Annotated in this window: 82 protein-coding genes, 2 tRNA genes and 1 riboswitch (1 of these 85 running past the window's edge); of the genes, 51 read left to right on the forward strand and 33 right to left on the reverse strand. The window is 70.5% G+C overall.

The features are described from left to right. Both ACZ7CF_RS38505 and ACZ7CF_RS38510 read right to left on the reverse strand, forming a co-directional pair. Positions 1–582, reverse strand: the 5' portion of a protein-coding gene (locus tag ACZ7CF_RS38505) for an Fpg/Nei family DNA glycosylase (protein ID WP_360399559.1). The gene continues 219 nt to the left of window position 1, outside the view; only the first 582 of its 801 coding nucleotides appear in the window; its start codon is at positions 580–582; its stop codon lies beyond the left edge, outside the window. Between the two features lie 3 nt (positions 583–585). Next, complete coding sequence (locus ACZ7CF_RS38510; protein ID WP_360399556.1) at positions 586–1,044, reverse strand: ribose-5-phosphate isomerase; 459 nt, start codon at positions 1,042–1,044, stop codon at positions 586–588. A 27-nt stretch (positions 1,045–1,071) separates the two neighbouring features. Here ACZ7CF_RS38510 and ACZ7CF_RS38515 point away from each other — a divergent pair, with 27 nt between their 5' ends. Both ACZ7CF_RS38515 and ACZ7CF_RS38520 read left to right on the forward strand, forming a co-directional pair. Then, the gene (locus ACZ7CF_RS38515; RefSeq protein ID WP_470372148.1) at positions 1,072–1,752 is read left to right on the forward strand and encodes a 2-phosphosulfolactate phosphatase; all 681 of its coding nucleotides are present in this window, start codon (positions 1,072–1,074) and stop codon (positions 1,750–1,752) included. Next, positions 1,749–2,357: an MBL fold metallo-hydrolase gene (locus ACZ7CF_RS38520; RefSeq protein ID WP_470372149.1), complete on the forward strand. Its 609-nt coding sequence runs from the start codon at positions 1,749–1,751 to the stop codon at positions 2,355–2,357. The genes ACZ7CF_RS38515 and ACZ7CF_RS38520 overlap by 4 nt, the downstream gene beginning before the upstream one ends. Here the strand turns inward: ACZ7CF_RS38520 and ACZ7CF_RS38525 are convergent. The 3 genes from ACZ7CF_RS38525 to ACZ7CF_RS38535 all read right to left on the reverse strand — a co-directional run bounded on the left by ACZ7CF_RS38525 (position 2,338) and on the right by ACZ7CF_RS38535 (position 3,484). Further along, the gene (locus ACZ7CF_RS38525; protein WP_360399547.1) at positions 2,338–2,673 is read right to left on the reverse strand and encodes a histidine triad nucleotide-binding protein; all 336 of its coding nucleotides are present in this window, start codon (positions 2,671–2,673) and stop codon (positions 2,338–2,340) included. The two genes, ACZ7CF_RS38520 and ACZ7CF_RS38525, sit on opposite strands and share 20 nt — an antisense overlap. A 206-nt stretch (positions 2,674–2,879) precedes the next feature. Continuing rightward, the gene (locus tag ACZ7CF_RS38530) at positions 2,880–3,218 is read right to left on the reverse strand and encodes a VOC family protein (RefSeq protein ID WP_470372150.1); all 339 of its coding nucleotides are present in this window, start codon (positions 3,216–3,218) and stop codon (positions 2,880–2,882) included. A gap of 195 nt (positions 3,219–3,413) precedes the next feature. Then, positions 3,414–3,484: transfer RNA gene (locus ACZ7CF_RS38535), tRNA-Gly, on the reverse strand. Positions 3,485–3,546: 62 nt separating this feature from the next. Between ACZ7CF_RS38535 and ACZ7CF_RS38540 the strand changes: the two genes are divergently transcribed. Both ACZ7CF_RS38540 and ACZ7CF_RS38545 read left to right on the forward strand, forming a co-directional pair. Then, positions 3,547–3,620, forward strand: a tRNA-Pro gene (locus ACZ7CF_RS38540). 211 nt (positions 3,621–3,831) lie between these two features. Next, on the forward strand, positions 3,832–5,622 hold the full coding sequence (locus tag ACZ7CF_RS38545; RefSeq protein WP_470372151.1) for a hypothetical protein: 1,791 nt from the start codon (positions 3,832–3,834) through the stop codon (positions 5,620–5,622). Positions 5,623–5,685: 63 nt separating this feature from the next. Here the strand turns inward: ACZ7CF_RS38545 and ACZ7CF_RS38550 are convergent, their stop codons facing one another. The 8 genes from ACZ7CF_RS38550 to ACZ7CF_RS38585 all read right to left on the reverse strand — a co-directional run bounded on the left by ACZ7CF_RS38550 (position 5,686) and on the right by ACZ7CF_RS38585 (position 16,115). Beyond that, the gene (locus ACZ7CF_RS38550) at positions 5,686–5,862 is read right to left on the reverse strand and encodes a hypothetical protein (RefSeq protein ID WP_470372152.1); all 177 of its coding nucleotides are present in this window, start codon (positions 5,860–5,862) and stop codon (positions 5,686–5,688) included. 157 nt (positions 5,863–6,019) lie between these two features. Further along, on the reverse strand, positions 6,020–7,489 hold the full coding sequence (locus ACZ7CF_RS38555) for a PKD domain-containing protein (RefSeq protein WP_470372153.1): 1,470 nt from the start codon (positions 7,487–7,489) through the stop codon (positions 6,020–6,022). A gap of 12 nt (positions 7,490–7,501) precedes the next feature. Beyond that, on the reverse strand, positions 7,502–9,004 hold the full coding sequence (locus tag ACZ7CF_RS38560; RefSeq protein ID WP_360399518.1) for a PKD domain-containing protein: 1,503 nt from the start codon (positions 9,002–9,004) through the stop codon (positions 7,502–7,504). A 126-nt stretch (positions 9,005–9,130) separates the two neighbouring features. Next, positions 9,131–12,037 carry an alpha-mannosidase gene (locus ACZ7CF_RS38565; protein ID WP_470372154.1) on the reverse strand — a complete coding sequence of 969 codons (2,907 nt, stop codon included), beginning with the start codon at positions 12,035–12,037 and terminating at the stop codon, positions 9,131–9,133. A 1-nt stretch (position 12,038) separates the two neighbouring features. Beyond that, positions 12,039–13,160 (reverse strand): glycoside hydrolase 5 family protein, encoded by a 1,122-nt coding sequence (locus ACZ7CF_RS38570; RefSeq protein ID WP_360399514.1) that lies wholly within the window; start codon positions 13,158–13,160, stop codon positions 12,039–12,041. Between the two features lie 17 nt (positions 13,161–13,177). Continuing rightward, positions 13,178–13,999: a carbohydrate ABC transporter permease gene (locus tag ACZ7CF_RS38575; RefSeq protein ID WP_470372155.1), complete on the reverse strand. Its 822-nt coding sequence runs from the start codon at positions 13,997–13,999 to the stop codon at positions 13,178–13,180. Continuing rightward, complete coding sequence (locus ACZ7CF_RS38580) at positions 13,996–14,865, reverse strand: carbohydrate ABC transporter permease (protein ID WP_470372156.1); 870 nt, start codon at positions 14,863–14,865, stop codon at positions 13,996–13,998. Before ACZ7CF_RS38580 ends, ACZ7CF_RS38575 begins: the two co-directional genes overlap by 4 nt. Continuing rightward, positions 14,862–16,115 carry an ABC transporter substrate-binding protein gene (locus ACZ7CF_RS38585; protein ID WP_470372157.1) on the reverse strand — a complete coding sequence of 418 codons (1,254 nt, stop codon included), beginning with the start codon at positions 16,113–16,115 and terminating at the stop codon, positions 14,862–14,864. Before ACZ7CF_RS38585 ends, ACZ7CF_RS38580 begins: the two co-directional genes overlap by 4 nt. Positions 16,116–16,214: 99 nt before the next feature. Between ACZ7CF_RS38585 and ACZ7CF_RS38590 the strand changes: the two genes are divergently transcribed. Next, positions 16,215–17,207 (forward strand): LacI family DNA-binding transcriptional regulator, encoded by a 993-nt coding sequence (locus ACZ7CF_RS38590; protein ID WP_470372158.1) that lies wholly within the window; start codon positions 16,215–16,217, stop codon positions 17,205–17,207. A gap of 63 nt (positions 17,208–17,270) precedes the next feature. Here ACZ7CF_RS38590 and ACZ7CF_RS38595 read toward each other — a convergent pair whose 3' ends face one another. Both ACZ7CF_RS38595 and ACZ7CF_RS38600 read right to left on the reverse strand, forming a co-directional pair. Next, a complete protein-coding gene (locus ACZ7CF_RS38595; RefSeq protein ID WP_360399502.1) occupies positions 17,271–18,170 on the reverse strand; it encodes a LysR family transcriptional regulator in 900 nt (299 codons plus the stop codon). A 293-nt stretch (positions 18,171–18,463) separates the two neighbouring features. Next, the gene (locus ACZ7CF_RS38600) at positions 18,464–19,234 is read right to left on the reverse strand and encodes a hypothetical protein (protein WP_470372159.1); all 771 of its coding nucleotides are present in this window, start codon (positions 19,232–19,234) and stop codon (positions 18,464–18,466) included. Positions 19,235–19,449: 215 nt separating this feature from the next. On the opposite strand from ACZ7CF_RS38600, the gene tig reads away from it, so the two are divergent. From tig to ACZ7CF_RS38630, 6 genes are all read left to right on the forward strand, one after another. Further along, positions 19,450–20,793, forward strand: a complete 1,344-nt coding sequence (gene tig, locus ACZ7CF_RS38605; RefSeq protein WP_360399496.1) for a trigger factor — start codon at positions 19,450–19,452, stop codon at positions 20,791–20,793. A 187-nt stretch (positions 20,794–20,980) separates the two neighbouring features. Then, complete coding sequence (locus ACZ7CF_RS38610; RefSeq protein ID WP_053735683.1) at positions 20,981–21,568, forward strand: ATP-dependent Clp protease proteolytic subunit; 588 nt, start codon at positions 20,981–20,983, stop codon at positions 21,566–21,568. A 35-nt stretch (positions 21,569–21,603) separates the two neighbouring features. Continuing rightward, positions 21,604–22,218 (forward strand): ATP-dependent Clp protease proteolytic subunit, encoded by a 615-nt coding sequence (locus ACZ7CF_RS38615; protein WP_089957693.1) that lies wholly within the window; start codon positions 21,604–21,606, stop codon positions 22,216–22,218. A 234-nt stretch (positions 22,219–22,452) separates the two neighbouring features. Beyond that, a complete protein-coding gene (gene clpX, locus ACZ7CF_RS38620; protein WP_360399493.1) occupies positions 22,453–23,733 on the forward strand; it encodes an ATP-dependent Clp protease ATP-binding subunit ClpX in 1,281 nt (426 codons plus the stop codon). A 66-nt stretch (positions 23,734–23,799) separates the two neighbouring features. Continuing rightward, positions 23,800–24,864 (forward strand): BUD32 family EKC/KEOPS complex subunit, encoded by a 1,065-nt coding sequence (locus ACZ7CF_RS38625; RefSeq protein WP_360399490.1) that lies wholly within the window; start codon positions 23,800–23,802, stop codon positions 24,862–24,864. Next, positions 24,840–25,418, forward strand: a complete 579-nt coding sequence (locus ACZ7CF_RS38630) for an RBBP9/YdeN family alpha/beta hydrolase (RefSeq protein WP_458433942.1) — start codon at positions 24,840–24,842, stop codon at positions 25,416–25,418. Before ACZ7CF_RS38625 ends, ACZ7CF_RS38630 begins: the two co-directional genes overlap by 25 nt. Here ACZ7CF_RS38630 and ACZ7CF_RS38635 read toward each other — a convergent pair. Genes ACZ7CF_RS38635 through fdhD form a run of 3 tightly spaced genes read right to left on the reverse strand, consistent with a single transcriptional unit; the run spans position 25,415 to position 28,275 of the window. Continuing rightward, positions 25,415–26,296 carry an alpha/beta hydrolase gene (locus tag ACZ7CF_RS38635; RefSeq protein WP_470372160.1) on the reverse strand — a complete coding sequence of 294 codons (882 nt, stop codon included), beginning with the start codon at positions 26,294–26,296 and terminating at the stop codon, positions 25,415–25,417. The genes ACZ7CF_RS38630 and ACZ7CF_RS38635 overlap by 4 nt on opposite strands. 7 nt (positions 26,297–26,303) lie before the next feature. Next, a complete protein-coding gene (locus tag ACZ7CF_RS38640; protein ID WP_470372161.1) occupies positions 26,304–27,461 on the reverse strand; it encodes a CaiB/BaiF CoA transferase family protein in 1,158 nt (385 codons plus the stop codon). Continuing rightward, positions 27,448–28,275 (reverse strand): formate dehydrogenase accessory sulfurtransferase FdhD, encoded by an 828-nt coding sequence (gene fdhD, locus ACZ7CF_RS38645; RefSeq protein WP_470372162.1) that lies wholly within the window; start codon positions 28,273–28,275, stop codon positions 27,448–27,450. Before fdhD ends, ACZ7CF_RS38640 begins: the two co-directional genes overlap by 14 nt. 64 nt (positions 28,276–28,339) lie before the next feature. On the opposite strand from fdhD, the gene ACZ7CF_RS38650 reads away from it, so the two are divergent. The 4 genes from ACZ7CF_RS38650 to ACZ7CF_RS38665 all read left to right on the forward strand — a co-directional run bounded on the left by ACZ7CF_RS38650 (position 28,340) and on the right by ACZ7CF_RS38665 (position 31,208). Continuing rightward, a complete protein-coding gene (locus ACZ7CF_RS38650) occupies positions 28,340–29,854 on the forward strand; it encodes a phytoene desaturase family protein (RefSeq protein WP_470372163.1) in 1,515 nt (504 codons plus the stop codon). Positions 29,855–29,901: 47 nt separating this feature from the next. After that, positions 29,902–30,393 carry a hypothetical protein gene (locus tag ACZ7CF_RS38655; RefSeq protein WP_360399472.1) on the forward strand — a complete coding sequence of 164 codons (492 nt, stop codon included), beginning with the start codon at positions 29,902–29,904 and terminating at the stop codon, positions 30,391–30,393. Between the two features lie 70 nt (positions 30,394–30,463). Next, a complete protein-coding gene (locus ACZ7CF_RS38660; protein WP_470372164.1) occupies positions 30,464–31,021 on the forward strand; it encodes a winged helix-turn-helix domain-containing protein in 558 nt (185 codons plus the stop codon). Between the two features lie 25 nt (positions 31,022–31,046). Next, entirely contained in the window at positions 31,047–31,208 is a 162-nt protein-coding gene (locus tag ACZ7CF_RS38665) for a hypothetical protein (RefSeq protein ID WP_470372165.1), read from the forward strand. On the opposite strand, the gene ACZ7CF_RS38670 is transcribed toward ACZ7CF_RS38665, so the two are convergent. Further along, positions 31,209–33,497, reverse strand: a complete 2,289-nt coding sequence (locus tag ACZ7CF_RS38670) for an FdhF/YdeP family oxidoreductase (protein WP_360399463.1) — start codon at positions 33,495–33,497, stop codon at positions 31,209–31,211. It abuts the gene before it with no gap. 149 nt (positions 33,498–33,646) lie between these two features. Next, entirely contained in the window at positions 33,647–34,534 is an 888-nt protein-coding gene (locus tag ACZ7CF_RS38675) for a hypothetical protein (protein WP_470372166.1), read from the reverse strand. Positions 34,535–34,619: 85 nt separating this feature from the next. Here ACZ7CF_RS38675 and ACZ7CF_RS38680 point away from each other — a divergent pair, with 85 nt between their 5' ends. The 8 genes from ACZ7CF_RS38680 to ACZ7CF_RS38715 all read left to right on the forward strand — a co-directional run bounded on the left by ACZ7CF_RS38680 (position 34,620) and on the right by ACZ7CF_RS38715 (position 50,171). Then, a complete protein-coding gene (locus ACZ7CF_RS38680) occupies positions 34,620–37,247 on the forward strand; it encodes a valine--tRNA ligase (protein ID WP_470372167.1) in 2,628 nt (875 codons plus the stop codon). Positions 37,248–37,250: 3 nt separating this feature from the next. Next, entirely contained in the window at positions 37,251–38,588 is a 1,338-nt protein-coding gene (gene folC / locus ACZ7CF_RS38685) for a bifunctional tetrahydrofolate synthase/dihydrofolate synthase (RefSeq protein ID WP_360399454.1), read from the forward strand. Next, a complete protein-coding gene (locus ACZ7CF_RS38690) occupies positions 38,585–38,983 on the forward strand; it encodes a DUF4233 domain-containing protein (protein ID WP_360399451.1) in 399 nt (132 codons plus the stop codon). The genes folC and ACZ7CF_RS38690 overlap by 4 nt, the downstream gene beginning before the upstream one ends. A 217-nt stretch (positions 38,984–39,200) precedes the next feature. Then, positions 39,201–40,709 (forward strand): alkaline phosphatase D family protein, encoded by a 1,509-nt coding sequence (locus tag ACZ7CF_RS38695; protein ID WP_470372168.1) that lies wholly within the window; start codon positions 39,201–39,203, stop codon positions 40,707–40,709. A 21-nt stretch (positions 40,710–40,730) separates the two neighbouring features. After that, positions 40,731–42,659 (forward strand): hypothetical protein, encoded by a 1,929-nt coding sequence (locus tag ACZ7CF_RS38700; RefSeq protein WP_470372169.1) that lies wholly within the window; start codon positions 40,731–40,733, stop codon positions 42,657–42,659. Between the two features lie 94 nt (positions 42,660–42,753). Then, positions 42,754–48,156, forward strand: coding sequence for a pullulanase-type alpha-1,6-glucosidase (pulA, locus tag ACZ7CF_RS38705; protein ID WP_470372170.1), 5,403 nt, complete (start codon positions 42,754–42,756; stop codon positions 48,154–48,156). A gap of 49 nt (positions 48,157–48,205) precedes the next feature. Continuing rightward, a complete protein-coding gene (locus tag ACZ7CF_RS38710) occupies positions 48,206–48,688 on the forward strand; it encodes a MarR family winged helix-turn-helix transcriptional regulator (protein WP_470372171.1) in 483 nt (160 codons plus the stop codon). Between the two features lie 40 nt (positions 48,689–48,728). Then, positions 48,729–50,171, forward strand: a complete 1,443-nt coding sequence (locus ACZ7CF_RS38715) for a DHA2 family efflux MFS transporter permease subunit (RefSeq protein WP_470372172.1) — start codon at positions 48,729–48,731, stop codon at positions 50,169–50,171. Positions 50,172–50,371: 200 nt separating this feature from the next. Here the strand turns inward: ACZ7CF_RS38715 and ACZ7CF_RS38720 are convergent, their stop codons facing one another. Continuing rightward, positions 50,372–50,989 (reverse strand): hypothetical protein, encoded by a 618-nt coding sequence (locus ACZ7CF_RS38720; protein WP_470372173.1) that lies wholly within the window; start codon positions 50,987–50,989, stop codon positions 50,372–50,374. Between the two features lie 108 nt (positions 50,990–51,097). Between ACZ7CF_RS38720 and ndk the strand changes: the two genes are divergently transcribed. Beyond that, on the forward strand, positions 51,098–51,508 hold the full coding sequence (gene ndk / locus ACZ7CF_RS38725; RefSeq protein WP_053735616.1) for a nucleoside-diphosphate kinase: 411 nt from the start codon (positions 51,098–51,100) through the stop codon (positions 51,506–51,508). A gap of 271 nt (positions 51,509–51,779) precedes the next feature. On the opposite strand, the gene ACZ7CF_RS38730 is transcribed toward ndk, so the two are convergent. Both ACZ7CF_RS38730 and ACZ7CF_RS38735 read right to left on the reverse strand, forming a co-directional pair. Next, positions 51,780–52,712: an HNH endonuclease gene (locus ACZ7CF_RS38730; protein WP_470372174.1), complete on the reverse strand. Its 933-nt coding sequence runs from the start codon at positions 52,710–52,712 to the stop codon at positions 51,780–51,782. A 5-nt stretch (positions 52,713–52,717) separates the two neighbouring features. After that, positions 52,718–53,317 (reverse strand): GNAT family N-acetyltransferase, encoded by a 600-nt coding sequence (locus ACZ7CF_RS38735; RefSeq protein ID WP_470372175.1) that lies wholly within the window; start codon positions 53,315–53,317, stop codon positions 52,718–52,720. A 55-nt stretch (positions 53,318–53,372) separates the two neighbouring features. Between ACZ7CF_RS38735 and ACZ7CF_RS38740 the strand changes: the two genes are divergently transcribed. Genes ACZ7CF_RS38740 through ACZ7CF_RS38755 form a run of 4 tightly spaced genes read left to right on the forward strand, consistent with a single transcriptional unit; the run spans position 53,373 to position 57,921 of the window. Continuing rightward, positions 53,373–54,287: an ABC transporter ATP-binding protein gene (locus ACZ7CF_RS38740; RefSeq protein ID WP_360399385.1), complete on the forward strand. Its 915-nt coding sequence runs from the start codon at positions 53,373–53,375 to the stop codon at positions 54,285–54,287. Continuing rightward, positions 54,287–55,060, forward strand: a complete 774-nt coding sequence (locus ACZ7CF_RS38745) for an ABC transporter permease (RefSeq protein ID WP_470372176.1) — start codon at positions 54,287–54,289, stop codon at positions 55,058–55,060. Before ACZ7CF_RS38740 ends, ACZ7CF_RS38745 begins: the two co-directional genes overlap by 1 nt. Position 55,061: 1 nt before the next feature. Next, positions 55,062–55,904 carry an ABC transporter permease gene (locus tag ACZ7CF_RS38750; RefSeq protein WP_470372177.1) on the forward strand — a complete coding sequence of 281 codons (843 nt, stop codon included), beginning with the start codon at positions 55,062–55,064 and terminating at the stop codon, positions 55,902–55,904. A gap of 52 nt (positions 55,905–55,956) precedes the next feature. Next, complete coding sequence (locus tag ACZ7CF_RS38755; protein WP_360399376.1) at positions 55,957–57,921, forward strand: TIGR03960 family B12-binding radical SAM protein; 1,965 nt, start codon at positions 55,957–55,959, stop codon at positions 57,919–57,921. A gap of 90 nt (positions 57,922–58,011) precedes the next feature. On the opposite strand, the gene ACZ7CF_RS38760 is transcribed toward ACZ7CF_RS38755, so the two are convergent. After that, positions 58,012–59,427, reverse strand: a complete 1,416-nt coding sequence (locus ACZ7CF_RS38760) for a S8 family peptidase (protein WP_458433928.1) — start codon at positions 59,425–59,427, stop codon at positions 58,012–58,014. A gap of 206 nt (positions 59,428–59,633) precedes the next feature. Here ACZ7CF_RS38760 and ACZ7CF_RS38765 point away from each other — a divergent pair, with 206 nt between their 5' ends. The 7 genes from ACZ7CF_RS38765 (at position 59,634) to ACZ7CF_RS38795 (ending at position 67,577) form a co-directional block, all read left to right on the forward strand. Continuing rightward, positions 59,634–60,359, forward strand: a complete 726-nt coding sequence (locus ACZ7CF_RS38765; protein WP_360399586.1) for a TIGR03936 family radical SAM-associated protein — start codon at positions 59,634–59,636, stop codon at positions 60,357–60,359. Positions 60,360–60,571: 212 nt separating this feature from the next. Continuing rightward, positions 60,572–63,631 carry a translation initiation factor IF-2 N-terminal domain-containing protein gene (locus ACZ7CF_RS38770; protein ID WP_470372178.1) on the forward strand — a complete coding sequence of 1,020 codons (3,060 nt, stop codon included), beginning with the start codon at positions 60,572–60,574 and terminating at the stop codon, positions 63,629–63,631. A gap of 261 nt (positions 63,632–63,892) precedes the next feature. After that, on the forward strand, positions 63,893–64,204 hold the full coding sequence (rplU, locus tag ACZ7CF_RS38775; protein ID WP_030468121.1) for a 50S ribosomal protein L21: 312 nt from the start codon (positions 63,893–63,895) through the stop codon (positions 64,202–64,204). A gap of 14 nt (positions 64,205–64,218) precedes the next feature. After that, entirely contained in the window at positions 64,219–64,476 is a 258-nt protein-coding gene (rpmA, locus tag ACZ7CF_RS38780) for a 50S ribosomal protein L27 (protein WP_053735607.1), read from the forward strand. 102 nt (positions 64,477–64,578) lie between these two features. Further along, positions 64,579–66,036 (forward strand): GTPase ObgE, encoded by a 1,458-nt coding sequence (gene obgE, locus ACZ7CF_RS38785; protein ID WP_360399365.1) that lies wholly within the window; start codon positions 64,579–64,581, stop codon positions 66,034–66,036. A gap of 4 nt (positions 66,037–66,040) precedes the next feature. Further along, positions 66,041–67,168 carry a glutamate 5-kinase gene (gene proB / locus ACZ7CF_RS38790; RefSeq protein ID WP_470372179.1) on the forward strand — a complete coding sequence of 376 codons (1,128 nt, stop codon included), beginning with the start codon at positions 66,041–66,043 and terminating at the stop codon, positions 67,166–67,168. Between the two features lie 10 nt (positions 67,169–67,178). Then, positions 67,179–67,577 carry a VOC family protein gene (locus tag ACZ7CF_RS38795; RefSeq protein WP_360399359.1) on the forward strand — a complete coding sequence of 133 codons (399 nt, stop codon included), beginning with the start codon at positions 67,179–67,181 and terminating at the stop codon, positions 67,575–67,577. Here ACZ7CF_RS38795 and ACZ7CF_RS38800 read toward each other — a convergent pair. Next, positions 67,540–68,805, reverse strand: a complete 1,266-nt coding sequence (locus tag ACZ7CF_RS38800; RefSeq protein ID WP_360399356.1) for an MFS transporter — start codon at positions 68,803–68,805, stop codon at positions 67,540–67,542. The two genes, ACZ7CF_RS38795 and ACZ7CF_RS38800, sit on opposite strands and share 38 nt — an antisense overlap. A 73-nt stretch (positions 68,806–68,878) precedes the next feature. Between ACZ7CF_RS38800 and ACZ7CF_RS38805 the strand changes: the two genes are divergently transcribed. After that, positions 68,879–69,262, forward strand: coding sequence for a VOC family protein (locus tag ACZ7CF_RS38805; RefSeq protein WP_360399353.1), 384 nt, complete (start codon positions 68,879–68,881; stop codon positions 69,260–69,262). Here ACZ7CF_RS38805 and ACZ7CF_RS38810 read toward each other — a convergent pair. Next, a complete protein-coding gene (locus ACZ7CF_RS38810; RefSeq protein WP_458433925.1) occupies positions 69,244–70,146 on the reverse strand; it encodes an AraC family transcriptional regulator in 903 nt (300 codons plus the stop codon). The genes ACZ7CF_RS38805 and ACZ7CF_RS38810 overlap by 19 nt on opposite strands. Between ACZ7CF_RS38810 and ACZ7CF_RS38815 the strand changes: the two genes are divergently transcribed. After that, positions 70,145–70,639 carry an anthrone oxygenase family protein gene (locus tag ACZ7CF_RS38815; protein WP_470372180.1) on the forward strand — a complete coding sequence of 165 codons (495 nt, stop codon included), beginning with the start codon at positions 70,145–70,147 and terminating at the stop codon, positions 70,637–70,639. The two genes, ACZ7CF_RS38810 and ACZ7CF_RS38815, sit on opposite strands and share 2 nt — an antisense overlap. Here the strand turns inward: ACZ7CF_RS38815 and ACZ7CF_RS38820 are convergent. Both ACZ7CF_RS38820 and ACZ7CF_RS38825 read right to left on the reverse strand, forming a co-directional pair. Beyond that, entirely contained in the window at positions 70,617–71,816 is a 1,200-nt protein-coding gene (locus ACZ7CF_RS38820) for a cytochrome P450 (RefSeq protein WP_360399344.1), read from the reverse strand. The two genes, ACZ7CF_RS38815 and ACZ7CF_RS38820, sit on opposite strands and share 23 nt — an antisense overlap. 149 nt (positions 71,817–71,965) lie before the next feature. Beyond that, entirely contained in the window at positions 71,966–72,886 is a 921-nt protein-coding gene (locus ACZ7CF_RS38825) for a carbon-nitrogen hydrolase family protein (RefSeq protein ID WP_470372181.1), read from the reverse strand. 24 nt (positions 72,887–72,910) lie between these two features. On the opposite strand from ACZ7CF_RS38825, the gene ACZ7CF_RS38830 reads away from it, so the two are divergent. Beyond that, positions 72,911–73,405 (forward strand): DinB family protein, encoded by a 495-nt coding sequence (locus ACZ7CF_RS38830; protein ID WP_470372182.1) that lies wholly within the window; start codon positions 72,911–72,913, stop codon positions 73,403–73,405. 18 nt (positions 73,406–73,423) lie between these two features. On the opposite strand, the gene ACZ7CF_RS38835 is transcribed toward ACZ7CF_RS38830, so the two are convergent. After that, a complete protein-coding gene (locus ACZ7CF_RS38835; protein WP_470372183.1) occupies positions 73,424–75,508 on the reverse strand; it encodes a RecQ family ATP-dependent DNA helicase in 2,085 nt (694 codons plus the stop codon). A 63-nt stretch (positions 75,509–75,571) separates the two neighbouring features. Between ACZ7CF_RS38835 and ACZ7CF_RS38840 the strand changes: the two genes are divergently transcribed. The 10 genes from ACZ7CF_RS38840 (at position 75,572) to ACZ7CF_RS38885 (ending at position 86,176) form a co-directional block, all read left to right on the forward strand. Then, positions 75,572–76,837 (forward strand): glutamate-5-semialdehyde dehydrogenase, encoded by a 1,266-nt coding sequence (locus ACZ7CF_RS38840; RefSeq protein WP_470372184.1) that lies wholly within the window; start codon positions 75,572–75,574, stop codon positions 76,835–76,837. A gap of 16 nt (positions 76,838–76,853) precedes the next feature. Beyond that, positions 76,854–78,023, forward strand: a complete 1,170-nt coding sequence (locus tag ACZ7CF_RS38845) for a cytochrome P450 (RefSeq protein ID WP_360399326.1) — start codon at positions 76,854–76,856, stop codon at positions 78,021–78,023. Positions 78,024–78,202: 179 nt separating this feature from the next. Next, positions 78,203–78,784 (forward strand): nicotinate-nucleotide adenylyltransferase, encoded by a 582-nt coding sequence (gene nadD, locus ACZ7CF_RS38850; protein WP_360399323.1) that lies wholly within the window; start codon positions 78,203–78,205, stop codon positions 78,782–78,784. Positions 78,785–78,869: 85 nt separating this feature from the next. Beyond that, positions 78,870–79,073, forward strand: a complete 204-nt coding sequence (gene cspE / locus ACZ7CF_RS38855; RefSeq protein WP_053735596.1) for a transcription antiterminator/RNA stability regulator CspE — start codon at positions 78,870–78,872, stop codon at positions 79,071–79,073. Between the two features lie 142 nt (positions 79,074–79,215). Then, positions 79,216–79,605: a ribosome silencing factor gene (gene rsfS, locus ACZ7CF_RS38860; protein ID WP_360399320.1), complete on the forward strand. Its 390-nt coding sequence runs from the start codon at positions 79,216–79,218 to the stop codon at positions 79,603–79,605. A gap of 3 nt (positions 79,606–79,608) precedes the next feature. Next, complete coding sequence (locus ACZ7CF_RS38865; protein WP_360399317.1) at positions 79,609–80,214, forward strand: histidine phosphatase family protein; 606 nt, start codon at positions 79,609–79,611, stop codon at positions 80,212–80,214. Further along, positions 80,211–80,924 (forward strand): diglucosylglycerate octanoyltransferase, encoded by a 714-nt coding sequence (octT, locus tag ACZ7CF_RS38870; RefSeq protein ID WP_470372185.1) that lies wholly within the window; start codon positions 80,211–80,213, stop codon positions 80,922–80,924. The genes ACZ7CF_RS38865 and octT overlap by 4 nt, the downstream gene beginning before the upstream one ends. A gap of 20 nt (positions 80,925–80,944) precedes the next feature. After that, positions 80,945–81,838 (forward strand): DegV family protein, encoded by an 894-nt coding sequence (locus ACZ7CF_RS38875; RefSeq protein ID WP_470372186.1) that lies wholly within the window; start codon positions 80,945–80,947, stop codon positions 81,836–81,838. An 87-nt stretch (positions 81,839–81,925) separates the two neighbouring features. Continuing rightward, a complete protein-coding gene (locus ACZ7CF_RS38880; protein WP_470372187.1) occupies positions 81,926–82,603 on the forward strand; it encodes a ComEA family DNA-binding protein in 678 nt (225 codons plus the stop codon). Positions 82,604–83,422: 819 nt separating this feature from the next. Continuing rightward, positions 83,423–86,176, forward strand: a complete 2,754-nt coding sequence (locus ACZ7CF_RS38885) for a DNA internalization-related competence protein ComEC/Rec2 (RefSeq protein ID WP_470372188.1) — start codon at positions 83,423–83,425, stop codon at positions 86,174–86,176. 79 nt (positions 86,177–86,255) lie between these two features. Here ACZ7CF_RS38885 and thrC read toward each other — a convergent pair whose 3' ends face one another. Beyond that, complete coding sequence (thrC, locus tag ACZ7CF_RS38890) at positions 86,256–87,512, reverse strand: threonine synthase (protein WP_360399302.1); 1,257 nt, start codon at positions 87,510–87,512, stop codon at positions 86,256–86,258. Positions 87,513–87,523: 11 nt separating this feature from the next. Next, positions 87,524–87,643: riboswitch (SAM riboswitch) on the reverse strand. A 78-nt stretch (positions 87,644–87,721) separates the two neighbouring features. Here thrC and holA point away from each other — a divergent pair. Beyond that, a complete protein-coding gene (gene holA / locus ACZ7CF_RS38895) occupies positions 87,722–88,699 on the forward strand; it encodes a DNA polymerase III subunit delta (protein WP_458433912.1) in 978 nt (325 codons plus the stop codon). Between the two features lie 201 nt (positions 88,700–88,900). On the opposite strand, the gene rpsT is transcribed toward holA, so the two are convergent. The 3 genes from rpsT to ACZ7CF_RS38910 form a co-directional block, all read right to left on the reverse strand. Beyond that, complete coding sequence (gene rpsT / locus ACZ7CF_RS38900; RefSeq protein ID WP_030468084.1) at positions 88,901–89,167, reverse strand: 30S ribosomal protein S20; 267 nt, start codon at positions 89,165–89,167, stop codon at positions 88,901–88,903. 231 nt (positions 89,168–89,398) lie between these two features. Further along, complete coding sequence (locus ACZ7CF_RS38905) at positions 89,399–89,611, reverse strand: type II toxin-antitoxin system antitoxin (protein WP_360399296.1); 213 nt, start codon at positions 89,609–89,611, stop codon at positions 89,399–89,401. Further along, positions 89,611–90,543 carry an SPFH domain-containing protein gene (locus ACZ7CF_RS38910; protein ID WP_458433908.1) on the reverse strand — a complete coding sequence of 311 codons (933 nt, stop codon included), beginning with the start codon at positions 90,541–90,543 and terminating at the stop codon, positions 89,611–89,613. The genes ACZ7CF_RS38905 and ACZ7CF_RS38910 overlap by 1 nt, the downstream gene beginning before the upstream one ends. 73 nt (positions 90,544–90,616) lie before the next feature. On the opposite strand from ACZ7CF_RS38910, the gene ACZ7CF_RS38915 reads away from it, so the two are divergent. Next, the gene (locus ACZ7CF_RS38915) at positions 90,617–91,051 is read left to right on the forward strand and encodes an NUDIX hydrolase (protein ID WP_470372189.1); all 435 of its coding nucleotides are present in this window, start codon (positions 90,617–90,619) and stop codon (positions 91,049–91,051) included. 43 nt (positions 91,052–91,094) lie between these two features. Then, positions 91,095–92,438 (forward strand): polysaccharide lyase 6 family protein, encoded by a 1,344-nt coding sequence (locus ACZ7CF_RS38920; protein WP_470372190.1) that lies wholly within the window; start codon positions 91,095–91,097, stop codon positions 92,436–92,438. Positions 92,439–92,575 lie beyond the last annotated feature (137 nt).

The raw sequence follows: 92,575 nt of genomic DNA on the forward strand, positions 1-92,575 counted from the left end.
GACCAGGTCGTTCCACAGGTCGTCCCACAGCTCGCGGCTGACCTCGGTACCCGGCGTCATCGGGTTGACGTTGTGCCGGAACAGCACCTCGGCGCGGTAGACGTTGCCGACGCCCGCGATGACCTTCTGGTCCATCAGCAGCACGGCCAGCGACTGGCGGGAGCGGCTGACCCGCTCGTGGGCCAGGTCCGGCCGCGCGTCACGGCGCAGCGGGTCGGGGCCCAGACGAGCCCGGATGGCCTTGACCTCGTCGGCGTTCAGCACCTCGCACGCCGTCGGGCCGCGCAGGTCGGTCCAGTGGGTGACGCCGACCATGCGCATCCGCACCTGGCCGACCGGTAGCAGCACGGGCGGGGTGTGCTCGGTGAACGTGCCGTAGAGGCCGAGGTGCACGTGCACCACCGCGTCCGGGCCGTACACGTGGAACAGGTGCTTGCCGTGCGCCTCGGCGCGCACGAGCGTCCGTCCGTCCACAAGGGACGCCGAGAAGCGGCCCTGTGGACTGGAGACGGCCACCGGGGCACCCGCGTACCGGCGCTGGTGCAGCCGCGCGAGGCGGTGCAGGGTGTGGCCCTCTGGCATCGGTCAGCCGGTCTTGCCGGAGTTCTCGTAGGCGCTGACCTGGTCGATGCGCCGCTGGTGGCGGGCGTCGCCGGAGAACGGCGTCTCGAGGAACGCCACGACGATCGCGGTCGCCTCCTCCGCGGTGTGCTGGCGGGCGCCGATGCCGACCAGCAGGGCGTCGTTGTGCTGGCGGGCCAGCTGCGCGGTGTCGACGTTCCACGCCAGCGCGGCGCGGGCACCCTTCACCTTGTTCGCGGCGATCTGCTCGCCGTTGCCGGAGCCGCCGATCACCACGCCGAGGCTGCCGGGGTCGTTCACGACCCGCTCGGCGGCGTCGACGCAGAACGACGGGTAGTCGTCCAGGGCGTCGTACTCGTGGGCGCCGACGTCGACGACCTCGTAACCCTGCTCCTTGAGAGCCGTGGACAGGTGGGACTTCAGCTCGAAGCCAGCGTGGTCTGCTGCCAGATAAACGCGCACGTCACGGAGTCTGACACGCTGGTGCCCATGTTCAGCCAGGAGGGGTACCGGCTGCGGCTGGAGTGGGGGCCCGAGGGGATCGACGCGCTCAAGGGCTGCGACGTGCTCGTGGTGGTCGACGTGCTGTCGTTCACGACGTCGGTGGACCTGGTCGTCGGCAACGGGGGACAGGTCCGGCCGTCGCGCTGGGGACCGGAGTCCGGGCGGACGCCGCGACCGGCGTCACTGGCCGGGGCGACCGGGCTGGTGGAGCTGCCGTCGCCGAACGGGTCGAACCTCAGCTCGCTCGCGGCGACGACCGGTGCGCACGTGCTGGCGGCCTGCCTGCGCAACGCCGAGGCCGTCGCGGAACGCGCCGCGCAGCTGGGCGAGGTCGTCGGCGTGGCGCCCGGTGGCGAGCGCTGGGGCCTCGACGTCCTGGGCACCGGACCGCGCGAGTTCGGCCCGTTGCGGCCGTGCGTCGAGGACCACCTGGGCGCCGGCGCGGTGCTGGCGGCGCTCGCGAGCCGGCTGCCCGCGGGTCAGGCCTCGCCCGAGGCGGAGCTCGCGATCACGGCGTTCACGCACACCGACGTCGTGCGGGCCGTGCGGGAGTGCGGGTCGGGGCGGGAGCTGACCGGGAACGGGCACGCCGCCGACGTCGAGCTGGCGGTCGCCCTCGGGGTCAGCCGGGTCGTGCCGCAGCTGGTGGAAGGGGTCTTCCGGTGATCGAGATCGCGGACGGCGTGTTCGTGCTCCGGCACGCCGAGCTGGACCTCACCCTCGGCCTGATCACTGGATCGGGTGATTCGCTGCTGGTGGACTCCGGCATGGACGAGGGCCTGGCCGAGCGGCTGAGCCCGTCGCGGATCGTGCTGACGCACAACCACTTCGACCACGTGCTCGCGACGGAGGCGTTCCTGCCGTGCGAGGTGTGGGCGCACGAGGACTGCGTGGTCGACGAGAGCCTGCTGGAAAGCCGCGCCCGGTACTACGACGAGCCGTTCACGGGCAGGCTCGTCGCGCCGACGCACACGTTCCGCGACAGCACCACGCTCGACGTCGGGGGCCGCCGGGTCGACCTGCACCACTTCGGTCCCGCGCACACCTCGCACGACGTGGTCGTGCACGTGCCGGACGCCGGCGTGGTCTTCGCGGGCGACCTGGTCGAGGAGGGCGCTCCCGCGCAGGCCGGTCCGGACGCGACGCCGGCGAACTGGCGGCACGTCCTCGACCGGGTGCTGGCGCTCGGCCCGCGCATCGTCGTGCCCGGCCACGGCAACCCGGTCGACGCGGCGTTCGTGCGCGCGATGGCTATCCCGGCGGCCAGCTGAGGCCGCGCCCGCCGAGCACGTGGCAGTGCACGTGGAACACGGTCTGGCCGCCGTCGCGCCCGGTGTTGAACACGAGCCGGTAGCCGGACCCGTCGACGCCCTCGGCCTTCGCCACCTGGTGCGCGGTCGCGAGGACCTGCCCGGCGAGCAGCGGGTCGAGGTCGCCGACGGCCCGGTGGTGCTCCTTGGGGATCACCAGGACGTGCGTCGGGGCCTTGGGGTCGATGTCGCGGAACGCGAGCGTGGTGTCGGTCTCGGCCACGACGGTCGCCGGGATCTCACCCGCGACGATGCGGCAGAACAGGCAGTCGGTCACCCCGCGATGGTATTGGTCCCGTTGGACCCTGTTGTTCCTGGCGCGCGACGGTCAATCATGTCGGGGTGAAGGGCGCCAAGCTCCTGCTCGTGGTGCGGTGCCTCATCAGCTTCGCGATCGGCGTGCTGCTCGTCGTGCTCGCCGTCCGCTTCGGTGAGGCGCTCTGGCGGGCCTTCCACTCGTGATCGCCTTTGGACGAACCTGCGCTAGTCGCGCACGAAGCAGAACTCGTTGCCCTCGGGGTCGCGCATCACCTGGAAGCTGCCCTGTTCGTCGGTGTGCACCACGCCCTCGCGCGTGCCGCCCAGGTTGACCGCCCGCACGACGGCGGCCTCGATGTCGTCGACCTGGAAGTCGAGGTGCAGCCGGTTCTTCACGTCCTTGCGCTCGGGCACCGGCTGGAACGACATCCGCACCCCGCCCGGCGGCTCCACGTGCGCCCACCCGAGCGCCCGCTCGACGGGCTCACCGCCGAGCAGCTCCGCCCAGAACCGCACGAGCGTCGCCGGGTCGTTGCTGTCGATGACGATCTGTTCCAGCCTCACGTCTCCACCAGGTCCTCTCGTGCCCAGTCGCGCAGCCTACTTCCGCGGCCATGGCGAAGATCGTTGTTTTCGGGGCCTGCGGCCAGGCCGGACGGGGGCGTGGCGGTGAGCGCGGTGCACGCAGGTCGGGATCGTCTCGATGTGAGCCGCATCACAAAAGGGCCGAGTGCGGGTGCACTCGGCCCTTTCGTGTCGAGCGGGCGACGGGAATCGAACCCGCGTAGCTAGTTTGGAAGACTAGGGCTCTACCATTGAGCTACGCCCGCTTGCCGCCCGTTGTCGGGGCTGCGATCGATACTTTAGCGGGTGGCGGTAAGCTTGGTGCAACCGGGGCGTGGCGCAGTTTGGTAGCGCACCCGCTTTGGGAGCGGGGGGTCGCAGGTTCAAATCCTGTCGCCCCGATCGGTTGCCGAAAACCCGCAGCGCTCGCCGCTGCGGGTTTTCGCCTTCTCCACCCCCGCAGGTAGCGGCTGGCCCACGTCGCCAGCACCCGCGCCACGTACGTCGCGTCCGCCCGGTCGGCCAGCAGGTGTTCCACGTGGGCGGTGTCGGCGGAGGTGCCGATGGTCGACGACCGCGAAAAGCGTTTCTCCACGTCACTACTGTCCGGTCCGTGCGCTACCAGTACCTCGACGCCCGGCTGCGGCAGGCCTTCGACGACGCCGGGCTCAGCCGGTGCCAGCGGGCGTTGCTGCAGGGCGTGCTGCGCGCGCTCGACCCCGATGCGCACCTCGGCGAGCACGTCGCCGGGCTGGGCAGTGCGTTCCTGGCCGTCCAACGCGCGCAGACCGCCCTTGCCAGCCACGCCGCCGAGGACCACCCGCGGTGGAACCTGCTGCGCCGCATCATCAGCACCTCCGTCACGGTGGTGGACGCCGCCGCGCCCGCCTACGCGCACGGCGGTGCGGAGGAGCTTGCCGAGGCACGGCGGACGTTGCTCGACGTGGACGCCGCCATCGCCGCCGACGGGCAGAAGCTCGACCCCGCCGTCACGGCCGCGGCTGCCGCGAAGCTCGACCCCGAGGCGCTCAGGGCCGCGGTCGAGCGGTGGCTCGCTCCACTGTGGAACGGCGTCGAGCTGCCGTTGCGGGCCAGGATGATCGCCGAGGTCGCGGTGGTCACGGCCGACCACGGGCGGGACGGGCGGCACCTGCGCACCGACCTGTTGCGGTTCCTCAAGAAACCGGACGACCTGGCGCAGGTGCTGTGGCCGCTGCCGCGCAGGCACGTGGTGGCGCTGGTCGTGCGCGGGGCCAGGGTGCTGCGGCACCTCGACGAGCTGCTGCCGGGGGCGCGGCAGGAACCGTTGCACCGCAGCAGGTTGCCGAAGGACGACTTCCTCAAGGACGTGGTCACCGGCTCGTCGGCGCTGGTCCGGCTGCCGGTCACGGCCGCGGACGCGCACACCGCGGCGGTGCTCGGCAGGCGGGTGCTGAGCGAGGCGCTCGACCAGTACGCGGCGGGGGAGCGGCTGACGGAGCTCGACATCGCGCCGGTGTGGCAGGTCAGCGGGCCGACCGGGCGGGTGACCCGCGGCGGGGAGCACCAGCGCACGGTCGGCAACGCCTACCCGCTCACCCCGTACTGGCCGGGTGAGCTGCGGTCGGCGATGCGGGTCGCGAACCTGGCACGGCAGGTCGACGCGCCGATGGCGGCTGCGGGGCTCGCGTGGAGCGCGCTGGAGGCGACCGGGCTGGACCCGAGCCGGATCGGCTGGCTGGCCAAGGCGTGCGCGCTGCAGGTGTTGCGGCAGCACCTGGTCAGCCTGCACGTCGTCGTCACCCACCACGACCGCGAGCTGAGGGCACCGCTCGACGCGCACGTGCCGACGACTGGGGTGAAGCACCACCTGAGGTCCGTCGACGCGTGGCTGGAGGTGCTCGTCCGGCACCCCCGGCCGAACGAGCGGCTGAAGGCCGCGCAGGACGCCGTCACCGCGCTCGCGGAGAGCGAGGGCGGGCTGGTGCCAGACCTCGTGGAGCTGTGGCGGTCGCGGCTCGCGGACTCGAACGCCCTCGCGGACTGGTTGCAGGAGCAGGAGGACACGGCCGCGGCACTGCTGGAATGGCTTTACGCCACGCGGAACCTCGCCTTCCACGCCGGCACGTTCGCCGCGCCCGGTGACGTGCTGACCGCGCACGCCGGGCAGGCGCTCGCCGACCTGGCGCTCGAGTTCCTCGGCAACTGGCGCACGCGGGAACGCCGGCAGGGCCGGGACGAGACGCCCGCGCTGGAGGTCTACCGCCGCCTCGCCCAGCGCAAGGACCAGCTCACCGCGCGACTGCGGCGGGCGAACTCCGTGCGCAGGCTCAGCGTCGAGGACATCTCCGGGCCTGACGAGAAGTGGTGGACGCGGGGCGAGGCCAACGGCGACAAGGTCAAGGCCCGGCTGCCGAAGGTCTGACGACCGACACGGGTCGTGGGTGGTTCCTGGACGAGAGGAACCACCCACGACCCGTTTCACGCATCAGGCGGCCTGGTGCCCGTTGGGCACCTCAGGCTCGTGGCGGTGCGTCATGCGGTGCCACCACGACCGCGGCCGGCCACCGCTGCGGTAGTACTCCTGGACGCGGCGGGCGTCCTCGCGCAGCGCCGCCTGCCGGTAGTCCATCTCGGCCTTGATCGCCTCGGGCGTCCACTCCACCTGAACCAGCTCCTCAGTTCGCTTCGTTGACGAGACCGAGGTTGCCCCTGAGGGATGGCCCCTCACATCGAACGATCACCCAAGGCTGCGCCGCGAGACCCCTTACTCAGCCGAAAGCGCCCGGGTGGAAGGGTTCCACCCGGGCGCCTGAGGCGTGCTAGCTCACGCGCGCGGTCGTACCGGGACGCACGGTCGTGGTCGTGGCCTGCGCCTGGTTGTCCGCGGGCCTCGCGTCCTGGTACCAGTCGGGGGACGAGGCCACCGCCCGGAACGTCACCTGGCCCGCCGCGGCGTCGGCGGCGGAGTAGGTGTACGCGAACACGAACTCGGTGCGGGCGGTCGGTGAAGCGGCCACGCGCTGCAGGGTGTAGCCGATCTCCTGGCCTTGGGCGCCGTTCGCGCTGACCTTGTAGAGCGTGACCTTGACGTTCCCGTCGTGGTGGGGGTTCGCCACGTACGCCTTGATCGTCTTGGTCTGGTCGGCCCGTGCCGCCTCCGGCACGGACAGGGCGGTGATCGCCAGGTCGTGCGTCTCGACCGTCAGCTTCTCCGGCACGCTGCTGCCGGTGCGGCCGTCGGACGTCGTCGCGGTCACGGAGACCGAGTAGTCACCGTCCTTCGCGTACCGGTGCCTGATCCGCTCACCGGGCACGATCGGCGCCGACCCGCCGTCGCCGAAGTAGACGGTGCCGCTGACCAACGGTCGCTGCTCACCCGCGGACGGCACGAACTCGACGTCGGTGTAGATGGTCGGGTTGTTGGGGTACGGCGACAGCCACGGCCGCAGCGGCGCAGCGGTGCTGAACTCCACGAACGCCGGCTCCGCGTCCGCGGGCGTCTCCGCCACCCGGACCAGGTAGGACTCGCCGGCCTCGGCCGAGAAGACCGACCGCATGCCGTTGCGCTCGTTGTCGTCCGTGGACACGCAGTCCACTTCGGACAGGTCGGCGGCGCGGTACACGCTGACGGCGCCCTCGCTGGCGAGGACCTGGACGAACCTGCTGCTGGTCGGGGCGTAGCGGTACCAGACGGACTGCGTCGCCGCCGGGTCGCAGCTCGCGGACAGCTCGCCCGGCTCCGCCGTCGTGCGCCGCAGGTCGACGTCGTGCCTGCTCGGCACCGCGACCGCCGCGGCGTTCGCGCGGTTGTCGTTCGACAGGCCGGGAACGCCGCGGAAGTCGATCAGGACCGGGCCGCCGCCGGAGTAGTACTCGACCACCATCACGTGGTAGGTCGTGCCCGCTTTGACCGCGAACGTGTCGTCCCTCGGACCGTTCGCGGTGCAGGCGCCCTCGACCGGCGTCAGCGCGCCGCGCTCGCCGGTGAAGACGCCGTAGAACGGCCCGTACCGCTCGCTGTGCGTGGCCAGCCGGACGAAGCCGTCGGCGGGTGCGGTGTAGCGCAGCCACACCGAACCCGCACCCCAGTAGTTGCAGGCGTTCGGGTCGTCGGCGGCCTTGGTGGCACCGGTGGTGTCGATGGTGGCCGTGAACGGCAGTGCGGTGACGTCAAGAGCGGTGTCGAAGTCGTCGTTGCCCGGTGCGGCGTGCGCGACACCCGGTACGGACAGGGCGAGCAGGGCCGCGGCACCGAAGGCCAGCGCACGCGTTCTGATGGACAGTCTCATGATCCCCCCAGATCAGTTCAGGACGGCGGCGGCGGCGAGTGCGGGACGCACGGTGGTCGCGATCGCGATCACCTCGTTGTCGCCGGTGTTCGCGTCGTACACCGGGTACTCCAGCTTCACCTCGGCCTTGAACGTCACCTTGCCGGTCACCGCGTCCTCCGGCGTGAAGGTGTAGGAGAACGGGAAGCTCACCTTGCGCGTCGGGTGCGCGGGCACGTCGAGCTTCAGCACGCCGACCTCACGCCACCACTCGCCGTCGTGCTTGTAGAGCCTCACCGTGGCCTGCTCCAGGTACCGGGTGTTGCCCACCTGCACGGTGATCTGCTTCTGCTGCCCGGCCCGTGCCGAGGTGGGCACGGTGAACTTGGTGATGCCGACGTCGTGCGTCTTGACCGTGACCTCGACGGTGTCGGTGGAGACGCGGCCGTCGGACGTGGTCGAGCGGATCGCCGCCGTGTACACGCCGTCCTTGGTGTACCGGTGGTTCCGGTCGGTCTCCTCGCTCGCGGGCAGCGTGGTGCCGTCACCGAAGTCCCACTCGGTCAGCACCGGGTCGTCGAAGTCGTTACCGGTGTAGACCCGGAACGGGATGGTGTCGTTGACCGACGGACCACCCGACGTGGTGGAGTAGCTGAGGTTCGTCGTGAACGCGGGTGCTTCCTTCAGCTCCAGCGTGAACCGGGAGTCGTCGCCGGCGCTGCTGACGAGCTGGAAGAAGTAGGTCTTGCCGCCCGTGAGGCCGACTGCCTTGCCGTTGTAGGCGGACGTCCCGGTGCACTTGCGCAGTTCCAGCCCGCCCAGTGCGGCGCCGTCGAAGACGCTGATCACCGGGCTGCTGCCGCCGCTCGACTTGACCTGCACGACCACGGACTGGTCCTGGGCGGGCGTGTAGGAGTACCAGACCGACGGCCGGCCCTCGGAGCTGTGACAGGCCGCCGCGTACGGCTCGGCGTCCTGGGCGGAGGCCAGCGAGAAGTCCGGACCGGGTGTGGAGAACGGCAACGTCACCGGCTGCGCGTTCGCGAAGTCGTCGTTGGCCAGCGGGGAGATCCGGTCGAGCGCGAGCTTCAGCGCGCCACCCGTCACGTTCTGCCCGGTCACCATGAAGTGGTAGGTCTCGCCCGCGGTCGCGCGGAACGTGACCGGGTCGGTCCGGCTGCGGCTGCAGCCGTCGGAGTACCAGTCGACGTGGCGCAGCTCGTGCCGCGGCCCGGTGAGCGTCGTGACCACCAGGTCTCGGCCGCTGCCCTCGGTCTTGAGCCGCAGCAGGCCGTCCTCGGTCGCGGTGTAGCTGAACCACACCGAACCGCTTGCGACGTAACCGGTGCAGTCGTACGGGTCGTCGAGCGCCTTGGTGGCGGACGTCGTGTCCTGTTCGGTCACGTACGGCAGGGCGTTGATCACGGTGGGCGTGTCGAAGTCGTCGTTGGTCGGTGGTGCCGCGTGTGCCACACCGGGCACCAGCACCCCGACCAGGGCGACGGCCGCGACCGCCGCTGATCTCCAGGAAGGCATGCGAAAGTTCCCCCAAGTCCCCAGACCCCGGCCTTGATGGCAGGGGTACCCCGACCCTAGATCGCGACGGATGGGGTGTTCGTTGCACGTTCCGGCCGAATTGCCCCATCCGGCGCAGCGCGCGCGTTACCTCGTGAACCGCAGGGTGATCACCTGGAACGGGCGCAGCACCACCTCCGCGGCCGCGGCACCCAGCGGCCGTTCGAGCAGGTCGGTCTCCTGGACGTCCCGATGGGCGAAGGAGGTGCTGATCGAGGCGCGGGCACGACCGCCGTGCGCCTCGTAAAGTCGGACGACGACGTCGCCCGACCGGTCGTCCGCCAGCTTCACGGCCTCGACCCTGACCGCCGGGTTGCCGGTGCGCACCAGCGGTTGCGGTGCGGCCGAGCCCTGGACGGTCCGCGGCGGCAGGTTGATCCGGTAGCCCGCGTCCACGGCCTCCGGCAGGCCGCCGAGCACGAGGGCGTAGCGGAAGCGGTGGTGGCCCTGGTCGGTCTCGGGGTCGGGGAACCGGGGCGCGCGCAGCAGGGACAGGCGCACGGTCGTGGTGGTCCCGCCGTCCTCGCGGGTGGTGCGGGTGACCTCGTGGCCGTAGGTCGAGTCGTTGACCACCGCGACGCCGTAGCCGGGTTCGCCGACGTGCAGGAAGCGGTGGGCGCAGATCTCGAACTTCGCCGCCTCCCACGAGGTGTTGGTGTGGACGGGCCGGTGCAGGTGGCCGAACTGGGTCTCGGCGGTGGAGACCTCGGCGCGCAGGTCGAGCGGGAACGCGATCTTGAGCAGCTTCTCGCGTTCCTGCCAGTCGACCTCGGTGTCGAAGTCGACCTGCTTGGAGCCCTCGCGCAGCCGGATCGTCTGGGTGAGCGCGGAGTCGCCGAACTCGGTGCGCACGACCACGGCGTCGGCGGCGTCGACGCGTTCGGTCGGGGCCAGGTCGGACCGCCAGTTGCGGTAGAACGGGTCGATGTCCCAGGCGTCCCACTGGTTCGGGTTGTCCTTGTGCAGCTGCGGCAGGCCCGCGCACCCGTGCGGCGGCAGGACCTCGCGCTGCTCCTCCAGGTCGAGGACGGAGGTGATCACGCCGTCGCCGTCGACCGTCACGCGGAGGCGGCCGTTGTCGAGCACGCCGCCCACAGGCGCGACGAACGGCCTGGGCGCGTCACCGCCGAACACGTCGAAGACGACCTCGGCGGAGCCGTCGCCCTTGACCGCGTCGATCGCACGGGTCGTGAGCTGCTCCAGCTCCGCCGCCACCCGCGCGTAGGTCGCCTCGGCCTCGCGGTGCACCCAGGCGATCGAGCTGCCCGGCAGGATGTCGTGGAACTGGTGCAGCAGCACGGTCTTCCACAACCGGTCGAGGTCGTCGTACGGGTACTCGGCACCGTGGAGCGCCGCCGCGGTCGACCAGTGCTCGGCCTCGCGCAGCAGGTGCTCGCAACGCCGGTTGCCCTGCTTGGTCTTGGCCTGCGTGGTGTAGGTGGCGCGGTGCTTCTCCAGGTACAGCTCGCCCGCCCACACCGGCGCGTCCGGGTACTCGTCCTGCGCGGCCTGGAAGAAGTCGCGCGGCGGCTCGACCGTCACGGTCGGGGAGCCTTCGAGGTCCGCGACCCGGTGCGCGGTCTCCATCATCTCGCGGGTGGGGCCGCCACCACCGTCGCCGTAGCCGAACGGGACCAGCGACCGGGAGGCCTTGGCGTGCTCGGCGAACTGGCGTGACGCCCGTGCGAGCTCCTCGCCGCTCAACGAGGAGTTGTAGGTGTCGACCGGCGGGAAGTGCGTGAAGATCCGGGTGCCGTCGATGCCCTCCCACCAGAACGTGTGGTGCGGGAACCGGTTGACCTGGTTCCACGACAGCTTCTGCGTGAGGAACCAGCGCGAGCCGGACAGCTTGATCAGCTGGGGGAGCGCGGCGCTGTAGCCGAACGAGTCCGGCAGCCACACCTCCTCGGTCTCCACGCCGAAGTTGTCGAGGAAGAACCGCTTGCCGTGCACCAGCTGCCGGGCCATCGCCTCACCGCCGGGCATGTTCGTGTCCGACTCGACCCACATGCCGCCGACCGGCACGAACTGCCCACTGCGGACCTTCTCGCGCACGCGGTCCCACACGTGCGGGTGGTGCTCCTTCATCCACGCGTACTGCTGGGCCTGCGAGCACGCGAAGTAGAAGTCCGGATACTCGTCCATCAGCCTCGTGACGTTGGAGAACGTCCTGGCGCACTTGCGGACCGTCTCCCGCAGCGGCCACAGCCACGCGGAGTCGATGTGCGCGTGGCCGATCGCGGAGACCTTGTGCGCGGAGGCCGTGGCGGGCATCGACAGCACGCCGGCGAGCTGGTCACGGGCGTCGGCGGCGGTCTCCGCGACCGCGTTGAGGTCGAGCGCGTCCATCGCCCGGTCCAGCGCGTGCAGCACCTTGTGCCGGCGCGGGTCGTGCTCGGGCAGCTCCTCCATCAGGCCCTGCAACACCTCGATGTCGAGCATGAGGTGCCAGACCTGCGGCTGGAACACCGCGAGCTCGGCCCTGCGGATCTTGTACAACGGCTCGGTGCCCGCGGTGTCCTTGTCGCCCAAAGCGGTCGGCAGGAACGGGTGGAAGTCGAGGATCGTCGGGTTGCCCGCGGCTTCGAGGTAGTAGCGGACCTCGCTGCCCTCGACCGGCAGGTGGGTGTTGCGCGGCTCGATGCCCTTGATCGGCACGCCGTCGGCGGTGTAGGCGAGGCCTTCCGACTGGAAACCGGGGCCGGGGTGGGTGAAGCCGAGGTCGAGCACCACCTCGACCTGCTCGCCCCGCCACGCCTCCGGGACGGTGCCGGTCAGCCGGAACCAGCTGGTGCTCCACGGCGCACCCCAGTCGTCGCCGACCCGCGCGGGTTCGTAGTGAGCGGCGAGGGCTTCGGCGACCGGCACCGGCTCGTCCGGCACGGTCCACACGGCCAGCTCCAGCGGCGCGGTCTCGCCGTAGACCGCCGGGCGGATGCGTTCCTTCAGCGTGCGGTTGAGGCGTTCTTCCAGCAGCGCGCGTTCGTCGTGCATGTCAGTTCCCCAACTCGATCGAGGCCCGCACACCCGTGCGCGCGAGGGCCATCCACTCTTCGAAGAAGGCGCCACCGGGACCCCACGAGGGCCGGTCGCCGTGCAGCGTGATCGGCGTGCGCTCGGCCGGCGCGGGCGGCGTCTCCCCTGCGATCCGGGCGATCACCTCGCCGAGCGGCTTGACCTCGCGTCCGGTGGTCATCAGCCCCAACTCGTACTCGCGTTCGGGGAAGTCCACCAGCGCGCGGTCGACGTCGAACGAGCACCACCACGTGACGCCCCACAGGTCCGCGCACGTCAGCACGTTCGCAAGCGTTCGCTCGGCGAACTCCGGCGCCTGCTCGGCGCTGATCTCGGGCTGGGCGGCGCCGACCTCCTGCAACCACACCGGCCGCCGCGGGTCCCTCGCGTGCGCCTTCGCGAGCTCGACCAGGTACTCGGCGTGGTGGACGCTCTCCGGCGACATCGGGCCGTAGAGCTGCGCGGTGCCGTTGAAGACCCACGAGTGCACGGTCGTCATCGCGCCCTTGTTGGCCGCGTGCTCCGGCAGGAACGAGTGCTCGCTCTCGTACCAGACGGCGTCGTACTCGGAGTGCACGTGCGGGTGGTCCGGCGCGGCCGCGGCGCACTCGGCGAGCAGCGCATCGATCCACTCGCCGGCCTGCTCGGGCGTGCACGGGTTGGACTCGGTGAGCAGGTTGACCTCGTTGCCGAGGGTGAAGCCGAGGAAGTTCGGCTTCTCGCGCAGCGCCTCGGCGAGCGTGCGGACGTAGAGCCTCTGCCCGCTGATCACCTCGGGGTTGGTGAAGATGTTGGCGCGGTGCCAGGTCTGCACCCACGACGGGTAGAAGTCGAAGCTCGACAGGTGGCCCTGCAGCACGTCGACCTGCACGTCCAGGCCGTGTTCGCGGGCCGCGTCGAGCACCTGGCCGAGCTGCTCGACCGCCTTCGGGCGGACCAGGCCCCGGTTGGGCTGGAACACCGGCCACAGCGGGAACACCCGCACGTGGTCGAGCCCCAGCCCGGCGATCGCCGCGAAGTCCGCTTTCACGTCGTCCAGCGAGAAGTCGAGCCAGTGGTGGAACCAACCGGTGGACGGGGTGTAGTTCACGCCGAAACGCAAGGTTGAACTCCTCGGGTTTAGCCCTTGATCGCGCCTTCTCCCACTCCGCGGAAGAAGTGCTTCTGCAGCAACAGGAACAGCAGGACCAGCGGGACGACGGCGATGATCGTGCCCGCCGCCACCAGCCGCTGGTTCTGCACGAACGTGCCCTGGAGGTACGCCAGGCCGATGGTGAGCGTGTACTTCTCCTGGTCGCTCAGGACGATGAGCGGCCACAGGAAGTCGTCCCAGCTGAACATGAACGAGAACAGCGCCACCACGACCAGCGTGCCCTTCACCGACGGCAGCGCGAGGCGGGTGAAGCGCTGCCACGCGTTGGCGCCGTCGATGACCGCCGCCTCCTCCACCTCGGCGGGCAGGGCGAGGAAGGCGTTGCGCAGCAACAGGACGTTGAGCGCGGCGACCGCACCGGGCAGCACGACCGCGGTGAGCGTGTTCGTGAGCCCGAACCCGCGCATCACCAGGAACAGCGAGATCATGATCGCCTCGAACGGCACCAGGATGCTGCTCGCGAACACCACCGCGGCGAACCGGCGGCCGCGGAACCGCAACCGCGCCAGCGCGTAGCCGGCCATGGCGGCGCCGAGGCAGTTCGTGACGACGTTGACGCTCGCCACGCCCAGCGAGTTGAGCGCGAACGACCAGACCGGCACCACGTCGGCGACGGCCGCGTAGTTCGCGAACGTCGGGTCGTCCGGGATGAAGTCGGGGACGAAGACGTCCTCACCGGGCCCCTTGATGCTCGTCGCGAACTGCCACAGGAACGGTCCGACGCTGATCGCGAGAATGGCGAGCAACCCGAGGTAGCGCAGGCCGAGGAGGACGTGGGCGCGCTTCACAGCTGGTCCTCCCTGCGGTTGAGCTTCAGCGTGACCAGCAGCAGCCCCAGCAGGACGACGAACAGGACCACGCTGAGCGCGGAGGCGTACCCGACCTCGCCGGTGAGACCGCGGCCGGTGGACTGGATGAGCATCACCAGCGTGGTGCTCGCCCCGCCCGGCCCGCCGGTGCCGCCGGACAGCAGGTGGACCTCGGAGAACACGCGGAACCCGTTGACCGCGCTCAGTGCCGCGACCAGCACCATCGTCGGCCGCAGGCTCGGCACGGTGACCGACCAGAACCTCCTGACCGGTCCCGCGCCGTCGACCATCGCGGCCTCGTGCAGGTCCTTCGGCACGTTCGCGAGCGCGGCCAGGTAGATCACCATGTAGTAGCCCAGGCCGCGCCAGACCGTGACGACCATCGAGCTGACGAGGAGCAGGCCGGAGTCGGTCAGGAACGGGACCCGGTCACCGCCCAGCGCCTCGACCACGCTGTTCACCAGGCCGCGGCTGTCGAGCAGCCACGTCCAGATGAGCCCGACCACGACCGTGGACGCGATCACCGGCGTGAAGAACGCCGTCCGGAAGACCCCGATGCCCGGCACGACCTTCTGCGCGAGCACCGCGACCAGCAGCGGCAGCAGCACCAGCGGGGGCACGACGCCCGCCATGTACAGCAGGCTGTTGCGCGCGGCGGCCCAGAACCTGGGGTCCTGGGCCATCCGAACGAAGTTGTCCACGCCGGTGAACGTGCCGCCGCCCAGTGCGCTCGCGTCGGTGAACGCGAGCACGATCATGTTCAGGAACGGGAAGATCACGAACAGCGAGCAGATGGCCAGTCCTGGCGCCAGGAACAGCCACGGCGTGTACGGGCGGTGCGTCACCTCAGCAGCCGGTTGCACTCGGTGACGGCGTCGTCGAGTGCCTGCTTCGGCGACTTCTTGCCGAGCATCGCGTCCGCAAGCTGCTGCAGCAGCGTCTCGCGCATCTGGTCGCTGAACTGCACGGGCGTGTAGTTCACCGCCGTCTTGAGCTGCTTGGCCGCGGCGACGCGCACGCGTGCCTCGTCCGTGCCGTCCTCGGTGGTGAAGTACGGGTCGTCGCCGCCCCTGCTGGTGCTGGGGAAGATCGAGGCGAGCTTCGCGAACGCCACCTGGTTCTCGGCGTTGGTGAGGAACCGGCCGAAAGCCAGTGCCGTCGCCTGGTTCTTGCTGCTCTTCGGCACGCTGACGCCGTGCAGGAACATGTTGGCGCTGCCCGTGTTCGTGATGGGCGTGGTGATGCCGATGTTCGCGTGGAGGCTGGGCGCGTCGGTCTTGAACTTGCCGAGGTCGTAGGCGCTGCCGGGGTTCATCGCGGTCTGCTGCGCCATGAACTTCGCGCCGGCGCCGGTGTAGTTCTGCGTGAGCGCCTCGGGGATGAGCGCGCCCGCGTCGTACATGCGCTTGTAGCTCTCGACGAACTCGACGCCCTTGGGTTCGTTGAAGGTGAACCTGTCGTTCTCGAACAGCTTCACGCCGTACAGCCCGAAGTCGGCGATGCTCGGGGTCTGGCCGAGGATCGCGATCTTCTTCTCGGCGAGCTTGAGGGCCGTGACTTCAAGCTCCTTGAAGTTCGTCGGCGGCTTGCTCGGGTCGAGACCGGCCTGCTGGAACAGGGCCCTGTTGTAGAAGATCGGCCCGGTGTTGAGGTACCAGGGGAACCCGTAGCAGCCGCCCTTGCCGGGGATCTCGAACGCCTGCCAGGCGTTCGCCAGGTACTCCTGCCTGGCGTCCTTCAGGGTCTCGTCGAGGTTGACGAGCTGCCCCGCCTTGGCGAGCGGGAAGCTGAGGTCCGGCGGGACGTTGATGACGTCGGGCAGGCTCCCGGCGCTCGCGTCCGCCATGACCTTGGCCAGGTAGCCGTCCGCGGGCTGGTCGACCCACTTCACGGTGGTGCCCTGGTGCCGCTTCTGGAAAGCGTCGACGACACCGTTGACGTAGTCGGTGTACTTGGGCTTGAGGGACCAGGTCTGGACCGTGATCTCGCCCGTGACCTGGCCCGACGCCGATGAGCCTGTGTTCGGTGTGCCGGACAGTCCGCATCCCGCCACGGGCACCGCCGCCAGGCCCGCGAGGAACGTGCGCCTCTTCATCAACAGCCACCTCCTTGCTGGCGGACCCTAGCTAAACCGGTTTACCTGCGGCTAGCCTCCGATCGTCTTGTTGTCTCGTTCCGGACAGGGTGCGCAGCGGTGAAGAGGCCAACGATCAAGGACATCGCGGCGGCCGCCGGCGTGTCCAAGGGCGCCGCGTCACTGGCGCTGAACGGCCGCTCCGGCGTGTCCGAGACGACCCGCGCCCGCGTGCTGGCCGTGGCCTCGTCCCTGGGCTATCGCCCCTCCGCGACCGCGCGCGCGTTGTCCTCCGCCTCCGCCGACGCGGTCGGGTTGGTCCTGGTGCGCCCACCGCGCGCGTTGGGGGACGAGGCGTTCTTCTTCCAGTTGATCGCCGGCATGCAGTCGGAGATGTCATGCGCACTGCTGCTGCAGGTGGTGTCGTCGCGCGCCGAGGAGATCGCGCTCTACGAACGGTGGTTCGCCGAACACCGGGTCGACGGGGTGTTCCTCGTCGACCTGCTGGTGTCGGACCCGCGGATGGAGCTGATGTCGTCGCTCGGGATGCCGGCGGTCGTGGTCGGCGGCGCGGGGCACCACGGAGCGCTGGCTTCGGTGTGGGCCGACGACTACGCGGCGATGACGTCGGTCGTGTCGCACCTGAAGTCGTTGGGCCACCGGCGGATCGCGCGCGTGGCCGGGTTGCCGTCGCTGCTGCACACGGTGCGGCGGGACGCGGCGTTCTCCTCGTCCGTCGTGGACGGTGTCGTGGTGTACGGGGACTACACCGCCGAGTCCGGGGCCTCGGCCACGCGGGAGCTGCTGGGAGCGGCCGAACCGCCCACCGCGATCGTGTACGACAACGACGTGATGGCGGTGGCCGGGGCCGAGGTCGCCGGTGCGCTGGGGGTGGCGGTGCCGCAACGGCTGTCGATCGTCGCCTGGGACGACTCGGTCCTGTGCCAGCACGGGCGGCTGACGGCCCTGTCGCGGGACACGTTCGCGTTCGGGGCACGGGCGGCTCGGGCACTGCTCGCGGTGCTGGGCGGCGCGGTGCCGACGGACGTGGAGGACGTGCTGCCGGAGCTGGTGGTGCGGGGGAGCTCCGGGGTGGCACCGGGCAGTGCCTGAGGGCGGCCTCGCCCGGTGGACGGCGCGCGGCCGCCACCGGGCGAGGTCCTGCGCTCGGGACGGTCAGGTCAGCGAGGCCACCTGGTCGCTGACCACCTGGGCCGCCGCCGACACGAGTGCGGTCACCGCCGGGTTCGTCGAGTTGTCCTGGCGCCAGCCGAACTGGGTGTAGACGCGGAAGTTCGGGGACCAGGGCAAGCGGACCAACCTGCCGTCGGCCAGCTCGGCGGCGACGGTGACCTCCGGCATCAGCGCGATGCCGAGGCCGGAGGAGACGGCGCGCTTCGCCGCGTCGATCGAGTCCAGCTCCAGGACCGGGGCCCGCGTCTCGTCGAAGGCGAGGGAGCTCTCGAACAGGTCGTGGTAGGCGGCGCCGTTCTCGGCGCGGATCAGCGTGCTGCCGGTGAGGTCGTCCTCCGTGAGGGACTGGCGCTGCGTCAGCATGTGGTTCGGGCCGGCCACCACCACGAGCGGTTCCGGGCACAGCACCGTCGTCTCCAGGCCCTCGCGCGGCTCGATGGCGCCGATGAAGAACGCGCAGTCGAGTTGGCCGTCGCGCACCGAGTTCAGGTTGTTCAGGGCGTTGCGCGAGTGGAGCGAGAGTTGGACGCTCGGGTAGCGCCAGCACATGTATTCGATGAGCGGTAACAGACGGTAGTCGGTCAAACTCTGTGCGGAACCGATGACGAGTTTGCCGTGCGGCTCGCCGTTCATCGTGATGGCTTTTCGGGCCTTTTCCGTGAGGTTGATGATGTTTCGCGCGAACGGGAGCAGTTCCACGCCTGCGGAGGTCATCTGGATACCCCGCGGCAGGCGTCGGAATAGCACGACGCCGAGTGCCTCCTCCAGGGCCTTGATGCGGGTCGTGATGGTCGGCTGCGAGCAGTTGAGCGTGGCTGCGGCCTTGGTGAAGCTCCCTGTCTGAACCACGGTCGTGAACGCGAGAAGCTGGCGTGTCTCCATCAGGCGGATCCTCGGATTAAAACGGTGCGACGACTTTTTCTCGTTCGTTCCCGTGGTCCTGTTACGGATGGTGCGAGGGTCGTAACGCTACCTGTCCCCCTTGACCGCAACATTGGTGCTAATGGAGTCATCTTGATCGGTCGCGAAAGGGGGTTTCCGCCGAAAGAGTGATTTTAGAGAGGTGGTCTGCGACAGGCCGTAGCGGGCCGACTCTTTTCAGTGATCCTTTCGCCAGGCGAACAAACAACGCCGCCACCTCGCAGAGGTGACGGCGTTGTGGGCGGAGGTGCGGATCAGGCGCCGCAGGCCCCGCCGCCGAGCAGGAAGCTGTAGACGACCGGCGGTTCGGTGCCCAGCTGCTGCGTCACGGTGAGGCGGATGCCGTCCGCCCACTCGTAGGTGTGGGGGAACTCGCTGCGCCACGGTTCGAGGATGGACGCCCGCTGCGCGCCGCGGAGCTCGACCGTGGTGGTCCGCTGCGCGCCGTCCGGGGTCGCGGAGTCGCCCGCGTCGACGCCCGTCAGGGTGTGCACGCCGATGCCGTTGGCCGGCGCCTTGACCATCCGGCCCGCCGCGTCGCGGAGGTGCAGGGCGAGGTTCGACATCTCGCTGACCGTGTTGTAGCTGTCCGGGTCGGTGGTGCACCACGCCGTGCGGTTGATCTCGGCGAACGCCAGGAACGGGCCCCGCGAGTCCGTGAGCGCGATCGAGGCGAGGCGTTCGGCCTTGAGGTTCGTGCTGTCACCGGGGCCCGCGTAGAGGACCACGGCGGACTCGGGCAGCTGCGGCGCCACGTCCTCGTCGGCCAGGTGCACGCCCCAGCCGGGGTGCAGGGCGGTGCGGCCGACCACGACCTCGTCCGCGCGGAACCCGGCGGGCTCGTCGCCGGGGAGCCAGGTGCGGCTGAGGCCCTCGGTCCGGCCGTTGACGGTCAGCGCGTAGGCGGACGCCGTGGCGACCTGCGGGAAGACCGGGGTGCCCGCCAACGCGGGTGCGACCGCGGCCGCTCCCAGGACGGCGCCGGCGGCGGTGATGGCGAGAAGTCTGCTGACAGCACTGTGCACGTCGAACTCCCGATGATCGGGTGAAGCCCCCAGAACGGCACGAACCGGCCGTGTGCGGAGAAGGGTAGCGATGGCTGCCGACCGGTCCCGCGGGGCGCGGAACCGGGGTGGCGGCGGTCACACGGCGGGCCTCGCCTAGACTCGCTGGGAATCCGGGCGCCACGAGTGGCGGTACCGGCTGTCTGCACGTTCTTGTTCGTATCGAGGAGTCCACGTTGAAGAGCACCGTCGAGCACCTGAGCCCGACGAGGGTCCGGATCAACGTCGAGGTGCCGTTCGACGAGCTCAAGTCGAACTTCGACCAGGCGTACCGGAAGCTCGCGAAGCAGGTCCGCATCCCCGGCTTCCGCCCCGGCAAGGCCCCCGCCAAGGTGCTGGAGAGCCGCATCGGCCGCGCTCCGGTCCTGGACGAGGTCATCCAGGAGGCCATCCCGGCCAAGTACCTGGAGGCGGTCAACGCCGGTGAGGTGCGCACGCTGGGCCGCCCCGACTTCGAGGTCACCAAGATCGAGGACGGCGCGACGCTCGAGTTCACGGCCGAGGTCGACGTCCGTCCCGAGATCACCGTGCCCGCGTTCGGCGAGCTCGCGGTGACCGTGGACGAGCAGGAGGTCGCCGACGAGGACGTGACCACGCAGCTGGACGAGCTCCGCGCCCGCTTCGGCACGCTGACCGGCGTCAGCCGCCCCGCGCAGACCGGCGACTTCGTCGTCGTCGACCTGTCCGCCACCGTCGGCGGCGAGGAGGTCGAGGAGGCGCGCACCAGCGGCCTGTCCTACGAGATCGGTTCCGGCCAGCTCGTCGAGGGCATCGACGAGGCGCTCGTCGGCGCGTCCGAGGGCGAGACCAAGACCTTCACCACCACGCTCGTCGCCGGTGAGCACGAGGGCAGCGAGGCCGAGGTCACCGTCGTGCTGAACACGGTGAAGGAGCGCCAGCTCCCCGAGCTCGACGACGAGTTCGCGCAGCTCGCCAGCGAGTTCGACACGCTCGACGAGCTCAAGGCCGACCTGCGGACCCGCCTGGGCCGCGTCAAGAAGATGCAGCAGGGCGTGCAGGCGCGCGACAAGGTCCTCGAGGCGCTGCTGGAGACCACCGAGGTCCCGCTGCCCGAGGGCATCGTCCAGGGCGAGATCGACGCCCGCAAGCACGACGCCGTGCACGCCTTCGACCACGACGACGCGAAGTTCGCCGCGTGGCTCGAGGAGCAGGGCCAGTCGGAGGAGGAGTTCGACGCCGAGCTGCGCAAGGCCGCCGAGCAGGCCGTCAAGACGCAGCTGGTGCTCGACTCGATCGCCGACGCCGAGCAGGTCACGGTGTCCGACGGCGAGCTGACCGAGCGGATCATCTACCAGGCCCAGCGCTTCGGCATCAGCCCCGACGAGTACGTCAAGCGCGCGCAGCAGTCCGGCCAGCTCGGCGCGATCTTCGCCGACGTCCGCCGCGGCAAGGCGCTCGCGAGCGTCGTGCGCCAGGCGACGGTCAGCGACACCAGCGGCGAGAAGCTGGACCTCGACGAGCTCTTCGGCGAGACCAAGTCCCAAGAGGACGCGGAGTAGTTCGGCGCCCTCGCCGCGTGACGCGGCGAACGCCGGAAATACAGCCCTGAGCGAACGCGGGCGGTGTCGGGCATCTGACGCCGCCCGCCTTCGTTAAGGTCGATCGCAGAGAGTTTTCGCTTCCAGATTCGTTCCACCTGGAGTTAGGCAGGCAGACGTGACGCAGCACTCCTTCCCGACCCCCGAGATGCGGTCGGCCACCGCCGGGATGAACCTCAACGACTCGGTGTACGAGCGGCTGCTCCGCGAGCGGATCATCGTCCTGGGATCGCAGGTCGAAGAGGGCATCGCCAACCAGATCACCGCTCAGTTGCTGCTGCTGGCCGCTGAGGACCCCGAGAAGGACATCACCCTCTACATCAACTCGCCGGGTGGTTCCGTCACGGCGGGCATGGCCATCTACGACACGATGCAGCTGATCGAGCCGGACGTGGCCACGGTCGCCATGGGTCTCGCGGCGTCGATGGGTCAGTTCCTGCTCTCCGCGGGTGCCCGCGGCAAGCGCCAGGCGCTCCCGCACGCGCGCATCCTCATGCACCAGCCGTCGGCGGGTGTCGGTGGTACGGCGGCGGACATCGCGATCCAGGCGGACATGCTGACGCGCACCAAGCGCGAGATGGCCGAGCTGATCGCCGAGCACACCGGCCAGCCGGTCGAGCGCATCATCGCCGACTCCGACCGCGACCGCTGGTTCACCGCGCAGGAAGCGCTGGAGTACGGCTTCGTCGACAAGGTCGTCACCCGGTCGCAGCCCGTCGGCGACTCGAACAACTGACGTCAGCTAGGAGACCTCAAGTGAGCCAGTTCCACATGCCTCAGTCGCGGTACGTGCTGCCGTCGTTCGTCGAGCGCACCAGCTACGGCATGAAGGAGTCGAACCCGTACAACAAGCTGTTCGAGGAGCGCATCATCTTCCTCGGCGTGCAGGTTGACGACGCCTCGGCCAACGACGTCATGGCGCAGCTGCTGGTCCTCGAGTCCGAGGACCCGGACCGCGACATCCTGATGTACATCAACTCGCCGGGTGGCTCGTTCACCTCGCTGATGGCCATCTACGACACCATGCAGTTCGTCCGCCCGGACATCCAGACGTACTGCCTCGGCCAGGCCGCCTCGGCCGCCGCGGTGCTGCTGGCCGCCGGCACCCCCGGCAAGCGCCACGCGCTGCCGAACGCGCGAATCCTGATCCACCAGCCCTCCATGGAGGGCGCGTACGGTCAGGTGTCCGACCTGGAGATCCAGTCGAACGAGATCCAGCGCGTGCGCCGCCTGATGGAGTCCACCCTCGCGCGGCACACCAACCGCACGGCGGAGGAGGTTCGCGAGAGCATCGAGCGCGACCGCATCCTCACGGCCGACGAGGCCAAGGACTACGGCATCGTCGACTCGGTGCTGCCCTACCGCAAGCTCTCCGCGAAGTCCTGAAGCGTCGTCTCCCGAGGGCTGGGAAGCCGGCCCTCGGGAACCGCCGACACGCCGATGTGACCGGGCAACTGGCCTGATCGGGGCGTCGGGGGGACGCTGGTCCTCCCCTGAAACGGGGTCGGCCGGGTACCGTCAGGAGAACGGGCGAAGCACCCACAGCCAGTGGGACTGCCACAGCAAGTCAGCAGGCGCACTACAGCAGGTGTGCGCCGGAGGGGACATAGGTCAGCGGTCATGGCGCGTATCGGTGACGGCGGCGACTTGCTGAAGTGCTCTTTCTGCGGAAAGAGCCAGAAGCAGGTGAAGAAACTCATCGCCGGCCCCGGCGTCTACATCTGCGATGAGTGCATCGATCTCTGCAACGAGATCATCGAGGAGGAGCTGGCGGAAGCCGGCGACGTGAAGCTCGACGAGCTGCCGAAGCCCGCCGAGATCCACGAGTTCCTCGACCAGTACGTCATCGGCCAGAGCGATGCGAAGCGCACCCTCTCCGTCGCCGTCTACAACCACTACAAGCGCATCCAGGCGGGCGACCGCGGGCGCGAGGGTCGTGACGACGGTGTCGAGCTGGCCAAGTCGAACATCCTGATGCTCGGCCCGACGGGCTGTGGCAAGACCTACCTCGCGCAGACGCTCGCGAAGATGCTGAACGTGCCGTTCGCCATCGCCGACGCGACCGCGCTGACGGAGGCCGGGTACGTCGGTGAGGACGTCGAGAACATCCTGTTGAAGCTCATCCAGGCCGCCGACTACGACGTCAAGCGGGCCGAGACGGGCATCATCTACATCGACGAGGTCGACAAGATCGCTCGAAAGAGTGAAAACCCGTCGATCACGCGCGACGTCTCCGGCGAGGGCGTGCAGCAGGCGCTGTTGAAGATCCTGGAGGGCACCACCGCATCGGTGCCACCGCAGGGCGGCCGCAAGCACCCGCACCAGGAGTTCATCCAGATCGACACGACGAACGTGCTGTTCATCGTGGCCGGTGCCTTCGCGGGCCTGGAGAAGATCATCCAGGACCGGGTCGGCAAGCGCGGCCTGGGCTTCGGTGCCGAGGTCCGCTCCAAGGCCGAGACGGACGCGGCGGACTACTTCGCCGACTCCATGCCGGAGGACCTGATCAAGTTCGGTCTGATCCCCGAGTTCATCGGGCGTCTGCCGATGGTCGCCTCCGTCACGAACCTCGACAAGCCGTCGCTGGTGCAGATCCTCACCGAGCCGAAGAACGCGCTGGTCAAGCAGTACCAGAAGCTCTTCGAGATGGACGGGGTCGAGCTGGAGTTCACCAAGACCGCGCTCGAGGCGGTGGCCGACCAGGCCATCCTGCGCGGGACCGGTGCCCGAGGGCTCCGCGCGATCATGGAAGAGGTCCTGCTCCCGGTGATGTACGACATCCCGAGCCGCACGGACGTCGCCAAGGTCGTGATCACCGAGCAGACGGTGAAGGAGAACGTGAACCCGACCATCGTGGCCCGGCAGCCCTCGCGCCGGGAGCGTCGGGAGAAGTCCGCGTAGTACTCGCTCGTGAGAAGGGCGCCGGTGAGCTCACCGGCGCCCTTTCGCGTTTCCGGGGGGATCGGGATGTCGTTCGACGCGCGGGTGGCCGCTCACGGGGCCGTGTCCACGGCGCTGGCCGGTCTCGGGGACGAGGAGCTGGCCGCTCTCGTGGCCGCGGCCAGGCCGCTGGGGGCGGGGATCGGCGGGACGTCGGCGTTGCTGCACGTCGACGGGGTTCCGGTCTTCGTCAAACGGGTGCCGCTGACCGAGCTGGAGCTGCGGCCGGAGCACGTCCGGTCCACGGCGAACCTCTTCGGCCTGCCCGCCTTCTGCCACTACGGCGTCGGGCTCGTCGGCGCGCCGGGGTTCGGTGCCTGGCGCGAGCTCGCCGTGCACGAGCTGACGACGGACTGGGTGCTCGCGGGCGACCACGAGGGCTTCCCGCTGCTGCACCACTGGCGGGTCCTGCCGCACCTCGGGCAGTCGCTGCCCGACGAGCTGGCCGACGTCGACGGGGCGGTGGCCTACTGGGAGGACACGCCGGCGGCGCGGCACCGGATCGAGGCGCTGCGGGACTCCACGGCGAGCATCGCGTTGTTCCTGGAGCACTTCCCGCACGACCTGCACGACTGGTTGCGGCAGCAGGTCCGCGCCGGCGCCGAGGCCACCGCGAACGCTTGCGCGATGGTCGAGCGGGAGCTGGCGGCCGGGATCGCCGCCATGAACGCCCGCGGCCTGCTGCACCTCGACGCCCACTTCCGCAACGTCCTGACCGACGGCGAACGGCTGTACTTCGCCGACTTCGGTCTCGCGCTGACCGCTGACTTCGACCTGGCCCGGGACGAGGCGGACTTCTTCGCCGGGCACCAGGGCTTCGACCGCGACTACGCCGCCACCCACCTGGTGCTCTGGCTGACCGCCGAGCTGTACGGGCACCGCGGCGCCGAGCACAGCGCGTTCCTGCGCGCGTGCGCCCGCGGGGAGCGTCCGGCAGGGGTGCCGCGACAGGTCGCCGACGTCCTCGTCCGCCACGCGCCGACCGCCGAGCTGATGACCGGCTTCTACCGCCGCTTCCAGCAGGAGAGCCGGCACGTCCCGTACCCGGCGGCCACTAGGGTGGTGCCATGTCGCTGCCCCACGTGCTCCTGATCCACGGCTGGACCGGTTCGGGTCCCGAACACTGGCAGAGCAAGCTCGCCCACGCGGTCGCCGAACACGGCGGCCTGGTCGACATGCCGCACTTCAGCGACCCCGACCAGCCCGACCTGACCACGTGGCTGCGGGAGCTCGACACCCACCTCGAAGCCGCGCCGGCCGACCGCGAACGGGTGGTCATCGCCCACTCGCTGGGCTGCTACCTGTGGCTGCACCACGCGGCCCGCGAGGGCATCGCGCACGTCGACCGGGTCCTGCTGGTCGCCCCGCCCGCCCCGGACTACCCCGAGCCCGCCATCAAGACGTTCTTCCCGGCACCGCTCGACCCGGCCGGGCTGCGGCGCGCGGCCACCGACACGCGGCTGGTGCTCGGCGAGGGCGACCCGTACCTGCCGGTGGCGGCCGGGAAGCAGCTCGCGGAGTCGTTGCGGATCGAGGTCGACGTGGTGCCGGGTGCGGGGCACATCAACGTGGACGCGGGCTACGGCGAGTGGCCGGCGGTGCTCAAGTGGGTCCGGTCGAAGACGGTGCCGCTGACGCCCCGCTAGACGGCCTGCTTCGCGTACTTGGCGAGGAACCGGACCACGTCCGGCGTGATCTTGCGGTAGAAGCCGTCGTCGTGCCCGCCGGGCTTGACCGTGCCCACCTCGGGCCGTTCGTCGCGGATGAACTGCCGCGTGCCCACGATGAACCGGTCGCGGTCGCCGATCCACACGCCCAGCGCGGTCGGGCCGGTCGCACGCGGGTGCCGCAGCGGGTCCAGCGCGGCCCACTCGGCCTCGCTCTTGAACGCCCTGCGCTTGGCCATCTCCGGCCACGACGTGAGCAGGCCGGGGGAGATGGCGGCCGCCGCGGTGACCGGGTCGCCGCGCTCGGCCCTGCGGCGGGCGTACAGCAGCGCGCCGAAACCGCCCATGGAGACCCCGGTGATCGCGAACGGGTCGCCGTAGCCGCGGTCGTGCAGCCAGGTGGGGACCTCGTCGAGCAGCATCTTCATCGGGTCGTCGCCGGGGACGTTCTCGTGCCAGTAGTTGTCGCCGCCGTCGACCGCGACGAAGCCGAACGCGGGCACCGAGCCCTTGGCGACGGCATCGGCCAGGTTCTCGGCGAGGCTGCCGACCGCGGCGTCGCGGGCGCTGCCGTGCAGGCCGTGCAGCAGGATCGACATGGGCAGGCCGCGCGGGGCCTTGTTCGTCGGGGTGAAGAACGCGAGCGTGATCTCACGGCGGCGCGCGGACGAGTAGACCCGCTCGAAGCGGATGGCGGGTTTCGCACCGGACTTGGTGGCGACGCGGTTGGCGGTGGCGACCTGGTGCTGCGCCGCGCGGTGAGCGGAGACGTACACGGCGGTGCCGACGGCCATCGCGACGACGACGCCGACAGCCGCCAGCAGTGTGCGGCGACGGCAGTGGTTCGGTTCCCCCATGCTCACCTCATCGCGCAGGTTCCTGTCCTCGTTTCCAGAAGACGGAACGCGCGCGCAACGAGGTCAGTTCCTCGTCGGAGCATCCCAGCCAGCGGAGCACGCGGTCATTGTGCTCGCCGAGGGCGGGCACCGCACCCGGTGACCACTCCCAGCCGCGCACCGGCGGCGGCAGCATCCGCACCGAACCACCGGGCACCGCGACGTCCGTCCACGCGCTGAGCTGCGGGTGTTCGGGCAGCTCGGTGATCGAGCGGGTCAGCGCGGCCGGCACGTCGGCCTCGTCCAGCGCGGCCAGCAGCTGTGCGGCGGTCATGTCCGCGAACGCCCGTTCGAGCAGTGCCTGCAGCTCGCCGCGGTGCTCCACCCGTGAGCTCACTGTGGCGAACCTCTCCTGCGGGGCGAGGCCGATGAGCGTGCTGAGACGCTGCCACTGGCCGTCGTTCTGCACGGCCAGGTGCACCGCGCCGTCCGCACAGGCCACCGGCCCGTACGGCGCGATGCTCGGGTGGTGCGCGCCCGACCGCGGCGCGGCGGCTCCCGTGCCGACGGCGTAGAGCATCGGCTGGTGCATCCACTCCGCGAGCGCGTCGAACAGCGACAGCCGCAGCCGGGTGCCCAGTCCCGTGCGCGCCTTCTGCAGCAACGCCGCCAGCACCGCCGCGTGCAGCTGCACCCCGGCCGCGATGTCGGCCACGGAGATGCCGGCGCGCGCCATCACGTCGCCCTCGCCGGTCAGCGACACCAGGCCCGCCTCGGACTGCACCAGCGCGTCGAACGCCTTGCGGTCCGCGTACGGGCCGTCCCAGCCGTAGCCGGACAGCTCGGCCACCACGAGCGTCTCGGGCAGCTCCAGCCCCAGCCGGTCCCACACCCGCGGCGACAGGTTGCACAGCAGCACGTCGGCGCGGTCGACGAGCCGGTCGAGCCACGCCCGGCCGTCCGGGTGGAAGACGTCGAGCGACACCGACTCCTTGCCGACGTTCGTCCACGCGAAGTACGACGACACCTCGCCGCACGCCAAGTCGTAGTGCCGCGCGAAGTCACCGCTGCCGGGTCGTTCGACCTTGATGACGCGGGCGCCCAGGTCGGCCAGCAACCGCGTCGCGTACGGCACGGCGACGGCCTGCTCCAGGCTCACCACCACGACGCCGTCAAGCGGCCTCAACGACGCGCTCCCCGCCGGTGTAGACGTTCATCGAGTCGCCGCGCAGGAACCCGACGAGGGTCATGCCCTGCTCCTCGGCCAGCTCGACGGCGAGCGACGACGGCGCCGACACCGCGGCCAGCAGCGCGATCCCGGCCATCGCGGCCTTCTGCACCAGCTCGAACGACGCCCGCCCGGACACCATCAGCACCGACCCGGTCAGCGGCACCAGGTCCTGCAGCACCGCCCAGCCCAGCACCTTGTCCACGGCGTTGTGCCGGCCCACGTCCTCGCGCACGACCAGCGGCTCGCCGTCGCGGAACAACCCGGCCGCGTGCAGCCCGCCGGTGGAGGAGAAGACCTTCTGCCTGGCCCGCAACGCGTCCGGGAACGCCGTCAGCTCCTCCGGGGTGACCCGCAGCGGGTCGGCGGCGGGCGAGAAGCGGGTCTTGAGCTTCACCGCGTCCAGCGCGCCCTTGCCGCACACCCCGCACGACGACGTGGTGTAGAAGTTCCGCTCCACTCCGGTGTCCGGCTCCGGGACACCGGGTGCCAATGTGACGTCGAGCACGTTGTAGGTGTTCATCCCGTCCGGCCCGGTGCCCTCGCAGAACCGCGCGACCGACACGTCCTGAGCGGCCCCGATCACGCCCTCGCTGAGCAGGAAGCCGTGCGCGAGCTCGACGTCCTGGCCGGGCGTGCGCATCGTGACGGCCAGCGCCCGCCCGTTGACCCGCAGCTCCATCGGCTCCTCGGCGGCCAGCGCGTCGACCCGCCGCCGCCGGTCACCCGGCGACACCCGCTCGACCGCCCGGCGCACCGTCACTCGGCCCATGTGCACCTCTCCTTCGGACCGCTATGTTCCCCACGACCAGGCTACGTGGGAGGGATCTCGGGGCATGGACGACGTCGTGATCGTGGGAGGCGGCCACAACGGGCTCGTGGCCGCCGCGTACCTGGCCGGGGCCGGCCGGTCGGTGACCGTGCTGGAGAAGCTCCCGCACGTCGGCGGCGCCGCGGTGAGCGCGTCGCCGTGGGCCGGTGTCGACGCCCGGCTCTCCCGCTTCTCCTACCTGGTGAGCCTGCTGCCGGACCGGATCGTCTCCGACCTCGGGCTGAGGCTGGCGCTGCGGTCGCGGGCCGCGTCCTCCTACACGCCCGGTGGCGGGTCCGGGCTGCTCGTCGAGCGGTCACCGGGCGAGGCGACCACCCGGTCGTTCCAGGAGGTGTGCGGTGACCTCGGCGACTGGGAGCGCTGGCAGCGCTGGTACGCCGACCTCGACCTGATGGCCCGCGCGCTGGCGCCGACGCTGCTGGAGCCGCTGGTCTCCCGCGAGCACCTGCGCGTGCACGTCGACGCGGTGGCGCGCGGCCGGGTGTGGGAGCAGGTCTTCGAACGGCCGATCGGCGCGACGCTGCGGGAGCTGTTCGAGAACGACCTGGTGCGCGGCGTCGTCGCGACCGACGCGTTGATCGGCACGCACTCGTCGCTGCACTCGTTGCAGGCCAACAGGTGCTTCCTCTACCACGTGATCGGCAACGGCACGGGGGAGTGGAAGGTCCCGGTCGGCGGCATGGGAGCGGTCACCGCCGAGCTGGAACGGGCGGCGCGCGCGGCCGGCGCGAAGATCGTCACCGGCGCCGAGGTGACCTCCGTCGAAGCCGACGGGAAGACGGCCTCCGTGGCGTACAACGACACCTCGGTGGACGCGAGGTTCGTGCTGTCGAACGTGGCCCCGTCCGTGCTGGGACGGTTGCGGGGCAAGGAGGTCCACGACTCGCCCGGCTGCCAGCTGAAGATCAACATGCTGCTGCGCAGGCTGCCCGCGCTCAAGTCCGGTGTGGACGCTCGGCTCGCGTTCGCCGGCACGTTCCACCTCGACGAGTCCTACGACCAGCTGGAGACCGCCTACCGGGAGAGCGCCGCCGGACGGGTGCCGTCGGTGCTGCCGGGCGAGATGTACTGCCACTCGCTGACCGACCCGTCGATCCTCGGCCCGTCGCTCGCGGGCCACGAGACGCTGACGCTGTTCGGCCTGCACCTGCCGGCGGCGCTGTTCGAGGGCCGCAACGAGGAGCTGCGCGACCGGCTCGTCGAGCGCTACCTCGACCAGCTCAACGCCCACCTCGTCGAGCCGGTGCAGGACTGCCTGGCGGTGGACGCCGACGGCAGGCCGTGCATCGAGGCGCGCACACCGCTCGACCTGCAGGAGGAGCTGGGCCTGCCGGGCGGCAACATCTTCCACGGCGAGCTCGCCTGGCCGTTCGCCGAGAGCGAGGACGAGGTCGGCCGCTGGGGCGTGGAGACCGACGTGGACAACGTCTTCGTCTGCGGCGCGGGCTCCCGGCGCGGCGGCGGGGTCAGCGGCATCGGCGGCCACAACGCGGCGCGGGCCGTGCTGGAACGCGGCTGAGACATTCTCGATGACGTCAGTCGTCATCTCTGGTTACAGTGGTGCCCGTGGGGGACTTCTACGGGATCGCGGAGATCGCCGACGCCATGGGCCTGAGCCGCCAGCTCGTCACGGTGTGGCGCAAGCGCCGTTCGCACGGCATCCCGGAGCCGGACGCGGAGCTCGCGTCCGGCCCGATCTGGCGCCGGGAGACGGTCGAGCCGTGGATCGACCGCACCCGCGGCCGGCTGGGGCTCGCCGGCGGCCCGGAGTCGGCGTCGCGCAGCCTGCGGTTGCGCACGAGCCGGCGGGTCCTGCGGCTGGCGGCACTGATGCTCGAAGAACCCCTGCGCCCGCGCGTGCTCAACGAGGCCGCCGCCCAGCTGCGCGACCTGGCGCACGAGATCGACTCGACGGCGGACGACGTCGTGGGGGCGTTGCTGCGCGAGCTGGTCGAGCCGGTGCGTGACCCCGACGTGCCCGCCGAGCTGCTGCGGGTGCCGGTCATCGAGTCGTTGCCGCTGGTCACGGCGGTGGCCCGGAACTCGCCGGACTGGTGACGCGGCTATCTCAAGACTTCTATATCAAGAAACCTTGCTAAGGGTTCCTTGATACGCGTACCGTCGTGTCATGACCGACGCTCCCATCACCGACCCCAAGGCGCTCCGGGCGCTGTCGCACCCGTTCCGCTGGAAGGTGCTCCAGCTGCTCACCGAGCAGGGGCCGCAGACCGCGACCCAGTGCTCGGCGGTGCTCGGTGAGAGCGTCGCGAGCTGCTCGTACCACCTGAACATGCTGGCCAAGTACGGCTTCGTCGACGAGGTCGAGGGGCCGGGCAGGCAGAAGCCGTGGAAGATCGTCCCGAAGCGCCAGTCCATCTCGACCGAGGGCCTGGAGGGTGAGGCGGCGCTCGCGGCCGAGGCGGCGTCGATGGCCTACCTGGACCAGGAGTTCGAACGCATCCGGTCGAGCCTGCGCCAGTTCGACCGGATGCCCGCGGAGTGGCGCCCGGCGATCGGCACCGAGGGCACGGTCAAGTTCGTCACCCCCGAGGAGGCCGTCGCCCTCGTCGAGGAGCTGCGGGCCGTCTTCGAGAAGTACGGCGAGCGCAAGCTGAACCCCGGGCTGCGCCCCGAGGGCGCGCGGGCGGTCCGGTTCTTCCTGAGCCACACGGTCGCACCCGAGTAACCAACCGACTCGAAGGAGAGCTCGCATGATCCCGCACGACCACGCGTTCGCAATCGCGAAGTCCCGTCAGCAGGACTTCGAGGCCGACGCCGCCGCGCGCCGGCTCGTCAGGAAGACCGAGCAGGAACCCGCGGCCGAACCCGAGCGGCGCCGGTTACGGCTGTCCGTCCGGGTCCGGCACGCCTGATCAGGCCGCCGGCTCCAGCCGCACGACCACCGACTTGGAGGTCGGCGTCCCCGAGATGTCGGCCTTGGAGTCCAGCGGCACCAACGGGTTCGCCTCCGGGAAGTACGTCGCCGCGCACCCGCGCGCGGTCGGGTACGACACGATCCGGAACGACTCGGCGCGGCGTTCGACGACGCCCGTCGGGTCGTCCTTCCACTCCGAGACGATGTCGACCATCTGGCCATCGGAGAACCCGAGCGCCTTGAGGTCGTCCGGGTTGACGAACACCACGCGCCGGCCGTCCTTGACGCCCCGGTAGCGGTCGTCCAGGCCGTAGATCGTGGTGTTGTACTGGTCGTGGCTGCGCAGGGTCTGCATGAGCAGCCGGCCCTCCGGCACCTCCAGCACGGTCAGCTCGTTCGCCGTGAAGTTGGCCTTGCCGGTGGCCGTCGCGAACTCCTGCGAGTCGCGCGGCGGGTGCGGCAGCACGAAACCGTCCGGCTGGCGCACGCGCGTGTTGTAGTCGGTGCAGCCCGGCACGACGCGCGCGATGTGCTCGCGGATGACGTCGTAGTCCTTCTCGAACTCCTCCCAGGCGACCGGGTGCGCGGCGCCGAGCACCTTGCGCGCCAGCCGGCAGACGATCGAGACCTCGGACAGCAGCCGGTCGGAGGCGGGCGCCAGGCGGCCCCGCGAGCGGTGCACGACCGACATCGAGTCCTCGACCGTCACGAACTGCTCGCCGGAGTGCTGCACGTCGCTCTCGGTGCGGCCCAGCGCGGGCAGGATCAGCGCGGTGCGGCCGTGCACGACGTGCGAGCGGTTGAGCTTCGTGGAGACGTGCACGGTCAGAGAGCACTGCTCCAGCGCCTTCTCGGTCACCGGGGTGTCCGGGGTGGCGCTGACGAAGTTGCCGCCCATCGCGATGAACACCTTGCCGCGGCCGTGGCGCATGGCGTTGATCGCGTCGACGGTGTCGAAGCCGTGCTTGCGCGGGACGGAGATGCCGAACTCGTTCTCCAGCGCCAGCAGGAACTTCTCCGGCATCTTCTCGTAGATGCCCATCGTGCGGTCGCCCTGCACGTTCGAGTGGCCGCGCACCGGGCACAGGCCCGCACCCGGCTTGCCGATCATGCCGCGCAGGAACATCACGTTCGTGATCTCGCGGATCGTCGGCACGCTGTGCTTGTGCTGCGTGAGGCCCATGGCCCAGCACGCGATCGTGCGCTGCGAGTCGACGAACATGCCGGCGACCCTGGTGATCTGCTCGCGGGTCAGGCCGGTCGCGGTGAGCACGCGGTCCCAGTCGAGCTCGCGCAGGCTCTCGGCGTAGGCCTCGAACCCGTGCGTCTTCGCGGCGATGAACGCCTTGTCGAGCTTGTCCCACCGCAGCAGCAGGTGACCGACCGCCTGGAACAGCGCCTGGTCGCCGCCGACCTTGATCTGCACGAACTCGTCGGACAGCGCGGTGCCGCGGCCGACGACGCCGGCGACGTTCTGCGGGTTCTTGAACCGCATCAGGCCCGCCTCCGGCAGCGGGTTGATCGCGATGATCTTCGCGCCGTTCTTCTTGGCGTCCTCCAGCGCGCTGAGCATGCGCGGGTGGTTCGTGCCGGGGTTCTGGCCGATGACCACGATCAGGTCGGCGAGGTCGAAGTCCTTGATCGACACCGAGCCCTTGCCGATGCCGATGGTCTCGTTCAGCGCGGAGCCGGACGACTCGTGGCACATGTTCGAGCAGTCCGGCAGGTTGTTCGTGCCGAACGAGCGGACCAGCAGCTGGTAGAGGAACGCGGCCTCGTTGCTGGTGCGGCCGGAGGTGTAGAAGATCGCCTCGTCCGGCGCTGACAACGCTGTCAGCTCGTCGGCGATGAGCGTGAACGCGTCGTCCCAGTCGATGGGCGTGTAGTGGGTGGCGCCGGGGCGCAGGACCATCGGCTCGGTGATCCGGCCCTGCTGCCCGAGCCAGTAGTCGGTCTTCGTCCGCAGGCTCTCGAGGGAGTGGGCGGCGAAGAACTCCGGCCCGATGCGGCGCTTGGTCGCCTCCTCGGCCACGGCCTTCGCGCCGTTCTCGCAGAACTCCGCCATCTTGCGGTGGCCCTGCGGCTCCGGCCACGCACAGCCGGGGCAGTCGAACCCCTCGCGCTGGTTGAGCAGGCGCAACGTCTTGACCGTCCGGGTCACGCCCATCTGCTCGACCGCGCGGTCGAGCGAGACGAGGACGCCCGGAACACCCGCTGCCCAGCTCTTCGGCGTGGACACTTCGAGCGCGGACTCGTCGACGTCGTGCTGCGGAGGCTTGCTGCTCATGTCCTTCATTCAACGCCGATGGACGTCGGCGCCGCCAGCGCCCCCGAAGAACGCGGCGGCGTCGCCATCACGGGCCCCAAGGGGTTGAACGGTCCGTGACGGTCAATTGTGATCGCCGTCACGGTCGATCGGCACCTCTGAACGAGTGATCAGTGGCATCCGCTCTCGGTGGGGATCGGCGCGTCGGACGCGAACCACTCGTCGGGCCCGCGCTCGCTGCCCTCGTCGTCCCGCTGCCGCTTCTCGGTGAACATCGGCGCCAGGTAGCCGTCCTTCGACGCCTGGCAGGCCATCAGGTAGTGGTAGCCGTCGACCCCGGTGACCCACAGCCCCTCGGCGTCGAGCTGGAAGTCCACGTCCGCCCGGACCATCGCGAGCAGGTCGGTCTGCTCGAACAGCGAGTTCCGCATCTCGCCCGGTTCGAACGCGTAGGCGAACCGGTAGCTGGTGTGCACGACCGGCAGCCCGTTCTCGTCCTGGCCCGGCCACATCCGCCCGTCCACCTTGACCGGCGCCGGCAGCAACGCCGTGCCCGCCTTGGTGCGCGTCCACAGGACCGTGTCCTGCACCGGTTCGAAGTGGTCGGCGACCTCGGGTGCGAGCAGCGCGAGGAACGGCGCCCGGTCGCGCTCGACCACCATCCTCGGGTCCAGGTGCGCGGCGATGATCGCCCCGCGTGCCGCCTCGTAGATCGGCGCGTACCGCGGGTCCTGGTCCGGCGCGACGATCCCGGCCTCCCCGTCGGCCCACTTCTCGGCCGGTGTCCGCGCGTACGGCTGCGCGGTGTCGACGCCCTTGTGGGAACCCCGCAGGTCCGGCATCGACAGCTCGCCGAACGTGCCCGCTCTGTACAGCCCCACGACCACGCCGACGATGACGACGAGCGCGACCGCGGACACGACCTTGCCGCCGTGCCTGCGCATGCGGGCCTGTCTGCGCTGCCTGCGGATGTCCTGCTTCGCGCGTCTGTTCGCCGCGCGGAGCCAGGCGTCGTCCTTCAGGTCGGGATGGTCTTCGATTCCCCCAGGAATGCTCACAGCCCGCGGATCTTAGGGGCTCGCCCGTCCGTTAGCAGGTATCTCGGTGTAAGTCGATAGCCACGCCTCCGTAGACTTGTCAGCTGTGACTGAACTCGACACCGCAACCCAGCGTCCTGACCTCCCCGCCGCGTGGACTCCGGCGGAGGTAGAGGCGGAGCTGTACCAGCGGTGGGTCGACCGGCGGTACTTCGAGGCGGACGTCAAGAGCGACAAGCCGCCGTTCACGATCGTGCTGCCCCCGCCGAACGTCACCGGCAGCCTCCACATGGGCCACGCGATGAACCACAGCGTGATGGACGCCCTGACGCGCCGCCGCCGCATGCAGGGCTACGAGGTCCTGTGGCTGCCGGGCATGGACCACGCCGGCATCGCGACGCAGAACGCCGTCGAGCGCGACCTCGCGAAGCAGGGCCTGTCGCGGCAGGACCTCGGGCGCGAGAAGTTCGTCGAGCGCGTCTGGGAGTGGAAGGAGGAGTACGGCGGCAAGATCCTCGACCAGATGAAGCGGCTCGGCGACGGCATCGACTGGTCGCGCGAGCGCTTCACCATGGACGAGGGGCTGTCGCGCGCCGTCCAGACGATCTTCAAGAAGATGTACGACGACGGTCTGATCTACCAGGCCGAGCGGATCATCAACTGGTGCCCGCGCTGCCAGACGGCGCTGTCGGACATCGAGGTCGACCACAGCGACGACGAGGGCGAGCTCGTCTCGATCCGCTACGGCGACGGGGACGCGTCGATCGTCGTCGCGACCACGCGCGCCGAGACGATGCTGGGTGACACCGCGGTCGCCGTCCACCCCGACGACGAGCGCTACCGGCACCTGATCGGCACCGAGGTCGAGCTGCCGCTGACCGGCCGCCGCATCCCGATCGTCGCCGACGCGCACGTCGACCCGAAGTTCGGCACCGGTGCGGTCAAGGTGACGCCCGCGCACGACCCGAACGACTTCGAGATCGGCCAGCGCCACGGCCTGCCGAACCTCACGGTCATGGACGGCCGCGCCACCATCACCGTGCCCGGCCCGTTCCTCGGGCTCGACCGCTTCGAGGCGCGCCCGGCGATCGTCGCCGCGCTGCGCGCCGAGGGCCGGATCGTGGCGGAGAAGCGGCCGTACGTCCACTCCGTCGGGCACTGCTCGCGCTGCAACACGGTCGTCGAGCCGCGGCTGTCGCTGCAGTGGTGGGTCAAGGTCGAGGGCATCGCGGCCAAGGCGTCCGCCGCCGTCCGCGACGGCCGCACCAAGATCCACCCGGCCGAGCTGAACAAGCGCTACTTCGACTGGACCGACAACCTGCACGACTGGTGCATCTCGCGCCAGCTCTGGTGGGGCCACCGCATCCCGGTCTACTACGGCCCGAACGGCGAGGTCGTCTGCGTCGGACCCGACGACGAGGTGCCCACCGGCGAGGGCTGGCGCCAGGACGAGGACGTCCTCGACACCTGGTTCTCCTCGGGCCTGTGGCCGTTCTCGACGCTGGGCTGGCCGGACTCCACCGAGGACCTGAAGAAGTTCTACCCGACCAGCGTTCTGTCGACCGGCTACGACATCCTGTTCTTCTGGGTCGTCCGGATGATGATGTTCGGCCTGTACGCGATGGACGAGGTCCAGCCGTTCGACCACGTCTTCCTGCACGGTCTCATCCGGGACCAGCACGGCAAGAAGATGTCGAAGTCCAAGGGCAACGGCATCGACCCGCTGGACTGGATGGAGCGCTACGGCGCCGACGCCACCCGGTTCACGTTGCTGCGCGGCACGAACCCCGGTTCCGACATGGCCGTCGCCGAGGAGTGGGCGGCCGGCTCCCGCAACTTCACCACGAAGCTGTGGAACGCCACCAGGTTCGCCCTCTCCAACGGTGCGACCGTGGCCCGCCCTCTGCCCGCCCGCGACGAGCTGACGGCGGCTGACCGCTGGATCCTCGACGAGCTCGACGCCCTCGTGTCCACGGTGGACACGAACTTCGAGGCGTTCCAGTTCTCCCGTGCCTGTGAGGCGCTGTACAGCTTCACCTGGGACGAGTTCTGCGACTGGTACCTGGAGATCGCGAAGGTCCAGATCGCCGACGGCCGGGTCGAGGCCACGCAGTCGGTCCTGGGCCACGTCCTCGACACGCTGCTGCGCCTGCTGCACCCGGCGGTCCCGTTCATCACCGAGACGCTGTGGACCACGCTCACCGGCGAGGAGTCGCTCGTCGTCGCCGCGTGGCCCCAGGCCTCCGGTGCCGAGCGCGACGCGGACGCCAAGGCCGAGGTCGAGGGCCTGAAGAAGCTGGCCACCGAGATCCGCCGGTTCCGCTCGGAGCAGGGCCTCAAGCCGGGGCAGAAGGTCGCGGGCAAGGTCCGCGGCGCGTGCTGCGTCGGCCTGACCGACCAGGTGCCGTCGGTCCGCTCGATGACGCGCCTGACCGAGCCGGGCGAGGACTTCACCGTCTCCGCCACGCTGGAGGTCGGCCTGCCCAAGGGAGCGGTGAAGGTCGAGCTGGACCTGTCCGGCGCGATCGACGTCGTGGCCGAGCGCAAGCGCCTCGAGAAGGACCTCGCGGCAGCGCAGAAGGAGCTCGCCCAGACCTCGGGCAAGCTCGGCAACGCGGGCTTCCTCGCCAAGGCGCCGGCCGACGTCGTCGCCAAGATCGAGGAGCGCAAGGCCACCGCCGAGGCCGACATCACCCGCATCAACGAGCGCCTGGCCGCGCTGCCGGAGAAGTAACCGATGGACACCAACCTCGACGAGTTCCTCGACGTCGAGAACGAGCTCAACCAGCGCTGGCCCGAGACCAAGCTCGAGCCGTCGCTGGACCGGATCAAGGCGCTGGCGCACGTGCTGGGCGACCCCCAGACGAGCTACCCGGTCGTGCAGCTGACGGGCACGAACGGCAAGACGTCGACGTCGCGCATGGTCGACGCGCTGTTCGCGCGCATCGGCCTGCGCACCGGCCGCTACACCAGCCCGCACCTGCAGCTGGCCACCGAGCGGATCAGCCTCGACAACCAGCCGATCAGCCCCGAGCGCTACGTCGAGGTCTTCCGCGACATCGAGCCGTACGTCGCGATGGTGGACGCGCGGTCCGAGATCCGGATGAGCAAGTTCGAGGTGCTCACCGGCATGGCCTACGCCGCCTTCGCCGACGCACCGGTCGACGTCGCGGTCGTCGAGGTCGGCATGGGCGGCACGTGGGACGCGACCTCGATCGCCGACGCGAAGATCGCGATCCTCACGCCGATCTCGATCGACCACACCGAGTACCTGGGCAACCGGATCGAGGACATCGCGACCGAGAAGGCCGGGATCATCAAGCCCGGCTCGGTCGCCGTCATCGGCGAGCAGACGCCCGAGGCGATGCGGGTCGTCCTGGAACGCGTGGCCGAGGTCGACGCCACGGTCGCGCGCTTCGGCAGCGAGTTCGGCGTCGTCTCCCGCTCGGTCGCGGTCGGCGGCCAGCTCGTGACGCTGCAGGGCCTCGGCGGGGTCTACGAGGACATCTTCCTGCCGCTGCACGGGGAGCACCAGGCGGCGAACGCGGCGCTGGCGCTGGCCGCGGTCGAGGCGTTCTTCGGCGCGGGCACCGACCGGCAGCTCGACGTCGAGGCGATCCGCGAGGGCTTCGCGACGGTCGTCTCACCGGGCCGGCTGGAACGGGTCCGCTCCGCGCCGAACGTCTTCGTCGACGCCGCGCACAACCCGCACGGCGCCGCGGCACTGGCCAAGGCGCTGGAGTCGGAGTTCGGGTTCCGCAAGCTCGTGGCCGTCGTCGCCGTGATGTCGGACAAGGACGCCGAGGGCATCCTCTCGGCGCTCGAACCGGTGGTGTCCGAACTGGTCATCACCACGAACTCGTCGCCGCGCGCCATGGACCCGGACGTGCTGGCCGGTCTCGCCGTGCCGATCTTCGGCGAGGACCGCTTCGAGGTCCGTCCCCGCCTGGTCGACGCGATCGACGAGGCCATCCACCTCACCGAGGACGAGCTGTCCGGCGGCGGTGTCATCGTCACCGGCTCCGTCGTCACCGCCGGTGAGGCCCGCGCGTTGTTCGGAAAGGAACCGGCATGAGCGAGAACCCGGTGCCGGCACCGAAGAAGGACCCGATGAAGGCGTTCCGCGGCATCATGGCGGGCACCTTGATCCTCGAAGTCATCGTCGTGGCGCTGGCGTTGCCGGTCATCGCGAAGCTGCACGGCGGCGTCACCTCGCTCGTGGGCTGGGTGACGTTCGGCTTCATCGTCGCCTTCATCGCGCTGTGCGCGTTCGTCCGCCGCCCGTGGGCCATCGGCGTGCTGATCGGCCTGCACGTGCTGCTGATCGCGACGTGGGTCCTGCTGCCCGCCCTCGGCGTGATCGGCGTGATCTTCGCGCTGGTGTGGGCGTACCTGCTGTGGCTGCGCAAGGACCTGCTCAAGCGGATGGCCGAGGGACGACTGCCGTCCCAGCAGCAGCAGGCCGGCTGACGAAGGACCGGTGAGAGGACGAGTTCGCGGCCCCCGCGAATTCGTCCTTTTTCTGTGAAGGCGGCGGGTCATGACCGGCCGAGCGCCGTCTGCGCGGGCCACGCAGTCGCCGCGGCAGCTGCCGGCCCGGCCGCTGGCTGGTGGTCAAGCACACCGGCCGGAACGAAGTTCACCCGCGGTTGGGGCTGTGGTCAGAACCGGCGACTAGAAACCGCCCATGACCTTCGACCGACGCACGTTGTTCAAGGCAGGCGCGCTGGGCACGGCGGCAGCGCTGGTGCCGACCGGGCCCAGCCTCGCGAAGACCGACCGGCCGCTGCTCACGCACGGCGTGCAGTCCGGTGACGTCACCTGGGACGGTGGCATCGTCTGGACCCGCGCCGACCGCCCCTCCCGGATGCTCGTCGAGGTGTCGAACGACCCGGGGTTCCGCTTCTCCCGGCGCATCCGCGGCCCGTTGCTCACGCCCGAGACCGGTGGCACCGGCCACGTCCGGGTCTCGAGCCTGCTGCCCGGCCGCCGCGCCTACTACCGCGTGACGGCGGAGGACCTGCACGGCCGCACCCGCAGCGCACCGGTCACCGGCAGCTTCACCACGGCGCCGCTGGGCCGTGACGAGGTGCGGTTCGTGTGGTCCGGTGACGTCGCGGGCCAGGGCTGGGGCATCAACCCCGACATCGGCGGCATGCCGATCTTCCGCGCGATGGCCGACCGCCGCCCGGACTTCTTCATCCACAGCGGGGACAGCGTCTACTCCGACAACCCGCTGAAGGAGTCGGTGACGCTGCCGGACGGCCGGATCTGGCGCAACGTCGTGACGCCGGAGAAGCTCAAGGTCGCCGAGACGCTCGACGAGTACCGCGGCCAGTTCGCCTACAACCTGCTCGACGACAACGTGAAGCGGTTCGCAGCCGAGGTTCCCGTCTTCGCGCAGTGGGACGACCACGAGGTCACCAACAACTGGTATCCGGGTGAGCTTCTCGACAATCCTCTTTACACCGAGAAGCGCGTGGACGTGCTGGCGCAGCGGGCGTTCCAGGCGTTCCACGAGTGGATGCCGATCGACCGCCACCGCGCCGTGGACGGCCGCGTCTACCGGAAGTTCGCCTACGGCCGCAACGTCGAGGTGTTCGTGCTCGACATGCGCACCTACAAGGACCGCAACACCGCGCCGAAGGACCAGCCGGGCGTGATCCTCGGTGCGGCGCAGGCGAAGTGGCTCGTCGAGAGTCTCGCGCGCAGCACCGCCACGTGGAAGGTCATCGCCGCCGACCTGCCCATCGGGCTGACCGTGCCGGACGGCACCGACATCGAGGGCGTGGCGAACGGCCTGCCCGGCGCACCGAACGGCCGCGAGCACGAGATCGCGTGGGTGCTGCGCGAGCTCAAGCGGCGCCGGGTGCGCAACACGGTGTGGCTGACGGCGGACGTCCACTACACCGCCGCCCACCACTACTCGCCGGAGCGGGCCGCCGTCGGCGACTTCGACCCGTTCTGGGAGTTCGTGTCCGGCCCGCTGCACTCCGGTGCGTTCGGCCCCAACACGCTCGACCCGACCTTCGGTCCCGAAGCCGTGTTCGTGCACGCACCGCCCGCCGCGAACACCAGCCCGCTCGACGCCTTCCAGCACTTCGGCGAGGTCAGGGCCGACCGGAACGAGCTCACGGTGTGGCTGCGTGACGCATCCGGCGCAGCGCTCTGGTCCACAACGCTCAACGCGCGCTGAAGATCGCAATAGGGTTGGTGAGTGCCCATCACGTTCGACACCACCGGCTTCCAGCAGCACGAAGAGAACTCCTGGCTCCACGGAGGCGGTGACCGGCTCGCGCTGACCGTCTACGACGGCCCGGCCGACCTGCCGGTGGGGCTGGACGACCTGCAGGGGCTGCGGCGTGAGCTCGCGGTCCGCTACGCCCCGACGGGCTGTCTCGTCGAGGCGCAGGTCGTCCGGCTCGGCGACGTGCCCGCGCTGCTGCAGATCGCCAAGGTGCCGCTGGGGAACCGGCCCGGCCAGGCGTTCGGCCTCTCGCTGACCGTGCAGGGGGTGAACGCGCACGCGGTGCTGTCGCTGGTGGCGGAGGAACGTGGCACGACCGGCGTGCGCGAGGGTGTGCTGGCCGCCGAGATCGGGTTCCAGCGCTGGGTCCTGCCGCACCCGTACGCGCCGCAGGTGCAGGGCCGGCTGCCGTTCCACGCGGGCGACGACCCGCGGTTCGACAGCCGCTTCCCCGACCACCCGCTGTCGCGCGTGCGCCGGTTGATGCACCAGCTCGTGAGCACCGCACGGGTCGACCCGGCGTTCGTGGCACCACCGGCGCCGCAGCTCCCGCCAGAGGTGGACGCGGTGTTCAACTCCCAGCTCGTCAATGCCGAGTGCGGCCTCCCGGTCAACGGCCACATCGCGCTGCAGATCGGCGAACGCACCACCTACTGGAAGCTGGTCGGCGAGGCCGTGCCGCACCGGCTCGGCCGTGGCACCCTGGGTCGCTCCCCACACGGCGAGGCCCGGTTCCGCGAGGTGCTCGTGGTCGACGAGCGCACCGGAACCGCCCTGATGATGGACCGGTTCATGACCGACGGCGCCTCCCTGGGCGTCCACACCCGGCTCCAGCCGGTCACCCGTGACGAGGCGTACGCGGCGGTCACGCCCGAGGCGCTCAAGGAGGCCTACCGCGCCCTCGGGCGGCTGGCCGACATGGCCGACGGCCGCAACGAGTACCTCACGATCGAACCGATCACGCACCAGGTCGGGCGGTCGGAGCCGTTCGCGGTGCTGAGCATGCAGCACCACGAGGACGAGGACGTCGTGCTCGTCTCGTGCTCGCCGGCGCCCTCGGAGAACACGCCGTTCCAGGGCAGTCCGGGGATCAGGGCGCCCGTCACGGCGGAGAACCTGCGCGGCATCGGTGAGCTCGTCCTGCACGCGGCGCTCGAATGGGGCCCGCACCCGTTGGACATGGCGGTCACCTTCCACCGCCACGCGGGCACGACGGAGGCGCCGGGCACGCCGGAGAGCCTCGCGGACGAGGTGCGTGCGCAGTTCAGCGGGCAGCTGGCCACGGCGGTGCCGGGCATCACCGTCGGCGGTTACGTGGCGTTGCAGCAGGGGGAGCAGCGGACGTACTGGCGGTTGCCCGACGACGCGCTGTCGAGCCGGCTCGGTTCCGGGGTGCTGACCCGCGCCCACTCGCCGGGCCACCGGTTCCGCGACGTCGTGCTGCTCGACCAGGACACCGGCGAGCTGTTGATCCCGAACCGCTACGGCGACGCCACGACCGGGACCAAGACCGTGCTCACCGGGGTGAGCGAGGAGGAGGCGCTGGCGGCGGCGACACCGGAGGCGTGCCGGGAGGCGTTCGAACGGCTCGGCCGGTGCGTGTTCGCCGCGGCGAAACGCGGTGAGCACATCTTCGTCGAGCAGCTGGAGAACGAGCTGAAGCAGGACCCGTACGTGTTGCTGACCGTGCAGGGCCTCTTCGACGGCGACCCGGTCGCGATCGCCTCCGCGTCCCCCGCGCCGTCGGCGAACACCCAGTTCAACGGCCTGCCCACGCTGGAGGCCCCGGCGGCGGCGAACAACGTGGTCGGGCTGGGCCAGCTCGCGTTGCAGGCGATCACCGACTGGGGCGTCCACCCGCTGCACGTGGTGCCGACCTACCACCGCCCGACCCGCTGACCGCAAATGTTTGCACGCCCCGACGTATTGTTTCCCCCTGTTTCTCGTGGTTTCGTGCAGCAACCCTGCAAGAAGTTGCGACAAGGAGGTCGCGATGCGTCGGGTCGTCGCCGCGCTCGCTGCACTGGTCCTACTGCCTCTCACACCCGTCCAGGCCGTTGCCGCTCCACCGGAGCAACGCCTGGCCGTGGGGGAGGTGGTGGATATCGCGCCCGGTGTGCGCGCCGGTGACTCGAAACTCGCCTTGCCGCCCAAGCGGGACGACCTGCGGGGTGAGCGCTTCTACTTCGTGATGCCGGACCGGTTCGCGAACGGCGACCCCCGCAACGACCGCGGTCGCAGCAGCAGCGCCGAGAACGGGTTCAACCCGGCCGACAAGGGCTTCTACCACGGTGGTGACCTCAAGGGCCTGCACCAGAAGCTCGACTACCTCGACGGCATGGGCATCACGGCGATCTGGATGACGCCGATGTTCCTCAACCGCTGGGTGCAGGGCGACAGCGCCGCCTACCACGGCTACTGGACCGTCGACTTCACCAAGCTCGACCCGCACTTCGGCACCACGCAGGAGATGCGCGAGCTGATCCGCGACGCGCACCGGCGTGGCATCAAGGTGTTCTTCGACATCGTCGCGAACCACACCGCCGACGTGATCAAGTACGCCGAGGGCAAGAACGCGTACGTGTCCACGGGCGCGCAGCCGTACCTGGACGCTTCGGGCAAGCCGTTCGACCTCGCCGACCACGCGGGGCGGAAGGACTTCCCGAAGCTGGACGCGGCCAAGTCGTTCCCGTACACGCCGGTCAAGGACGGCCCGACGAAGTTCCCGTTGTGGCTCAACGACTCCACGCTCTACCACAACCGCGGCGACTCGACGTTCTCCGGTGAGTCGAGCGAGCAGGGCGACTTCTCCGGGCTCGACGACCTGATGACCGAGCACCCGCGCGTGGTCAACGGCATGAAGGACATCTTCACCAGCTGGATCGACACGCTCGACATCGACGGCTACCGGGTCGACACGGTCAAGCACGTCAACCTGGAGTTCTGGCAGGCGCTCGCGCCGCACGTGAAGCAGTACGCGAACCGCAAGGGCAAGAAGGACTTCTTCGTGTTCGGCGAGGTCTTCGACTCCTCACCGGAGAACACCTCGAAGTACACGACCGAGGGCCGGATGCAGGCCACGCTGGACTTCCCGTTCCAGAGCAGCGCCGTGAGCTTTCTGGCCGGCAAGGGCTCCCAGCGCCTCGGCGAGGTGCTGCTCGACGACGACCGCTACACCGACGTCGACTCCAACGCCTCGTCGCTGCCGACGTTCCTGGGCAACCACGACATGGGCCGGGTCGCGTGGATGATCCGCAACGACCGGCCCGGCATCACCGACGCCGAGCTGCTGGAGCGCCTCAAGCTCGGCAACCGGCTGATGTACCTGTGGCGCGGCAACCCGGTCGTCTACTACGGCGACGAGCAGGGCTTCGCGGGCACGGGTGGCGACAAGCTGGCGCGCCAGGACATGTTCGCCTCGAAGACGCCCGAGTACGTGGCGGAGAAGCTGATCGGCTCCGACCGCACCGGCGCCGTCGACAACTTCAACACCGCGCACCCGCTGTACCAGCAGCTCAAGGCCCTCGCGGCGCAGGTCGACGAGGACCCCGTGTGGCGGGACGGCAACCAGGTGCTGCGGTACGCCGACGGGGACGTGTTCGCGTTCAGCCGCATCCTCGGTCGTGAGCACCTCGTCGTCGCGAACGCCGGAACCGCGCCCGCGACCGTCACCGTGCCGGTGTCCTCGGCCGGGTTCGAGAACGCCCAGGTCCAGAACGGCCGTGTCACGGTGACCGTGCCCGCGCTGTCGGCGTTGGTGCTCAAGGGCACCAGCGACGTCGCCAAGTCGAAGCCGGCGCCCGTGCTGGTCGCCCCGGCCGCCGGAACCGTGCTGGACGGACGGGTCGAGCTGCGTGCCGACGGCATCGGCACGGCCAACGCGGCCGCCACCTTCGCCGCTCGCGTCGAGGGCAAGTCCGACTGGACCGTGCTGGGCACCGACGACGCGGCGCCGTACCGGGTGTTCGCGGACCTGTCGGCGCTGCCGGGTGCGGCCGTGGGCAAGCGCGTCGAGCTGCGGGTGGTCGCGAAGTCCGGCGAGATCGGCGCGGACGGCGCGTTCGTGTCGCTCGTGGCCGCACCGCCGCTGCCGGACCCCGGCACGAAGAACCCGGACTGGCTGGTCGTGCACTACGCGCGCGGCGACTACGACGGCTGGGGCCTGCACGTCTGGGGCGACGTCGAGACGCCGACCGAGTGGAGCACGCCGCTGCCGTTCGCCGGCGAGGACACCTACGGGCGGTTCGCGTGGGTGAAGCTGAAGCCGGGCGCGAAGTCCGTCGGGATCATCGCGCACAAGGGCGACGAGAAGGACACGAACGCCGACCGGGTCGTCGACCCGAGCGTGACGCCCGAGGTGTGGCTGAAGCAGGGCGACCCGGCCGTGCACCCGTCCGAGCAGGCGGCCACCGGCAAGGCGGTCGTGCACCACGTCGGTGACTCCACGGGTGCCGTGGTGCGCGTGGCCGGACGTGCCGACGTGCCGTTCTCGAACGGGATCGCGGAACTGCCGCCGACCACCGACTTCTCGGTGGTGCGCGGGACGACCGTGGAGGCGTCCGGCAAGTTCACGAGCGGTCACGCGTGGGTGGCGAACGGCGAGGTGCACGCTTCCCCGGCCGCGACCGAGAACCGGGCGGTGATCCACTACAACCGGCCGGACGGCGACTACACCGACTGGACGATGTACCACTGGACGGGCTCCGCGGAGCCGTCACCTGGCTGGAACCAGTCGCGGGTGCCGGACGGGCGGGACCGGTTCGGCGTGTACTGGTCGGTGCCGCTCGCCGCGGGCGCCGCGGGGCTGAGCTACCTCGTCCACCGCGGCGACGCCAAGGACCCCGGGCCCGACCAGTTCCTCGACCTGGGGCAGAAGGGGAACGAGGTGTGGCAGTTGCAGGGGAACGAGACCTACCTGCTGCCGCCGAACGCCGGTCCGGCCGCCGATGACGACCTGACCAAGGCGAAGGCGATCTGGATTTCGCGCGACAGGGTCGTGTGGGACGTGCCGGTCGTGCAGTCCGACGGCTACCGGCTGGAGCACGGCTCACGCGTGCTGCGGCTCTCGCCCACGACCGAAGCGGTGCCGGCGCGGCTCCCGCACCTCAAGGGCAAGCCGGTGTTCGCGGTGCGCGGGTTCGTCGACGAGGCGTTGCGGGACAGGCTTTCCGCCGTCCACGTCGACGCGGGCGGTGCGATCCGGCACCGGACGGGCGTGCAGATCGCGGGCGTGCTGGACGACCGCTATGCCGCCGCCGCGACGAAGCTGGCGTTCGGACCCGCGTTCGACCGCGGTCGCACGTCGGTCCGGCTGTGGGCGCCGACGGCGAAGAACGTGAAGCTGCGCCTGTTCGACCAGCCCTCCGGCGAGCCGCGTAAGGTCGTGCAGCTCAAGCGCGACGACGCATCGGGGTCGTGGACCGGTTCCGGTGACTGGGAGAACAGGTACTACCAGTTCGAGGTCACCAACTGGCAGCGCACGGTCGTGGTCACCGACCCGTACTCCGTGGCGCTGTCGGTGAACTCGACGCACTCGCAGTTCGCGGACCTCGAGGACAGCCGGACCATGCCCGCCGGGTGGTCCCGTGACGTCGCTCGCGGGATGGGCGGTGCGATCACCGAGCTGCACGTGCGGGACTTCTCGATCGGCGACGAGTCCGTTCCGGCCGCCAACCGCGGCACGTACAAGGCGTTCACGCACCGTGACTCGGTCGGCATGAAGCACCTCAGGACGCTGGCCGCGGCGGGCATGGACACCGTGCACCTGCTGCCGACGTTCGACATCGCGACGATCCCCGAGAAGCGCTCCGAGCAGGCCACGCCCGCGTGCGACCTGCCGTCGCTGCCCGCGGACTCGGACCAGCAGCAGGCCTGCGTGGGCGCGGTGGCCGCCCGTGACGGCTTCAACTGGGGCTACGACCCGTTCCACTACGACGTTCCCGAGGGCTCTTACGCCACGGCGGACGCGCAGAACGGCTGGGCCCGCTCGAAGCAGTACCGCGAGATGGTGAAGTCGTTGCACGACAACGGCAACCGCGTGGTCGTGGACGTCGTCTACAACCACACGGCGGCGTTCGGCGACGCACCGACCTCGGTGCTCGACAAGGTCGTGCCCGGCTACTACCAGCGGCTCAACCTCGACGGGTCGGTCGCGAACTCCACGTGCTGCGCGAACACGGCGACCGAGAACGCCATGATGGGCAAGCTCGTCGTCGACTCGGTGGTGCGGTGGGCCCGCACGTACAAGGTGGACGGGTTCCGGTTCGACCTGATGGGCCACCACCCGAAGGCGAACATCCTCGCCGTGCGCGCCGCTCTGGACGCGTTGACGGTGGAGCGCGACGGCGTGGACGGGCGCAAGATCGGCGTCTACGGCGAGGGCTGGGACTTCGGCGAGGTCGCGGGCAACGCCCGGTTCGAGCAGGCCACGCAGGCGAACATGGCAGGGACGGGCATCGGCACGTTCAGCGACCGGCTGCGCGACGCGGTGCGCGGCGGCGGGCCGTTCGACGACGACCCGCGCGTGCAGGGCCTCGGCTCCGGTCTGGCCGGTGACGTGAACTCCTCGCCCGCCAACGGGAACGTCGCGGCACGGCTGGAGAACTACAGCGACCTGGTGAAGCTCGGCATGGCCGGGAACATGGCGTCGTACCGCTTCCAGTCCACCGCCGGGCCGGTCGTCGCCGGCCGGGACGTGCAGTACAACGGCACCGCCGCCGGGTACACCGGGCAGCCGTTGGAGGCCATCACGTACGTGGACGCGCACGACAACGAGGCGTTGTTCGACGCGTTGACGTACAAGCTGAAGCCCGAGACGTCGATGGCGGACCGGGTGAAGATGCAGACGGTGGCGCTGGCACCGGTGTTGCTGGGGCAGGGGCGGCCGTTCGTCCACGCGGGCACCGAGTTCCTGCGCTCGAAGTCGTTGGACCGCAACAGCTACGCCTCCGGTGACTGGTTCAACCGGTACGACCCGTCGTTGCGCGACAACGGTTTCGGCCGCGGGTTGCCGCCCAAGGCCGACAACGAGGCGAAGTGGCCGTACGCGAAGCCGTTGCTGTCGCTGCCGAAGCCGGCGTCCGCGGACATGAAGGCCGCGCTGGACGCGACGCTGGAGCTGCTGCGGATCCGGCAGTCCTCACCGCTGTTCTCGCTCGGGTCGGCCGACCTGGTGCAGCAGAAGGTGTCGTTCCCGGCGGCGCGGTCCGGTGTGGTCGTCATGCACGTCGACGACACCGTCGGACCCGACGTGGACCCGGCCCGGCGCGGCGTGCTCGTGGTCATCAACCCGTACCCGGAAGACCAGGCCATCGCGCTGCCGCCGGGTGGCTGGAAGCCGGTGACCAGCGAGAAGAAGGCGGGAGCCGCGCGGTCGGTCGTGGTGCTGGAGCGGTAGTACCGCTGGAAAACAGTTTACAACAAAATAGTTTGGTACCTTAGTGCTCATGGGCACGAAGGGGTGTGCCGACCTGATGATGCTGTTGCACCGCACAGGTCACGCACTGGAGACCGAACTGACGGCGAGGCTCGCGGAGATCGGGTTGACTCCGCGGGCCCGCTGCGTCCTGGCGACCGCTCTCGACGCGGACCGCACGCAGACCGAGATCGCCGACATCGTCAGCATCGACAAGACGACCATGGTCGTGACGATGGACGCCCTGGAGGCCGCGGGGTTCGCCGAGCGCAGGCCGTCCCCGACGGACCGCCGTGCCCGCGTCGTCGTCGTCACCGAACGGGGCCGGTCCATCTCGGAGCAGGCCGACGACGTGTACGCGGACGTCGTGAACAGCGTCCTGCTGTCGTTGCCGGAAGACGAGCGGTCCGGTCTCGTCAACGGCCTGACCAGGCTGGTCGAGGGTCGTCTCGGTGCCGTCGTCCCCTGTGAGAAGCCCCCGCGCAAGAGGGCACTGCGCCAGGCGATCGGGTAACAGATAGTCCCGTAAAAAACTATCTGCTACGGTTCCTCTTATGACAACAGGGGGACCGAAGACGGACTCGCGCTGGCCGGCGCTGATCGTGCTGTGCGCGGGGATGTTGATGATCGTGCTGGACCAGACGATCGTGAACGTCGCGCTGCCCGCGATCGACGAGGACCTGAAGTTCGGCCAGGCGGGCCTCGCCTGGGTCGTGAACGCGTACCTGATCGCCTACGGCGGTCTGCTGCTGCTCGCCGGCCGCCTCGGCGACCTGGTCGGGCACAAGAGGGTGTTCCTGATCGGCCTCGGCGTGTTCACCGCCGCCTCGCTGCTGTGCGGCCTGTCGATCAGCTCCGAGATGCTCGTCGTGGCGCGGTTCGTGCAGGGCGCCGGCGGCGCGCTGGCCACGTCCGTGACGCTGGGCATGGTCGTGACGATGTTCCCGAAGCCCGACGAGCAGAGGCGCGCCATCGGCGTGTTCAGCTTCGTCGCAGCAGCGGGCGCGTCCATCGGCCTGCTGCTCGGCGGCGTGCTCACGGACGCCATGTCGTGGCACTGGATCTTCTTCGTGAACATCCCGATCGGCATCGTGGCCGCCCTTGCCGCCGTGCGCCTGGTGCCCGACTCACCCGGCCTGGGCCTGCGCGAGGGCGCGGACGTGCTGGGCGCGCTGCTGATCGTCGCCGCGGTGATGCTGGGCGTCTACACGATCGTCAAGGCCGAGCACTACGGCTTCGGCTCGGTGCACACCCTGGCCCTCGGTGCCGTGGCGGTGGCGTTGCTGGTGGCGTTCGTCCTGCGCCAACGACACGCCACCAAGCCGTTGCTGCCGCTGCGCGTGTTCCGCTCCCGGAACGTGACGGGTGCGAACCTCGTGCAGATCTCGATGGTCGCGGGCATGTTCGGCCTGTTCTTCCTCGGCACCCTCTACATGCAGCTCGTGCTGTCGTACACGCCGTTGCAGATCGGCCTGGCCTTCATGCCCGTCGCCGTTGCCATCGCGGTGTTCTCGGTGTCGCTCTCGGCCCGCCTGAACACCCGGTTCGGCGAGCGCAACATGCTGATCCTCGGCCTGGTCCTGATGCTGGTGGGCATGGTCGTCTTCACGCAGGTGCCGGTCGACGGCTCGTACGTGGCCGACATCCTGCCCGCGGTCGCACCGGTCGGCATCGGCATGGGCCTGGCGTTCCCGTCGCTGATGACGCTGGCCATGTCCGGCGCCGCCCACGACGAGGCGGGCCTCGCCTCCGGCCTGGTGAACACCACCGCCCAGGTCGGCGGCGCACTGGGCCTCGCCGTCCTCGCCACCACCTCGACCACGTACACCTCGTCGCTGCTGGCGTCCGGCGTCGGCCGGCTGGAGGCGCTGACGTCGGGCTTCCACCTGGCGTTCTGGATCAGCGCCGGCCTGGTGGCGGTCGCGCTGGCACTGGCGGTGTTCGTGCTCCGGCAGGTCGCGGTGTCCCGCGACGCCCAGCCGGTGCTCGTGCACTGAGGGGGAGCGGGCGGTGGGTGGCGGCGCGTGCCACTCACCGCCCGTTTCGTTTCAGAACCGCGGATCGTTTGCGAGGTGATCGCATTGCCGATGCTCGTGTACCTGGACAAGCAGGCCGAGGACGGCAAGCTGGCGCGAGCGTGCTCAGCACCGGTGCGGCCCCCGAGCGGCTGGTTCACCAGAGCTGACGCCACCCGGAGTCAGTGGTCCGCGAGTTCCACCCGCTTGGTGACGTCCTCGGAGCGCAGGATCGCGAACTCGCGGTCCTGCGCCTTGAGCACCTTGAGGTAGCCGGGGCTCGTCTCGAACACGTAGACGTCCTCGGAGTCGTTGATCCGCTCCTTCGGCACCCACGGCGTGCTGACGACCGCCGCCACCGCGAGCGCCGTCCCGGCCAGGAGCCACGCGAACCAGTGCAGCAACCACCGCGCGTTCCTGATGACCAGCACGAACCCCACCCCCAGCGCGACCGCGCCGAGCGGCATCCACCACCGGTGGTACGTGAGCGTGTGCGACACCATCAGCGCCACGAGCACGATCAACGTGAGCAACGCCGTCGTGTTCGCCCGCTCGGGGTCCTTGCGCGTGCGGAGGTAGAAGAAGAAGGTCGCCGGCGTGACCACCATCAGCAACACCGTGCTGATCCGGTCGTCCGCCATGAACGTGCCGAGGAACAACCCTGGCGCGTCATCCAGTTCCAGCGTGTGCAGCAGCGCGAACGCCGTGTGCCAATCATAGTGCGACACGGCCAGCAGCCTGAGCAGGACGAACAGAACGGCGGCGCCGGTCACCGCGGACCCGGTGTGCTTTGCATCCACCCGCAGAACTATGGCGTATCGCCGGTCACAGCCCTCCCGACGTGCACCGCGCGGGCGCGGCTACCCTGTGCGGACATCCCGTACCTGTTTTCGAGGAGTCACACCGTCGTGTCCGAGCGCACCCTGGTTCTGGTCAAGCCCGATGGCGTCGAGCGTGGTCTGGTCGGCGAGGTGATCGCCCGCATCGAGCGCAAGGGCCTCAAGCTCGCCGCGCTGGAGCTCCGCACGGCTGACCGTGCTACCGCCGAGCAGCACTACGCGGAGCACGACGGCAAGCCGTTCTACAACGACCTCGTCGACTTCATCACCGGCGGCCCGCTGGTCGCGCTCGTCGTCGAGGGCGTCCGCGCCATCCCGGCGTTCCGCCAGCTCGCCGGCGGAACCGACCCCGTCGAGAAGGCCACGCCCGGCACGATCCGCGGCGACTTCGGCACCGAGGTGCAGTACAACCTCGTGCACGGCTCGGACTCGGCGGAGTCGGCGGAGCGCGAGATCAAGATCTGGTTCCCGAACCTCTGAGGTCGAGGGGGTTCGCTGGACCCCTTTGCGTTCGATGGGGATTCCTGGGGCTCCGCCCCAGACCCCGACACTCCCAAAGAAGCCGCCGGCGCTGTTCGTGGGTTGATGGCACGCCTGTTGCTTTGTGCGGCTGCCGGTTGCGTGGGTGGTTGCGTTGCGGTGTGCGTCTTCCCCGTCGAGCGCTTCGGAGCGCTAGACGGGGAAGCCACCCACCGCGGAACCGCCCGAAGAAGAGCTCCGGACGCCTCGCCTACGGCTCGAACGAGCGGTCTCACAGTGAGGCCGAGTAGGCGGCCACGAAGTGCGCCCGCAGCGCCGCACGGTCCGGCGGCGAGACCCTGAGCGGCGTGCCGTGCAGGCCTTCGTAAGCCCCATAGCTGCGGATCGTGGGGGAGACGTGCACCTGCAGCGTTGTCGGGTGCACGGCCACAAGGCCACGGTCGAAGAGCTTGTGGATGTCGGAGCGCAGGAGCAGACCTTCGTCCACGTGATGGCGTCCGTGGGTGGAGAACGCCACCAGGTGGGCGGCTTCGAGCGCCTCCGCCGGGCACGGCCCGGTCACAGCGCAGACAAGCCCGTACTTCTGCAGCAGTTGTTCGCGGTATGCCTTCTGACCGTTGCGGACCTTCACCAGTGCCCTGCGGTGGCCGCCGGTGATAGGTGGGGGAGGAGCGGTCGAGGTCGTCCGCGGAAGGGTGACCAGCAGGTCGGCGAGCATCGTTTCCACAGCGCTCACGTTCAGGGGGCTGATGGACTGCTGGGTCGACCGGTTGAGCGCAGCCGTGCGCAGGGCTTTCACGGTGATCGCACCGTCGAGTGCTCGCCAGGTCCGCTCGTACCGGGCGGTGTACCTGGTGATCGGGATCGTCTTCGGAACGGGCACCTCGAACGTCGTGCGGCACGACTTGCGCAGGCAGAGGTAGCGCGGAGTCAGCACGGTGCGCTGCTTGAAGTCCGTCAAACCGCATCCGGGGCAGGTGTTCCGCTGCTTCGTCAGGTCCTTCTCGGTGTCGATCTGCTCCACGGTTGCGGCGCCGAGGGCCAGTTCTTTGCCGCGAACCACGACGAGGTCACCAGGCGAGACCTTTTCACTGTTCTGCACCGTCGAGTCGTAGATGTAGAAGGCTTCCGGAACGTCGGCGTAGCCGTCGTTGCCCTGGAAGTCGCGTTCGTCGCCGAAAGACAGCAGTGCCCAAGCGCGCATGCCCCTCATCTAAGCGTGGAGCCCCGCCGAGGGCTTGACCCCAGCCCACCCGGCGAAGAGCCGTTCAACCGCGTCCCCTCGGGATGACCGAGCGGCAGGTACATCCACACGTCGTCCCAGCGGTCCGCCCCGACGGCGATCGCGTTGGGCATCCGCCCGCATTCGCGGAACCCGAGCTGCTCGTACAGCTCGATCGCCCCGTGGTTGTTGCCGCGCACGCCGAGCATGGCGATCTCGAACCCGGCCGCCCGCGCGCTGTCCACCAAGCCCTGCACCACCAGCCGCCCCAGCCCGAGCCCACGCGCGGCTGGGTGGGCCATGACCTGTTGAACCTCGCAGCGGTGCTGGAACACGGCGGTGCCCCCGCGCCGCCACAACCCGACGGCGCGCACCACGCCGTCGACCACGGCGGTCACGAACGCGGCGTCGCCGTCGCGGACCTGTTCCAGAACGCCGTCCAGCCACGCCGAGAGCCGGTCCGGACCCGGCGGCGAGTGGTAGCCGACGGCGCCGCCGGCAGCGACCACGTCGTGCACGACGGTGTGGATCTCGGCGCGCAGCCGGGGGTTTGCCTCGTGCGGCCACCGCAGTTCGATCTCCGGCATGGGGCGATCGTAAATGCGTCGAGAATTGTCAGACCCCTTGGCTAACGTCGGGCGGGTGGAGAACCTCGTCGAGGCCAAGGCGCTCACCAAGCACTTCGGGGCGTTCGAGGCCGTGCGCGGCATCGACGTCGAGGTGCGCAAGGGGGAGGCGTTCGGGTTCCTGGGGCCGAACGGGGCGGGCAAGTCGTCGACCATGCGGATGATCTCCTGCGTGTCGGGGCGGACCGGTGGGGACCTGAAGGTGCTCGGCCTGGACCCGGACGTGGACGGGCCGAGGATCCGCGCGCGGCTCGGGGTGGTGCCGCAGCTCGACAACCTCGACACGGAGCTCACGGTCCGGCAGAACCTGCAGGTCTACGGCAGGTACTTCGGGATGTCGCGGCAGCGGTGCCGGGAGAAGGCCACCGAGCTGCTGGAGTTCGCCCAGCTCGCCGACCGCGCGGACCACGAGGTGGAGCCGTTGTCGGGTGGGATGAAGCGCAGGCTCACGATCGCGCGGTCGTTGGTCAACGACCCGGAGCTGCTGCTGCTCGACGAACCGACCACGGGGCTCGACCCGCAGGCGCGGCACCTGTTGTGGGACAGGCTGTTCCGGCTCAAGCAAGAAGGCGTCACGCTCATCATCACCACGCACTACATGGACGAGGCCGAGCAGCTGTGCGACCGGCTCGTGGTCATGGACGGCGGGCGGATCGCGGCCGAGGGGTCGCCCGCGGAGCTGATCGGCCGCTACTCCACGCGGGAGGTGCTGGAGCTGCGGTTCCGGCCCGGTGCGGAGAAACCGGACCTCGGGCGGTTCGCGGAGCGGGTCGAGGTGCTGCCGGACCGGTTGCTGCTGTACGCGCAGGACGGTGAGCGGGCGCTGCAAGCCGTGCACGACAACGGGGTGCAGCCGGTGTCCAGCCTGGTGCGGCGCAGTTCGCTGGAGGACGTGTTCCTCCGGCTCACCGGCCGGACGTTGGTGGACTGATGCGGACGTTGCGGGCCTCCTGGTACGGGTTCGAGAAGCACTGGACGTGGTACCGGCGCAACTGGCGGGCCACGGTCGTGTCGAGCTTCCTCACGCCCGTGCTGTTCCTGCTGGCTCTCGGGTTCGGGTTCGGGTCGCAGGTGCGGTCGACCGAGCTGCTCGGCGGCGTGCCGTACCTGCAGTACCTCGCGCCCGCGCTGGTCGTCGTCACGGCGTTGCAGGGCGCCACGTTCGAGTCGACGTACGCGATCATGTCGGCGTTCCTGTGGCAGAAGACGTACATCGGCATGGTGGCCACCCCGATCACGCCCGCTCAGGTGCTGTACGGGCAGGTCATGTGGATCGGCACCCAGCTCGTGGCGCGGTCCGCGGTGTTCGTCGTCATCGCCGCGGCGCTGGGAGCGGCGGCCGGACCGGGAATCCTGTGGGCGGTCCCGTTCGGGGCGCTGGCGGGGCTCGCGTTCAGCGCGCCGCTCATCGCCTACAGCGCGCGGCTGGACAAACCGGACAGCTTCACGACGGTCTTCCGGTTCGTGCTGATGCCGATGACCCTGTTCACCGGCGCGTTCTTCCCTGTCGGCCAACTGCCGGAGTGGCTGCTGCCGGTGGTGTGGCTGACGCCCGCGTGGCACGGCATCGAGCTGGCCAGGGGAGCGGCGTTCGGCACGCTCGGGGTGCTGCCCGCGCTCGGGCACGTCGCGTACCTCGCGGTGCTGGCGGCGGCCGGGCTCGCGCTCGGCGTCAGGTACTTCCGACGCAGGCTGGCGGTGTGAGATGACCGGGACCCTCGACCGGCGACGGGCCGTGCCCGCCAGCGTGGGGCTGCTGTGGCGGGTGGTACCGCCGGGGCTCTACGGCGGGAAGGCGAGCGTGCTCGTCGAACGGGCCGCCGTCGTCAACCGGCGCGCGTGGTTCGTGCTGGTCGGCGGTGCCTTCGAGCCGATGCTGTTCCTGTGGTCGCTCGGGCTCGGGTTCGGCCAGATGGTCACGGCCGTCACCGGGCCGGACGGGCAGCCGGTCGGCTACGCGGCGTTCGTGGCGCCGGCGCTGCTGGCGGCCAGCGCGATGAACGGGGCCGTGTACGACGCAACGTTCAACGTGTTCTTCAAGTTCAAGTACCTGAAGCTCTACGACGCGATGCTGGCCACGCCGATGGGGCCGATGGACATCGCGATCGGCGAGATCGCCTGGGCGTTGCTGCGCGGCGGCCTGTACTCGGCCGGGTTCCTCGCCGTGATGCTCGGCATGGGTCTGATCGCGTCGCCGTGGGCGTTGCTCGCGCTGCCGGTGGCGTTGCTGGTCGCGTTCGCGTTCGCGGCGGTGGGCATGGCGGCGACGACGTTCATGCGCTCGTGGCAGGACTTCGACCTGGTGCAGCTGGCCGTGCTGCCGCTGTTCCTGTTCTCGACCACGTTCTACCCGCTGTCGGTCTACCCCGGCTGGGTGCAGGTCGTGGTCTCGTGGACCCCGCTCTACCACGCGATCGAGCTGATGCGCGGCCTCACGCTGGGCGTCGTGGGCTGGGGGATGCTCGGCCACCTCGCGTACTTCGCGGTGATGGCCGCTGTGGGCACGGTGGTGGCGGCGCGGCGGCTCGGCAAACTGCTGCTGGACTGAGCGGTGCGGCACGCGATTCGGCCGTCAACGTGGGGGCGGTTACTCTGGTCGCGTGAGTGCCGAGTCTGTTTTCCCCAGGTTGGAGCCCCTGCTGCCGCGGATCTCCAAGCCGGTGCAGTACGTCGGCGGGGAGCTCAACGCGACCGTCAAGGACTGGGACGAGGCGTCCGTGCGCTGGGCGTTGATGTACCCGGACGCGTACGAGGTCGGGCTGCCCAACCAGGGCGTCATGATCCTCTACGAGATCCTCAACGAGCTCCCGGACGTGCTCGCCGAGCGCACGTACGCCGTGTGGCCGGACCTCGAAGCGCTGATGCGCGAGCACGGGGTGCCGCAGTTCACGGTCGACGGGCACCGGCCGCTGAAGGCGTTCGACCTGATGGGCATCAGCTTCGCCACGGAGCTGGGCTACACGAACATGCTCACGGCGCTGGACCTCGCGGGCGTCCCGCTGCACGCCGCCGACCGCACCGAGGACGACCCGATCGTGGTCGCCGGTGGGCACGCGGCGTTCAACCCGGAACCGATCGCGGACTTCGTCGACGCGGCGGTGCTGGGCGACGGTGAGGAAGCCGTCCTCGAGATCACCGAGATCGTCAAGAACTGGAAGGCCGAGGGCCGCCCCGGTGGCCGCGACGAGGTGCTGACCCGCCTGGCCGAGACCGGCGGCGTCTACATCCCGCGGTTCTACGACGTGGAGTACCTGCCGGACGGCCGCATCCAGCGCGTGGTGCCCAACCGCGACCGGGTGCCGTACCGCGTCTTCAAGCGGACCACGATGGACCTCGACGCGTGGCCGTACCCGAAGCAGCCGCTGGTGCCGCTCGCCGAGAGCGTCCACGAGCGGATGAGCGTCGAGATCTTCCGCGGCTGCACCCGCGGCTGCCGCTTCTGCCAGGCCGGCATGATCACCCGCCCGGTGCGCGAGCGGTCCATCGAGGGCATCGGCGCCATGGTCCAGAAGGGCCTGGAGGCGACCGGTTTCGAGGAGGTCGGCCTGCTGTCGCTGTCCAGTGCGGACCACAGCGAGATCGCCGAGATCACCAAGGGCCTCGCCGACCGCTACGAGGGCACCAACACGGGCCTGAGCCTGCCGAGCACCCGCGTCGACGCGTTCAACATCGACCTCGCGAACGAGCTGTCCCGCAACGGACGGCGCTCGGGCCTCACCTTCGCGCCCGAGGGCGGCAGCGAGCGGATGCGGCGCGTCATCAACAAGATGGTGTCCGAAGAGGACCTCATCAGAACGGTGTCGGCGGCGTTCTCCAACGGCTGGCGGCAGGTGAAGCTGTACTTCATGTGCGGGCTGCCCACCGAGGAGGACGAGGACGTCCTGCAGATCGCCGAGATGGCCAAGAACGTCATCCGCGCCGGCCGCCAGGCCAGTGGCCGCAACGACGTCCGCTGCACCATCTCGATCGGCGGGTTCGTGCCCAAGCCGCACACGCCGTTCCAGTGGGCCCCGCAGTGCGACCCGGACGTCGTGGACGACCGGCTGCGCAAGCTCCGCGAGGCCGTCAACGCCGACCGCAGCCTCGGCCGCAACATCGGCATGCGCTACCACGACGGCAAGCCCAGCCTCATCGAAGGCCTGCTCAGCCGCGGTGACCGCCGCATCGGCAAGGTCATCGAGGCGGTGTGGCGCGACGGTGGCCGGTTCGACGGCTGGAGCGAGCACTTCTCCTACGAGCGCTGGACCACGATGGCCGCGCGCGAGCTGGAGCCGCTCGGCGTCGACCTCGCCTGGTTCACCACCCGCGAGCGCGAGGAGCTGGAGGTCCTGCCCTGGGACCACCTCGACTCGGGCCTCGACAAGGAGTGGCTCTGGGCCGACTGGCAGGACGCGCTCGACGAGCGCGAGCAGGACGACTGCCGCTGGACCCCGTGCTTCGACTGCGGCGTGTGCCCCGCGATGGGCACCGACATCGAGGTCGGCCCGACGGGCCGCAAACTGCTGCCGATCTCCCCGGTCGGCGTCGGTTCGCCGGTGAAGAACCCGGCGCTCACCTCGAAGTGAACCACCCCGTGTCCTGAACGACGCCCCTGCTGCTCGAAGTAGCGGGGGCGTCGTTCAGTGCGGAAACGGGACCGTCCGTGGCCTGCGACGTCACCTCGTGACGGCGGCCAGCGCGTCCACCAGACCGTGTCCGTAGAACGAGTTGTACTCCGAGTACCCGGTGCAGAACGCGTCCTGCACCCCGGTCCCGTACAGGTCGTAGTCCGCCGGGCACGCCAGCGTCGTGGCCTGCACGTTCAGCATCCGGCCCAGCTGCAGCGCGTCGGCCTCCGGGTGGGCCGAGGCGATCAGCGCCGCCACCCCGGCCGCGTGCGGCGCCGCCATCGACGTGCCGCACGAGTAGTCGTAGCCGGACGGCACCGTCGACAGCACGCACCCGCCGGGGGACCGCGAGTCGCCACCGGGCGCCGTCACGTCGATCGCCCCCAGGCCGTACGAGCTGTACGAGGACTTGGTCTTGGTCGCGTCCACCGCCGACACGCCGACGACGTTCTTCAGCTGCACCGGCAGCACCACGCACGACGGGTCCACGGGCCGGGTCTGCGCCTCGCCGTTCGTCGGCGACACCGAGTCACGGCCCGGCCGCGACAGGTCGGCGGCGTTGTTGCCCGCGGCGGCGACGGTCAGCACGTTGCGCGAGGTCGCGTGGTCCACGGCACGCCGCACGGCCTCGTAGACGACCCGCTGACCCGGCGCGTTCTGGCACGTGAACAGGTACGGGTCGATGAAGTAGCTGTTGTTCGTGATGGTCATGCCCTGCGCGGCGGCCCACATGAAGCCGCACACCGCGTACTCGGGGTAGATGAACCCGTCGTCGTCGACGACCTTCACGGACGCGATGCGCACGCCGGGCGCCACGCCCGTGATGCCGCGGCCGTCGTTGGCCGCCGCGATCGTGCCGGCGACGTGCGTGCCGTGTGCCGACGTGGTCGGTGCCCAAGCCGCGGGGGAGGGGTCGGGCTTGCCGGTCAGGCAGCCCGCGGACAGTTCCGGTGCCAGCGCCGCGGCCAGGTCGGGGTGCCGGGCGACGCCCGAGTCGAGCACCCCGACCACCACGGACCGCGAACCGGTCGTGATCGAGTGCGCCGCCGGGGCGTTGATGAGATCCATGTCCCACTGCTCGCTCGACCGGGCGCCGGCGGGCTGCAGCAGCTCGGTGTCGTCCTTCTTGCGCTTCACCGTGCGCTTGGAGGCACCCTCGGCCTGGGCGCTGTAGGCGCGCTGCGGGCCGATCAGCCGGAGGAACGACGGGTCCGGTGACGTGGCCACGGCGACCGCGATCTCCGGGTAGTACACGGTGGTGGTGCCACACGCCCCAGCAATTTCCGACTGCGCCGTAGCAGGGGTCGTGAGCTGCGGGAACACCACGAGGTAGCGCAGCAGCGGACCCGGCTGGGTGCAGCTGGTGAGCACCGGCTCGGCGCCGGCGGGCGTGGACGCCACCAGTCCTGCGGCGAGCAGCGCGGTGGTCACCGCAGCCGCCCGTGCGCGGTGGAGCAGAGGCACCAGGGACCTCCAGGTTGGCGGGGCGTCCGGTCAGCCGGACCGTAACCACGCGCAACGATCTAGACAAGCTGAACGTCCTGAATCAAGTTCACGGTACCGTCCTACTGGACGAACAGCCTGCGCCGATGGGACCGCTCACCCGTCAGGCCCACCCGTGGGGAGCACCACTGAGCCGCCACCAGCCCAACAACCCGTCGGCAGCAGCCGTGCAGAAACTGCGCCTCCGCTACACCAAGCGGGGGAGGCTGCGCTTCACGTCGCACCGCGACATCGCTCGTACGTTCGAACGAGCACTGCGCAGGGCCGGCGTACCCATGGCGTACTCGCAGGGCTTCAGCCCTCACCCGAAGGTGTCGTGGGTCGGCGCGGCGCCGACCGGCGTCGCCAGCGAGGCGGAGTACGTCGAGGTGTCCGTGGTCGAGCAGGTCGACCCGGCGGCGCTGAAGCTCGCTCTCGACGCGGCGCTGCCACCCGGCATCGACGTGGTCGAGGTCGTGCAGGCCCGCGGGGGCAACCTCACCGAGCGGATCGACGCGAGCGAATGGCGGATCGAGCTCGATGGCGTCGACCCCGCTGAGCTCGCGAAGGCGGTCGAGCTCCTGCTCTCCGCCGAACGGGTGGAGGTCGAGCGGCTCACGAAGAACGGCGTGAAGACGGTCGACGTCCGGCCTGCGGTCGTGTCGGCACAGGTCGGGCCACGTTCGAGCGACGCCGGACACGATGACGCCGCAATGTCACCACCGTGTGGGATACTCATGACGGTCGTTCGGCAGGTAACGCCTACCGTCCGACCCGACGACGTGCTGAATGCGCTTCGTGTCGTCGCCGATCTCGTGCCACCGGTTCCTGCGAGAGCAATCCGGATGGCGCAGGGACGGCTCGACGACGAAGGCAGGCTGGCGGACCCGCTCCAGCAGGACAGAGAGTCCTGACGAGCGCCGGAACGCCGGTCAGCGACGCAAACAGGAGGAGCGGCGCTGGAGGCGGCGTCGTCGTGGGACCTGCGCAAGCGTGCGCCCGCTGAGGCGTCACGCCGCTGCGCGCGAGGCAAGGATTCCCGCCGCGAGCATGCGGTGGAGAGAGACAAGAGAGGCCCCTGCGCGGCCGCGTCCTCACGGGACGCGCCCGGGGGTGGAGGAGCTGCATGTCGAACACGGAAAAGCCCGCCGGTGCGACCGGCGGGCAGGGTGTGGTTTCCGCACGCCCTGAGCTGGCCGATCTGCCCGACAAGCTGCGGGTGCACGCCTTGGCCAAACTGCTGGACGTCAGCAGCAAGGACGTGATGACGGCGCTGGCCGACCTCGGTGAGGTCGCGCGCAGTGCGCAGTCGAGCGTGAGCCGCGACGTCGCGCTGAAGGTCGCAGAGACCCTGCTGGACTGGGACGACGTCGTCACCGGTGAGATCACCGAGGACTACGAGGCCCCGGCGGTCCCCGCGTTCGAGGCCCCGGCGCTCGCGCCGGTCTTCGCCGCGCCGAGCGCGGTCTTCCTGCCGCCGACGCCGATCGAGCGGCCCAAGGCGTCCGCCTCGCCGTTCGTCGTCGAGCAGGAGCCGGTCGAGGACGAGAAGTCGGTGGGCGAGCTCGCCGCCGACGAGCTCGACGCCGCCGAGGCCGCCGACGTCGACGCGGACACCGACGGCGACATCGACGTCGACGGTGACGACGAGGGCGAGGGCCGTCGCCGGCGCCGCCGCGGTCGTCGTGGCCGTGGCCGCGGCAAGGGCGCGGATGCCGAGAACGGCGGTGAGGACGGCGACGACACCCAGTCCGAGGACGCCGAGGCGCCCGCGGAGGGTGCCGACGCCGACGACACCGCCGAGGACGAGGGTGACGAGGGCTCGACCCGCCGTCGCCGCCGTCGCCGCCGCCGCAAGACCGGCGCGGACGAGGACGTGTCGTCCGAGGACGACCCGCCGAACACGGTCGTGCACGTGCGCGAGGTGCGCGACGAGAAGGCCGACGACGCCGCCCAGAGCGAGGCCGCGCGCAGCGAGGTCCGCAGCATCCGCGGCTCGACGCGTCTGGAGGCCAAGCGCCAGCGCCGCCGCGACGGCCGCGAGGCCGGCCGCCGCCGCGCCCCGGTGCTGACCGAGGCCGAGTTCCTGGCCCGCCGCGAGGCCGTGGCCCGCACGATGGTCGTCCGCGAGCACGGCGACCGCACCCAGATCGGCGTGCTGGAAGACGGCGTGCTGGTCGAGCACTTCGTCACGTCGTCGGGCTCCGGCTCGATCGTCGGCAACGTGTACCTCGGCCGTGTGCAGAACGTGCTGCCGAGCATGGAGGCCGCGTTCATCGACATCGGCCGCGGCCGCAACGCCGTGCTCTACGCCGGTGAGGTCGACTGGGACGCCGCCGGTCTCGAGGGCAAGTCCCGCAAGATCGAGCAGGCGCTCTCCAGCGGCGACTCGGTGCTCGTCCAGGTCACGAAGGACCCGGTCGGCCACAAGGGCGCCCGCCTGACCACCCAGATCAGCCTGCCCGGCCGCTTCCTGGTGTACGTGCCGGGCGGCGGTGCCACGGGCATCAGCCGCAAGCTGCCCGACAACGAGCGCAAGCGCCTCAAGGACATCCTCAAGCGGGTCGTCCCCGAGGACGCCGGCGTGATCATCCGCACCGCGTCGGAGGGCATCTCCGAGGAGGAGCTGGCGCGCGACGTCACCCGCCTGCAGGCGCAGTGGAAGGTCATCAAGGAGAAGTCCGCCAGCACCTCCACCAAGGCGCCGACGCTGCTCTACGAGGAGCCGGACCTGCTGGTGAAGGTCGTCCGCGACCTGTTCACCGAGGACTTCGCGCAGCTCGTCGTCCAGGGCGACGAGGCGTGGGACGTCATCGACGGCTACGTCCGCCACGTGGCGCCGGACCTGCAGGACCGCCTGAAGAAGCACGTCGGCAACAACGACGCGTTCGTCGAGTACCGCATCGACGAGCAGCTGATGAAGGCGCTGGACCGCAAGGTCTGGCTGCCCTCGGGCGGCTACCTGATCATCGACCGCACCGAGGCGATGACGGTCATCGACGTCAACACCGGCAAGTTCACCGGGTCGGGCGGCAACCTCGAGGAGACCGTCACCCGCAACAACCTGGAGTCGGCGGAGGAGATCGTCCGCCAGCTCCGGTTGCGCGACATCGGCGGCATCATCGTCATCGACTTCATCGACATGGTCCTGGAGTCGAACCGCGACCTGGTGCTGCGCCGCCTGACCGAGTGCCTCGGCCGCGACCGCACCCGCCACCAGGTCGCCGAGGTCACCTCGCTGGGCCTGGTGCAGATGACCCGCAAGCGGGTCGGCACCGGCCTGCTGGAGGCGTTCAGCCAGACGTGTGAGCACTGCCGCGGCCGTGGCGTCGTCGTGTCGACCGAGCCGGTGCACTCGCACGGCGGTGGCGGCGGCAACGGTGGCCAGCAGCAGCAGTCGCAGGGCGGTGGCCGCAAGTCGCGCCGCAACAAGGGCGGCGACCAGGCCGCGGAGACCACCGAGGTGGTGGAGGCGGCCGTCGAGGCCCCCGAAGCGCCGGTCGAGCCGCAGGTCGTGGAGCCGGCCGAGCCCGAGGACACCTCCGAGGACGCCGTCGCGGCCGACCAGGAGCACGAGGGCCACGGCCGTCGCCGCCGCCGTCGTCGTGGCCGCGACAAGGAGCCGCAGGCCGTTGTCGACGCGGTCGTCGTCGAGGAGCAGGCGCTCAACGGCGACGTGCCGCACGAGGTCGCCGAGGACCCCGAGCCGGTCGAGATCGACCCGGTCGTCGAGCCCGAAGCGGTCGCCGAGCCTGCCCCGGTCGTCGAGTCGGCCCCGGTCGTCGAGCCTGAGGCGGCCGTCGAGCCCGAGGTGGTCGAGGAGACCGCGGCGGAGCTCGTCGAGCCGGTCGCCCCGGAACCCGTGAAGCCGGTCGTGACCGGCCGCATCGGCTCCCAGCTGGCCAAGCCGGTGGCCGAGCCCGAGCAGGAGGCCGTCGCGGCCCCGCAGCCGGTCTCGGCACCCGAGCCCGTCGCGCCGGTCGCCGTGCAGCCTCCCGCGGCCCGTCCGCGGCGTCGTGCGGCCAAGCGCGCCGCCGGTGCCCCGCCGGCCGTCGAGGCGCCCCCCGTGGTGGTCGCCGAGGTCCCGAAGCAGCCCGAGGTCCAGCTGCCCGCTCCGGTGGTCACCACCACCCGCAGGCGCCGTGCCGTGTCGCGGCCCGCGGGCCCGCCGGTCCAGGAGGACTGAGGTCAGCAACCGTCGAACCGGGGTCGCTCACGCGGCCCCGGTTCTGCGTTGTCAGGGGTGCGCGACCGCACCTGTGAGGGACCGCACAGCCTGCGGAAACAGGTTCAGGGGACCCCAGTTTGCTCCGGGCGCACCCACTCCCGTAACCTTGTCTGCGGCCCGCCATCCGACGGGTCCTGTCGTGTGCCTCCTCTGCTGGTTTCTCGCAGACGGTTTGGCGCATGGCCCGTCACCATCGAGTAGCAGGAGACTTCCGTCCTGATGTACGCGATCGTCAAGACCGGCGGCAAGCAGTACAAGGTCGCTGTCGGCGACATCGTCGAGGTCGAGAAGCTCGAGGGCGAGCCGGGCACCGAAATCTCCCTCCAGACGCTGCTCGTGGTCGACGGCACTGACGTCACCGCTGACGCGGCGGCCCTGGAGAAGTTCTCGGTGACCGGCAAGGTCGTCGAGCACACCAAGGGCCCGAAGATCCGCATCCACAAGTTCAAGAACAAGACCGGGTACCACAAGCGGCAGGGTCACCGTCAGAAGTTGACCCGCGTCGAGGTCACCGGCATCACCGGTAAGTGAGGACCTGACTTCTCATGGCACACAAAAAGGGTGCATCCAGTTCCCGCAACGGCCGTGACTCCAACCCCCAGTACCTGGGTGTGAAGCGGTTCGGCGGTCAGGTCGTCAAGGCCGGCGAGATCCTGATCCGCCAGCGCGGCACCAAGTTCCACCCCGGCGTCGGTGTGGGCATCGGCAAGGACGACACGCTGTTCGCCCTGCTGCCGGGTGCGGTGGAGTTCGGCACGAAGCGCGGTCGCAAGACCGTCAACATCGTTCCGGTCGCGGTCTGAGGATCGTTTCCGCAACGTAGCTAGACCTCGGCGAGGGGCGGGACCGGTCATCCGGCACCGCCCCTCGTCGCTTGTTCCAGAACTTTGAGAGGAAGTAGTTCCGTGGCTCGTTTTGTTGACCGGGTGGTGATCCACGCTGCCGCCGGCAACGGGGGCAACGGCTGTGCTTCCGTGCACCGCGAGAAGTTCAAGCCCCTCGGCGGCCCGGACGGCGGCAACGGGGGCAGTGGCGGCAACGTCATCCTCGTCGTCGACTCGCAGGTGCACACCCTGCTGGACTTCCACTTCCGCCCGCACGCCTCCGCCACCAACGGCAAGGCGGGCGCGGGTGCGAACCGCGACGGCGCGAACGGCGAGGACCTGGTCCTGCGCGTCCCGGACGGCACGGTCGTGCTGACCGAGGACGGCGAGGTCGTCGCGGACCTCGTCGGCGAGGGCACCCAGCTGATCGCCGCCGCCGGTGGCCGGGGCGGCCTGGGCAACGCGTCGCTCGCGTCCAAGGCGCGCAAGGCCCCCGGCTTCGCGCTGCTCGGCGAGCCCGGTGAGACCCGCGACCTGGTGCTGGAGCTCAAGTCCGTCGCGGACGTCGGTCTGCTCGGCTTCCCGTCGGCCGGCAAGTCGTCGCTGATCTCGGTGCTCTCCGCCGCGAAGCCGAAGATCGCCGACTACCCGTTCACCACGCTGGTGCCGAACCTCGGCGTGATCACCGCGGGCGACACCGTCTTCACGATGGCCGACGTCCCCGGCCTGATCCCCGGCGCCTCGCAGGGCAAGGGCCTCGGCCTGGACTTCCTGCGCCACATCGAGCGCACCGCCGTTCTCGCGCACGTCGTCGACTGCGCCACGTACGAACCGGGCCGCGACCCGATCGCGGACATCGACGCGCTGGAGAAGGAGCTCTCGGAGTACACGCCGTCGCTGGGCGGCAACTTCGAGGACCGCCCGCGCGTGGTGATCCTCAACAAGGTCGACATCCCGGACGCGCAGGACCTCGCCGACATCGTCCGCCCGGAGATCGAGGCCCGCGGCCTGCCGGTCTTCGAGGTGTCGACCGTGTCCCGCCAGGGTCTGCGCGAGCTGACGTTCAAGCTGGCCGAGGTCGTGCGCGAGTACCGCGCGGCCCAGCCGAAGAAGGAGTCGACCCGAATCGTGCTGCGGCCGACCGCCGTGGACGACCAGGGCTTCACCGTGACCGAGGACCCCTCGGTCGAGGGTGGCTTCATCGTGAAGGGCGAACGCCCCGAGCGCTGGATCCGCCAGACCGACTTCTCCAACGACGAAGCCGTCGGTTACCTCGCGGACCGCCTCAACAGGCTGGGCGTCGAGGACAAGCTCGTGAAGATGGGCGCCGTTCCCGGCTGCCAGGTCACCATCGGCGACCTGGTCTTCGACTGGGAGCCGACCACCCCGGCCGGCATCGCGATGACGATGACCGGACGTGGCACGGACGCCCGTCTTGAGCGCAACGACCGCATCGGCGCCCACGAGCGCAAGGCCCTGAAGAAGGCCCGCCGCGCGCCCGGCGCCGGTGACGACGGTGACGACTTCGACGAGGAGTGAACCCGTGACGGCCCCCGTGGTCTCACCAGCTCGCACCGCGGTCGCCTCGGCGAACCGCATCGTGGTCAAGGTCGGGTCTTCCTCCCTGACCACAGCGGAAGGGGGGCTCGACCCGGCGCGTCTCGACGCGCTGGTCGACGCCCTCGCCGCGCGGTGTGCGGCGGGCAGCCAGGTCGTGCTCGTGTCCTCCGGCGCGATCGCCGCTGGCCTGGCGCCGTTGAAGATCTCCCGCCGCCCGCGCGACCTCGCCACCCAGCAGGCCGCGGCGAGCGTCGGCCAGCTCACGCTCGCGCACGCGTACGCGAACTCGTTCGGCCGGTACGCGCTGACCGTCGGCCAGGTGCTGCTGACGGCGGACGACGTGGTGCGCCGTGCCCACTACCGCAACGCCCAGCGCACGTTCGACCGCCTGCTCGCCCTCGGTGCGGTGCCGGTCGTGAACGAGAACGACACCGTTGCCACCGAGGAGATCCGCTTCGGCGACAACGACCGCCTCGCCGCGCTGGTGGCGCACCTCGTCGGCGCGGACGCGTTGTTCCTGCTGTCCGATGTGGACGCGCTGTACTCCGGTGACCCGCGTCAGCCCGGTGCGGTGCGCATCTCCGAGGTCGCGTCCGCCGCGGACGTGGACGGTGTGCGGGCCGGGAGCGTCGGCGCGTCCGGCCTGGGCACCGGTGGCATGGCCTCCAAGCTCGCCGCGGCACGGCTGGCGTCCTCCGCAGGCATCCCGGTGCTGCTGACCGGCGCCACCGAGGCCCACCGCGCGCTGACCTCCGCCGACGTCGGCACCGCTTTCGCCGCAACGGGTTCACGGCTCACTGCCCGCCGCTTCTGGCTCGGGTACGCCACCGACGCCAACGGCCGCCTGCACCTCGACGACGGCGCTGTCGCCGCTGTCGTGGGCCGGCGCCGGTCGCTGCTGGCCGCGGGCATCACCGGTGTGGACGGCGACTTCGACGCGGGTGACGTCGTCGAGCTGGTCAGCCTCGCCGGTGACGTGGTGGCCCGCGGTGTCGTGGGCTACGACTCGGCGGAGCTGCCGTCGGTGATCGGCCGCAAGTCCCACGACCTGCCCGCGGAACAACGCCGCGAGGTCGTGCACGCCGACGACCTGGTGCCGCTGCACCGCTAGCCTCGGTCGCATGGCCCGGATGCACGACGTCGTCATCGACTGCGCCCACCCCGCCTCGCTCGCCAGGTTCTGGGCGGCGGTGCTGGACGACCACGAGCTCGCGCCGTACACCGATGAAGAGCTGGAACGGTTGCGCGGCAAGGGGATCACCGACCCCGAGGACGACCCGTCGGTGTTGCTGGACGGGTCGCCCCGGTTCTTCTTCAACCGCGTCCCGGAACCCAAGACCGGCAAGAACCGCGTGCACGTCGACCTGTGGTGCGACGACGTCGAGGCCGAGGTGGCCCGGCTCGTCGCCCTCGGCGCCGCGGTGATCAGCCGGGACGGCGTGTGGTTCGTGCTCGCCGACCCCGAGGGCAACGAGTTCTGCCTCAGCTCAACCGAACACCCCTTGTCTCCGGAAGGGTGAGGATCGCCAGGAACGTGATCACCGCCGCCACCGCCACGTACCAGAAGAACGTGGTGCCCGGCAGCGCCTGGATCACCAGCGGCGCCGTGCCACCGAACAGCGCGACCGTGAGGTTGTACCAGGCGCCGATCCCGAGCCCGCGCAGCTCCGTCGGGAACAGCTCGCTCATCAACGCCGGTGCGATCGACGTGATCGTCGTGTAGAGCCCCAGGCCCACGCAGAACACCACGAGCAGGTTCCCCAGCCCCGGCTGCACCAGCGCGGACAGCGGTACGATCAGCACCGCCGTCACCGCCGACCACACCAGGATCTGCGGCTTGCGCCCCACCCGGTCCGCCAGCCAGCCCATCGGGTACTGCAGGACGATGAACACACCGGTGGCGATCGACAACGCCAGGAACACGTCGACGTCGTCCGCACCGCGGGTCTTCACCGCGAACGGCGTCAGCGCCGAGAAGAACGTGTAGAAGCACAGCGTCGACAACAGCGTGAAGCCCACCAGCTGCCCGACCGCTTTGGGGTGCTCCCGCAGCGTGGTCAGCAACGGGTTCTTCAGCTTCTCCGCCTTCGCACGGTTCTCCTCGAACTGCTCGGTCTCCGGCAACGCCCGCCGCAGCCACAGCCCGATCAGCCCGAGCACGCCGCCGACCAGGAACGGCACCCGCCACCCGTAGGACGCCATCGCCGCCGCGTCGAGGCTGCGGCTGAGGAAGAACCCGAGCAGCGACGCCACCAGCACCGCGGCACCGGTCGAGATGTAGAAGAACGACGAGTACCGCCCGCGGTGGCTCGGCTTGGCGATCTCACCTAGGTACGCCGACGCGTTGGAGACCTCGCCGCCCAGCGCCATGCCCTGGGCGATCCGCGCCAGCACCAGCAGCGCCGGGGACAGCCACCCGACCTGCTCGAACGTCGGCAGCAACCCGATCACCACCGACCCGCCCGACATGAGCACGATCGTCAGCAGCATCGCGGTCCGCCGCCCGCGGACGTCCGCGAACCGGCCGAGCAGGTACCCGCCGAGCGGGCGGAAGAAGAAGGCCAGCGCGAACGTCGCGAACGTGCTCAGCAGGGCAGCGGCCTCGTTGCCCTTCGGGAAGATCTGCGTGGCGAAGTAGATGCTGAACGCGGTGTAGATGCCCCAGTCGTACCACTCGACCGCGTTGCCGGCCGAGGCCGCGACCAGCTTGCGCACGGGCAGTCGATGCGTTTCCGAAGTAACCGCCATGCGATCACCCTGTCACACAGCGCAATCCCCTGTGGGTGCGTCTCATCAGGCGGGGAGGGCGATACTCGTCGGCGTGCGATCCATTGGTTTGGTGACGTTGGTGGTCCGCGACTACGACGAGGCGATCCGCTTCTACGTGGACGGTCTCGGGTTCACGCTGGTCGAGGACACGCCACAGGGCGACAAGCGCTGGGTGGTGGTGTCGGCGGGCGACGGTGCGTCGTTGTTGTTGGCGGAGGCCACATCGGAGGAACAGGCCGCACGCGTCGGTGACCAGACCGGTGGCCGGGTCGGGTTCTTCCTCACCACCGACGACTTCGACCGCGACCACGCCCGCATGACCGCGTTCGGCGTGCGCTTCCTGGAGACGCCACGCGACGAGGTCTACGGCAAGGTGGCCGTGTTCGAAGACCTCTACGGCAACCGCTGGGACCTGCTTCAGCCCGCGCGGGCCTGACCGGGCGAGACGCCGACGACGCGTTTGAACGCCCGGCTGAACGCCGCCTCCGACTCGTAGCCCAGGCCGCGTGCGATCTCGCTGACCGTGGAGTCGCGGTCCTGCAAGCGGTTCATCGCCACGTGCATGCGCCACCGCGTCACGTACCGCATCGCCGACTCGCCGACCAGGCCGGTGAAGCGGGCCGCGAACGCCGAACGGGACATCGCGGTCCGCTGGGCGAGGCGGTCGACGGTCCACGGGTGCGCGGGATCGCGGTGGATCAACGCGAGCGCCCGGCCGATCTGCCGGTCCTGCAACGCGCCCAGCCACCCGGTGCGCGCCGCCGGGTCGTTCGCGAGCCAGGAGCGGATGGTCTGGATCACCAGCACGTCGGCAAGGCGGGTGATGACCGCCTCCCCGCCGGGGCGCAGCGTCCGCGCCTCGGCGGCCATCAGGTCGATGATCGCGCGCATGTCGTCGGCCTGGCGGACGTGCAGGACCTGCGGCAGCACCTCGACCAGGTGCTGGGCGGCCGGGTGGTCGAACCGCACCGTGCCGCACACCAGGTGCGTCACGCCGCCACCGCCGCCATGGCGCAGGATCGCGTAGTTGTCGGTCTCGAACTCGTGCGGCAAGGTCGTCACCACCGGCGACGCGGCGTCCGCGGTGCTGAACAGGCGGTGGCCCTGGCCGCCGGGCACCAGCAGGACGTCACCGGGGGCGAGGACGGTGGTCCCGCCGTCGGCCTCGACCTGGCAGCGACCGCTCGTGAGCACGTGGAACCACAGGCAGTCCGCCATGTCGGGCATCGTGAGGCCCCACGGCTCGGTCAGCTCGTTCCGGCAGTAGAAGGTGCCGGACATGCGCAGCAGGTGCAGGGCTTCGGCCAGCGCGTCCGTCATGCCCGTCATCCTGGACGATCGAGCAAAGCTGCGCGATGAACTGTCATTGAGAGTCCACGCTGATCGGGACAGGGTTGGCATCATGGACACCACCACGCTCATCGCAACCGCCGCAACCGGTCTGATGGCCGGCGTCTTCTTCGCGTTCTCCACCTCGGTGATGCCCGGTCTCGCGGACCTCCCGCCCGAACACGCCCGCGCGGCCATGCGGCGCCTGAACGCCCGCATCCAGAACCCGGTGTTCCTGCTCGTCTTCCTCGGTACCGCGGTGGTGTGCGGGATTGAGGTCGTCCAGGGGCGCCATGTCGGCGGCCTGCTTTACCTCGTCGGCGTGTTCGTGCTGACGATGGTCGTCAACGTGCCGATGAACAACCGTCTCGAACGGACCGACGACGCCTACTGGCCCGAGTACCTGCGCCGGTGGACGTTGTGGAACCACGTGCGCGGCGTCGCCGGTCTCGCCTCGGCGGTCACCCTGCCACTCGGACTTTGATGCCTTGCTTCGGTCGCATCGCCGCCAGGCTCACCGGTGTGACCCGCTGGGCGAGCAACACCGGTTTCGGCCGCTGCAGCAAAGCCTTCAGCATCACGGTCAGCTCCGTCACCGCGAGACCGGCACCGATGCACCGGTGCGGCCCGCCGCCGAACGGCAGGAACTCGTGCGGCGCGGGCTTGTGCTCCCAGCGGTCCGGGTCGAACCGCAGCGGATCCGGCCACACCTCGGGCAACCGGTGCGTGACGTACGGGCTGTACAGCAGGAAGGTGCCCTGTTCGATCCGCTTCCCGGCGAACTCGAAGTCCCGCGTCGCGGTCCGCGCCGACACCACCGCGGGCGGGTAGAGCCGCAGCGTCTCGTTCACGACGTTGCCGAGGAACTCGTCGTCCTCCGCCGCGCGCTCCCAGATCCCGTTGTGCCGCAACAGGTTGAACACCGACCACGCCATCGCGGCACTCGTCGTCTCGTACCCGGCGGCGATCAGCGTCACCACCTGGTCGCGCACCTCCAGGTCGCTCAGCCCGTCGTCACCCCCGCCGTGCACGAGCGCCGCGAGCACGTGGTCGTCCTCGGCCGTCCCCTTCTCCCGCGCCTCCTCGATCGCCCGGTACACCCGCGCGTCGACGGCCCGCCGCGCCCGCATCGCGTTGCGCCAGGCAGGGGCGTTCAGCCGGCGCAGCACCGTCACCACGGCCGGGTTGCGGTCGATCAGGTTGATCAGCACCTGCAGGTGCGCCCCGAAGAAGTCCGCGTCCCCGGCGAGCTCCGCCCCGAACAACGCCTCGATCGTGCTGCGCCGGATCGCCCGCCGGAACTCCTGGTAGACGTCGACCACCGCACCGGGCCGCCACGCGTCGAGCGCCGCCTCGGCGTTGGCCGCCATCACCGGTGCGTACCCGGCGATCCGCCGGTGCGCCAACGCCGGCTGCACGAGCCGGCGCCGCCGCCCGTGGTCCTCGCCGTCGCTGACGATCAACGACGTCGGCCCGTCGACCGGCACCAGCGACTGGAACGCCCGCTCCACCCCGAACAGCCCGGAGTTCGCGAACACGAACCGGTTCGCCTCCGGCCCGAGCAGGCAGGTGTACGGGCCCAGCCGCACGACCGGCCCGAACCGCCGGTGTGCCGCGAGGAGGAGCTCGGCCCGCCGGAACCGCACGACACCCGCAGTCATGCCGAGGACACTGCCACAGAGGACCCTTCGGCAGGTGGCCTACCGCGGCGGCCGCCTCCAACGCCTGCTCCTGCACGGCTGGCCGGTGAGCACCAGCGTGAACACCACCGCGATGCTGTTCGTCGAGTGCTCACGCCCGCTCCGGTCCGTCAGCCGGGAAAGACCCGCCTTCGGTCCACGCTCACCCCGAACACGTCCGGTCTCGCCCTGAGCCCGTCCGGGTCGAGCTCCCGCCGCGCACCGCGCACCACCGCGGGGTCGATGTCGGCGATCACGAGCCGCTCCTCGCCCCGCACGGGTGCCACCAGCCACCGGCCGTCCGGCCCCGCGATCGCCGACCCGCCGTCGTAGGGCGAGCGGTGCCGGGCCGCAAGAATCTCGTCCCGCAGCGGGAAACCGGCGGGCACGTCCGCGTAGTCGACCACCGCTCCGGCCGCGAGCGAGTACACCCCGCCCTCCAGCGCGACGAACCGGGTGATGTCGCCGGTCAGCCTGGTGGAGCCCGGCCACACCGACACGTGCAGGTCCGGTGCCTGCGCGTAGAGGGTGTGCCGCGCCAACGGCATCCAGTTTTCCCAGCAGCACAGGCCGCCGACGCGCACACCGCCGACCTCGTGCACCTGCAGGCCGTGCCCGTCCCCGTTGCTCCACACCGCCCGTTCCTCCGGCGTGGGCACCAGCTTGCGGTGCACACCGCACACACCGGCCACCGGGTCGATGGCCAGCAGCGTGCAGTACACGGTGCCGTGCCCCGGCCCGCGCTCGGCAATCCCGAGGTAGGTGAACACGCCGTGGTCCCGGACGGACTCGACGACCACCTGCACCTCGGGTCCGCTCAGCTCGACCGCGACCTCCCGGTACGCCGCGCAGGCCGCCTCCTGCCGGTCGTCGGCGAACTCCACACCACCGGCCTCGCTGAGCCAGATCGGGTAGCCCGGCAAGAAGGTCTCCGGGAACACGACGAGCTCCACACCCTCCGCCGCGGCCCGCCCCACGAAGTCGACCACCTTGCGCACCCCTGCCTCCCGGTCCAGCCACGGACAGCGGGCCTGGGCAGCGGCAACGCGCACGACGACCTCCTCTAGGTTGACGACATGGCTGTCTCCCAACGCGACCTGCTGCGCTGGCAGTTCGAGCTGACCTGGTCGCTGTTCGAGCACCACCTGGAGCTGCTGGACCCCGCGGACCTCCTCTGGGAACCGCAGACCCCTGCCGTGTTCACCATGCGCCACAACGGCACGGGGTGGGACCGCGACTGGCCCACGCCCGAGCAGGAACCCACCGGCGTGGCCACGGCGGCCTGGCTGACGTGGCACATCGGCTGGTGGTGGACGGCTGCGGTCGACCACGTGCGCGGGGACGAGCCGCGAGAGGTGGTGTGGCCGGGGCCGGAGCTGGCCGTGGAGTGGTTGCGCGGATTGCGCGCGCAGTGGCTGGACGTGCTGGCGACCGCCGACCTGGAGGCGACCACCGGCTTCCCGTGGCCGGACGGGACGATGTCCGTCGCGCACACCCTCGCCTGGGTCAACGCCGAGCTGATGAAGAACGTGGCCGAGATCGGACAGCTCCGGCGGCTGGTCGCCCGCTAGCCGGTCCTGGACCCGCCGTCAGTTCGTCACCGCCAGCGCGAACGGCAGCACCGCGGGCACCCCCTCCCTCCTGAGCAGCCGGGCGGCCACGGTCATCGTCCAGCCGGTGTCGACGTGGTCGTCCACCAGCAGCACCGGACCGTCCACACCGGACAGGTCGGGGACCTCGCCGGACCGCACCAGGCCGGCCAGCCGCTGGGCGCTGTTGGCCCGGTGCGTCGACTCGCCGAGCCAGACCGTGCCCAGCAACGGCAGCCGGCCGATCGACGAGATGCGCTGACCGAAGCTGCCCACCAGGGACGGGCGGTTGCGGGAGCCGACCACCACCACGCCGACCGGGCGCTCGTCCCAGCCCCACGCCGACAGCACCTTCACGCAGGCCGCGAACACGTCGTCGGGGATCTCCCGGTCGGCGCCGTTGGCGAGCAGGTCGCGCAGCCGGTTGCCCCAGCCGATGTCGGTGAGCCGGCCCAGCGCCCGTCCCGTGGCCGCCACCTCGGACGCGGGGATCTTGCCGGACAGGTCGACGCCGATCGCTTTCATGCCGGTCGGCCACATCTTGCGCGGCGCCACGTCGACGCCCGGCCGCAGCAGCCGTTCGCGGGCAGCGCCGGCCGCGGTCTCGGACACGTCCACCGACAACCGCTCGCCCGTGCAGTTGTCGCAGCGGCCGCAGTCGTGCGCGGTCGGGTCGTCGAGCTGGTCCTGCAGGAACCGCATCCGGCACGCCGACGTCCGCTGGTACTCGATCATCACCTGCTGCTCGGCGCGGCGGGCCTCGGCGATCCGCGCGTACCGCTCGCCGTCGTACTCCCACGGCCGCCCGGTCGCCTCCCAGCCACCGCGCACCCTGCGGACGGCGCCGTCCACGTCCAGCACCTTGAGCACGACCTCGAGCCGCCCGCGCGACAGCTCGACCACCGGCTCCAGCGCGGCCGTCGACAGCGCCCTGCCCGCCCCGGACAACGCGGACAGCACCTGCCGCACGACCACCTCGGCCGGGAACGCGAGGGACGCGAAGTACGCCCAGATGTCCCGGTCCTCGTGGCCGGGCAACAGGATCACCTCGGCGCGTTCGACACCGCGGCCCGCCCGGCCGATCTGCTGGTAGTAGGCGATGGGGGAGGAGGGCGCGCCGACGTGCACGACGAACCCCAGGTCCGGCTTGTCGAACCCCATGCCCAGCGCGGAGGTGGCGACGAGGGCCTTGACCCTGTTGGCGAGCAGGTCCTCTTCGGCCCGCTGCCGTTCGGCCGGCTCGGTCTTGCCCGAGTACGCGGCCACCGCGAAGCCCCGGTCGGACAGGAACGCGGCGATGTCGTCCGCCGCCGCGACCGTGAGGGTGTAGATGATCCCCGAGCCCGGCAGCCGCTCCAGCCGCTCGGCGAGCCAGCCCAGGCGCGCCTCGGCGGTCGGCAGCTGCGCCACGCCCAGCCGCAGGCTGTCGCGGTCCAGCGGCCCGCGCAGCACCAGCGTGCCCTCCTCGGCACCGAGCCCCAGCTGCTCGGTGACGTCGTGGACCACCCGGTCGTTGGCCGTCGCCGTCGTGGCCAGCACCGGCACGCCCGGCGGCAGCTCCGCCAGCAGCGTCCGCAGTCTGCGGTAGTCCGGCCGGAAGTCGTGGCCCCAGTCGGAGATGCAGTGCGCCTCGTCGACCACGAGCAGACCGGCCGAGGCCGTCAGCGAGGGCAGCACCGAGTCGCGGAAGTCCGGGTTGTTCAGCCGTTCCGGGCTCACCAGGAGCACGTCGACCTCACCGGCGGAGACCTGCGCCTGCACCGCGTCCCACTCGTCGGTGTTGGCGGAGTTGATCGTCACCGCGTGCACCCCGGCCCGCGCCGCCGCGTCGACCTGGTTGCGCATCAACGCGAGCAACGGCGAGACGATGACCGTCGGGCCCTCGCCGAGCTGCCGCAGCAACGCCGTGGCGATGAAGTACACCGCCGACTTGCCCCACCCCGTGCGCTGGACGACCAGTGCCCTGCGGCGCTGCGCCACGAGGGTGTGGATCGCCGTCCACTGGTCCTCGCGCAGCACCGCCTCCGGGCCCGCCAGTGCCCGGAGCCGCTCCTCCGCCAGTTCCCGCAACGCGATGTCGTCCATGGGGAGCAAGCTTGCCAGGTAGGTCTGACAATTGTGATTGCCGCAGGTCGTAAGCTGTGCGGCGTGACTGAAGACCTGCGCGACCAGGTGCACGCCGCAGCCCGCCGCGCCCGCGTCGCCGCCGACGACCTCGTCCTCGCCACCCGTGAGCGCAAGGACGCCGCGCTGCACGAGATGGCCGCCGCCCTCCGCGCGCGCACGCCGGAGATCATCGAGGCCAACGGGAAGGACCTCGAAGCGGGCAGGGCGGCCGGTCTGCCGGAGAACATCCTCGACCGGCTCACGCTGACCGAGGCGCGCGTCGACGCCGTGGCCAAGGGCCTGGAGACCGTCGCGGGACTCGCCGACCCGGTCGGCGAGGTCGTGCGCGGCTCGATCCTGCCGAACGGGCTGGAGCTCAAGCAGGTCCGCGTCCCGATGGGCGTCGTCGGCATGGTCTACGAGGGCCGCCCGAACGTCACGGTCGACGCCGCCGGTCTCGCGCTGAAGTCGGGCAACGCCGCTCTGCTGCGCGGTTCCTCGACCGCAGAGCACTCGAACACGACGCTCGTCGCCGTCCTGCGCGACGCGCTCGAAAGCGTGAACCTGCCGGCTGACTGCGTGCAGCTGCTGCCGTGCCACGACCGCGCGTCCGTCACGGCCCTCATCACCGCACGCGGCCTGGTCGACCTGGTGATCCCGCGCGGCGGCTCCGGCCTGATCAACGCCGTCGTCGAGCAGGCGACCGTGCCCACGATCGAGACCGGCGTCGGCAACTGCCACGTCTACGTGGACGCGCACGCCGACCTCGACATGGCCGAGGCCATCGTCCTCAACGCCAAGACCCGGCGCACCAGCGTGTGCAACGCGGCCGAGTCCCTGCTGGTGCACGAGGACGTCGCCGCGGAGTTCGTCCCGCGCATCACCAAGGCGCTGCAGCAGGAGGACGTCACCATCCACGGTGACGACCAGTTCGCGCAGCAGCCCGATGTCGTGCAGGCCAACGACGACGACTGGGGCACCGAGTACCTGAGCCTCGACATCGCCGCGAAGGTGGTCGACTCCCTCGACGACGCGGTCAGGCACATCGCCCAGCACGGCTCCGGGCACAGCGAGGCCATCGTGACGAACGACGTCGCGGCGGCACGCAGGTTCACCGCCCGCGTGGACGCGGCGGCGGTGTTCGTCAACGCCTCCACGGCCTTCACCGACGGCGCCGAGTTCGGCATGGGCGCGGAGATCGGCATCTCCACGCAGAAGCTGCACGCCCGCGGCCCGATGGGCCTGACCGAGCTGACGTCCACGAAGTGGGTCGCGTGGGGCGAAGGGCACACGCGCCCGAAGGCGTAGCCCTACCTTCGGGGACATGGCTCCCACCTACCCGTTCTCCGAACCCGACGGCCTGGCCCTCGACCCGGCGTATGAACGGTTACGGCGCGAAGAACCCGTTGCGCGCGTGACGTTCCCCTACGGCGGCGAGGGCTGGCTCGTCACGTCGTACGAAGAGACGAAGTTCGTCCTGGGCGACCCGCGGTTCAGCCGCGCCCGCACCGTCGGGCGGGACGTGCCGCGGATGCAGCCCCTCATCGCGCCCGGCGGGTCGATCCTGACCTCCGACGGCGAGGACCACGCCCGCCTGCGCCGCCTCGTGTCGAAGGCGTTCACCGTGCGGCGGGTCGAGGCGCTGCGGCCGCGTGCCCAGGAGATCACCGAGGACCTGCTCGACCGCCTCGACAACCCCGGCGACCTGGTCGAGGGCTTCACGACGCCGTTCCCGGTCACGATCATCTGCGAGCTGCTCGGCGTGCCCTTCGCGGACCGCGCGGAGTTCCGCACGTGGTCGAACCAGGTCATGGGCACGGTCGGCGGCAACACGCCCCAGGAGGCGGCGGAGGGCGTCGCGAAGCTCCACGCCTACTTCACCGCACTGGTGGCGAAACGCCGTGCGCAGCCCACGGACGACCTGTACAGCGCACTGGTCGCCGCCCGTGACAACGACGACCGGCTCAGCGAGGACGAGCTGGTCCGGTTCGGCATCACGCTGCTCGTCGCCGGTCATGAGACCACCGCGAACATGCTCGGCAACAGCATCCTCACGCTGCTGGAACACCCCGGCGTCTGGCAGCGGCTGGTCGACGACCCCCAGGAAGTTCCCCGCGCGGTCGAGGAGCTGTTGCGGTTCGTCCCGCTGGGCAGCGGCGCCGGCTTCCCGCGGATCGCGACCGAGGCCGTCCGGATCGGGGACGTGCGGGTCGAGGAGGGTGACGCGCTGCTGGTCGTGGTGTCGTCGGCCAACCGCGACGAGTCCGTGTACCGCGACAGCGCCGAGTTCGACCTGGACCGCGAGACCGGTCAGCACCTGCAGTTCGGCCACGGCGTCCACTTCTGCCTCGGTTCGCAGCTCGCGCGGATGGAGCTGCACGTCGCACTGGCCGCGGTGCTGCGCAGGATGCCGGGGCTGCGGCTGGCCGAACCCGTCGAGTTCCGCAAGGGTTCGCTGGTCAGGGGCCCGTTGCGGCTCGTGGCGAGCTGGTGAGAAAAATCTTCACGAAGTCGCGTAATGGGGGAGCGGCGGGTGCGTTTCCCCGGTGCGCGGCTCTGCTTCGGGGTGGGCCGCGACCCGCACGGCCCGTCCTCCCCCTGGGCCGTGCGGTGTGATCAGCACGACGGGCGCCGGAGCTCGGGAGCGGTCCGGCGCCCGTCTACGCTGTTTCGATGCGCATCGGCGTCATGGGCGGCACGTTCGACCCCGTCCACCACGGCCACCTCGTGGCCGCCAGCGAGGTGCAGGCCAGGTTCGACCTGGATCGCGTGATCTTCGTGCCGACCGGTCAGCCCTGGCAGAAGGCGTCGCGCGAGGTCTCCCCGGCCGAGGACCGCTACCTGATGACGGTCATCGCCACCGCGTCCAACCCCCGGTTCTCGGTCAGCCGCGTGGACATCGACCGCGAGGGCCCCACCTACACCGTGGACACGCTGACCGACCTCAAGGCGCAGTACCCGGACGCCGAGCTGTTCTTCATCACCGGCGCGGACGCGCTCGAGCAGATCCTGTCCTGGAAACGCGCGGAGGACGCGTTCGCGTTGGCCCACTTCATCGGAGTCACCCGTCCGGGCTACACGTTGGACGACCACCACCTGCCGCCGGGCGCCGTCTCGTTGGTCGAGGTCCCGGCCATGGCGATCTCCTCCACGGGCTGCCGCGACCGCACCGCCTCGGGCCAACCGGTCTGGTACCTCGTACCGGACGGGGTGGTCCAGTACATCGCCAAGACGGGCCTGTACTCCGAGTCGTAATCACGTTCGAGTGGATTTTGCGTGCATCCGAGGGCCCGGGGAGCAACAATCGACGGGTTGTTGCTGGTTCGTGGAAGGCAAGACTTTGGCTACAGGCACCGTGAAGTGGTTCAACGCCGAAAAGGGCTTCGGGTTCATCGCGCCCGACGACGGCTCGGCTGACGTCTTCGTGCACTACTCGGAGATCCAGTCCAAGGGGTTCCGCTCGCTCGAGGAGAACCAGAAGGTCGAGTTCGAGGTCGGTCAGGGCCAGAAGGGCCCGCAGGCCCAGCAGGTCCGCCCGATCTAGTCTTCGGCGCAGGTGAAGGCCACCTCAGGGCGCTGAGGTGGCCTTCGTCATGCCTGGGCGTGAAGTACCCGTTTGGCGCTCGCCGGTACCCTCAGTAACTCGTGCGGGCGTATCGACGTCCGCCGGAAGTCAGAGGAGTGACGTGGCAGCCACCGACGAGGCACGACGGCTGGCGCTGGTCGCGGCGAACGCAGCGGCCGACAAGAAGGCGCACGACGTGACGGTGCTCGACGTCTCCGACCAGCTCGTGATCACCGATGTGTTCGTGATCGCGTCCGCTCCCAACGAGCGGCAGGTCGGAGCGATCGTCGACAACATCGAGGAGAAGCTGCGGGAGGCCGGCACGAAGCCGGTGCGCCGCGAAGGGGCCCGCGAGGGCCGGTGGGTGCTGCTGGACTTCGTGGACGTCGTCGTGCACGTGCAGCACACCGAGGAGCGCAGCTTCTACGGCCTGGAGCGGCTGTGGAAGGACTGCCCGCGCATCGAGTTCGAAGCGGACGTCCCCGCCGACACCGCGGCCGAGCAGGGGTAGCCGATGGCCCTGAGCCGGCTCGTGCTGTGGCGGCACGGCGAGACCGACTACAACGCGACCGGCCGCCTGCAGGGCCACCTGGACTCGGCGCTCACCGAGACCGGCCTCAACCAGGCGCGCTTCGCCGTTCCGGTGCTCGCCGGCTTCGAACCGGAGGTCGTGGTCGCCTCCGATCTGCAACGTGCGCGCGACACGGCGCGTGTGTTCACCACGTCCGCGGACGTGCCGTTGCGCATCGACGCGCGGCTGCGCGAGACGCACCTGGGCAAGTGGCAGGGGCTGACCACGGCCGAGGTGGACCAGGAGTGGCCGGGTGCGGTCACCGTGTGGCGCACCGACCCCACCTACACGCCGCCGGACGGTGAGTCGCGGGTCGAGGTCGCCGAGCGGGCCATCAAGGTCGTGCAGGAGGTCGACGCGGAGTTCTCCGAGACCGTCCTGCTGTGCGCGCACGGCGGTCTGATCAGCGCGTTGACCGGGCGGCTGCTCGAACTGCCGGTGGAGAACTGGTCGCAGCTCGGCGGCATCTCGAACTGCCACTGGACCGTGTTCACCCGGCGCAACGACCGGTGGCGGCTGTCGTCGTACAACGCGGGCACCACGCGTTGAGACTGCTCGTCCTGGGCGACTCGCTGTCGTTCTTCGGACCGTCCGGGCCGTTGCCCGCCGATCATCCGCGGCTGTGGCACAACCTCTGTGCCGCGGCCCTGGGCGGGTCGGCGGAGCTGGCCGCGGGGTTCGGGTGGACGGCGCGGGACGCCTGGTGGGCGTTGACGGGTGATCCGCGGATCTGGTCGTTGCTGCCGTCCACGGACGTGCTGATCTTCGCGGTCGGCAGCATGGACACGCTGCCGTCGCCGCTGCCGACCTATCTGCGCGAAGGGCTGCGTTATGTGCGGCCTGACTGGTTGCGACGGTGGGTGCGCGCGCGTTACACCGCCGCGCAGCCACTGTTGGCGCCGTATGCGCGCGTTGCCCTGCCTCCGGCGCTGACGGCTCGTTATCTGCGCGACTCGCTGCAGTCGGTGCGCAATCTCCAGTACAAGATGCCCGCGATCGGGATGGTGCCGTCAGTGCACCGGGCCGAGTCGTACGGGTTCGTGCACTCCGGGCACGCGGCTGCGGTGAAGGCTGTGCGCGGGTGGGCCGCACATGCGGAGGTGCCCCTGCTGGACCTGCCCGCGGTGATCGGCCCGCACGTCCGTTCGGGTGCGGGCAACCCCGATGGGATGCACTGGGGCTGGGAGGGGCACGAGCTGGTGGGCGAGGCCATGGCCGAGCTCATCTCGTCCGTGGCGGTCAATCACACGGAGGAGTGAGGGCCGTAGGCTCGTCGCTCGTGCGCATCTCCATCGTCACCGACTCCACGGCATATCTGCCCGAGGGGTTCGCGCAGCGCCATTCGATCACCGTGGTGCCGTTGCACGTCGCGGTGGACGGTGCCGGGCGTCTCGACGGCGTCGACTTCGGCCCGGCCGAGCTGGCCGCCGCGCTGGCGGAGCACCGCCGGGTGACCACGTCGCGTCCGACACCGGGCGAGATGGCCGACGTGTACCGGGACGTGTTGTCGTCGTCCGACGCGATCGTGTCCGTTCATCTCTCGCGCGAGCTCTCGGGGACGTGGGAGGCGGCTCGGCTCGCGGCGGAGGAGATCGACCCGTCCCGCATCCGCGTGGTCGACTCGCGGTCGACGGGCATGGGGCTCGGGTTCGCCGTCCTGCGCGCGTGCGCCGCTGTCGGTGCCGGACATTCGCACGCCGAGGTCGAGGACGCCGCGTCCACCGCGGCCGCCGGGACCCGGATGTTCTTCTGCGTCGAAACCCTGGACCACCTGCGCCGCGGCGGCCGGATCGGTGCGGCCGCGGCCCTGGTGGGCACCGCGCTGGCCGTGAAGCCGCTGCTGCACGTCGACGACGGCCGGATCGTGCCGCTGGAGAAGGTGCGCACGATGAGCCGGGCGGTGGCCCGACTGGTGGACCTCGCCGCGGCGGCGGCCGGCGACGGCCCGGTGGGACTGGCCGTGCACCACCTCGCAGCCCCGGAACGCGCCGCAGAACTGGCCACCCACCTGGACGAACGCCTCCCCGGCTCGACCGGGTGCGTGATCTCGGAGGTCGGCGCGGTGATCGGCGCGCACACGGGCCCCGGCGTCCTCGGCGTGGTGGTCCTGCCAGGAGGACCGGACATCCTCCCACACACCCCCGACAATCCCGGTTCCCCGAGCAGCGAGTGATCGCGACCTGTCCACAACCCGCGAGTAACCCACAGCCCGGCACTTCCCCCGCACCCCCCACCCCTCCCACTCCGTAACTTCGACCCCATGCTCCCCCGCCCCCACCACGACGACACCCCGGCCGACCGCCTGGAAGCACTGGCCGCCAAGGTCCGCGCCGACCCGACCCTCGTCCACGCGAACTCCGCCGACTCCACTGAACACGGCCACCCCCGCCGCTTCCGGCTGCCCCGCCTGCCCCGCCGCGGCCTGCTCGCCTTCGGCATCGCCGTCGCCTGCACGGTCATCGGCCTGTCCACCTGGCTGCAACGCCCCACCGCCGAGTCCGCACCGGACCTGGCCCTGGTCAGCACCAGCGCCCCGGCCCCCGAACTGGTCGTGAACGTGATCGGCGAGGTCGCCACCCCCGGCCTCGTCACCGCCACCTCCGGCGCCCGCGTCGCCGACGCCCTGCGCCTGGCCGGCGGCATCCACCCCGGCACCGACCTCCACGGCCTCAACCTGGCCCGCAAACTGACCGACGGCGAACAGATCGCAGTCGGCATCCCACCCCCACCCGCGGCCGTGCACCCGGCCAAGCTGAACCTGAACACCGCCTCGGCCACCGACCTCGACTCCCTGCCCGGAGTAGGCCCGGTCACCGCCCAGCGCATCGTCGACCACCGCACCCGCAAGGGCCCGTTCGCCTCCGTCGACGAACTCCGCGACGTGGAAGGCATCGGCGACACCAAGCTCGCGAAACTCGCCGACCTGGTCCACACCTGACCCCCGGCGCTTCCACCCGCTGGCCCAACTCGCTGGCCCCATCCCGGACGCCGGGCTCCCGCAGCCATCCCGCTGACCTCGCCCGCCCCTGGCTGCCCGCACCTCGTCCCCGCTGACGGCCCGCACCCGAGGCCCGGCGCTCGACACCTCGCCCCACGCGCCCTGCCCACCCGCGCCCGCGTCCCACTCACGCCCGCGCTCCACCCCACGCCCGCGCTCCGCCCCACGCCCGTGCCCGACGCCGCGCGTTCCACAGCCCACCTCGCACTCGCCGAGAGGAACTCCCATGCCTTGCATCGTCGCCATGCCCGCACCCGACCTCATCTGGCACCAGTCCACCCGCCCCGGCCGCCTGTACTCCGGCCTCCTGCGCACCCCGTTCGTCACCGTCCGCGAGTTCTCCCCGAACGGCCTCCCACACCGCCGAGCCCGCACCCGCACAACAACCAGCCGTGCCCCTGCCACCACGCCCCGGCCTCCCACCGCCGCCTCCCGGTCTCCCACGGCCGCACCTCGATCTCCCGCCCTCGCGCCCCGGTCCTCCACGGCCGCCTCCCGACCTCCCGCACCTAAGCCCCGCAGACACCCAGCCCACGACCACCCCCTAATCCCCGCAACCGCCGCTGTATGGGCAACCGCCCTGGCCGCCCTGTTCCTGACCCGCCACACGGCAGTCCTCATCGGACTGTCCACAGGAACAGCCGTCCTGCTCGCTCAACGCCGAGCCTGGCGCCGCCGAGCCTGGTGCTCCAACCCCCGCGCACTCGCCACCCTCCTCACCGACCCCACCCCAAGCGCCCCGACAGCGAAGGCCCGACCATGCCTCGCAGACACCCGGTAACCCACGACTACCGCTTGGTCCCCGCAGCCACCGCAGTGTGGGCAACGGCCCTGTCCGGCCTCTACCTGAGCTGGCAGGCCGCAGTCCTCATCGGACTGTCCGCCGGCGCGGTCGGCCTGATCGCCTGGCACCGGGCGTGGTGGCCCAAGACGTGCGCGATCGCCCTCCTGCTCGCCGGCCCGATCGCCGGTGCCTGGGTCGGCAGCCACGTCCTGCGCGCCGAGACCCACCCGCTCCGCCTGGCCGCCGACGAGGGCCGCACGACCACGGTGACCGCGGAGCTGAGCACGAGACCGCGTGGCATCCGGGCCGCGGGGTTCGGCGGGCACCAGGCCGGGGTGGACCACGTCGTCGTCACCGCGACGGCGAACGGGGCCACCGTCGTCATCCTCGCGCCGGCCGCGCAGTGGCGTGATCTGCTGCCCGGTCAGCGGGTCACGGTGAAGGGCTCGCTCGCGCCGCCGAGACCGGGCGACCTCACCTCCGCCCTGCTCCGGGTCCGCGGGCCACCGGCGGACGTGCAGCCGCCACCGGCCTGGCAGCGCTGGGCCGACCACCTCCGCGACGGCCTGAGCAGGGCCAGCGCCACCCTCGGCGAGGAGGAGGCGGGACTGCTGCCCGCGTTGGTGGTGGGCGACACCGAGCACATGGTGCCGCGCGTCGTCGATGAGTTCCGGACAGCGGGCCTGGCCCACCTGCTCGCGGTGAGCGGCGCGAACCTGGCCATCGTCTGCGGCGCGGTCTACCTGCTGCTGCGGAAGACCGGTCCGCGCAAGGCGGCGGTGGGTGCGTTGGTGGCACTCGTGGGGTTTGTGGCCCTGGCCGGTCCCGAGCCGAGCGTGCTGCGGGCCGCGGTGATGGGTGCCGTCGCGTTGCTGGCGCTGTTCATCGGCCGCGAACGGTCAGCGCTGCCGTCGTTGGCGACGACGGTGCTCGTCCTGGTGCTCGTCGATCCGGCGCTGGGAGCCGATCCCGGGTTCGCGTTGTCCGTGACGGCCACGGCGGCGTTGGTGCTCGTGGCACCGAGATGGGCACGCAGGCTGAAGGAACGCGGTGTGCCGCAAGGGTTCGCCGAAGCACTTGCCGTGCCCGCGGTCGCCAGCCTCGCGACGGCTCCGCTCGTGGTCGGGTTGTCGGGGCAGATCAGCCTCGTGTCGGTGCTCGCGAACCTGGCCGTCGCACCGGTGGTGGCACCCGCGACGGTGCTGGGTGTGGTGGCGGCGGTCATCGCGCCGCTGTTCCCACCGGCTGCCGAGGTGGTGGTGCACGTGGCCGGGCCGGCCGTGACGTGGCTGGTCCTGGTCGGGCGGCACGCGGCGACGGTGCCGGGTGCGTCGCTGAGCTGGCCGGAGGGCTGGGTCGGCGGGCTCGCGCTGGCGGTGGTCACGGCGATCGTCTTCCTGTTGTTGCGCAACAAGAAGACGCGGGTGCTGACGGTCGCGCTCCTCGTCGGCGGCTTTGTGGCGCTGGTGCCGATGCGGACCATCGCGCCGATGTGGCCACCGGCCGGCTGGAAGGTCGTGAGCTGCGACGTCGGCCAGGGCGACGCGCTCGTGCTGGCCACTGCGGAGGCCGACCGCGCGGTCGTGGTCGACACCGGGCCCGACCCCGGCGCGATCGACCGGTGCCTGAGGACGTTGGGGATCACGCGGATCCCGCTGATCGTGCTGTCGCACCTGCACGCCGACCACATCGGCGGCCTGCAGGCGGTGCTCGCCGGGCGTGCGGTGGGCGCGGTGGCGGTGGGACCGCTCAAGGAGCCGGCGTGGGCGTGGAAGGAGGTCAACGAGCAGGCGCGCGCGAACGGCGTGCGGGTGCTGGAACCGAAGGCGGGTGAGCGGTTCGCCTGGCCGGGACTGGAACTAGAGGTGCTGGGCCCGCGGCGGCAACCGGTCGTCGCTGAGACGAACACGGTCGTGAACGACTACTCGCTCGTACTGCGGGCCACCACACCCGCGGGCCGGGTGCTGCTCACCGGTGACGTCGAACTGGCCGGCCAGGCCGCGTTGCTGGGGGAGCGGGACCTGGGGGCCGAGGTGCTCAAGGTGCCCCACCACGGCTCACGTTCCTCGTTGCCCGCGTTCCTGGAACGCGTGCGACCGCGGGTCGCACTGGTGAGCGTCGGCACCGGCAACCGCTACGGGCACCCGAGCCCGCAGGTGATCGACGCGCTGCGGGCGGGTGGCGCCCTGGTGTTGCGCACGGACAAGGACGGCGACCTGGCGGTGTTGCCAGGAAGCCGAGTCGTACGAAGGAAAAGGAGAAGGAAGATGGACCAGGTCTGGATCAGGCTCCACAACGCGCGCTACCCGATTCCCGGCGGCACGCCCGGTTTCGCCTGGGCGATGTGGCAGCCCGGTTACCCCGCCACCCAGTGGCCGCACGACGAACTGAAGCCCGACTTCGCCTACTACCTCTGCGAAACGCTGGAGGACGGCAGCCGCGCCATCACCTACCGCGCCCGCGCCACGCACGTGCTGCCACCCACGGAGGCCGCCGACGCGGACGCCGCCTACGACCTCGTCGCCGAGCACGTGTTCGACGACGGCATGCGCATCGCCCCGGACGTCTGGCACGAGTACCACTACAACGCCCTCAAAGCAGAAGCCCCGTGGCCGCAACGGATCGTGGCCTGGCGCGCCGAGGTGGAACCGGTCGGCCCGCACGTTCGCGACGAGCTGCGCCGCTTCCCGCGCACGGGCTGGACGAAGTCGGCCGCGATCACCCTCTGACGCTCACCGCGTGAAACGACGCGGTCCGGGGACGCGGACGTCCCCGGACCGGGAGGAGGTGATCTGCTGAACGAACGACCTAGCCCAGTGCCTTGAGCACGGCCTCGGCCGACGGCGGCACAGTGGCGCGCGGGCCGATCGTGTCGCCGAGGGCGTCGAGGGTCTTGAGGCCGTCACCGGTGATCAGCAGGACGGTCTCGCCGTCGGGGTCGAGCTGGCCCGTCTCGATCAGCTTCTTCGCCGTCGCCACGGTCACGCCGCCGGCGGTCTCGGCGAAGATGCCCTCGGTGCGGGCGAGGAGCTTGATGCCCTCGACGACCTCTTCGTCGGTCACGTCCTCGATGGCGCCGTTGGTGCGGCGGACCGTGTCGAGCACGTACGGGCCGTCGGCGGGGGCACCGATCGCCAGCGAGCGGGCGATGGTGTCGGGGCGGACCGGGCGGATGACGTCGTGGCCGTCCTTGAAGGCGGTGGACACGGGCGAGCAGCCGGTGGCCTGGGCGCCGAACACGCGGTACGGGGAGGCCTCGACGAGGTCGAGCTGGCCGAGCTCGCGGAAGGCCTTGTCGATCTTGGTGAGCTGGGAGCCGGAGGCGACCGGCACGACGATCTGGTCGGGCAGGCGCCAGCCGAGCTGCTCGGCGACCTCGTAGCCGAGGGTCTTGGAGCCCTCCGCGTAGTACGGGCGGACGTTGACGTTCACGAACGCCCAGTCCTCGTGCTCCGCGGCGAGCTCCTGGGCGAGGCGGTTGACGTCGTCGTAGTTGCCGTCGACGGCGATCAGGGCGCCCTCGTAGACGGCGCTCATGAGGATCTTGGCGCGTTCCAGGGAGGAGGGGACCAGTACGACGGACTCCCAGCCGGCGCGGGCGGCGGCCGCGGCGACGGCGTTGGCGAGGTTGCCGGTGGAGGGGCAGGCCAGGACCTTGAAGCCGAGCTCGCGGGCGGCGGCCAGTGCCACGCCGACCACGCGGTCCTTGAAGGAGTGGGTGGGGTTGCCGGTGTCGTCCTTCACCCAGACCTTGCGGACGCCCAGCGCCTTCGCGAGGCGGTCGGCCTCGACCAGGCGGGTGCCGCCGGGGTCGGTGTTCGGGTGCTGTTCCACAGTGGACGGAACGGGCAGAAGGCCGCGGTAGCGCCAGATTGAACGGGGGCCGGCCTCGATGTCCTCGCGCCGCACCCTGCCGAAGTCGTAGGCCACTTCCAGCGGCCCGAAACACTCGAGACAGGCGTATTCCGGAGCGAGAGGGGTCTCATTTCCGCACTCACGGCACAGCAGCGCGCGGGCGGGGCCGAGGTCGAACTTGGTGCTCGTGGGCACAGTGACAGCAGTCATCGCGAGGTATCTCCTCATCTTTCCCGCGAAATCGAACGGGTCGGAATTGGCACCGTGATCGTCTGCGCATAGCGCTGACGCCGGTTGCCGGGGCTTCTTCGGGCCGGTCCCTCTGCCCCTCTGGATGAGCGGTGTTCAGTTGTGGCCACCAACGTACGGCACGTCTCCGCCGCTCGGCCACAAACGTCCACGATTCGGGACGTGGGAGGATGCGGAGCGTGAGCGCACCGGAGTCACTGCACCTCGTCGTCGGCGAGGAGGAGTTGCTGGTCGAACGCGCAGTTCGGGCGGCACTCGAGGCCGCGCGCGCGGTCGACGCGTCGGCCGACCTGACCCGCGTGCAGGTGAGCGATCTCACGCCGCCGGAGCTCGCCGAGCTGGTGAGCCCGTCGCTGTTCGCCGAGGGCCGGGTGATCGTCCTGCAGAACGCGCAGGACATCAGCAAGGAGATCGCCGACACGGTGCTCTCCTACCTCAAGGCGCCCGCGGACGGGGTGACGCTCGTCGTCGTGCACACCGGTGGCGGCCGCAGCAAGGCGGCCAAGGACCTGCCCGGCCAGCTGAAGAAGGCCGGTGCGGCGGTCACCGAGTGCGGCAAGGTCACCAAGTCGGCCGAGCGCGAGGCGTTCGTGCGCAACGAGGTGCGGCAGGCAGGCGGCAAGATCGACCCCGAGGCGGTCGCGACGCTCATCGACGCCGTGGGCACGAACCTGCGCGAGCTCGCCGCGGCGGCCTCGCAGCTGGTGTCGGACACCGACGGCAAGGTGACGGTCGAGGAGATCCGCCGCTACCACCAGGGCAAGGCCGAGGTGACCGGGTTCGCCGTCGCGGAGAAGGCCGTCACCGGTGACCGTGCGGGCGCGATGGAGTCGTTGCGGTGGGCCATGCAGCTCGGGGTGCCGCACGTGCTGGTCGCCGACGCGCTGGCGGACGCGGTGCGCACGGTCGCACGCGTCTCCGCGGTGGGCCGGGCCGACCCGTTCAGCCTGGCCGGTCCGCTCGGCATGCCGCCGTGGAAGATCAAGAAAGCTCAGGCGCAGGCCCGCGGCTGGGAGCAGGCGGGTCTCGCGGACGCGATGCAGGTGGTCGCGGGGCTCAACGCCGACGTGAAGGGCGTGGCCGCCGACGCCGACTACGCGCTGGAGCGCGCCGTGCTGCGGATCGTGGCGGCACACGGCCGCCGGTAGCACCCTCGCGGCGTTCCCGCGGAACCGTCCACGCACCGGAATTGACCGTGCCGCGCCAGCTTCCGCACGGAGCGGCGCGTCGTGAAGCCCAATGAGGTGAATGCGTGGAGCGACTCCATGGCCCTCATCCCCACCAGAACAGCGAAAAGGGCCCGCTCCACGAGGAGCGAGCCCTTCCCGACGGCTCTGAGGTGAGCGGAATCAGCCCTCGAGCTGGTTCGCGCGCAGCGCCATCGCCGACTTCTTGTTGGCGGCCTGGTTGGCGTGGATGACGCCCTTGGTGGCGGCCTTGTCGAGCTTGCGGGACGCGTCCTGCAGCAGCTCCAGGGCCTTCGCCTTGTCACCGGCCTCGGCAGCCTCGCGGAACTTGCGGATGGCCGTCTTGAGGGACGACTTGACCGACTTGTTGCGCAGGCGCGCCTTCTCGTTGGTCTTGATCCGCTTGAGCTGGGACTTGATGTTCGCCATGCGACATCACCCTTCTGTGTCGAAACCGGAGTTCGTGACGCGCTTGGTCGGCACCGGCGAGAGCCGGCTCTCCTCCACGGCGGAGCGCCGCGCGTTCACGACGACGAAGGATATCAGGCCAGCTCAGCGCACCGTGAACCCGGCCTGGTCGGCACGAGCTGACAGCACGAACGCCGTGGAAGCGGTTCAATACTGCTGAAACGCCTGTTCAGCGTGCCGCGGCGACCGGTCTCAGCCCTCGTCCGGTTCCGGTTTCTTCGGCGGACGGCCGCGGCGCGGCATCTTCTTCGCTTCACCGGGCAGCCGGCCTGCCTCCGCCAGCGCACGCCGCAGCAGGAACTCGATCTGCGCGTTGGTGCTGCGCAGCTCGTCGTTCGCCCACCTGCTCAACGCGTCGTGCACGGCCGGGTCGAGCCTGAGCAGAACGCTTTTGCGCTCCGCCATCAGGTGTACAGCGACCCGGTGTTGACCACGGGCTGGGTGGAGCGGTCACCGCACAGGACGACGAGCAGGTTCGAGACCATCGCCGCCTTGCGCTCCTCGTCGAGCTCCACGACGTCGTGCGCGGCGAGCCGTTCCAGCGCGAGCTCGACCATGCCGACGGCGCCCTCGACGATCCGGGTGCGGGCCGCCACGACCGCGCCCGCCTGCTGCCGCTGCAACATGGCGTGGGCGATCTCCGGCGCGTACGCGAGGTGCGTGAGCCGCGACTCGATGACCTTCACGCCCGCGGACTGCACGCGTGCCGAGATCTCGATCGCGAGCGTCTCGGTGATCTCGTCCGCGTTCTCCCGCAGCGACAGCCCCGCCCCCTCGTGGTTGTCGTACGGGTAGCTCGTCGCGATGTGCCGGACCGCGGTCTCGGTCTGGATGCCCACGAACCGCACGAAGTCGTCGACCTCGAACCGTGCACGCGCGGTGTCCTCGACCTGCCACACGACCACGGCGGCGATCTCGATCGGGTTGCCGTCCGCGTCGTTGACCTTCAGCGTCTGCGTCTCGTGGTTGCGGATGCGGGTGGAGATCTTCTCCCGCGTCGTCAGCGGGTTCGCCCACCGCAGACCGTCCGAGCGGACCGTGCCGACGTAGCGGCCGAGGAACTGCAGCACCCGCGCCTCACCGGGCGCGACGGTGAACAGCCCCTTCATCAGCAGCGACGCCGCCAGGAGCACCAGCACCCCCGCGACCAGCAGCCCCGCCGACGGCTCGCCGCCGTTGGCCTCCGCGACCCTGACTCCCTCGATGATCGTCCACACGCCCACCGCGAACACCGCCAACCCTGCGAAGAACATCGGCAGACCGGCGATCTCCCGTGCGTGCTTCTCGCGCACGACAGGTGCCGGCATGTGCACTGTCGTGTCGATGGTTGCGCTCATCCAGACCCCCTGGTGAAGTAGTATCTAAGTGATATCACTTTTTTGCGGTTGATCACAAGTTAGGCTGAGCCGCATGAGGGCGAAGAAGCAGCGTGTGGCCGCGTACGGGGTGTGCGTCGACGAGGCGGACCGGATCCTGCTGGCGCGCTGGCTTGGCCCAACGGGCAAACGTTGGATCCTCCCCGGCGGTGGCATCGAGCACGGCGAGCACCCGTACGACGCGGTCGTCCGCGAGGTCGAGGAGGAGACCGGGTTCACCGTCGAGGTGGTGCGCCTGCTCGGCATCGACTCGGAGCTCCGCACCGAGTCCCGCCACGACTACCACGCACTTCGCATCATGTACGAGGTCCGGATCATCGGCGGCGAGCTGCGCAACGAGGTGGGCGGCACGACCGACCTCGCCCAGTGGCACCCGCTCGCAGACGTCGGACAACTCGACCGCGTGCCGTCCCTCGACGCCGCCCTCGGCCTCTACCGGACCGCCCCACCCGCGGGAATTCTGCGGTAGGTTCGCTCCTGCCGCCGCCAACTGCCCACAACGGAGTTGGCGAATGATCCGATCACTGGCCGCTGTCGCCGCGGCCGCCCTGCTGTTGTCCTTCGTCCACGTGCCGGCCCAGGCCGCCGTGGTCGCCGTCTCGACCGTGTCCTCCCTGCAGGCCGCGATCGACACCGCCCGCCCGGGCCAGCGCATCGTCCTCGCACGAGGCGTCCACCCGGCCGACCGGCCCGTCAAGATCACCAGGTCCGGCATCACCGTCGCCGCGCAGACCGTCGGCGCCACGGTGTTCACCGGCAAGGGCGGCATCGAGCTCGGCGAAGTCCGCGACGTCACCGTCGAGGGCTTCGTGTTCGACGGCGAGTCCGGCACGACCGTCCCCGCGGGAGCGCTCGCCACGCGCATCACCCGCAACACCTACAACGGCAACAAGGACGGCGCCTCGCTCACCGTGAGCGCGAACGACGTCGAGGTGGACCACAACACGTTCTCGAACCGTTCGAACGAGGGCGTGTACCTGCAGATCACGGGGCCGGGCAGCGAGATCGCCCAGCGCACCCACGTCCACCACAACTACTTCTACAACCACTCGTTCACCGGCTCGAACGGTGGCGAGTCCATCCGGCTCGGCTACAGCCACAAGCAGTCGAAGTCGGCGTACGCGGTCATCGAGCACAACCTGTTCGACAAGGCCAACGGCGATGCCGAGGCCATCTCGGTCAAGTCCTCGGACAACACGGTCCGCTTCAACACCATCCGCAACAGCAAGGGCTACATCGTCCTGCGCCACGGCAACCGCACGGTCGTGGAGGGGAACCTGCTGTTCGGGAGCGGCATCCGGTTCCACGGGAACGACCACCGGGTGTTCAACAACTACGTGCAGAACACCGGTGACCGCGCGATCGTGTTCGGCAAGGGCTCGGAGACCGACAGCGGACCGACCTCCACCTCGCACGACCGCCCCGACCGCGTGACGGTCGCGTTCAACACGCTGGTCGGCACGGGCGCCGTGGTCGACAGCGACACGGGCACGTACGCGCCGAAGGACTGCGTGCTCGCGAACAACATCATCCAGGGGTCGTCGTCGAAGCTGGTCGACCTGATGAGCGGCTCGACGGTGAAGTACGAGGGCAACATCGTCTGGGGCGGTACCGCCGGCATCCCGTCCGGCTACCGCTCGGTCGACCCGAAGCTCGTGCGCGACTCGAACGGACTGCTGCGCCTGTCGTCGGGCAGCCCGGCGATCGACACCTCGGCGGGCACCTACTCGTACGTCACGCGCGACTTCGACCCGCAGGCCCGCTCCGGCAAGCCGGACGTGGGGGCCGACGAGTACAGCACTTCGGCCACGCGGAAGCCGCTCACGACCGCGGACGTCGGCGTGAACGCGCCCTGAGTCGGCGTTTGTCCTGGTGACCGCACGTGTGGCGGTCACCGGGACCCCCCGATTTGGAGATCGAAACACCCCCGTGTAATGTTCTCCATGTCAGAGCGAAGCGGGCCGGAAATCAAAACCGGAACGGGCCTGGCAAA

The organism is Lentzea sp. NPDC036955 (assembly GCF_055608005.1).

What these genes read in the sequence shown, in the direction of transcription:
- ACZ7CF_RS38560 (WP_360399518.1), bottom strand. Translation starts at nt 9,004, where the DNA reads ATGCCTTCCTGGAGATCAGCGGCGGTCGCGGCCGTCGCCCTGGTCGGG.
- ACZ7CF_RS38750 (WP_470372177.1), top strand. Translation starts at nt 55,062, where the DNA reads ATGACCGGGACCCTCGACCGGCGACGGGCCGTGCCCGCCAGCGTGGGG.
- ACZ7CF_RS38515 (WP_470372148.1), top strand. Translation starts at nt 1,072, where the DNA reads ATGTTCAGCCAGGAGGGGTACCGGCTGCGGCTGGAGTGGGGGCCCGAG.
- ACZ7CF_RS38670 (WP_360399463.1), bottom strand. Translation starts at nt 33,497, where the DNA reads ATGAGCAGCAAGCCTCCGCAGCACGACGTCGACGAGTCCGCGCTCGAA.
- ACZ7CF_RS38695 (WP_470372168.1), top strand. Translation starts at nt 39,201, where the DNA reads ATGACCTTCGACCGACGCACGTTGTTCAAGGCAGGCGCGCTGGGCACG.
- ACZ7CF_RS38880 (WP_470372187.1), top strand. Translation starts at nt 81,926, where the DNA reads ATGCTCCCCCGCCCCCACCACGACGACACCCCGGCCGACCGCCTGGAA.
- thrC (WP_360399302.1), bottom strand. Translation starts at nt 87,512, where the DNA reads ATGACTGCTGTCACTGTGCCCACGAGCACCAAGTTCGACCTCGGCCCC.
- ACZ7CF_RS38830 (WP_470372182.1), top strand. Translation starts at nt 72,911, where the DNA reads ATGGCTGTCTCCCAACGCGACCTGCTGCGCTGGCAGTTCGAGCTGACC.
- rpmA (WP_053735607.1), top strand. Translation starts at nt 64,219, where the DNA reads ATGGCACACAAAAAGGGTGCATCCAGTTCCCGCAACGGCCGTGACTCC.
- ACZ7CF_RS38585 (WP_470372157.1), bottom strand. Translation starts at nt 16,115, where the DNA reads ATGAAGAGGCGCACGTTCCTCGCGGGCCTGGCGGCGGTGCCCGTGGCG.
- ACZ7CF_RS38865 (WP_360399317.1), top strand. Translation starts at nt 79,609, where the DNA reads ATGGCCCTGAGCCGGCTCGTGCTGTGGCGGCACGGCGAGACCGACTAC.
- ACZ7CF_RS38660 (WP_470372164.1), top strand. Translation starts at nt 30,464, where the DNA reads ATGACCGACGCTCCCATCACCGACCCCAAGGCGCTCCGGGCGCTGTCG.
- fdhD (WP_470372162.1), bottom strand. Translation starts at nt 28,275, where the DNA reads ATGGGCCGAGTGACGGTGCGCCGGGCGGTCGAGCGGGTGTCGCCGGGT.
- ACZ7CF_RS38710 (WP_470372171.1), top strand. Translation starts at nt 48,206, where the DNA reads ATGGGCACGAAGGGGTGTGCCGACCTGATGATGCTGTTGCACCGCACA.
- ACZ7CF_RS38610 (WP_053735683.1), top strand. Translation starts at nt 20,981, where the DNA reads ATGCGGTCGGCCACCGCCGGGATGAACCTCAACGACTCGGTGTACGAG.
- ACZ7CF_RS38910 (WP_458433908.1), bottom strand. Translation starts at nt 90,543, where the DNA reads ATGAGCGCAACCATCGACACGACAGTGCACATGCCGGCACCTGTCGTG.
- ACZ7CF_RS38905 (WP_360399296.1), bottom strand. Translation starts at nt 89,611, where the DNA reads ATGGCGGAGCGCAAAAGCGTTCTGCTCAGGCTCGACCCGGCCGTGCAC.
- ACZ7CF_RS38555 (WP_470372153.1), bottom strand. Translation starts at nt 7,489, where the DNA reads ATGAGACTGTCCATCAGAACGCGTGCGCTGGCCTTCGGTGCCGCGGCC.
- ACZ7CF_RS38565 (WP_470372154.1), bottom strand. Translation starts at nt 12,037, where the DNA reads ATGCACGACGAACGCGCGCTGCTGGAAGAACGCCTCAACCGCACGCTG.
- ACZ7CF_RS38615 (WP_089957693.1), top strand. Translation starts at nt 21,604, where the DNA reads ATGCCTCAGTCGCGGTACGTGCTGCCGTCGTTCGTCGAGCGCACCAGC.
- ACZ7CF_RS38815 (WP_470372180.1), top strand. Translation starts at nt 70,145, where the DNA reads ATGCCCGTCATCCTGGACGATCGAGCAAAGCTGCGCGATGAACTGTCA.
- ACZ7CF_RS38820 (WP_360399344.1), bottom strand. Translation starts at nt 71,816, where the DNA reads ATGACTGCGGGTGTCGTGCGGTTCCGGCGGGCCGAGCTCCTCCTCGCG.
- ACZ7CF_RS38795 (WP_360399359.1), top strand. Translation starts at nt 67,179, where the DNA reads ATGGCCCGGATGCACGACGTCGTCATCGACTGCGCCCACCCCGCCTCG.
- ACZ7CF_RS38800 (WP_360399356.1), bottom strand. Translation starts at nt 68,805, where the DNA reads ATGGCGGTTACTTCGGAAACGCATCGACTGCCCGTGCGCAAGCTGGTC.
- ACZ7CF_RS38635 (WP_470372160.1), bottom strand. Translation starts at nt 26,296, where the DNA reads ATGGGGGAACCGAACCACTGCCGTCGCCGCACACTGCTGGCGGCTGTC.
- ACZ7CF_RS38885 (WP_470372188.1), top strand. Translation starts at nt 83,423, where the DNA reads ATGCCTCGCAGACACCCGGTAACCCACGACTACCGCTTGGTCCCCGCA.
- ACZ7CF_RS38595 (WP_360399502.1), bottom strand. Translation starts at nt 18,170, where the DNA reads ATGGAGACACGCCAGCTTCTCGCGTTCACGACCGTGGTTCAGACAGGG.
- ACZ7CF_RS38625 (WP_360399490.1), top strand. Translation starts at nt 23,800, where the DNA reads ATGTCGTTCGACGCGCGGGTGGCCGCTCACGGGGCCGTGTCCACGGCG.
- ACZ7CF_RS38915 (WP_470372189.1), top strand. Translation starts at nt 90,617, where the DNA reads ATGAGGGCGAAGAAGCAGCGTGTGGCCGCGTACGGGGTGTGCGTCGAC.
- ACZ7CF_RS38735 (WP_470372175.1), bottom strand. Translation starts at nt 53,317, where the DNA reads ATGCCGGAGATCGAACTGCGGTGGCCGCACGAGGCAAACCCCCGGCTG.
- ACZ7CF_RS38810 (WP_458433925.1), bottom strand. Translation starts at nt 70,146, where the DNA reads ATGACGGACGCGCTGGCCGAAGCCCTGCACCTGCTGCGCATGTCCGGC.
- ACZ7CF_RS38920 (WP_470372190.1), top strand. Translation starts at nt 91,095, where the DNA reads ATGATCCGATCACTGGCCGCTGTCGCCGCGGCCGCCCTGCTGTTGTCC.
- ACZ7CF_RS38690 (WP_360399451.1), top strand. Translation starts at nt 38,585, where the DNA reads ATGAGCGAGAACCCGGTGCCGGCACCGAAGAAGGACCCGATGAAGGCG.
- ACZ7CF_RS38715 (WP_470372172.1), top strand. Translation starts at nt 48,729, where the DNA reads ATGACAACAGGGGGACCGAAGACGGACTCGCGCTGGCCGGCGCTGATC.
- ACZ7CF_RS38665 (WP_470372165.1), top strand. Translation starts at nt 31,047, where the DNA reads ATGATCCCGCACGACCACGCGTTCGCAATCGCGAAGTCCCGTCAGCAG.
- holA (WP_458433912.1), top strand. Translation starts at nt 87,722, where the DNA reads ATGCGGAGCGTGAGCGCACCGGAGTCACTGCACCTCGTCGTCGGCGAG.
- ACZ7CF_RS38835 (WP_470372183.1), bottom strand. Translation starts at nt 75,508, where the DNA reads ATGGACGACATCGCGTTGCGGGAACTGGCGGAGGAGCGGCTCCGGGCA.
- ACZ7CF_RS38650 (WP_470372163.1), top strand. Translation starts at nt 28,340, where the DNA reads ATGGACGACGTCGTGATCGTGGGAGGCGGCCACAACGGGCTCGTGGCC.
- pulA (WP_470372170.1), top strand. Translation starts at nt 42,754, where the DNA reads ATGCGTCGGGTCGTCGCCGCGCTCGCTGCACTGGTCCTACTGCCTCTC.
- ACZ7CF_RS38770 (WP_470372178.1), top strand. Translation starts at nt 60,572, where the DNA reads ATGTCGAACACGGAAAAGCCCGCCGGTGCGACCGGCGGGCAGGGTGTG.
- ACZ7CF_RS38630 (WP_458433942.1), top strand. Translation starts at nt 24,840, where the DNA reads ATGTCGCTGCCCCACGTGCTCCTGATCCACGGCTGGACCGGTTCGGGT.
- nadD (WP_360399323.1), top strand. Translation starts at nt 78,203, where the DNA reads ATGCGCATCGGCGTCATGGGCGGCACGTTCGACCCCGTCCACCACGGC.
- ACZ7CF_RS38745 (WP_470372176.1), top strand. Translation starts at nt 54,287, where the DNA reads ATGCGGACGTTGCGGGCCTCCTGGTACGGGTTCGAGAAGCACTGGACG.
- ACZ7CF_RS38730 (WP_470372174.1), bottom strand. Translation starts at nt 52,712, where the DNA reads ATGCGCGCTTGGGCACTGCTGTCTTTCGGCGACGAACGCGACTTCCAG.
- rplU (WP_030468121.1), top strand. Translation starts at nt 63,893, where the DNA reads ATGTACGCGATCGTCAAGACCGGCGGCAAGCAGTACAAGGTCGCTGTC.
- folC (WP_360399454.1), top strand. Translation starts at nt 37,251, where the DNA reads ATGGACACCAACCTCGACGAGTTCCTCGACGTCGAGAACGAGCTCAAC.
- ACZ7CF_RS38845 (WP_360399326.1), top strand. Translation starts at nt 76,854, where the DNA reads ATGGCTCCCACCTACCCGTTCTCCGAACCCGACGGCCTGGCCCTCGAC.
- rpsT (WP_030468084.1), bottom strand. Translation starts at nt 89,167, where the DNA reads ATGGCGAACATCAAGTCCCAGCTCAAGCGGATCAAGACCAACGAGAAG.
- clpX (WP_360399493.1), top strand. Translation starts at nt 22,453, where the DNA reads ATGGCGCGTATCGGTGACGGCGGCGACTTGCTGAAGTGCTCTTTCTGC.